This is a genomic window from Micromonospora sp. NPDC000316 (assembly GCF_042898885.1).
GTDB lineage: Bacteria > Actinomycetota > Actinomycetes > Mycobacteriales > Micromonosporaceae > Micromonospora.
In genome coordinates this window covers 123,460-236,662 of the sequence record NZ_JBIAZG010000006.1, presented here as the reverse complement: position 1 = coordinate 236,662, position 113,203 = coordinate 123,460, and the positions used below count along the sequence as shown (strand labels likewise).

108 protein-coding genes and 2 tRNA genes (1 of these 110 cut by a window edge) are annotated in these 113,203 nt (G+C 71.5%); 64 read left to right on the top strand and 46 right to left on the bottom strand.

Annotated elements, in window-relative coordinates; all coding sequences use genetic code 11:
- The 5 genes from ACFY2Q_RS15945 to ACFY2Q_RS15925 all read right to left on the bottom strand — a co-directional run.
- Positions 1-1,591 carry the 5' portion of a fumarate reductase/succinate dehydrogenase flavoprotein subunit gene (locus tag ACFY2Q_RS15945; protein WP_387130754.1) on the bottom strand. The gene continues 338 nt to the left of window position 1, outside the view, so 1,591 of the gene's 1,929 nt are visible here — the first part of the coding sequence; it begins with the start codon at positions 1,589-1,591; its stop codon lies beyond the left edge, outside the window.
- Between the two features lie 12 nt (positions 1,592-1,603).
- Entirely contained in the window at positions 1,604-2,410 is an 807-nt protein-coding gene (locus tag ACFY2Q_RS15940; protein WP_387130752.1) for a hypothetical protein, read from the bottom strand.
- A 261-nt stretch (positions 2,411-2,671) separates the two neighbouring features.
- On the bottom strand, positions 2,672-4,069 hold the full coding sequence (locus tag ACFY2Q_RS15935; protein WP_387130751.1) for a TldD/PmbA family protein: 1,398 nt from the start codon (positions 4,067-4,069) through the stop codon (positions 2,672-2,674).
- A gap of 120 nt (positions 4,070-4,189) precedes the next feature.
- Complete coding sequence (locus ACFY2Q_RS15930) at positions 4,190-5,626, bottom strand: TldD/PmbA family protein (RefSeq protein WP_387130750.1); 1,437 nt, start codon at positions 5,624-5,626, stop codon at positions 4,190-4,192.
- A 33-nt stretch (positions 5,627-5,659) separates the two neighbouring features.
- Positions 5,660-6,073, bottom strand: coding sequence for a Uma2 family endonuclease (locus ACFY2Q_RS15925; protein WP_387130747.1), 414 nt, complete (start codon positions 6,071-6,073; stop codon positions 5,660-5,662).
- A gap of 392 nt (positions 6,074-6,465) precedes the next feature.
- On the opposite strand from ACFY2Q_RS15925, the gene ACFY2Q_RS15920 reads away from it, so the two are divergent.
- The 5 genes from ACFY2Q_RS15920 (at position 6,466) to ACFY2Q_RS15900 (ending at position 12,481) form a co-directional block, all read left to right on the top strand.
- The gene (locus tag ACFY2Q_RS15920) at positions 6,466-7,521 is read left to right on the top strand and encodes an ABC transporter ATP-binding protein (protein ID WP_387130945.1); all 1,056 of its coding nucleotides are present in this window, start codon (positions 6,466-6,468) and stop codon (positions 7,519-7,521) included.
- On the top strand, positions 7,518-8,600 hold the full coding sequence (locus tag ACFY2Q_RS15915) for an ABC transporter ATP-binding protein (RefSeq protein ID WP_387130746.1): 1,083 nt from the start codon (positions 7,518-7,520) through the stop codon (positions 8,598-8,600). The genes ACFY2Q_RS15920 and ACFY2Q_RS15915 overlap by 4 nt, the downstream gene beginning before the upstream one ends.
- Entirely contained in the window at positions 8,597-9,598 is a 1,002-nt protein-coding gene (locus ACFY2Q_RS15910) for an ABC transporter permease (RefSeq protein WP_387130744.1), read from the top strand. The genes ACFY2Q_RS15915 and ACFY2Q_RS15910 overlap by 4 nt, the downstream gene beginning before the upstream one ends.
- A gap of 8 nt (positions 9,599-9,606) precedes the next feature.
- Positions 9,607-10,593, top strand: coding sequence for an ABC transporter permease (locus tag ACFY2Q_RS15905; protein ID WP_387130743.1), 987 nt, complete (start codon positions 9,607-9,609; stop codon positions 10,591-10,593).
- Positions 10,594-10,738: 145 nt separating this feature from the next.
- A complete protein-coding gene (locus ACFY2Q_RS15900; RefSeq protein WP_387130741.1) occupies positions 10,739-12,481 on the top strand; it encodes an ABC transporter substrate-binding protein in 1,743 nt (580 codons plus the stop codon).
- Between the two features lie 397 nt (positions 12,482-12,878).
- On the opposite strand, the gene ACFY2Q_RS15895 is transcribed toward ACFY2Q_RS15900, so the two are convergent.
- Positions 12,879-13,286, bottom strand: coding sequence for a nitroreductase family deazaflavin-dependent oxidoreductase (locus ACFY2Q_RS15895; RefSeq protein WP_387130739.1), 408 nt, complete (start codon positions 13,284-13,286; stop codon positions 12,879-12,881).
- 9 nt (positions 13,287-13,295) lie between these two features.
- The gene (locus ACFY2Q_RS15890) at positions 13,296-13,874 is read right to left on the bottom strand and encodes a DinB family protein (RefSeq protein ID WP_387130737.1); all 579 of its coding nucleotides are present in this window, start codon (positions 13,872-13,874) and stop codon (positions 13,296-13,298) included.
- A gap of 260 nt (positions 13,875-14,134) precedes the next feature.
- Between ACFY2Q_RS15890 and ACFY2Q_RS15885 the strand changes: the two genes are divergently transcribed.
- Complete coding sequence (locus ACFY2Q_RS15885) at positions 14,135-14,443, top strand: hypothetical protein (protein ID WP_387130735.1); 309 nt, start codon at positions 14,135-14,137, stop codon at positions 14,441-14,443.
- A 204-nt stretch (positions 14,444-14,647) separates the two neighbouring features.
- Positions 14,648-15,061 carry a nuclear transport factor 2 family protein gene (locus tag ACFY2Q_RS15880; RefSeq protein WP_387130734.1) on the top strand — a complete coding sequence of 138 codons (414 nt, stop codon included), beginning with the start codon at positions 14,648-14,650 and terminating at the stop codon, positions 15,059-15,061.
- 9 nt (positions 15,062-15,070) lie between these two features.
- Here the strand turns inward: ACFY2Q_RS15880 and ACFY2Q_RS15875 are convergent, their stop codons facing one another.
- Positions 15,071-17,215: a prolyl oligopeptidase family serine peptidase gene (locus ACFY2Q_RS15875; RefSeq protein WP_387130733.1), complete on the bottom strand. Its 2,145-nt coding sequence runs from the start codon at positions 17,213-17,215 to the stop codon at positions 15,071-15,073.
- A gap of 86 nt (positions 17,216-17,301) precedes the next feature.
- Here ACFY2Q_RS15875 and mshB point away from each other — a divergent pair, with 86 nt between their 5' ends.
- From mshB to ACFY2Q_RS15860, 3 genes are all read left to right on the top strand, one after another.
- The gene (gene mshB, locus ACFY2Q_RS15870; protein ID WP_387130732.1) at positions 17,302-18,228 is read left to right on the top strand and encodes an N-acetyl-1-D-myo-inositol-2-amino-2-deoxy-alpha-D-glucopyranoside deacetylase; all 927 of its coding nucleotides are present in this window, start codon (positions 17,302-17,304) and stop codon (positions 18,226-18,228) included.
- Between the two features lie 17 nt (positions 18,229-18,245).
- Entirely contained in the window at positions 18,246-18,680 is a 435-nt protein-coding gene (locus tag ACFY2Q_RS15865; protein WP_387130944.1) for a hypothetical protein, read from the top strand.
- 85 nt (positions 18,681-18,765) lie between these two features.
- The gene (locus ACFY2Q_RS15860) at positions 18,766-19,230 is read left to right on the top strand and encodes a hypothetical protein (RefSeq protein ID WP_387130730.1); all 465 of its coding nucleotides are present in this window, start codon (positions 18,766-18,768) and stop codon (positions 19,228-19,230) included.
- A gap of 193 nt (positions 19,231-19,423) precedes the next feature.
- Here ACFY2Q_RS15860 and ACFY2Q_RS15855 read toward each other — a convergent pair whose 3' ends face one another.
- Positions 19,424-20,437 carry a GNAT family N-acetyltransferase gene (locus tag ACFY2Q_RS15855; RefSeq protein WP_387130728.1) on the bottom strand — a complete coding sequence of 338 codons (1,014 nt, stop codon included), beginning with the start codon at positions 20,435-20,437 and terminating at the stop codon, positions 19,424-19,426.
- A 79-nt stretch (positions 20,438-20,516) separates the two neighbouring features.
- Here ACFY2Q_RS15855 and fdxA point away from each other — a divergent pair, with 79 nt between their 5' ends.
- The 5 genes from fdxA to ACFY2Q_RS15830 are packed head-to-tail and all read left to right on the top strand — an operon-like array spanning position 20,517 to position 24,298.
- The gene (gene fdxA, locus ACFY2Q_RS15850; RefSeq protein WP_091422126.1) at positions 20,517-20,843 is read left to right on the top strand and encodes a ferredoxin; all 327 of its coding nucleotides are present in this window, start codon (positions 20,517-20,519) and stop codon (positions 20,841-20,843) included.
- The gene (dapC, locus tag ACFY2Q_RS15845; protein WP_387130942.1) at positions 20,840-21,946 is read left to right on the top strand and encodes a succinyldiaminopimelate transaminase; all 1,107 of its coding nucleotides are present in this window, start codon (positions 20,840-20,842) and stop codon (positions 21,944-21,946) included. Before fdxA ends, dapC begins: the two co-directional genes overlap by 4 nt.
- Before the next feature lie 15 nt (positions 21,947-21,961).
- The gene (locus tag ACFY2Q_RS15840) at positions 21,962-22,990 is read left to right on the top strand and encodes a prephenate dehydrogenase (RefSeq protein WP_387130726.1); all 1,029 of its coding nucleotides are present in this window, start codon (positions 21,962-21,964) and stop codon (positions 22,988-22,990) included.
- 10 nt (positions 22,991-23,000) lie between these two features.
- Entirely contained in the window at positions 23,001-23,651 is a 651-nt protein-coding gene (locus ACFY2Q_RS15835) for an SIMPL domain-containing protein (protein ID WP_387130724.1), read from the top strand.
- Positions 23,651-24,298, top strand: a complete 648-nt coding sequence (locus ACFY2Q_RS15830) for a nucleoside/nucleotide kinase family protein (RefSeq protein WP_387130723.1) — start codon at positions 23,651-23,653, stop codon at positions 24,296-24,298. Before ACFY2Q_RS15835 ends, ACFY2Q_RS15830 begins: the two co-directional genes overlap by 1 nt.
- Positions 24,299-24,319: 21 nt before the next feature.
- Here ACFY2Q_RS15830 and ACFY2Q_RS15825 read toward each other — a convergent pair whose 3' ends face one another.
- Entirely contained in the window at positions 24,320-24,877 is a 558-nt protein-coding gene (locus ACFY2Q_RS15825) for a sugar O-acetyltransferase (protein WP_387130721.1), read from the bottom strand.
- Positions 24,878-24,996: 119 nt separating this feature from the next.
- Positions 24,997-25,956, bottom strand: a complete 960-nt coding sequence (gene dapD / locus ACFY2Q_RS15820) for a 2,3,4,5-tetrahydropyridine-2,6-dicarboxylate N-succinyltransferase (RefSeq protein WP_387130718.1) — start codon at positions 25,954-25,956, stop codon at positions 24,997-24,999.
- A 123-nt stretch (positions 25,957-26,079) separates the two neighbouring features.
- On the opposite strand from dapD, the gene dapE reads away from it, so the two are divergent.
- Positions 26,080-27,153: a succinyl-diaminopimelate desuccinylase gene (dapE, locus tag ACFY2Q_RS15815; protein ID WP_387130716.1), complete on the top strand. Its 1,074-nt coding sequence runs from the start codon at positions 26,080-26,082 to the stop codon at positions 27,151-27,153.
- 38 nt (positions 27,154-27,191) lie between these two features.
- Here the strand turns inward: dapE and ACFY2Q_RS15810 are convergent, their stop codons facing one another.
- Complete coding sequence (locus ACFY2Q_RS15810; protein ID WP_387130715.1) at positions 27,192-27,356, bottom strand: hypothetical protein; 165 nt, start codon at positions 27,354-27,356, stop codon at positions 27,192-27,194.
- 154 nt (positions 27,357-27,510) lie between these two features.
- Here ACFY2Q_RS15810 and ACFY2Q_RS15805 point away from each other — a divergent pair, with 154 nt between their 5' ends.
- From ACFY2Q_RS15805 to ACFY2Q_RS15775, 7 genes are all read left to right on the top strand, one after another.
- The gene (locus tag ACFY2Q_RS15805) at positions 27,511-28,362 is read left to right on the top strand and encodes a TIGR00730 family Rossman fold protein (RefSeq protein WP_387130714.1); all 852 of its coding nucleotides are present in this window, start codon (positions 27,511-27,513) and stop codon (positions 28,360-28,362) included.
- Positions 28,362-28,907, top strand: a complete 546-nt coding sequence (locus ACFY2Q_RS15800; protein WP_387130713.1) for a TIGR00730 family Rossman fold protein — start codon at positions 28,362-28,364, stop codon at positions 28,905-28,907. Before ACFY2Q_RS15805 ends, ACFY2Q_RS15800 begins: the two co-directional genes overlap by 1 nt.
- Before the next feature lie 151 nt (positions 28,908-29,058).
- Positions 29,059-32,658 (top strand): ATP-dependent helicase, encoded by a 3,600-nt coding sequence (locus ACFY2Q_RS15795; RefSeq protein WP_387130711.1) that lies wholly within the window; start codon positions 29,059-29,061, stop codon positions 32,656-32,658.
- 27 nt (positions 32,659-32,685) lie between these two features.
- Positions 32,686-36,063: an ATP-dependent helicase gene (locus ACFY2Q_RS15790; RefSeq protein WP_387130709.1), complete on the top strand. Its 3,378-nt coding sequence runs from the start codon at positions 32,686-32,688 to the stop codon at positions 36,061-36,063.
- A gap of 227 nt (positions 36,064-36,290) precedes the next feature.
- A complete protein-coding gene (locus ACFY2Q_RS15785) occupies positions 36,291-36,494 on the top strand; it encodes a cold-shock protein (protein ID WP_007464836.1) in 204 nt (67 codons plus the stop codon).
- Positions 36,495-36,715: 221 nt separating this feature from the next.
- The gene (locus ACFY2Q_RS15780; protein ID WP_387130707.1) at positions 36,716-38,029 is read left to right on the top strand and encodes a DEAD/DEAH box helicase; all 1,314 of its coding nucleotides are present in this window, start codon (positions 36,716-36,718) and stop codon (positions 38,027-38,029) included.
- A gap of 451 nt (positions 38,030-38,480) precedes the next feature.
- The gene (locus tag ACFY2Q_RS15775; protein ID WP_387130706.1) at positions 38,481-38,681 is read left to right on the top strand and encodes a hypothetical protein; all 201 of its coding nucleotides are present in this window, start codon (positions 38,481-38,483) and stop codon (positions 38,679-38,681) included.
- A gap of 119 nt (positions 38,682-38,800) precedes the next feature.
- Here ACFY2Q_RS15775 and ACFY2Q_RS15770 read toward each other — a convergent pair whose 3' ends face one another.
- The 4 genes from ACFY2Q_RS15770 to ACFY2Q_RS15755 are packed head-to-tail and all read right to left on the bottom strand — an operon-like array spanning position 38,801 to position 41,984.
- On the bottom strand, positions 38,801-39,268 hold the full coding sequence (locus ACFY2Q_RS15770) for an RrF2 family transcriptional regulator (RefSeq protein WP_387130705.1): 468 nt from the start codon (positions 39,266-39,268) through the stop codon (positions 38,801-38,803).
- Between the two features lies 1 nt (position 39,269).
- Positions 39,270-40,154: an ABC transporter permease gene (locus ACFY2Q_RS15765; protein ID WP_387130703.1), complete on the bottom strand. Its 885-nt coding sequence runs from the start codon at positions 40,152-40,154 to the stop codon at positions 39,270-39,272.
- Positions 40,144-40,923, bottom strand: a complete 780-nt coding sequence (locus ACFY2Q_RS15760) for an ABC transporter ATP-binding protein (RefSeq protein WP_387130701.1) — start codon at positions 40,921-40,923, stop codon at positions 40,144-40,146. Before ACFY2Q_RS15760 ends, ACFY2Q_RS15765 begins: the two co-directional genes overlap by 11 nt.
- Positions 40,920-41,984 carry an ABC transporter substrate-binding protein gene (locus ACFY2Q_RS15755; RefSeq protein WP_387130699.1) on the bottom strand — a complete coding sequence of 355 codons (1,065 nt, stop codon included), beginning with the start codon at positions 41,982-41,984 and terminating at the stop codon, positions 40,920-40,922. The genes ACFY2Q_RS15760 and ACFY2Q_RS15755 overlap by 4 nt, the downstream gene beginning before the upstream one ends.
- 143 nt (positions 41,985-42,127) lie before the next feature.
- Here ACFY2Q_RS15755 and ACFY2Q_RS15750 point away from each other — a divergent pair, with 143 nt between their 5' ends.
- The 4 genes from ACFY2Q_RS15750 (at position 42,128) to nudC (ending at position 47,088) form a co-directional block, all read left to right on the top strand.
- On the top strand, positions 42,128-43,255 hold the full coding sequence (locus tag ACFY2Q_RS15750; protein WP_387130698.1) for an LLM class flavin-dependent oxidoreductase: 1,128 nt from the start codon (positions 42,128-42,130) through the stop codon (positions 43,253-43,255).
- A 10-nt stretch (positions 43,256-43,265) separates the two neighbouring features.
- Entirely contained in the window at positions 43,266-44,576 is a 1,311-nt protein-coding gene (locus ACFY2Q_RS15745) for a M16 family metallopeptidase (RefSeq protein ID WP_387130696.1), read from the top strand.
- Between the two features lie 174 nt (positions 44,577-44,750).
- Positions 44,751-46,094, top strand: a complete 1,344-nt coding sequence (locus ACFY2Q_RS15740; protein ID WP_387130695.1) for a M16 family metallopeptidase — start codon at positions 44,751-44,753, stop codon at positions 46,092-46,094.
- A 34-nt stretch (positions 46,095-46,128) separates the two neighbouring features.
- The gene (nudC, locus tag ACFY2Q_RS15735) at positions 46,129-47,088 is read left to right on the top strand and encodes an NAD(+) diphosphatase (RefSeq protein WP_387130693.1); all 960 of its coding nucleotides are present in this window, start codon (positions 46,129-46,131) and stop codon (positions 47,086-47,088) included.
- Positions 47,089-47,214: 126 nt separating this feature from the next.
- On the opposite strand, the gene ACFY2Q_RS15730 is transcribed toward nudC, so the two are convergent.
- From ACFY2Q_RS15730 to ACFY2Q_RS15720, 3 genes are all read right to left on the bottom strand, one after another.
- The gene (locus ACFY2Q_RS15730; protein ID WP_387130691.1) at positions 47,215-47,490 is read right to left on the bottom strand and encodes a hypothetical protein; all 276 of its coding nucleotides are present in this window, start codon (positions 47,488-47,490) and stop codon (positions 47,215-47,217) included.
- Between the two features lie 226 nt (positions 47,491-47,716).
- Complete coding sequence (locus ACFY2Q_RS15725) at positions 47,717-47,956, bottom strand: DUF397 domain-containing protein (RefSeq protein WP_387130690.1); 240 nt, start codon at positions 47,954-47,956, stop codon at positions 47,717-47,719.
- Between the two features lie 73 nt (positions 47,957-48,029).
- A complete protein-coding gene (locus tag ACFY2Q_RS15720) occupies positions 48,030-49,010 on the bottom strand; it encodes a helix-turn-helix domain-containing protein (RefSeq protein ID WP_387130689.1) in 981 nt (326 codons plus the stop codon).
- Between the two features lie 218 nt (positions 49,011-49,228).
- On the opposite strand from ACFY2Q_RS15720, the gene ACFY2Q_RS15715 reads away from it, so the two are divergent.
- Positions 49,229-50,557 (top strand): MFS transporter, encoded by a 1,329-nt coding sequence (locus ACFY2Q_RS15715; RefSeq protein ID WP_387130688.1) that lies wholly within the window; start codon positions 49,229-49,231, stop codon positions 50,555-50,557.
- Positions 50,558-50,624: 67 nt separating this feature from the next.
- Here the strand turns inward: ACFY2Q_RS15715 and ACFY2Q_RS15710 are convergent, their stop codons facing one another.
- Positions 50,625-50,867, bottom strand: a complete 243-nt coding sequence (locus tag ACFY2Q_RS15710) for a mycoredoxin (protein ID WP_387130687.1) — start codon at positions 50,865-50,867, stop codon at positions 50,625-50,627.
- Positions 50,868-50,960: 93 nt separating this feature from the next.
- On the opposite strand from ACFY2Q_RS15710, the gene ACFY2Q_RS15705 reads away from it, so the two are divergent.
- From ACFY2Q_RS15705 to ACFY2Q_RS15695, 3 genes are all read left to right on the top strand, one after another.
- On the top strand, positions 50,961-53,126 hold the full coding sequence (locus ACFY2Q_RS15705) for an ATP-dependent DNA helicase UvrD2 (RefSeq protein ID WP_387130686.1): 2,166 nt from the start codon (positions 50,961-50,963) through the stop codon (positions 53,124-53,126).
- Between the two features lie 121 nt (positions 53,127-53,247).
- Complete coding sequence (locus ACFY2Q_RS15700; protein WP_387130685.1) at positions 53,248-53,499, top strand: hypothetical protein; 252 nt, start codon at positions 53,248-53,250, stop codon at positions 53,497-53,499.
- Between the two features lie 130 nt (positions 53,500-53,629).
- Positions 53,630-53,995, top strand: coding sequence for a WhiB family transcriptional regulator (locus ACFY2Q_RS15695; protein WP_387130683.1), 366 nt, complete (start codon positions 53,630-53,632; stop codon positions 53,993-53,995).
- A 292-nt stretch (positions 53,996-54,287) separates the two neighbouring features.
- Here ACFY2Q_RS15695 and ACFY2Q_RS15690 read toward each other — a convergent pair whose 3' ends face one another.
- The 3 genes from ACFY2Q_RS15690 to ACFY2Q_RS15680 form a co-directional block, all read right to left on the bottom strand.
- Positions 54,288-55,634 (bottom strand): ABC1 kinase family protein, encoded by a 1,347-nt coding sequence (locus ACFY2Q_RS15690; RefSeq protein ID WP_387130681.1) that lies wholly within the window; start codon positions 55,632-55,634, stop codon positions 54,288-54,290.
- Positions 55,631-56,743 carry a hypothetical protein gene (locus tag ACFY2Q_RS15685; RefSeq protein ID WP_387130680.1) on the bottom strand — a complete coding sequence of 371 codons (1,113 nt, stop codon included), beginning with the start codon at positions 56,741-56,743 and terminating at the stop codon, positions 55,631-55,633. The genes ACFY2Q_RS15690 and ACFY2Q_RS15685 overlap by 4 nt, the downstream gene beginning before the upstream one ends.
- A 204-nt stretch (positions 56,744-56,947) precedes the next feature.
- Entirely contained in the window at positions 56,948-57,115 is a 168-nt protein-coding gene (locus ACFY2Q_RS15680) for a DUF5679 domain-containing protein (RefSeq protein WP_167517324.1), read from the bottom strand.
- A gap of 512 nt (positions 57,116-57,627) precedes the next feature.
- On the opposite strand from ACFY2Q_RS15680, the gene ACFY2Q_RS15675 reads away from it, so the two are divergent.
- Together ACFY2Q_RS15675 and ACFY2Q_RS15670 are read left to right on the top strand one after the other, a co-directional pair.
- Positions 57,628-58,158, top strand: a complete 531-nt coding sequence (locus tag ACFY2Q_RS15675; RefSeq protein WP_387130679.1) for a M48 family metallopeptidase — start codon at positions 57,628-57,630, stop codon at positions 58,156-58,158.
- Positions 58,159-58,434: 276 nt separating this feature from the next.
- Positions 58,435-59,043 carry a hypothetical protein gene (locus tag ACFY2Q_RS15670; protein WP_387130677.1) on the top strand — a complete coding sequence of 203 codons (609 nt, stop codon included), beginning with the start codon at positions 58,435-58,437 and terminating at the stop codon, positions 59,041-59,043.
- Between the two features lie 170 nt (positions 59,044-59,213).
- Here the strand turns inward: ACFY2Q_RS15670 and ACFY2Q_RS15665 are convergent, their stop codons facing one another.
- Positions 59,214-60,509: a zinc-dependent metalloprotease gene (locus tag ACFY2Q_RS15665; RefSeq protein ID WP_387130676.1), complete on the bottom strand. Its 1,296-nt coding sequence runs from the start codon at positions 60,507-60,509 to the stop codon at positions 59,214-59,216.
- A gap of 115 nt (positions 60,510-60,624) precedes the next feature.
- Between ACFY2Q_RS15665 and ACFY2Q_RS15660 the strand changes: the two genes are divergently transcribed.
- From ACFY2Q_RS15660 to ACFY2Q_RS15635, 6 genes are all read left to right on the top strand, one after another.
- Positions 60,625-61,638 (top strand): PDZ domain-containing protein, encoded by a 1,014-nt coding sequence (locus ACFY2Q_RS15660; protein WP_387130674.1) that lies wholly within the window; start codon positions 60,625-60,627, stop codon positions 61,636-61,638.
- Positions 61,639-61,735: 97 nt separating this feature from the next.
- On the top strand, positions 61,736-64,744 hold the full coding sequence (locus ACFY2Q_RS15655) for a UPF0182 family protein (protein WP_387130671.1): 3,009 nt from the start codon (positions 61,736-61,738) through the stop codon (positions 64,742-64,744).
- Between the two features lie 189 nt (positions 64,745-64,933).
- Positions 64,934-65,443 (top strand): RNA polymerase sigma factor, encoded by a 510-nt coding sequence (locus ACFY2Q_RS15650; RefSeq protein ID WP_387130668.1) that lies wholly within the window; start codon positions 64,934-64,936, stop codon positions 65,441-65,443.
- Complete coding sequence (locus ACFY2Q_RS15645; protein ID WP_387130665.1) at positions 65,433-66,356, top strand: hypothetical protein; 924 nt, start codon at positions 65,433-65,435, stop codon at positions 66,354-66,356. The genes ACFY2Q_RS15650 and ACFY2Q_RS15645 overlap by 11 nt, the downstream gene beginning before the upstream one ends.
- 88 nt (positions 66,357-66,444) lie before the next feature.
- Positions 66,445-66,518, top strand: a tRNA-Met gene (locus tag ACFY2Q_RS15640).
- 126 nt (positions 66,519-66,644) lie between these two features.
- A tRNA-Met gene (locus ACFY2Q_RS15635) sits at positions 66,645-66,718 on the top strand.
- A 96-nt stretch (positions 66,719-66,814) separates the two neighbouring features.
- Here ACFY2Q_RS15635 and ACFY2Q_RS15630 read toward each other — a convergent pair.
- Positions 66,815-70,564 (bottom strand): S8 family serine peptidase, encoded by a 3,750-nt coding sequence (locus ACFY2Q_RS15630; RefSeq protein ID WP_387130663.1) that lies wholly within the window; start codon positions 70,562-70,564, stop codon positions 66,815-66,817.
- A 254-nt stretch (positions 70,565-70,818) separates the two neighbouring features.
- Here ACFY2Q_RS15630 and ACFY2Q_RS15625 point away from each other — a divergent pair, with 254 nt between their 5' ends.
- Complete coding sequence (locus tag ACFY2Q_RS15625) at positions 70,819-71,070, top strand: hypothetical protein (protein WP_387130661.1); 252 nt, start codon at positions 70,819-70,821, stop codon at positions 71,068-71,070.
- Between the two features lie 49 nt (positions 71,071-71,119).
- Here the strand turns inward: ACFY2Q_RS15625 and ACFY2Q_RS15620 are convergent, their stop codons facing one another.
- Complete coding sequence (locus tag ACFY2Q_RS15620) at positions 71,120-72,451, bottom strand: ABC transporter substrate-binding protein (RefSeq protein ID WP_387130659.1); 1,332 nt, start codon at positions 72,449-72,451, stop codon at positions 71,120-71,122.
- Between the two features lie 146 nt (positions 72,452-72,597).
- Between ACFY2Q_RS15620 and ACFY2Q_RS15615 the strand changes: the two genes are divergently transcribed.
- On the top strand, positions 72,598-73,431 hold the full coding sequence (locus tag ACFY2Q_RS15615; RefSeq protein WP_387130658.1) for a phosphoribosylaminoimidazolesuccinocarboxamide synthase: 834 nt from the start codon (positions 72,598-72,600) through the stop codon (positions 73,429-73,431).
- 169 nt (positions 73,432-73,600) lie between these two features.
- Here the strand turns inward: ACFY2Q_RS15615 and glpK are convergent, their stop codons facing one another.
- Positions 73,601-75,085, bottom strand: a complete 1,485-nt coding sequence (glpK, locus tag ACFY2Q_RS15610; RefSeq protein ID WP_387130656.1) for a glycerol kinase GlpK — start codon at positions 75,083-75,085, stop codon at positions 73,601-73,603.
- A gap of 77 nt (positions 75,086-75,162) precedes the next feature.
- Between glpK and ACFY2Q_RS15605 the strand changes: the two genes are divergently transcribed.
- Positions 75,163-76,101, top strand: a complete 939-nt coding sequence (locus ACFY2Q_RS15605; protein WP_387130655.1) for a ribose-phosphate diphosphokinase — start codon at positions 75,163-75,165, stop codon at positions 76,099-76,101.
- 236 nt (positions 76,102-76,337) lie between these two features.
- On the opposite strand, the gene ACFY2Q_RS15600 is transcribed toward ACFY2Q_RS15605, so the two are convergent.
- Positions 76,338-76,793: an ATP-binding protein gene (locus ACFY2Q_RS15600; RefSeq protein WP_387130654.1), complete on the bottom strand. Its 456-nt coding sequence runs from the start codon at positions 76,791-76,793 to the stop codon at positions 76,338-76,340.
- Between the two features lie 120 nt (positions 76,794-76,913).
- On the opposite strand from ACFY2Q_RS15600, the gene macS reads away from it, so the two are divergent.
- Positions 76,914-78,047 (top strand): MacS family sensor histidine kinase, encoded by a 1,134-nt coding sequence (macS, locus tag ACFY2Q_RS15595; protein ID WP_387130651.1) that lies wholly within the window; start codon positions 76,914-76,916, stop codon positions 78,045-78,047.
- 14 nt (positions 78,048-78,061) lie between these two features.
- Positions 78,062-78,715, top strand: a complete 654-nt coding sequence (locus ACFY2Q_RS15590) for a response regulator (RefSeq protein WP_387130940.1) — start codon at positions 78,062-78,064, stop codon at positions 78,713-78,715.
- Positions 78,716-78,721: 6 nt separating this feature from the next.
- On the opposite strand, the gene ACFY2Q_RS15585 is transcribed toward ACFY2Q_RS15590, so the two are convergent.
- The 3 genes from ACFY2Q_RS15585 to ACFY2Q_RS15575 form a co-directional block, all read right to left on the bottom strand.
- Positions 78,722-79,294, bottom strand: coding sequence for a DUF5709 domain-containing protein (locus ACFY2Q_RS15585; RefSeq protein ID WP_357486472.1), 573 nt, complete (start codon positions 79,292-79,294; stop codon positions 78,722-78,724).
- 88 nt (positions 79,295-79,382) lie between these two features.
- Positions 79,383-80,192, bottom strand: a complete 810-nt coding sequence (locus tag ACFY2Q_RS15580) for an ATP-binding protein (protein ID WP_387130649.1) — start codon at positions 80,190-80,192, stop codon at positions 79,383-79,385.
- Entirely contained in the window at positions 80,192-81,190 is a 999-nt protein-coding gene (locus ACFY2Q_RS15575; protein ID WP_387130647.1) for an SDR family oxidoreductase, read from the bottom strand. Before ACFY2Q_RS15575 ends, ACFY2Q_RS15580 begins: the two co-directional genes overlap by 1 nt.
- 227 nt (positions 81,191-81,417) lie before the next feature.
- Here ACFY2Q_RS15575 and ACFY2Q_RS15570 point away from each other — a divergent pair, with 227 nt between their 5' ends.
- The gene (locus ACFY2Q_RS15570; protein WP_387130645.1) at positions 81,418-82,617 is read left to right on the top strand and encodes a glycosyltransferase; all 1,200 of its coding nucleotides are present in this window, start codon (positions 81,418-81,420) and stop codon (positions 82,615-82,617) included.
- Here ACFY2Q_RS15570 and ACFY2Q_RS15565 read toward each other — a convergent pair.
- The 4 genes from ACFY2Q_RS15565 to aroA all read right to left on the bottom strand — a co-directional run bounded on the left by ACFY2Q_RS15565 (position 82,575) and on the right by aroA (position 86,832).
- On the bottom strand, positions 82,575-83,492 hold the full coding sequence (locus tag ACFY2Q_RS15565; RefSeq protein WP_387130939.1) for a hypothetical protein: 918 nt from the start codon (positions 83,490-83,492) through the stop codon (positions 82,575-82,577). The genes ACFY2Q_RS15570 and ACFY2Q_RS15565 overlap by 43 nt on opposite strands.
- Positions 83,493-83,551: 59 nt before the next feature.
- Positions 83,552-84,370, bottom strand: a complete 819-nt coding sequence (gene hisN, locus ACFY2Q_RS15560) for a histidinol-phosphatase (RefSeq protein ID WP_387130644.1) — start codon at positions 84,368-84,370, stop codon at positions 83,552-83,554.
- A gap of 28 nt (positions 84,371-84,398) precedes the next feature.
- Positions 84,399-85,409: a ribosome small subunit-dependent GTPase A gene (gene rsgA, locus ACFY2Q_RS15555; RefSeq protein WP_387130643.1), complete on the bottom strand. Its 1,011-nt coding sequence runs from the start codon at positions 85,407-85,409 to the stop codon at positions 84,399-84,401.
- 121 nt (positions 85,410-85,530) lie between these two features.
- On the bottom strand, positions 85,531-86,832 hold the full coding sequence (aroA, locus tag ACFY2Q_RS15550) for a 3-phosphoshikimate 1-carboxyvinyltransferase (RefSeq protein WP_387130641.1): 1,302 nt from the start codon (positions 86,830-86,832) through the stop codon (positions 85,531-85,533).
- 102 nt (positions 86,833-86,934) lie between these two features.
- Between aroA and ACFY2Q_RS15545 the strand changes: the two genes are divergently transcribed.
- The 5 genes from ACFY2Q_RS15545 (at position 86,935) to rsrA (ending at position 90,273) form a co-directional block, all read left to right on the top strand.
- Positions 86,935-87,645 carry an SOS response-associated peptidase gene (locus ACFY2Q_RS15545; protein ID WP_387130640.1) on the top strand — a complete coding sequence of 237 codons (711 nt, stop codon included), beginning with the start codon at positions 86,935-86,937 and terminating at the stop codon, positions 87,643-87,645.
- Positions 87,646-87,842: 197 nt separating this feature from the next.
- A complete protein-coding gene (locus ACFY2Q_RS15540; protein ID WP_387130638.1) occupies positions 87,843-88,235 on the top strand; it encodes a WhiB family transcriptional regulator in 393 nt (130 codons plus the stop codon).
- Positions 88,236-88,289: 54 nt separating this feature from the next.
- The gene (locus ACFY2Q_RS15535; protein WP_387130635.1) at positions 88,290-88,907 is read left to right on the top strand and encodes an alpha/beta family hydrolase; all 618 of its coding nucleotides are present in this window, start codon (positions 88,290-88,292) and stop codon (positions 88,905-88,907) included.
- Positions 88,908-89,156: 249 nt separating this feature from the next.
- Positions 89,157-89,984 carry a sigma-70 family RNA polymerase sigma factor gene (locus ACFY2Q_RS15530; protein WP_387130632.1) on the top strand — a complete coding sequence of 276 codons (828 nt, stop codon included), beginning with the start codon at positions 89,157-89,159 and terminating at the stop codon, positions 89,982-89,984.
- Position 89,985: 1 nt separating this feature from the next.
- A complete protein-coding gene (gene rsrA, locus ACFY2Q_RS15525; RefSeq protein WP_387130630.1) occupies positions 89,986-90,273 on the top strand; it encodes a mycothiol system anti-sigma-R factor in 288 nt (95 codons plus the stop codon).
- Between the two features lie 114 nt (positions 90,274-90,387).
- Here the strand turns inward: rsrA and ACFY2Q_RS15520 are convergent, their stop codons facing one another.
- A complete protein-coding gene (locus ACFY2Q_RS15520; RefSeq protein ID WP_369814844.1) occupies positions 90,388-90,462 on the bottom strand; it encodes a 50S ribosomal protein bL37 in 75 nt (24 codons plus the stop codon).
- A gap of 221 nt (positions 90,463-90,683) precedes the next feature.
- On the opposite strand from ACFY2Q_RS15520, the gene ACFY2Q_RS15515 reads away from it, so the two are divergent.
- Both ACFY2Q_RS15515 and ACFY2Q_RS15510 read left to right on the top strand, forming a co-directional pair.
- Entirely contained in the window at positions 90,684-90,905 is a 222-nt protein-coding gene (locus tag ACFY2Q_RS15515) for a biotin/lipoyl-binding carrier protein (protein WP_387130628.1), read from the top strand.
- A complete protein-coding gene (locus ACFY2Q_RS15510) occupies positions 90,902-91,411 on the top strand; it encodes a GNAT family N-acetyltransferase (protein WP_387130626.1) in 510 nt (169 codons plus the stop codon). The genes ACFY2Q_RS15515 and ACFY2Q_RS15510 overlap by 4 nt, the downstream gene beginning before the upstream one ends.
- A 135-nt stretch (positions 91,412-91,546) precedes the next feature.
- Here ACFY2Q_RS15510 and ACFY2Q_RS15505 read toward each other — a convergent pair whose 3' ends face one another.
- Positions 91,547-92,149 (bottom strand): TetR/AcrR family transcriptional regulator, encoded by a 603-nt coding sequence (locus tag ACFY2Q_RS15505; protein ID WP_387130624.1) that lies wholly within the window; start codon positions 92,147-92,149, stop codon positions 91,547-91,549.
- A 111-nt stretch (positions 92,150-92,260) separates the two neighbouring features.
- Between ACFY2Q_RS15505 and ACFY2Q_RS15500 the strand changes: the two genes are divergently transcribed.
- Positions 92,261-93,841: an MDR family MFS transporter gene (locus tag ACFY2Q_RS15500; RefSeq protein ID WP_387130621.1), complete on the top strand. Its 1,581-nt coding sequence runs from the start codon at positions 92,261-92,263 to the stop codon at positions 93,839-93,841.
- Between the two features lie 274 nt (positions 93,842-94,115).
- On the opposite strand, the gene ACFY2Q_RS15495 is transcribed toward ACFY2Q_RS15500, so the two are convergent.
- The gene (locus ACFY2Q_RS15495) at positions 94,116-95,954 is read right to left on the bottom strand and encodes a tetratricopeptide repeat protein (protein ID WP_387130619.1); all 1,839 of its coding nucleotides are present in this window, start codon (positions 95,952-95,954) and stop codon (positions 94,116-94,118) included.
- 181 nt (positions 95,955-96,135) lie between these two features.
- On the opposite strand from ACFY2Q_RS15495, the gene ACFY2Q_RS15490 reads away from it, so the two are divergent.
- Both ACFY2Q_RS15490 and ACFY2Q_RS15485 read left to right on the top strand, forming a co-directional pair.
- Positions 96,136-97,167: an SIS domain-containing protein gene (locus ACFY2Q_RS15490; protein WP_387130938.1), complete on the top strand. Its 1,032-nt coding sequence runs from the start codon at positions 96,136-96,138 to the stop codon at positions 97,165-97,167.
- Between the two features lie 25 nt (positions 97,168-97,192).
- Positions 97,193-98,812: a histidine kinase N-terminal domain-containing protein gene (locus ACFY2Q_RS15485; protein WP_387130616.1), complete on the top strand. Its 1,620-nt coding sequence runs from the start codon at positions 97,193-97,195 to the stop codon at positions 98,810-98,812.
- A gap of 28 nt (positions 98,813-98,840) precedes the next feature.
- Here the strand turns inward: ACFY2Q_RS15485 and ACFY2Q_RS15480 are convergent, their stop codons facing one another.
- On the bottom strand, positions 98,841-100,442 hold the full coding sequence (locus tag ACFY2Q_RS15480; protein ID WP_387130613.1) for a glycosyltransferase family 39 protein: 1,602 nt from the start codon (positions 100,440-100,442) through the stop codon (positions 98,841-98,843).
- A gap of 446 nt (positions 100,443-100,888) precedes the next feature.
- Between ACFY2Q_RS15480 and ACFY2Q_RS15475 the strand changes: the two genes are divergently transcribed.
- The 4 genes from ACFY2Q_RS15475 to ACFY2Q_RS15460 are packed head-to-tail and all read left to right on the top strand — an operon-like array spanning position 100,889 to position 104,332.
- A complete protein-coding gene (locus ACFY2Q_RS15475) occupies positions 100,889-102,601 on the top strand; it encodes a nitrite/sulfite reductase (RefSeq protein WP_387130611.1) in 1,713 nt (570 codons plus the stop codon).
- Positions 102,598-102,759 (top strand): hypothetical protein, encoded by a 162-nt coding sequence (locus ACFY2Q_RS15470; RefSeq protein ID WP_387130609.1) that lies wholly within the window; start codon positions 102,598-102,600, stop codon positions 102,757-102,759. Before ACFY2Q_RS15475 ends, ACFY2Q_RS15470 begins: the two co-directional genes overlap by 4 nt.
- 26 nt (positions 102,760-102,785) lie before the next feature.
- Positions 102,786-103,547 (top strand): phosphoadenylyl-sulfate reductase, encoded by a 762-nt coding sequence (locus ACFY2Q_RS15465; protein ID WP_387130936.1) that lies wholly within the window; start codon positions 102,786-102,788, stop codon positions 103,545-103,547.
- Positions 103,529-104,332 (top strand): sirohydrochlorin chelatase, encoded by an 804-nt coding sequence (locus ACFY2Q_RS15460; RefSeq protein ID WP_387130607.1) that lies wholly within the window; start codon positions 103,529-103,531, stop codon positions 104,330-104,332. The genes ACFY2Q_RS15465 and ACFY2Q_RS15460 overlap by 19 nt, the downstream gene beginning before the upstream one ends.
- Positions 104,333-104,436: 104 nt before the next feature.
- Here ACFY2Q_RS15460 and ACFY2Q_RS15455 read toward each other — a convergent pair whose 3' ends face one another.
- Both ACFY2Q_RS15455 and ACFY2Q_RS15450 read right to left on the bottom strand, forming a co-directional pair.
- Positions 104,437-104,694, bottom strand: a complete 258-nt coding sequence (locus ACFY2Q_RS15455) for a WhiB family transcriptional regulator (protein WP_088950012.1) — start codon at positions 104,692-104,694, stop codon at positions 104,437-104,439.
- A 448-nt stretch (positions 104,695-105,142) separates the two neighbouring features.
- Positions 105,143-106,093, bottom strand: coding sequence for a diacylglycerol/lipid kinase family protein (locus ACFY2Q_RS15450; RefSeq protein ID WP_387130605.1), 951 nt, complete (start codon positions 106,091-106,093; stop codon positions 105,143-105,145).
- Between the two features lie 43 nt (positions 106,094-106,136).
- Here ACFY2Q_RS15450 and ACFY2Q_RS15445 point away from each other — a divergent pair, with 43 nt between their 5' ends.
- Positions 106,137-106,526 (top strand): hypothetical protein, encoded by a 390-nt coding sequence (locus tag ACFY2Q_RS15445; protein ID WP_387130602.1) that lies wholly within the window; start codon positions 106,137-106,139, stop codon positions 106,524-106,526.
- Positions 106,527-106,633: 107 nt separating this feature from the next.
- Here ACFY2Q_RS15445 and ACFY2Q_RS15440 read toward each other — a convergent pair whose 3' ends face one another.
- The 3 genes from ACFY2Q_RS15440 to sodN are packed head-to-tail and all read right to left on the bottom strand — an operon-like array spanning position 106,634 to position 107,993.
- A complete protein-coding gene (locus ACFY2Q_RS15440; protein WP_357486497.1) occupies positions 106,634-107,038 on the bottom strand; it encodes an ATP-binding protein in 405 nt (134 codons plus the stop codon).
- Positions 107,035-107,592 carry a GNAT family N-acetyltransferase gene (locus tag ACFY2Q_RS15435; protein WP_387130599.1) on the bottom strand — a complete coding sequence of 186 codons (558 nt, stop codon included), beginning with the start codon at positions 107,590-107,592 and terminating at the stop codon, positions 107,035-107,037. The genes ACFY2Q_RS15440 and ACFY2Q_RS15435 overlap by 4 nt, the downstream gene beginning before the upstream one ends.
- On the bottom strand, positions 107,589-107,993 hold the full coding sequence (gene sodN / locus ACFY2Q_RS15430) for a superoxide dismutase, Ni (RefSeq protein ID WP_387130597.1): 405 nt from the start codon (positions 107,991-107,993) through the stop codon (positions 107,589-107,591). The genes ACFY2Q_RS15435 and sodN overlap by 4 nt, the downstream gene beginning before the upstream one ends.
- Positions 107,994-108,077: 84 nt before the next feature.
- On the opposite strand from sodN, the gene ACFY2Q_RS15425 reads away from it, so the two are divergent.
- The 3 genes from ACFY2Q_RS15425 to ACFY2Q_RS15415 all read left to right on the top strand — a co-directional run bounded on the left by ACFY2Q_RS15425 (position 108,078) and on the right by ACFY2Q_RS15415 (position 110,800).
- Positions 108,078-108,428: a S24/S26 family peptidase gene (locus ACFY2Q_RS15425; RefSeq protein WP_387130595.1), complete on the top strand. Its 351-nt coding sequence runs from the start codon at positions 108,078-108,080 to the stop codon at positions 108,426-108,428.
- A 143-nt stretch (positions 108,429-108,571) separates the two neighbouring features.
- On the top strand, positions 108,572-109,750 hold the full coding sequence (locus tag ACFY2Q_RS15420) for an NADP-dependent malic enzyme (RefSeq protein WP_387130593.1): 1,179 nt from the start codon (positions 108,572-108,574) through the stop codon (positions 109,748-109,750).
- Between the two features lie 87 nt (positions 109,751-109,837).
- On the top strand, positions 109,838-110,800 hold the full coding sequence (locus ACFY2Q_RS15415) for a zinc-binding dehydrogenase (RefSeq protein WP_387130591.1): 963 nt from the start codon (positions 109,838-109,840) through the stop codon (positions 110,798-110,800).
- A 24-nt stretch (positions 110,801-110,824) separates the two neighbouring features.
- On the opposite strand, the gene ACFY2Q_RS15410 is transcribed toward ACFY2Q_RS15415, so the two are convergent.
- Together ACFY2Q_RS15410 and ACFY2Q_RS15405 are read right to left on the bottom strand one after the other, a co-directional pair.
- Positions 110,825-111,796, bottom strand: coding sequence for an alpha/beta hydrolase family protein (locus tag ACFY2Q_RS15410; protein WP_387130589.1), 972 nt, complete (start codon positions 111,794-111,796; stop codon positions 110,825-110,827).
- A gap of 90 nt (positions 111,797-111,886) precedes the next feature.
- Positions 111,887-112,786, bottom strand: coding sequence for an alpha/beta hydrolase family protein (locus tag ACFY2Q_RS15405; protein ID WP_387130587.1), 900 nt, complete (start codon positions 112,784-112,786; stop codon positions 111,887-111,889).
- Between the two features lie 157 nt (positions 112,787-112,943).
- On the opposite strand from ACFY2Q_RS15405, the gene ACFY2Q_RS15400 reads away from it, so the two are divergent.
- The gene (locus ACFY2Q_RS15400; protein ID WP_387130585.1) at positions 112,944-113,114 is read left to right on the top strand and encodes a hypothetical protein; all 171 of its coding nucleotides are present in this window, start codon (positions 112,944-112,946) and stop codon (positions 113,112-113,114) included.
- Positions 113,115-113,203 lie beyond the last annotated feature (89 nt).

Here is a 113,203-nt window from a genome sequence, read left to right as displayed (position 1 = left end):
CCCCGAACGCGCTCACCTTCGCCACCCGTTCGCGCAGCTCGGCCAGCCGCACAAGTGCGTCGGCCAGCTCACCCTCGCGCCGGATGATCCCCACGAGGTCACCCATGACCGCTTGGAGGTCCTGCTGCAGGGTGTACGGGCTCTCGCCGGTGTCCCGCTGCAGCGGAGCCAGTGCGGTCTCCACGGCGGCCTCGACCGCGTTCACCGCCACCTTCGGTCGGGCATCCAGCCCGTCGGCGTAGCTGGCCGCGTGCCCACCGGCCCGCTTGCCGAAGACCAGCAGGTCGGACAGGGAGTTGCCGCCCAGCCGGTTGGAGCCGTGCATGCCGCCGGAGACCTCACCGGCGGCGAACAGGCCGCGGACGTGGCCGAAGGCGGCACCCGAATCCGGGTCCACCTCGACGCCGCCCATCACGTAGTGACAGGTCGGCCCGACCTCCATCGGCTCGGCCGTGATGTCGACGTCGGCCAACTCCTTGAACTGGTGGTACATCGAAGGCAGCCGCCGCCGGATCTCCTCGGCCGAACGCCGGCTCGCGATGTCCAGGAAGACACCACCGGCGGGGGAGCCCCGACCGGCCTTGACCTCACTGTTGATCGCGCGGGCCACCTCGTCGCGGGGCAGCAGCTCGGGCGGGCGGCGGTTGTTGTCCGGGTCGGTATACCAGCGGTCCGCCTCCTCCTCGGTCTCCGCGTACTGCTTGCGGAAGACGTCGGGGACGTAGTCGAACATGAACCGCTTGCCTTCGGAGTTCTTCAACACGCCGCCGTCGCCACGCACCGACTCGGTGACCAGGATGCCCTTCACCGAGGGCGGCCAGACCATGCCGGTCGGGTGGAACTGGAGGAACTCCATGTTGATCAGAGTCGCCCCGGCGCGCAGCGCCAACGCGTGACCGTCGCCGGTGTACTCCCACGAGTTCGAGGTGACCTTGTAGGAGCGCCCGACCCCGCCGGTCGCCAGCACCACTGCGGGCGCCTCGAAGAGGATGAACTCCCCGGACTCCCGGTAGTAGCCGAACGCGCCCGCGACCCGGTCACCGTCGAGCAGCAGCTCGGTGATCGTGGTCTCGGAGAAGACCTTGATCCGGGCGTCGTACGAGCCGAACTCGCGCTTGTCGTCCTGCTGCAACGAGACGATCTTCTGCTGGAGGGTGCGGATCAACTCCAGGCCGGTCCGGTCGCCGACGTGCGCCAGACGGGGGTACTCGTGGCCACCGAAGTTGCGCTGCGAGATCTTGCCGTCCTTGGTGCGGTCGAAGAGCGCACCGTAGGTCTCCAGCTCCCAGATGCGCTGCGGCGACTCCTTCGCGTGCAGCTCGGCCATCCGGAAGTTGTTGAGGAACTTGCCGCCGCGCATGGTGTCGCGGAAGTGCACCTGCCAGTTGTCGCGGCTGTTCACGTTGCCCATCGCGGCTGCGGCGCCGCCCTCGGCCATCACCGTGTGCGCCTTGCCGAAGAGCGACTTGGAGATGATCGCGGTCTTCTTGCCGGCGAGCCGGGCCTCGATCGCCGCGCGCAGACCGGCGCCGCCGGCCCCGATGACGACGACGTCGTAGTGGTGTCGTTCGATACGAGTGGTAGTGGTCATGTCAGGGGCCCTTTAGTTGATGAACCGCAGGTCGGAGAACCAGCCAGCCGCGAGCGCCATGATGTAGAAGTCGGCAAGCGCCAGGGTGCCGAGGGTGATCCAGGCGAGCTGCATGTGCCGGACGTTCAGGGCCGAGACGAACGTCCAGGCCTTGTATCGCACCGGGTGCTTGGAGAAGTGCTTGAGCCGGCCGCCGATGATGTGCCGGCAGGAGTGGCAGGAGATGGTGTACGCCCACAGCATCACCACGTTGCCCACCAGGATGATGTTGCCCAGGCCGAAGCCGAAGCCCTCGGGGGAGTGGAAGGCGAGGATCGCGTCCCAGGTGTTGATCAGCGAGATGATCGCGGCGGCGTAGAAGAAGTAGCGGTGCAGGTTCTGGCCGAGCAGCGGCAAGCGGGTCTCGCCGCTGTACGAGGCGTGGCCGTCCGGGACGGCGCAGGCCGGCGGGGACAGCCAGAACGACCGGTAGTAGGCCTTGCGGTAGTAGTAGCAGGTGAGCCGGAACAGCAGCAGGAACGGCAGGGTCAGCGCCGCGTCCGGGATGATCCACCAGCCCGGCAGGAACCGGCCGAAGTGTGAGGCACTTTCGACGCACCGGTCCGTCACACAGGGGGAGTAGAACGGGGTCAGGTAGTGGTACTGGTCCACCCAGTACCACTTGTGCATGAAGACCCGGACCGTCGCGTACGCGACCCAGGCGCTGAGCCCGATCACGGTGATCAGCGGGGCGATCCACCATCGGTCGGTACGCAACGTCTTCGCCGCGATGGCGGCGCGTGCCCGCGCTCCTCGCGGCTTCGTTGCCGTTGAAGTCATTCGAGTCGTCTCCTCGGCGGGCCCGTACGGGCGGGCTGATCTATCTCCGGTCGGCACGCGGCCCGGCGAACCGCACCCGCTGCCACGTCATGCGCACACCAACGACCACGCCGGATGACCGGCGCAGCTAAGTGACACACGTTACGCCGATCTTTGCGGGCCGTCCGCGCAAGGGAGTGTCCCGTGTGTCTGGCCTGCGGAAAAGCCCTGGCACGACGATCAATGGCTCGATGTTAAGAAGATCACTGTCCGCCCGGCCGCTCAGCCCGAGGCGCCTCCGGTGAAGTGCCAGGACGCCAGTCGCACCGACGGGGCCGTCCACCACGTACCGTCCACCCGGTCCGGTTGACGCACCGGCCGCGCACCGAGCCCCAGCACCGCACCGGGCCCGAGTGCCCTCGGGTACGACTCGGTGAACCGCAGGTCTCGGACGGCCCGCACGACGGTGCCGTCTTCGACGAGCCAGACCCCGTTCCGGGTCAACCCCGTGACGACCAGGCTCTTGGGGTCGAGGACACGCGTGTACCACAAATCGGTGACGAGCAGCCCGCGACGCATCCCGGCGACAAGCGCGGCGGTGTCCGTGTCGACGACCGCGCCGGCCGCCGTGCCCGTGGTGCTCCGCCCCACCGCGCTTGCCGGGCCGGCCGCCGCGCCGGACAGGCGCAGATTGCGGGCCATCGGACCCCAGGTGGCACCGCCCGCGACCGCGTGTCCGGTGGACTCCGCACCCGACTCGGCGGCGGTTCGCCGATCGTGGGCGACCGCACGGGTGGTGCCCGCGTCCACCAGGGTCAGCGCCCGCCGGCCGGTGCCCTCCGCGTCGAACGGCAGTCCCGACGTGCCCAGCGGGTCGTCCACCACTGTCACCTGCCTGTCGAACTGAGCCGCCCCGGGCTCGGCAAACGACTGCCGCTCGGCGTACCGCTTGCCGTTGAAGCCGTACCAGGACAGGTTCTGTAGCAGGTCCGCGACGGCGGCCGGCTCGAACACCACCTCGTAGCGCCCCGGCGGCAACTCGACAGGGTCGGCCGCCGCCCGCGCCTTCGCGGCGGCGTGCGCGCCCAACTCCGCGCCGTCGAGGTCGGACAGCCGGTCGGCGCAGCGCCGGGCCACCCCGTCCGCGCCGTCGAGACGGGCGATGCCGTCCATCGCCGCCTCCACCGAGCGGCCGTACACGGTGTGCCCGGCCGAGTTCGCGAACGCCGACGAGCGGTGCGCGGTACGGCAGTAACCCGCGGTGCTCAGGTCACCGGCGGCGGCCACGAACGCGCGAACCCGATCGGCCCGCTCATCCGGCTCGGCGTGCGCTGTGGCCTCGTCGACAGGCGGGGCGTCCGGCACGGGCGAGGGCGGCGTCAGCCCCGGCCAGCCCGGGTCGGGCGGGCAGAGCCGCGCCGCTGTCAGGGTGCGCTCGACGAGGGCGCGCAGCCCGTCGGCGGTGACCACGCTGCCGCTGCCGGCGGCAGTTCGGCCGTCCATGTGCAGCCGCAGCCGGACCCCGACTGTCGACTCCGCGACGTTCTGGTGGATGGCCGAGTTGGCGAACCGGGTCAGCGCGAGGTCTGCCCGCGTCACCACCGCCTCAGCCTCCGCGCCCGGACCACCGAGCCGTCGGACCAGCTCGATGACCTGCCCCGCCAACTCCAGCTCGTTCACGCCGGTGCTCCTTTCGTTCGCGACTGCGGGGCTCGCAAACCCGGCTCACTCCTCGCGCTCACGCGGGGCCGCTTTTCGTTCGCGACTGCGGGGCTCGCAAACCCGGCTCACTCCTCGCGCTCACGCGGACACCCCCACCCGGACACCGCGGAAGCGCGCCGGCGCGGCGGGGTGGCCGGTGTGCCCGGTCTGGCCGGGCTGGCCCTTGCCGCAGTTGGGCGTCCCCCAGGGCACCGTCTCGCCGGAGAGCATGTCCATCGAACGCCAGAAGAGCGGGCCGATCCCTGTGTACGTGGGATTGCGCAGCATCCGCCCCCGTCGCCCCTTCTTGATCTCCCAGCCGACCTCGCAACCGAACTGGAAGTTGAGCCGCTTGTCGTCGATCGACCAGGACCGGTTGAGGTCCATCAGCACCCCGTCGTCGGTGGCCGCGATGATCTCCTCCAGCGTGTGCGGGCCGGGTTCCAGGCCGACGTTCGTCATCCGCACCATCGGCAGTCGCGCCCACCCGTCGGCGCGTACGCTCCCGCCGTAGTCGAGGCCGGCCACGGCGGCCGAGTCCCGGCCGGCGAGCACGCCCACCCACCGCCCGTCGCGTACCGCGTCCCGCTTGACCGCAGGTGAGCCTTCGTCGTCGAAACCGAAGCTGCCCAGCGCGCCGGGGATGGTCGGGTCGATTGTGATGTTCATCAGCTCGGAGCCGTAGCGCAGCGAGCCGAGTTGGGCGAGGTCCAGCCAGGACGTGCCGGCGAACGCGGCCTCCCAGCCGAGGATCCGGTCCAGCTCGATGGCGTGCCCGACCGACTCGTGGATCTGTAGGGCCAGCTGTTCGCCGCCGAGGATCAGGTCGGTCTCGCCGGCCGGGCAGGGCGGTGCGGTGAGCAGCGCGCGGGACTCCTCGGCGATCTGCGCGGCGTGCGCCGCCAGGTCGAGTGACTCGACAAGCTCCCAGCCTGTGGTGCCGTACTGCCCCCGGTAGCTGGGCCAGGACCGTCGCTGCGTCTCGCCGTCGCCGATCGAGGTGGCCGAGATGCCGCCGCCGCACTCGCGGATCCGCTGGTCGATCCGGTGGCCCTCACTGGAGACGAACCATTTCGCGGTGTCCCAGATCTGGTAGAGCCCCTCGGCCAGGTCGGCGCCGTGCTCGACCATCGTGCCTGTCGCGCCGACAAGCAGGTCGCCCTTGCCCGACAGTGGCACGCCGAGCGGGTCGATCTGGCAGTCGGACGCCCAACTCGCCGTCACCGGCTGACCCGGCACCAGGTCGACAGGCGGGCCGGGCACCCGCGCGCTCGCCATGGCCGTCCGCGCGGCACGACGGCCGGCGTCGCGGGCGGCGGCATCAGACAGATCGGGTACGGCGTGGAAGCCCCAGCTCGACCCGACGAGCGCCCGGACGCCGAGGCCGATGCTCTCGTCCTGGGTCAGCTCCTCCACGTCGCCGTTGCGTGCCGTCATCGACTCGTAGCGGCGGTGCATCACCCGGGCATCGGCATACCTGGCGCCGGCGTCGAGGGCTGCCTGCACGGCGGCGGTTGCCGCGTCGAACTCGGTCATGCGACCGACCCTAGGCCAGCCGACCGACACCCGTCAGGGGAGCAGATCTTCCGGCCGGATGGTGGCCCTCACCGGCTCCGTCAACTCCAGAACGTCGCCCGCCCTGGTCGTCGAGCGCTTCGCGTAGTGGGAGCCCTGCTGCTGGTAGAGGTGCACGGTAAGGGTCTCCTGCTCGACGAGCAGGTACCACCCGATGCCGGCTGCGGCGTACACGTGCGGCTTCAAGACCCGGTCGATGACGGCGGTGTGCGGGGCGGCGATCTCGCCGACCAACAGGACCGCGTCTGCCGGTACGCAGGTCGCCGTGAAATCCAGGTCCGCGGTCACCACGAGGTCGGGATTGAGGATCCTTGTGGGGCCCAGCCTCAGGTTGATCACCGGGAGCAAGGTGCGATTCGCCGCGGCACAGCCTGGTTCCAAAGCCCCTGCCAGGGCAGAGACGATCACCTGGTGGATGACGGTCGGGTGGTCCGATGAGCAGTCCGCCGTCGAGGAGTTCGATCCGGCAGGTCGTCTCACCGAGGGCGAGGTAGTCCGGTTCGGTCCAGGGCAGCGGGTGGTTGAGAATTTCCGCGGGTAGCACCTGCCCACTGGAGCTCAAGTGGCGACATCGAGGCCGCACCTGACGTGCGACCAGGAGATGAATGGGCGTGGATGGCGAGGTGACGGGGCTGCGGGGCCGATGCTGACTCGTTACGCTCGGGCCCGCTGACAGGCGCTGGCTGTGTAGCTTACTTTCACCCTCGGGACTTGCCTGTAAGTTCTCTTCGTCACTGAGGGAGGCGGCCGTGGACAATTCGGATCCGGCGCCGTCCGGGGGACCGGACGACCATCCCACCGTGCCGGCGCAGCGCGGCAACGAGGCCGCCTACCTGCGGGTGAGTGACCTGCGGGTCCGCTTCGACACCTCCGACGGCGTGGTGCGCGCGGTCGACGGGGTGTCGTTCGCCGTCGAGCGGGGCCGCACCCTCGGCATCGTCGGCGAGTCCGGCTCGGGCAAGAGCGTCACCTCGCTTGCCATCCTCGGTCTGCACGACCCGAAGCGCACCACGATCACCGGGGAGATCTCCGTCGGTGGCCGCCAGGTGGTCGGCCTGGCCGACGAGGAGGTACGCCGGCTGCGCGGCCGGGACATGGCGATGATCTTCCAGGATCCGCTCTCCGCGCTGCACCCCTACTACACGGTGGGCCGGCAGATCGCCGAGGCGTACCGGGTGCACCACCCGAAGGCCAACCGGCGTGAGGCCCGCCAGCGGGCGGTGGACATGCTGGACCGGGTCGGCATCCCGCAGCCGGCGCGCCGCTTCGACCAGTACCCGCACGAGTTCTCCGGCGGCATGCGGCAGCGGGTGATGATCGCGATGTCCCTTGTCAACGACCCGGCCCTGCTGATCGCCGACGAGCCGACCACCGCGCTTGACGTCACAGTGCAGGCGCAGATCCTGGACCTGCTGGCCGACCTCCAGGCCGAGTTCCAGTCCGCGATCATCCTGATCACCCACGACCTCGGTGTGGTCGGCCAGGTCGCCGACGAAGTGCTTGTCATGTACGGCGGGCGGGCCGTCGAGCACGGCAGCGTGGAGCAGGTGCTCCGCTCGCCGCAGCACCCGTATACCTGGGGGTTGCTCTCCAGCGTGCCGTCGTTGCACGGCGACGCGGACGCGGACCTGCTGCCCATCCCGGGCAACCCGCCCAGCCTGATCAACCTGCCGTCGGGCTGCGCCTTCCACCCGCGCTGTCGCTACGCCGACCGCAACGGCGCCCGGTCCCGCACGGAGGTGCCCGAGTTGCTTCCGGCCGGCGCGGACGGCCACCTGGTGGCCTGCCACCTGAGCGCGCAGGAGCGCGCCGAGCGCTACGCCGAGGACGTCGCATCCGTGGGGGTGGCCCGATGACCGACGAACCGCTGCTGCGGGTCCGCGGCCTGACCAAACACTTCCCGGTACGCCAGGGGCTGCGCGGCACTGGCCTGGTGCGTGCGGTGGACGGGCTCGACTTCGACGTGCGTCCCGGCGAGACGCTCGGCCTGGTGGGGGAGTCGGGCTGCGGCAAGACCACCACCGGCCGGATGCTTGTGCGGCTGTTGGAGCCGACCGCCGGCACGATCGAGTTCGACGGGCGGGACATCACCCACGCCGGCCGACGCGAGCTGCGCCCACTGCGCCAGGAACTCCAGATCATCTTCCAGGACCCGTACGCGTCGCTGAACCCCCGGCACACAGTCGGGCGGATCGTGGCGATGCCGTTGCAGGTGAACGGGATCAAGCCGCCGGGTGGGGTCAAGGCCCGTGTGCAGGAGCTGCTGGAGCTGGTCGGGCTGAACCCGGAGCACTACAACAGGTACCCGCACGAGTTCTCCGGCGGCCAGCGCCAGCGCATCGGCATCGCCCGCGCGCTCGCCCTGCGGCCCAAGCTGATCGTCGCCGACGAGCCGGTGTCCGCGCTTGACGTCTCGATCCAGGCGCAGGTGGTCAACCTGCTGCGTGACCTGCAACGGGACCTCGGCCTGGCGTTCGTGTTCATCGCGCACGACCTGGCCGTGGTGCGGCACTTCTGCCAGCGGGTCGCCGTGATGTACCTGGGCCGGATCGTGGAGATCGGCGATCGCGCCGACATCTACGAGCGGCCACAGCATCCGTACACCCGGGCGTTGCTCTCGGCGATCCCGGACGTCACCCAGCTCGGCCCGGCGGGCCGGATCCGGCTGACCGGCGACGTGCCGACGCCGCTCGACCCGCCGTCGGGCTGCCGGTTCCGCACCCGGTGCTGGAAGTCGCGGGACATCTGTGCCACCGAGGAGCCGGCGCTTGTGGCGCGCGACGGCGGTCACCAGGCCACGGCGTGCCACTTCCCGGAGCCAGCCGGCACCGGTCCAGAGACGGCGGCCGGCGGGGTCGACCCGGGCCGCGCGGCTGATGCGGCCGGCGCGCAGGGTCGCGGGACAGCAGCGACAGTCGAGGAGGTGTCGTCGTGAGCCTGTCTCCGGTGGAGGGTGTGGCGCTTGCCGAAATCGAGTCCGGCGGGGGCGAGCCCGGAGCTAAGGGCGTCGTCGGTCGCTCGCCCGGCCAGCTCGCCTGGCTGCGGCTGCGTCGCGACCGGACGGCAGTGGTCAGCGGCGTACTCCTGATCTTCTTCATGGTGTTGGGGTTGGCCGCCCCGCTGATCGAGATGGCGTACGGGATCGGCCCGCGCGACCAGTTCCAGAACCTGCTGGACCGCTTCGGCATGCCGCTGGGCTACGCCGGTGGGGTCACCGGGGACCACTGGTTTGGCCTGGAGCCAGGGCTGGGTCGGGACATCTTCATCCGGCTGATCTACGGGCTGCGGACGTCGCTGTTCATCGCTCTCGCGGCGGCTCTGATCACCGCGACGATTGGCGTCGTGCTCGGCGCGCTCGCCGGCTACCTCGGCGGCTGGCTCGACGCGGTGATCAACTGGATCACGGACCTGACCCTGGCCATGCCGTTCCTGATCATCGCGCTGGCCCTCACCCCCACGCTCACGCTGCGCTTCTACGGCGAGCGGGGGCAGGTGTCGGCGGCCTTCGGCGTGGGTGTGCTGATCGCCGTCTTCGCCGTCTTCGGCTGGACCAGCACGGCCCGACTGGTACGCGGGCAGGTCATCGCGCTGCGCGAGCGGGAGTTCGTGGAGGCGGCCAAGGCCAGCGGGGCAGGGCTGGGGCACATCATCTTCCGGCAGCTCCTGCCGAACATCTGGGCGCCGATCCTGGTGTCGTTCTCCCTGGCTGTGCCGCAGTTCATCACAAGTGAGGCCGCGCTGTCCTTCATCGGCGTCGGTCTGAGCGACGAGACGCCGAGCTTCGGCCGAATGATCTACCGCAGTCTGGACTACCTCCAGACCGACCCGGCGTACGTGTTCTTCCCGGGCATCACGATCTTCGCGCTGGTGTTCGCCTTCAACCTCTTCGGCGACGCGTTGCGGGACGCGCTCGACCCGAAGTCGTCCCGGTAGGGGTCCCCATGACGCGATTTCTGATCAAGCGACTCTTCTCGGCGGTGCTGACCCTCTTCGCGGTGAGCGTGCTGACGTTCCTCATGTTCTTCGCCCTGCCGCGCGACCCGGTGAGCAGCATCTGCTCGAAGAACTGCAACCCGGAGCGGTTGGAGCGGGTCCGCGACGACCTGGGCCTCAACGACCCGCTGATCAGCCAGTACGCCGGCTACATGAAGGGCATCGTCACCGGACGGGACCTGGGCAGCGCCCAGGGCGGCAGGTGCGACGCACCCTGCCTGGGCTGGTCGTACGTCACAAACGAGGCTGTCTCGGACACCATCGCCCGGGTGCTGCCCGTGACGCTGAGCATCGTGATCCCGGCGGCGATCCTCTGGCTGCTGCTCGGTGTGGGGCTGGGCATGGTGTCCGCGCTGCGTCGGGGCACCTGGCTTGACCGGGCAGCCATCGGCTTCTCGCTGACCGGCGCCTCGTTGCAGCTCTACTTCGTGGGCGCGGTGCTGCTGCTGGTGTTCGTCTACAACCTGCGGTGGCTACCGGTGCCCAGCTACACGTCGATCTTCGAAAATCCGGTGAAGTGGGCCAATGGGCTTGTGCTCGCCTGGGTGGCGCTGGCCTTCCTGTTCTCGGCCATCTACGCCCGCCTGTCCAGGGCGCAGATGCTGGAGACGCTGTCGGAGGACTTCGTCCGCACGGCACGGGCCAAGGGCCTTGCCAAACCCAAGGTGTACGGGCGGCACGCGCTCCGCGCGGCGATCACCCCTGTGGTGACCATCGCCGGGATGGACGTCGGTGGGGCGCTGGGCGGCACGGTGATCACCGAGACGACGTTCGGCATTCAGGGGTTGGGGCGTACGGCTGTGGACGCCGTTCGCTCCGGTGACCTGCCCACGATCATGGCGACCGTGCTGATCGCGGCCGTCTTCGTGGTGGTGGCGAACGTGCTTGTGGACCTGCTGTACGCGGCGATCGACCCGCGGGTGCGGCTGCGCTGATCCGCAGGGTGTCGCCACACCCAGCGATGGCGAAATTTATCGACAACTGTTACACAACTCGTAGGTTTTCTTCCTTACGATCCTCGGAACGTCGGCGGTTCTCGCCCCGACGAAACCGCACGGCACATGGTGAAGGGGGTACTTCATGAGACCACGCGTGGTGGCTGCCGCAGGCGGCGCGATCGCTCTGGTTGTGGCATTGGGTGCGTGCTCGAAGAACACGGGCGAGGGCACCACGGTGGACACCGAACGGCAGCAGACGGGGGTCATCGCGACCGACCCCAAGGACTCGCAGGGCCCGGCGGCCGAGGTCGAGGGCGCCGCGAAGGGCGGCACCTTCACCGTCATCCGGGAGTCGCCGATCTCCCACCTGGACCCGCAGCGGACGTACTCGTTCGCCGGTCTCATGGCCAACCCGCTCTTCGCCCGCTACCTCACCACCTGGAAGGACGACGGCAAGGGTGGCCTGGTCCTCGTCGGTGACCTGGCCGAGACGCCGGGCAAGAACGTCAACAACGACTGCAAGGTCTGGGAATTCACTGTCAAGGACGGGGTGAAGTTCGAGGACGGTCGGCCGATCACCGCCAAGGAGATCGCGTACGGCATCGCCCGATCCTTCGACCCGGACCTGTCCGGCGGCCCCACCTACGTCCAGGAGTGGCTCGCCGACAGCCCGCAGTTCGACACCAAGTGGGACTTCAAGAAGAACAAGACGTCGCTGCCGCCGGGCCTGACCACGCCGGATGACAAGACACTGCGCTTCGAGTTCGCCAAGCCCCGCTGCGACCTGCCGTTCGCGGTCTCGCTGCCGACCACCGCGCCGCTGCCGCCGGACAAGGACACCGGCGTCGACCTGGACAAGCAGCCGTTCTCGTCCGGCCCCTACAAGGTCGCCAAGAACCAGGTCGGCGTGCAGCTCACCCTGGACCGCAACCCCAACTGGGACCCGAACACCGACCCGGTCCGCCACCAGTACCCGGACCAGTTCGTCTGGACCTTCGGCCCCACCGCCGACGCCGCCAACAACCGGGTGATCGCCGACAACGGCGCCGACCAGAGCGCGCTCGCCTTCAACGCCGTGCCCGCCTCGCTTGTCGCCCGGGTGGTCGGGGACGCCACGCTGAAGCCGCGCAGCATCCTGTCGCCGACGCCGAGCGCCAACCAACTCGTCATCAACAACCAGCGGGTAAAGGACCTGAAGGTCCGCCAGGCGCTCAACTACGCCATCGACCGCGAGGGCATGATCAAGGCGCTCGGCGGGCAGACCGTCGCCGCGCCGCTGACCACGCTCATGCCGCCGGCCACAATCGGCTACAAGGCGTACGAGGCGTACCCGGCCGGCCCCAACGGCGACGTGGCCAAGGCCAAGGAACTGCTCGGCGGGCAGACGCCGGAGCTGGTCCTCGGTGTCGCCGACAACTCGACCGAGCAGCAGCAGGGCGCGCAGCTCAAGGCGAACCTGGAACGCGCCGGCTTCAAGATCACGCTGCGGAACATCTCGGACGACGCCAAGCTCGACGAGATCAAGAAGAAGGACAACCCCTGGGACCTGTACATCGGTAACTGGGCGGCGGACTGGCCGAGCGGCGCCTCGATCCTGCCGGTGCTCTACGACGGCCGCACCATCAAGGCCGAGGGCAACAGCAACCAGTCCTACTTCAACGACCCGACGATCAACGCCGAGATGGACCGCATCCTGGCGCTCGCCCCGGCCGACCAGGGTCCCGAGTGGGCCAAGCTCGACGAGCGGATCATGAAGGAGCACGCCCCGGTGGTGCCGCTCTATGTCGACGTGGCCTACAACGTGCACGGGTCCAAGGCCGGCGGGGTCTTCATCTCCAGCGTCTTCGGCTACCCCTCGTTCGTCAACGCGCACGTCAAGCCGTAGGGCATATCGCAGGCAGGGCCCCCTCCCGACAACGCCGTCGGGAGGGGCCCTCTGCCGTTTCCGCCCGCTTGTCCGCCCCTTGATCGACTCAGGTTTCAGGAAACCGGGGTGTCCCGGGCGCCCCGACACCCCGATTTCCTGGAACCCGAGTGGACCTTGCCGCGAGCCCTGCTCGGTCGGCGCGAGCAGACCTGGTCGTCCCGCTCGCGTCGCGATCGGCCAGGCGACGGCGTCGACCGCCAGCCATGGTTGACCGGTTGCGGCCGCCGGGTTCGATCCGGTGAACGCCACGACCTCGCGATATGAGGTGCCCGGTCACCGACACGTTCGACAGAACGGGGGGTTCGACGGACGGCTCATCCACATCGGTCTGCGCGCCCGTGTTGCCGCCGCGTGTCTACGGCGCAGGTTCGAGGACGACGACGGGGATCTGGCGGCTGGTCTTTCGCTCGTAGTCGGCGAAGCCCGGATACGCGGCCTTCTGTGCGCTCCAGATCCGTTCCCGCTCGTCCCCGGTGGCGACCCTGGCGACCACCTTGACAGTGTCCGTGCCGATCTCCGCCTGGGCCCGCGGATGGGCCAGCAGGTTGTGGTACCAGTCGGGATTGGTGGGCGCACCGGCCTTGGATGCGAACACGGCGTACCCGCCGTCCACCTTCTGGTACATCATCGGGTTCACGCGAGTCTGGCCGCTCTTGGCGCCGACCGTGTGCAACAGCAGCAGCGGTGCGCCGGCGAACTGACCGCCGACCTGCCCGCCGTTGGCGCGAAACTCATCGATGATCTTGTCGTTCCAGTCGCTCATGGTTTCCCCTCAGACGAACTTGCGGGCGGTCGATTCCAGTCCTTCGCGGTAGGCGGCCCACCACGCCTCGTCGCCCTCGGCCAGGTTGTCACCGGACCACCGCCAGCCGACGTGCCCGTCGGCCAACTCGCGCACGATGTCGGCGTGCCCTGCGTGCCGGTTCAGCTCGGCGAGCATGTGCACGAGGATGAGGTGCAGGGTCACCGGTTCATGGCCCCACCACCGTACCGAGCCGGGCGCGTCGATCGGGAGCGCGTCGATCGTCGCGTCAGCGTGTGCCCAGACTCGGTGCCACAGGCCGATGACGTCGTCGCGGGACTCGTCGGCTGTGGCCCACATGTCCACGTTCGGTTCGGCGTCCTCGTCCAGGGCTGCGATGAATTCGGGAAAGGGGCGGTCGAACGTCTCACCGAAGTACCCGGCGGTCATCGAGGCCACGTGCTTGATCAGCCCGAGCAGGTTCGTACCGGTCGGCACGAGCGGACGCCGTACGTCGTATTCGGACAGCCCGTCGAGCTTCCCGAGCAGCGCCCGGCGGGCCTCCCGTAGATATCGATGGAGATTCGCCTTGGCATCGAGGTCTGTCATGCCGTCCAGGATCGCACCGCCGCGATGCCCTCGTGCTCCCGGTCGACGCCCAGGCCGGCGCGGTAGTCCTCAAGCATCGCCAGGACCGTGGCGGGATCGTGAATGGCTCGCCGGAATCCCGATAGTTCTCGGCTCCCATGTTCTCGGGCCGCGCCCTGCTCGCGTACTCGAACATGAACCACAAGTGTCCAGACGGCCCGTCGGGCAAACGCCGACTCATTGGCCGGACGTGCGCTGGGCGTTTCCGCGAAGATGTCCACGTGAAGGCGATCTACTCGGACAACGACGACAGCGACCGGGAGGCCCAGCCGGACGTCGTACCCGGCCTGCGCCCCAGACCTGAAGGTGCCGTCGACGTCACGTCGTTGACGCTTGAAGTCGATGGAGAGATGTTCGCCGTACGGCCCAACGAGTGCGATGGCGCCGACTACACGTGGCTCAACGGGCCGAACCCCGGCTACGGATTCGGTATGAGTCCGGCCCTGGACCTGTCGCTCGACGAGCACAGGGAGAACATCCGCGACTTCCTGGCCATGGTTGACCCCACCACCGGGCGCATCGAGGACTGACATGGAGCTGGCAGGGCAGATCTTGGACACTTACCGTCAAGCGATGACGGAAACTGTCCAAGATTGCCAGTCGCGGTGGATCTCAAGCTGCTCGAGATCCCGACGTCTGCGGCGGGTGCCGTCCGCGCAGCCGGCCGGCTCGGCGCGACCATGGTGACCGTGCACGCCATGGTTGGATGTTGAGCCCGCCGAGGGCTCGCCAGATTGTCGCTGGCGGAGGCTAGGGTCCGCGCCGTGGATGACACCTCGACGGCCCGACAGGCCGCCCACGCCTACGTTGATCTTTTGGAGCGCCGGGACTGGTCCAGTTTGGCCGCCCTGCTCACCGATAATGTGGTCTACGAGATGCCGCAGACTCGGGAGCGAATTCGCGGCAGGGACGCGTTCCTGCGGTTCAACACCGAGTATCCGGGCGACTGGCACCTCCGGCCGCGACGGGTGATCGTCGATGGCCGCCTCGCTGCCCTGTGGCTCGATGTCCGCGTCGGCGTCGAGCAGCAAGAGGCGTGCGTCTGGCTTGAGATGTCCGAGCATGGGCTGATCAGCAAGGTCGTCGACTACTGGCCCGAGCCGTACGATCCGCCGCCGGGCCGGGAGCACCTCGTGGAGCGTTGGTGATCATGGCCGTTACAGCAGATGGGTACGGAGGAAATCCAGCTCCAGGGGCAGCAGGCGTTCGGCGGTGCCGTTCGCGGCCATGTGCGTGGCCCCGGTCAGCGGCAACACGGCGTGCGGTCGGCCGGTGCTCAGCAGCGCCGCCGAGAGCCGGAGCGTGTGCGCGGCCACCACGTTGTCGTCGGCCAGACCGTGCACCAGCAGCAACGGGCGCGCCTGGTCGGGGCCGGTGACCGGCTCGGCGGCCATCTCGACCAGCGAGTGGTGCGCGTAGACGTCCATGCCGTCCTCCGGCAACCCCAGATAACGCTCGGTGTACGCCGTGTCGTACAGAGCCCAGTCGGTCACCGGGGCGCCCGCGATCCCGCACTTGAACAGCTCCGGGTGGCGCAGCACCGCCAATCCGGCCAGCCACCCGCCGAACGACCAGCCCCGCACGCCGACCCGATCCAGGTCCAGGTCGGGATGCTTGCCGGCGAGCGCGGTCAGCGCGTCGATCTGGTCGGTAAGCACCACGTCGGCCACCCGCCGGTGGATCGCCTTCTCGAACGACGGGGCCACTCCAGGCGTACCCCTGTTGTCGATGGTGACCACCGCGAACCCGGCGTCGGCCCACCACTGCCGCTCCAACCACGCCGCCCGGGCGGCCACCACCTCCTGGTGGCCGGGGCCGCCGTAGATGTCCAGCAGCACAGGCAGCCGGCGGCCCGTCACGTGGTTGTCGGGGTAGAGCACCGCCGCCGGCAGCCGCCGGTCGGTCACGCGCTCCAGCAGCGGCAGCGGAGAGTACGGCGGGGTGGCGGCAAGCGACCGCAGCTCGGCGACCTCCTGGCCGGCGCGGGACACCGTCCACCGCACCCCTGCGTGGTCCAACGACGCGGTCCCGACGACAAGCACGTCCCCGCCGACGGCCGCCGAGTGCCACCCCGAGTCGGTGGTGAGCCGCCGGGCGTCCACCCCGCCGCCGATTGTGGTGCGGACCCGGAACAGGTGCCGCTCGCTCGGCTCGCCGTCGCTCGCCTCGACAAGCAGGTCGGCCGGACCGCTTACCGCCGGCAGTCGGCCCACCACCCGTCGCACGTACAGCGACGGTGGCGTGAGCAGGGTGCCGTCGGCGAACAGGCAGCGCGCGTCGTACCCGTCGTGGGCCAACTCCCCGCCGACAAGCACCCGGCCGTCCGGCAGGTGCGCCGGCGTGCCGGCGATCGGCTCCACCCAGCGCGGGTCGGCCAGCTCGGCGTGCACCTGCGTCTCACCGGTGCGCGGGTCCACCGCGAGCACCAGGCCGTGCTGCTGCGAACGGCGCAGCACGGTGATCAACGGGCTGCCCTCGACCCAGCTGACCCCGGTCAGGTACGGGTAGGTTTCCCGGTCCCAGTGCACGTCGACCCAGCCGTCGTCCAGGTCCAGCAGGTGCAGGCTGACCTCGGCGTTGGGGCCACCGGCACGGGGGTACGCGACGGCTGTCGGCGGGCTGCCCGGCTCGGCCGGGTCGTGCAGATGCCAGCGGTCCAGCCGGGACTCGTCCACCCGGGCGGCGAGCACCATCCGGCCGTCCGGCGCCCACCAGTAGCCCCGGTACCTGCCGAACTCCTCGGCCGCGATGTGCTCGGCCAACCCCCAGCTCACCCCGGCGTCCTCGCCGGCCAGCAGGGTGTCGGTGCCGTCGGCCTCGATCACCCGGAGCTCACCCCGGCGTACGCCCTCGGCCGCGTCGGTCACGTACGCCAGCCGCTGGCCGGTCGGATCCGGTCGAGGGTCCAGCACCGGGCCGACGGCGGCGACCTCCACCACGTCGCCGTGCACCAGGTCGGCTCGGAACAACCGCCCGGCAAGCGCGAACACCGCCACCCGGCCGGCGGCGTCCAGCGCGTACGAGCCGATGCCGGCGGCGTTGAGCCGCAGCCGCTCGCGTAGCGCCCGCTCACCGGGGGACAGTGCCCGGACGTCGCCGTCGTCGCCGAGCAGGGTCGCCGGGTCGGCTACCAGCTGCTCCTCGCCCGTCGCCACGTCCAGCAGCCAGAGCGCCTCCGCGGGGTCCTCCGGCCCGGCGGAGCGCAAAAAGATCACTCGGGAGCCGTCGTCAGCCACGGAGACAGCGCGCGGCGCACCGTGGCTGAACCGGCGGGTGCGGGCGGCCAGCTCCGGAAAGTCCACAAGCCAAATCGTAGAGCCGCGCCGGGCGTGATGTGGCCGACCTGGGCGGACGCGTCGAGGAGTCCCCGACGGAACCGCCAGTTAGAGTGACCGTCGTGACGACGCTGCCCGACCGCCGCCTGCTGCTGGTCCACGCGCACCCCGACGACGAGTCGATCGGCACCGGCTCGACGATGGCCCACTACGCCGAAGCCGGCGCACACGTGACGCTTGTGACCTGCACCCTCGGCGAGGAGGGCGAGATCCACGTACCGGCCCTCTCGCAGCTCGCCGCCGCCGAGGCCGACCAGCTCGGCGGGTACCGGATCGCCGAGCTGGCTGCCGCCTGCGCCGCGCTCGGCGTCACCGACCACCGCTTCCTCGGCGGCGCCGGCCGCTACCGCGACTCGGGCATGATGGGCCTCGCCACCAACGAGCACCCCCGCGCGTTCTGGCAGGCCGACCTCGACGAGGCCGCCGGGCACCTGGTGGAGATCATGCGGGAGGTACGCCCGCAGGTGCTGATCACGTACGACCCGAACGGCTTCTACGGCCACCCGGACCACATCCAGGCCCACCGGGTGGCGATGCGCGCCGTCGAGTTGGCCGCCGCCGAGGGTTGCGCCCCGCTCAAGGTCTACTGGACGGCCATGCCGCTCAGCGTGTTGGAAGCCGGCATGACGCACTTCGCCGAATCCTCCGACAACCCGTTCGCCAACATCAACGATCTCGCCGAGCTGCCCTTCGGCACCCCTGACGACCAGATCGCGGCGCGGATCGACGGCACCGACCAGCACACCGCAAAGGAAGCGGCGATGCGGGCGCACGCCACCCAGATCCCGGCGACCTCCTGGCTCTACTCGATCGCCGGCAACTTCGGCGGCGAGTTCATGGGCGTGGAGTTCTTCACCCTCGCGGTCGGCGAGAAGGGGCCGGGCACCGGCCCGTACGGCTGGGAGGACGACCTCTTCGCGGGGCTGCCCGAGGAGGCCGACCCGGACCGGTCCCCGGTCGCGGCAGCCGGTCTCCGGTGACCCTGCCCGCCGCCCCGATGCCGGTCGTGGAAGACCAGGACACCCCGCCCGAGGCGGGGCCCCCGCCGCGACTGCTGGATCTGGGCCTGCGGGTGACCGGCGGGATCGTCGTCGTGGTGGCCGGGGTCGTGACAGGTGTGCTGGAGTTGCTGCTCGCCACGCTCCGGGTCGGCGGTCAACTCGTCGGTGTCTCGGTGCTTGTCGCCGTCGGCGCGAACATCGCGCTGAGTTGGTTCGCGCACGAGGCGGTCGGTCGGCGGTGGGCGGTGGCGCTGCCGGGAGTGCCGTGGTTCGCCCTGATGGCGGTGGCCGCGATCCGCACCAACGAGGGCGACCTCCTGCTGGCCGGCGACAACTGGGTCGGCCTGGCCATGATCGTGGCCGGCGCGATGACCTTCGCCGTGATGGGCTTCCGGCAGGTCCTCGCCCCACCTCCCACGCTCAACGGCTGATGACGCCACCCAGGTGAGGGTGGTAGATATTCCTGCCAGGGATGCGGCCCCGCACACGGGGCGTACGGCAGCAGGAGGTCGTCGGATGGACAAGCGGTGGCGTGACGTCGGCGTGCTCGCGGGAGCGTTGTTCGCGGTCAATGTGGCCGCCCGCCTGATCACCTGGCTCGTTTTCGACAATGACGACACCGCCGCCGGCTGGATGTCGCTGGCGATGTTCGTGGTGATCGGTCTGACCCTGGCCGTGGTGGCCTTCCGCTGGGGCTGCCGCCGGCCGGTGGCCGCGTGGTCGGGCGACATGGTCGTCGTGGTGCTGGTGGCGATGGCGTTGACCGTGCTGGTCGGGCCACTACTTGTCGGCAAGAACCCGTTCGGTGATGGCGCTGGCGAGTTCTTCGCCTCGATCTGGTTCTACCTGCTCGCCACCGGCGCCGGAACGCTTGTCGGTTACCTGGTCGCCACCGCCCTCGGCCTCGACTACCGCTCCCAGCAGCTCAAGCGGTTCGCCGAGGTCAAGGCCGCCAAGCCCCGCCGCGTCGTCCGCCGCTGACCGCCGTCGGCTCGGCCGGGCTTGCCGGCTCGGCCGAGCTCGTCGGCTCGGTCGCGCCCCGCGCTCGACGTCTCGGTCGCGCTCGGCCGCGCTTGATCGACTCGCTTTCCGTGAAGTCGGGCTGTCCCGGGCGCTCGGTCACCCCGATATCCATGATGTCGAGTCGATCAAGCGGTGGGTGCGCGGCCGGAGGTCAGTGCGGGGCGACCCGGGTCAGGTACGTGTGGTGCGTGGTGAACCCGAGCCGTCGATAGAGCGCGACCGCCGCCGCGTTGCGCTGCTCCACCTGGAGAAACGCGTGTGTCGCGCCGACGGACGCCCCCCACTCAGCGAGCGAGTCGATCACACGGTGGGCGAGCCCCTGCCGGCGTACGGCGGGCAGCACCTCGATCAGGCTGAGGCCCAACCAGCGTCCCTGACCGGTCACCGTGCCCCGACCGATCGCCACAAGCGTGCCGTTGGCGTACACGTGGGCGAAGCGGACCTGGTCCACGGCGGTGAGCACGTGTCGGGCGGCCTCCGGCAGGCCGCCCTTGCGCCCGGCGGCGATGGCCAGCCACTCCTCGCTCGGGGCAGCCGCCAACTCGACGACCGCCGAGGCGCCGTTGCCGTCGGCCGCGCCACCGCCGTTGCCGTCGGCCGCTCGGTGGGCTGTCGAGGCGGCGGGTGGGGCCGCGTCGGGGAGGGGGAGTGGCGCGGTCTGCACAAGTGTCGGCGGGCGGGTCGTCCAGCCGCGTTCGTCCAGCTCGGCGCCGACCGGCGCGGCGAGCGGCAGCGGGGTGTTGATGATCGCCGGTTGGCCTCGCTCGGCGTACCAGGTCTCGACCGCGTCCACGGCCGCCGGCAGTGGGCGGTCCGGGTCGCCGATCGGCAGCGCCGAGTTGGCCCGTCCGGTCCAGCCCTCGGCTGAGCGCAGCAGCCAGTCACCGAGCCGCCCCCGGGTCGGCGCGGGCCAGGCCTCGTCGGCGGCCCGCTCCAGCGCCACGACGGCCGCGGCGGTGGGCCGGCGGGTCGGCGGTACGCGCTTCGCCCGGTGCACCTGCGCCACCGGTACTCTCAGATTGCCCTTTTCGGTGGCGAGCGTGAGATAGGTCTCGCTCAACTCCACCAGCTCACCTAGAGCATCTGAGAACAACGGACGGCCGTCGCGAATCCCCACAATCCGGCGAACTACGATCCGGTGTCCCACATCCTGCTGTCGGAGCACGATCGACCCCCTCCCCGGCGAGATACTAGGCTCTAACCGTCGCGGGAGATCGCGGCGCGTCTTGCGGAGGAGAAGACCGGTGACCTACATCATCGCCGAGCCGTGCGTGGATGTGCTCGACAAGGCATGCATCGAGGAATGCCCGGTCGATTGCATTTACGAGGGCAACCGGATGCTCTACATCCACCCCGACGAGTGCGTCGACTGCGGTGCCTGTGAGCCTGTCTGCCCCGTGGAGGCGATCTTCTACGAGGACGACGTTCCGGAGCAGTGGAAGGACTACACCGGCGCCAACTACGAGTTCTTCGAGGAGTTGGGCTCGCCCGGCGGCGCCTCGAAGATCGGCAAGGTGGAGAAGGACGCCACCTTCGTCGCCGCGCAGCCCCCGCGCGGCGAGGGCCACTGAACCGGCCCGCGCCGGTCTCGTCGCGGCTGCCCGAGTTCACCTGGGACACCTTGGACGCCGCGGCCACTCTGGCCGCGGCGCATCCGGAGGGCCTGATCAACCTCTCCATGGGCACGCCGGTCGACCCGGTCCCGGAGGTGATCCGTCGGGCGCTCGCTGACGCGTCCGACGCTCCCGGCTACCCGCTGACCGCCGGCACTCCTGCGCTGCGCGCCGCGATCACGGCGTGGGTCTCCCGCGCCTGTGGCGCCGGGGTCGACGGTCTCGGTGTGCTGCCGACAATCGGCTCCAAGGAACTGGTCGCCTGGCTGCCCACCCTGCTCGGCATCGGCCCGGGTGACGTGGTGGTCGTGCCGTCGATCGCCTACCCGACGTACGAGGACGGCGCCCGGCTGGCCGGCGCGACGGTGGTTCGTGCCGACTCGCTCACCGCGGTCGGGCCAACCTCCCGCGTGCGGTTGGTGTGGGTCAACTCGCCAGGCAACCCGACCGGCCGCGTGCTGCCGGCGGCCCACCTGCGCAAGGTGGTCGACTGGGCGCGGGAGCGCGGCGCGGTGGTCGCCAGCGACGAGTGCTATCTGCCGCTGGGCTGGTCTGCCGAGCCGGTCTCGGTGCTGTCCCCGCAGGTCTGCGGCGGTGACTACTCAGGCGTCCTCGCCGTGCACTCGCTCTCCAAGCGGTCCAACCTCGCCGGTTACCGGGCCGGGTTCGTGGCCGGTGACCCGGTGCTCGTCGCCGAGTTGTTGAAGGTTCGCAAGCACGCCGGCATGATCGTGCCCGCGCCGGTGCAGGCAGCAATGGTGGCCGCTCTGCAGGACGAGCGGCACGCCGCCGAGCAGCGCGAGCGCTACCGCGCGCGCCGCGAGGTGCTGGCCAAGGCGTTCACCGGCGCCGGCTTCACGATCGAGCACTCGGAGGCCGGTCTCTACCTCTGGCTCACCCGCGACGAGGACTGCTGGGCGACCGTCGACTGGCTGGCCCGGCGCGGCATCCTGGTCGCGGCCGGCGCCTTCTACGGCCCCACCTCCCAGCGGTACGTCCGGGCGGCGCTTACCGAGTCCGACGAGCACATCGCCGCGGTCGCCGGCCGGCTCCAGGCCTGACCCCGGCGGTCGACGATGACCGACGTCATGACCGGGCGGTACGCCGGAGTGCGTGCGGCGGTGCTCGGCACCGGCCTGATCGGCGGTTCGCTGCTGCTGCGCCTCGCCGACGCCGGGCTTGACGTGGCCGGCTGGGACCCGGACCCGGCGACTCGTGACCAGGCAGGCGAGCGTGGGTTGACGGCCCCGGCCACGGTCGAGCAGGCCGTCGCCGGTCGGGACGTGGTCTTCCTCTGCGGTCCGCTGCCCACCCTGCCCCGGACGCTGGCCCAGGTGGCCGAGTTGACCGCGCCGGGCTGTGTGCTCACCGACGTCGGCAGCACCAAGGTCGAGGTGGCCGAGACGGCCGACCGGCTCGGGCTGACTGACCGCTTCGTGCCCGGGCACCCGATGGCCGGCGCGGAGTCCGCCGGCCTGACGGCCGCCTCCGCGACGCTGCTCGCCGGTGCCGCCTGGGTGCTCTGCCCGGCGACGGGCGCCGCGACGCCCGCCTTCCGCTGGCTGACCGGGCTGCTTGTGGACCTGTTCGGCGCGCGGGTGGTGCCGATGGCCGCGCCGGCACACGACTCCGTTGCCGCGCTCGCCTCGCACGTGCCGCACCTGTTGGCCGGCGCTCTGGCCGGGGCGGTCCAGCGGTCGCCGCTGCGGGACGCGGTGCTGGCGCTGGCCGCGGGAAGTTTCACCGACGGCACACGGGTCGCCGGCACACCGGCCGAGCGGACGGCGAACATGCTGCTCGGCAACCGCGATCGGGTGCTGGACGAGTTGGCCGAGGTCCGCGTACTCCTGGATGAGCTGGCAGCCGCGCTGCGGGCCGGCGACGCGACGGCCCTGACCGGCGGGTACGCGGAGGCGGGCGCGGCCCGGTCGGCGCTGCTGAGTCGCCGGTTCGCCGCGCTGGAGCAGGACTTCCCGGCCGATGGCGACCACGCAGCCGAGGTGGCCTGGCTGTGTGATCTGGGTGCGGCCGGCGGGCACCTGACTGGGTGCCGGATCGGCCCGGACGCCGTCTCCTACACCGCGTGGCGGCCGGCGGCTGACTAGGCTGACAGTCATGGCGACGGACGGCCCGGTGGTGGAGGTGCGCGGCGAGGCATACCGGGAGGTGCCTCCCGAGCTGGCCCGCTTCGCGGTCACCGCGAAGGCCCGCGACCGGGATCGGGAGACGACGCTGACCCGGCTGGCCGAGCGGGCCGCCGCCGTGCGGGTGCTGTTGGACGGCTCGGAGCCCGCGGTGGCCCGGCGGGAGACCGGCGACCTGCGGGTCTGGCCGGAGACGCGACGTTCCGGCGAGCGCGTGGTGGCCTGGCACGGCAGCGTCACCACAACTGTCACGGTCACCGACTTCACCGCGCTCGGCGAGCTGATGCTCCGGCTGGCCGATCAGGATCAGGTCGAGGTGGCCGGGCCCTGGTGGGAGCTGCGCACGGACAGCCCCGCGCACCGTGAGGCGCGGCACGCCGCGATCAGCGACGCGCTGCTGCGTGCCCGGGAGTACGCCGAGGCGCTGGGTGCACGTGTCACAGCCCTCATCGAGCTTGCCGACGCCGGCCCGGCCGACCGCCCGATGTTCGCCCGCGCGGCGTTCGAGGTCGGAGGCGGCGCGGGTGGCGGCGTGCCCGACCTGGAGCTGGACCCTCAGCCGCAGACCGTCCAGGCTGCCGTGCGGGCCCGGTTCACGATCAGCGACCCGGTGCTGGGCTGATGACGCCGGCCCGGGTGCTGGCCCTCGACGAGCTGGTCGCCCGGGCGCGGGCGCTTGCCGAGGCCGGTCCGCGTCACCTGCTCGGCATCACCGGGGCGCCCGGTGCCGGTAAGTCCACGCTCGCGGAGCGGATCGTCGCCGAGATCGGGCCGAGCGCTCGGCTGGTGCCGATGGACGGCTTCCACCTGGCGCAGTCGCAGCTCGTCCGGCTGGGCCGCGCCGACCGCAAGGGCGCGGCCGACACCTTCGACGCCAACGGGTACGTCTCGCTGCTGCGTCGGCTACACCGCCTGGAGCCGACCTCGGTGTACGCGCCGGAGTTCCGCCGAGAGCTGGAGGAGCCGGTGGCGGGGTCGATCGAGGTGCCGCCGTCGGTCCGCCTGGTGGTGACCGAGGGCAACTATCTGCTGCTGCCGGACTTTCCGTGGCAGGAGGTCCGGTCGCTGCTGCACGAGGTGTGGTTCCTCGACCTGGACGCCGAGCTGCGCCTGCGTCGGTTGACCGCCCGGCACGAGGCGTTCGGACGTTCGCCGGAGGAAGCGCGGGCCTGGGCGCTGGGCAGCGACGAGGCCAACGCGACCCTGATCACGCCCACCGCCGACAGGGCCGACCTGGTGGTCCGCCTACCTGAGCCGCCAGCCACCTGACCCCCGCCGGGGCTGGCGCCGTCAGGCCAGCTCGCGCGTCGGTCGTGCCGGGTTGCCGACGGCGACCACGTTGGCGGGCAGGTCCCGGGTCACCACCGCGCCCGCACCGACGACTGTGTTCGCGCCGATCGTCACCCCGGCCAGCACTATCGCGCCGCCGCCGAGCCAGACGTTGTCCCCGATGGTGATCGGCTTGGCGGCCTCCCACTTGTCGCGGCGAGGGCCGGGCTCCACCGGGTGCGTGGGGGTGAGGAGCTGCACGTTCGGGCCGACCTGGACGTCAGCGCCGAGGGTGATCGGCGCGACGTCGAGGAAGACCGACTGGTAGTTGACGAAGCTGCGGGGCCCGATCCGGATCTGCCAGCCGTAGTCGCAGTAGAACGGCGGCCGGATCCAGGTGTCCTCACCGAGCTGACCGAGCAGGTCGCGCAGCGCCGCGAGCTGTGCCTGCGGATCGGCTGCGGGGCTTGTGTTGAAGCGTTGCATCAGCAGGGCGGCCCGGTCCCGGTCGGCGACGATCTCGGGGTCGTCGGCGAGGTAGGGCTCGCCGGCGAGCATGCGGTCCTTCATGGAGGTCACCCGGTCGATGATGCCGGTCCTCCCGACCCGAGTTGGCCGGTACGTGATGATTTGGTCCGTGACTCCGCCGGGGCGTACCCCCGGGTCCGCGGTCGTGTGCCGCGGACCCGGCGGGGCCGTCAGTCGTTGGCGTGCAGGGCGGCGTTCAGCTCGATGCCCCGGCCGGTGCGGGGCTTCGCCTCCAGCGCGCCGGTCACCGAGTTGCGCCAGAACAGCAGGCCGTCGACGCCGGACAGCTCGCGGGCCTTGACCACCCGGCCGTCCGGCAGGGTGATCTTCGACGCGGCGGTGATGTAGCAGCCCGCCTCGACCACGCAGTCGTCGCCGAGGGAGATGCCGACGCCGGCGTTCGCGCCGATCAGGCTCCGCTCGCCGATGCTCACCTTGTCGGTGCCGCCACCGGAGAGCGTGCCCATGATCGACGCACCACCGCCGACGTCGGAGCCGTCGCCGACCAGGACGCCCTGCACGATCCGGCCCTCCACCATCGAGGTGCCGACCGTGCCGGCGTTGAAGTTGACGAAGCCCTCGTGCATCACAGTGGTGCCGGCGGCCAGGTGGGCGCCGAGCCGGACCCGGTCCGCGTCGGCGATCCGCACACCCGACGGCACCACGTAGTCGGTCATCCGGGGGAACTTGTCCACCCCGTACACGGCCAGGTGGCGGCCCGCGGCCCGCTCGATCACCCGCAGCTCGTCCACCCGCTCCGGCGGGCACGGCCCGGCGGAGGTCCAGGCCACGTTCGCCAGCTTGCCGAAGATGCCGTCGAGGTTGAGCTGGTTGGGTCGCACCAGGCGGTGGGAGAGCAGGTGCAACCGGAGGTACGCGTCCGGGGCGTCCTTGATCGGGTCGTCCAGCGAGCCGATCACGGTGACCACCTGAACGGTACGCAGACCCGGCAGCGGCCTGTCCCCGAGCGCGGCCGGCGGCAGGTCGAGCACGTCCGACTGGTCCTCACCGGCGACAAGCGGCAGCTCACCCAGGCCCAGCTTGCCGGTCGGGTACCAGGTGTCGAGCACCTGCTCGTCTGCGGTCACCGTGGCCAGGCCGATGCCCCAGGCGGAATCTGCGGACGTCACTGTTTCACCTCTCGGTCGCGGCCGGGCCGGCCGGTACGCACGAGCGCGAGGCTCCGCACGCTCGCCCCGGTGGCCCGTAAGCTCGCTCTTCGCGCTGACAGACCTGAAGGTACCGTGCGAACCATGGAGAACCCGCTGACCCCCGAGGTCCTCGCCGATCCGGTGCAGCTGACCCGCGCGCTTGTCGACATAGAGTCCGTGTCCCTCAACGAGAAGGCGATCGCCGACTGCGTCGAGGAGGTGCTGCGGGGCGTACCGCACCTGTCCACCCACAGGCACGGCAACACCGTGATGGCGCGTACCGACCTCGGCCGGTCGCAGAGGGTCGTGCTGGCCGGGCACCTGGACACGGTGCCGCTCAACAACAACTTCCCGTCGACAATGCGCGGCGACCTGATGTACGGCTGCGGCACCTCCGACATGAAGTCCGGTGTCGCGTACGCGCTGCACCTGGCCGTGACGCTGCCCGACCCGCGCTACGACGTGACGTACTTCTTCTACGAGGCCGAGGAGATCGAGTCGCGGTACAACGGGCTGACCCTGGTCGGCCAGGCGCACCCGGAGTGGCTGGAGGCGGACTTCGCGGTGCTGCTGGAGCCGACGTACGGCATCGTCGAGGCGGGCTGCCAGGGCACCATGCGGGCCATCGTGACGACGTCGGGCGAGCGGGCCCATGCGGCGCGCTCCTGGCACGGGGTCAACGCCATCCACGCGGCCGGTGAGGTGCTGCGGCGACTCCAGGGGTACGAGGGACGCCGGGTCACCATCGAGGGGTGCGACTACCGGGAGGGCCTGAACGCGGTCCGGATCACCGGCGGTGTGGCCGGCAACGTGATCCCGGACCACTGCGAGATCGAGGTCAACTACCGGTACGCCCCGGACCGCGACCCGGTGGCGGCGGAGGCGCACCTGCGGGAGGTCTTCGCGGGCTTCGAGTTGACAGTGACTGACGCGGCGGCCGGCGCGGCCCCCGGGTTGGAGGCGGCCCCGGCGAAGGAGTTCCTGGCTGCGGTCGGCGCGGCACCTATCGGCAAGCTGGGCTGGACGGACGTGGCCCGGTTCGCGGCCATGGGCATCCCGGCGCTGAACTTCGGCCCGGGGGACCCCAACCTGGCCCACCACAAGGACGAGCACGTCGAGATCAGCAAGATCCGCGATGGTGCCGCGACCCTGCACCGCTGGCTCGCCCCGGCCTGACCCGGGCGCACCCGCTCCCGGTGATCAAGAGGTTTGCGTCAGCCGGGCCCGTTGTCGGCGACGCAAACCTCTTGATCAGCTCCGGAGGTGGCGGGCGACAGGGAAGGGTCCATCAGGCGGGTGCGGCGGCGCTCGGCCACCACATCTCGGATCCGTCGCTGCATCTGTCGACGGATCCGGATCATCTCGCTGTTGCTGATCACGCTGTCTCCTCCCCCGAAGGCGCGCGCCGGGGCATACCCGGTATGTGAATAGTAAGACGTACGAGGAAGCCAAATAGTTGCCCATGATCACGAACTATTTCTCGACGTCCCCGCCCCGCGCACCCGGCCGGTACGGCTCCACTACGGTTGCTGCATGAGCCAGAGCAACGGACGGGAGGCCGGTCGCGGTCCAGGTCAGGAACGGCACCGGGGCGCGGTCACGCTGCGCCGGGGGGCGATCCCGACCAGCACCGCCGATCAGCGGCTGCTGGATTCGCACGGGCGGGGCGACTGGAAGACCAGGGACGCCTGGCGTGCGCTGCGCATCCTCTCCGAGTTCGTCGAGGGCTTCGACACCCTCGCCGACCTGCCGTCGGCGGTGAGCGTCTTCGGTTCCGCGCGCAGCAGCCCGGACAGCGCCGAGTGCCAGCTCGCCGAGCAGGTGGGCGCCGCGCTGGCCCGCGCCGGCTACGCGGTGATCACCGGGGGCGGGCCGGGTGTCATGGAGGCAGCCAACCGGGGCGCCAGCGAGGCCGGTGGCCTCTCCGTCGGGCTCGGCATCGAGCTGCCGTTCGAGCAGGGCCTCAACGACTGGGTCGATCTGGCCATCGACTTCCGCTACTTCTTCGCCCGCAAGACGATGTTCGTCAAGTACGCGCAGGCGTTCGTCGTGCTGCCCGGCGGCTTCGGCACCATGGACGAGCTGTTCGAGGCGCTCACCCTGGTGCAGACCGGCAAGGTCACCCGGTTCCCGGTCGTCCTGATGGGCGTCGCCTACTGGCAGGGCCTGATCGACTGGCTGCGCGACACAATGGCAGCCGACGGCAAGATCGGCCCGGTCGACCTGGAGCTGATCTGCCTCACCGACGACGTCAACGCGGCGGTCCGGCACATCGTCGAGGCCGAGGCGGCGCTCTCGGTGGAGCAGGAGGCGGTCCGCGACGAGGCCGTCGCCCGTACCGGTGCCGACCAGCAGGCCGCCGCCGAGCAGGCTCGGGAGAGCTGATGGCGGCGATCTGTGTCTTCTGCGCCTCGTCGCGCACACTCGACAAGCGCTGGCTGGACCTGGCCACCGAGACCGGCGCGGAGCTGGCCCGGCGCGGCCACACGCTTGTCAGCGGTGGTGGTCGCGTCGGCATGATGGGGGCCCTGGTCGACGGAGCCCGCGCCGCTGGTGGGCGCACCGTGGGCGTGATCCCGCAGTTGCTCGTCGACCTGGAGGTCGCCGACCTGGCCTCGGACGAGCTGCTGGTGACCGACTCGATGGCCAGCCGCAAGACCGTGATGATCGAGAAGTCGGACGCGTTCCTCACCCTGCCCGGCGGGTTGGGCACCCTGGACGAGCTGTTCGAGGTCTGGACCACCGCCACCCTCGCCCTGCACCGTAAGCCGATGGTTCTCGTCGACACCGACGGCTTCTACCGCCCACTGCTGGGCTGGCTCGACACGATCACCGACCAGCAGTTCCTCAAGCCGGGCGGCCGCGACCTCCTGACGGTGGCCTCCACCATCCCGGCGGCCCTGGACACCCTGGAAGCCCAGCTAACCTGACCGCCCCGCCCGCCGGTCCCGCACCTCAGCCCCGGTCGATCATGAAGTTAGCGACGTTTCTGTCGGCGTGTCGCGCCGCCAACTTCATGATCGACAGGCGTGGGCGGGGTGGGTTGGGGTGGGTGTCAGATGGGCGTGATGGGATGAGCTGATGCAGGCGTACCGGTTGGTGCGGCGATCCGGCGGGCCGGCGCCGGAGGGCGAGGGCGCGCGGGCCACCGAGGCCACCGAGGCCGTCGAGGTCGCGCGGGCCGTCGGAGGGTCGAGTCGGCTTGTCGACCCGGCACAGGCGGAGGTCGTCGGGCACACCGACGGGCCGATGCTGGTGCTCGGCGGCCCCGGCACCGGCAAGACCAGCACCCTCGTCGAGGCGGTCGCCGCCCGAGTCGCCGAGGGGGTCGATCCCGAGCGCATCCTCGTGCTGACCTTCGGTCGCCGCAGTGCCACAGCGCTGCGCCAGCGCATCGAGGCCCGGGTCGCACAGGACGGCCACCGCGTGTTGCGCGAGCCGCTGGTCCGCACCTTTCCGGCGTACGCCTTCGGGCTGCTGCGCCGGGCCGCCGCCGAACGCGGCGAGCCGTCGCCCCGCCTGCTCACCGGCCCCGAGCAGGATCTGATCATCCGCGAGCTGTTGGACGTGGTGGGCGAGGAGCCCGAGGACGACCCGGTCGGCTGGCCCACCGACCTGCGCCCGGCCCTGCGGACCAGGGCGTTCGCCGGTCAGCTGCGCGACCTGCTCATGCGCGCCGCCGAGCGCGGCGTCGGGCCGGTCGAGCTGGCCCGGCTGGGCGAGAAGCTCGGCCGCGCCGACTGGCCGGCCGCCGCGCGCTTCCTTCGGGAGTACGTCGCCGTGCTCGCGCTGCGCGACGTCAGCAACCGGGGCTCCATCGCCTACGACCCGGCGGAGTTGGTCCGGGCGGCCACCGGGCTGCTGCGCGACGACGAGGACCTGCTGGCCGCCGAGCGCCGCCGACTCGCCCACGTGTACGTCGACGAGTTGGCCGACACCGACCCCGCCCAGGTCGAACTGCTGTCGGTGATCGCCGGCGCCGGCAAGTCGCTTGTCGCGTTCGCCGACCCCGATTCCTCCACGTACGCCTTCCGGGGCGCCGACCCGGCCGCGGTAAGCACCTTCGGGCACCGCTTCCGCACCGCCTCCGGTGCGCCGGCCGCGCAGGTGCTGCTGACCACGTCGTACCGGGCCGGGCCCGACCTGCTCGCCGCGATCGCCCGGCTGGGCCGCCGGCTGCGCGGTCCCGCGGCGCACCGCCGGCTGCGCCCCCTGCCGGATGCGCCGGCCGGCGTGGTCGAGGTGCACACGTTCCGTTCGGCGACCAGTGAGGCCGCCTGGCTGGCGCATGCGCTGCGCTCCGCCCACCTGCTCGAGGGCGTGCCGTGGTCGCGGATGGCGGTGCTGGTGCGCTCCACCGCGTTGCAGCTGCCCAGCCTGCAACGGGCGCTGCACGCGGCAGGCGTCCCGACAGTGGTGCACGGCGAGGACCTGCCGCTGCACCTCCAGCCGGCGGTGGCGCCGCTGCTGCTCCTGCTGCGCTGCGCGCTGGAGCCGGCCCGACTGGACGAGGAGGCGGCGGTCGCGCTGCTGCACTCGCCGCTGGGCGGAGCGGACCCGCTGGCCGAGCGACGGCTGCGGCAGGGCCTGCGCGCGATGGCGCTCGCCGGTGGTGACCGGCGCCCCTCCGGGGAGCTGATCGTCGAGGCGCTTGGTGATCCGGCGGAGCTGGCCGGCATCGAGCGGCGGTGGGCGGAGCCGGCCCAGGCGGTGGCCGGGCTGCTCGCCACGGCCCGGGAGGCGGCGGCCCGCCCTGGCGCGACCGCCGAGACCGTGCTCTGGGCCGTCTGGCACGGCAGCGGGCTGGCCGAACGCTGGGCGGGCGCCATCAGCCAGGGGCGGCCGGAGGCCGGCGAGGGGGACCTGGCTCGGCGACGGCGGGCCGAGGCCGCCGACCGGGACCTGGACGCCGTACTCGTGCTCTTCGACGCGGCGGCCCGCTTCACCGACCGGCTGCCGGGCGCGCGTACCGAGGTCTTCCTCGACCACGTGCTCGCCCAGGACCTCCCGGCGGACACCATCGCGCCGACCGCCGACCGGGGCGCGGCGGTCCGATTGCTCACCGCGCACGCCGCGAAGGGCCTGGAATGGGACCTGGTCGCGGTGGCCGGCGTGCAGGAGGGCATCTGGCCGGACCTGCGACTGCGCGGGAGCCTGCTCGGCTCGGAACGGCTTGTCGACGTGCTCGCCGGACGGTCCGTGGGAGGTGCCCGCGCGGCGAACGTGGTGGGACAGACCTCGGCACTGTTGGACGAGGAACGCCGGCTGTTCCACGTCGCCATCAGCCGCGCCCGGCACCGACTGCTGGTCAGCGCTGTGGCGTCGGCGGCGGTCGGCGGGGACGACCACGAGGAGCAGCCGAGTCGGTTCCTCCACGAGCTACGCCCGATCACCCCACCGGCCCCGCCGGACGGCTCCGGGCCGGTCGATCCGCCCTCGACGCCCGGCCCGCGCACCGGCCCGACCGCTGGTCCCGCCGACGGCGACGACCCACACACCACGCCCCACGGTGCTGGCGAGGAGGGTGCGCCAGGCAAGATCGGTGTGCCCGGCAAGAACGGTGCGACAAGCGATGGCGGTGTGCCGGGCGATGGCGGCGCGGCCGGCGACGGCGGCGCGGCTGGTGACGGTGACGACGGGCCGGCCCAGCCCGGTGCTTTGCCGGTGACCCGGCCACCCCGGGCGCTCACCCTGCCGGCGCTTGTCGCGGAACTGCGTACCGCAATCACCGACCCGACCGCGCCAGCGGGCCGGCGGCGCGCGGCGGCGGCCGAACTGGCGCGGCTCGCCGCCGCCGGTGTGCCCGGCGCGCACCCCGACGACTGGTGGGGGCTGCGCGTGCTCTCCGACGACAGGCCGCTTGTCGACGAGGGGAAGCCGGTGCGGGTCACCCCGTCGGCGATGGAGAGCGCGCTGCGGTGCAGCCTGCGGTGGCTGCTGGAACGGCACGGCGGCAGTGGCCCGACAAGTACGGCGCAGGGGGTGGGCAACCTGGTGCACGCCGCCGCGATGCTTGCCGAGGACGCAAGCGCCGACCGGGGGGCGCTGCTCGACTACGTGGCGGCCCGGTTCGACGCGATCGAGTTGGCGGCGCGCTGGATGGCTGGCCCGGAGCGCGAGCGTGCCGAGGCGATGGTCGACAAGCTGCTGCGCTGGCTGGCCACCAACCCGCGTCGGCTGCTCGCCATCGAGCACGAGTTCGCGGTGCGCCTGGACGATCCGCACCGGCCCGTCGAGCTGACTGGCCGGGTCGACCGGCTGGAGGTCGACGAGGACGGGCGGCTCGTGGTGATCGACCTGAAGACCGGCAAGTCGACAGCTGTCACCGGCACCGAGTTGGCCGAGCATCCGCAGCTCGGCGCCTACCAGGCGGCGGTGGAGGCGGGGGCGTTCGCCGAGTTCGGTGACGAGTCCGGTGGCGCGGCGCTCGTGCAGCTCGGCACCTCCGCGAAGGACGCCCGGGAGCAGAACCAGCCTGCGGCGGGCGAGGGCCCGGCGGCCGGCTGGGCGACGGCGCTGGTGCGGCGGACCGCCGATACGATGGCAGCCGCCACGTTCGCCGCGGTGGCCAACTCGAAGTGCCGGGTCTGCCCGGTGCGCACCAGCTGCCCGGTCTCCGGGCAGGGGCGTCAGGTCGTCGAGCCGCCCACTGTCCGGCGTACCAGTGAGGGCGAGGAGTGAGCCGGTGTTGCGACCTGAGACGACACCGTGAGCCAGCCGACCCTGTTCGGGGCCGGTCCGGCTCCGACGCCGCGCCGCGCGGACTCCGGCCCTCGGTACACCCCTGTGGAGCTGGCCAAGCTGCTGCGGCAGCCGGCGCCCACCCGGGAGCAGGCCGCGATCATCTCCGCCCCGGTGGAGCCGCTGCTGGTGGTCGCGGGGGCCGGGTCGGGCAAGACCGAGACGATGGCCGCCCGGGTGGTCTGGCTGGTGGCCAACTCGTACGTGCGCCCGGAGCAGATCCTCGGGTTGACGTTCACCCGTAAGGCGGCCGGTGAGCTGGCGCACCGGGTCCGTACCCGGCTGGACCAGTTGATCCGCCGGGTTGGCCGGCAGGGGCGTGACCCGCTGGACGATCCACTCGCGGGTGAGCCGACGGTCTCGACCTACCACTCGTACGCCGGGCGGATCGTCACGGAGCACGGGCTGCGGGCCGGGTACGAACCGTCCACGCGGCTGCTCACCGAGGCGTCCCGCTGGCAGTTGGTCGATCTGCTGGTGCGCAACTACGACGGCGACATGTCCGAGGTGGACCGGATGCCGAGCACCATCACCGACGCGGTGCTGGCGCTCGCCGGGGAACTGGACGAGCACCTGATCGCCCCGGATCAGTTGGCCGCCTGGACGGGCCGGTTCTTCGCGGAGGTGCAGTCCCGTCCGGGCCGGGTCTACGCGGACGTGCGCAAGGCGCTCACCCTCCAGCAGACCCGGCTGCGTCTGCTGCCGCTGGTGCGGGCGTACGCGCGGCGCAAGGAGGACTTCGAGGCGATGGACTTCGCCGACCAGCTCGCCAGGGCGGCCCGGGTGGCCCGGGATCATCCGGGGGTCGGCGAGATCGAGCGGGACCGGTTCCGGGTGGTGCTGCTCGACGAATACCAGGACACCAGTCACGCGCAGGTGGTGCTGCTCAACGCGCTGTTCGGCGGGGGACACCCGGTGACGGCTGTGGGTGACCCGTGCCAGTCCATCTACGGCTGGCGGGGTGCCAGCGCCGGCACCCTGGACCGGTTTCCCACCGAGTTCGCCCGCGTCGACGGCGAGCCGGCCGAGGCGCTCGGGCTAACCACCAGTTGGCGTAACCGCCCGGAGATCCTGCGAGTGGCGAACGCGCTCTCCACGCCGCTGCGCGCGGCCGGGGCGCGGGTGCCGGAGTTGCGCTCCGCGCTGAGCGTCCGCGACCCGATCCCGCATCGCAGCCCTGGCGGTGCGGCCGGCGGCACTGTGCACTGCGCGCTGCTGCCCACGTACGCCGACGAGGCGGCGTGGATCGCCGACAGCGTGCTCGCCGCGTGGCGGGGGGCGGCGCGGATGCCCGGTGCGGCACCCGAGCACATTCCGGTGGCGCAGCGGCCGACGACTGCCGTGCTGGTCCGGGTCCGCAGTCAGATCCCGGCGATCGAGTCGGCGTTGCGCGAGCGTGGCCTGCCGGTGGAGGTGGTGGGCCTGGGTGGCCTGCTGGACACCCCCGAGGTGCGGGACGTGGTGTGCACGTTGCGGGTGCTTGCCGATCCGACCGACGGGGCGGCGCTGCTGCGGCTGCTCACCGGCGCCCGTTGGCGGATCGGGCCGCGTGACCTGGTGGCGTTGCACCGGCGGGCTCGGGCGCTCGCCAACGCGCGACGCCAGGTGGCCGCCGACGACGCCTCGGACATCAGCCCTGACCTGCTGGACGAGGCGACACTTGTGGAGGCGCTGGCCGACCTCGGCCCGGCGCAGGCGTACTCGGCGGAGGGCTTCGCGCGGCTGCGCGCGTACGGCCGGGAGTTGGCGTTGTTGCGCTACCGCCTGGATCAGGCGCTGCCGGATCTGATCGCGGACATCGAGCGGACCATCGGCCTGGACGTGGAGGTCGCGGTGCGGGCCGGCCGGGACGGCGCCGGCGACGCCGGCCTGGCCCGGGGTCACCTGGATGCTCTCGGTGACGTGGCGGCCCGCTTCAGCGGGGAGACGCCGGGCGCGACCCTTGCCGGTTTCCTGTCCTACCTGGCCGCCGCCGAGGACGAGGAGCGTGGTCTGGCGCCGGGCGAGGTCGAGGTGGTGGAGGGCGCGGTGCAGGTGGTGACCGCGCACGCCGCGAAGGGCCTGGAGTGGGACGTCGTGGCGGTGGCCGGGCTCTGTCGTGGGCTGTGGCCCGGGCCGGTGCGTAATTCCGATCACTGGCTGGGTGGGCTGGGTGTGTTGCCGTTCCCGCTACGCGGCGATTCCGACGGGTTGCCCGAATTGGCGCTCGACGAGGCGGCCGACCAGCGGGCGGTGGCCCGGGCGCTTACCGACTTCACCGATGCGTGGCGGGCCCACGACGAGCGGGAGGAGCGCCGGCTGACGTACGTGGCGGTGACCCGGCCGCGCCGGCTGCTGCTGTGCTCCGGGTACTGGTGGGGGGAGGGGACCAAGCGGCCGCGAGGTCCGTCGGTCTTCCTGCGCGAGGTGTACGACACCTGCCTGGACGGCGGCCCGGGGCATCTTGTCGACGCGTGGGCGCCGGAGCCCACGCCGGATGCCACGAACCCGACGGCGGAGGTGGTGCTGCGGGCGGAGTGGCCTGCGGATCCGTTGGGTGGCCGTCGGCCGGAGTTGTCCGAGGCGGCGGGGCTGGTCCGCCGTCTGATGGCCGACGGCCCGGCGCAGGTGGTGGTGGCCGGTGGGCCGGCCGAGCCGGAGGTGGACCCGGAGGTGGCGCGCTGGCGGCGTGAGGCGGATCTGCTGCTGGCCGAGCGGGCCGAGCTGACCCGGCTGTCGGGCGCGGTGGAGGTGGCCCTGCCGGGGCAGTTGAGCGTCACGCAGTTGGTCGCGTTGCGCCGTGACCCGGCGGCGCTTGCGCGTACGCTGCGTCGCCCGGTGCCGACCGAGCCCAACCCGTACGCCCGCCGGGGCACCGCCTTCCACGCGTGGCTGGAGCAGCGCTTCGGCGCCGACCGGCTGCTCGACCTGGATGAGCTTCCCGGCGCGGCGGACGCGGACGCGGCGCCGGACGAGGCGTTGGTCGAGCTTCAGGAGCGGTTCCTGGCCAGCGAGTGGGCCGACCGGGCGCCGGTGGAGGTGGAGGTGCCGTTCGCCACGGTGATCGCCGGTGTGGTGGTGCGGGGGCGGATGGACGCGGTCTTCGCCCGACCAGGTGGTCGGTTCGACGTGGTCGACTGGAAGACCGGCGCGCAGCCCGCCGGGCCGGCTGCGGAGGTGGCGGCGGTGCAGTTGGCCGTGTATCGGCTGGCGTGGGCGGAGCTGGCGGGTGTGCCTGTCGATCGGGTGGGTGCGGCGTTCCACTACGTGCGGGACGGGGTGACGGTCCGGCCGGCCGACCTGCTTGACGTGACCGGGCTCACCGCCCTGATCGCGCAGTTGCCAGAGAATTCCGCCCAAGATTGACTCCTGACCGGAGATCCATGGTAGGTTGAACACGTTGCAGTTTTGGTTACCAGAGACTCTGTGTGCGCCTGGCGGGAATTGTGGCCCCAGGCGCTCTTTGTTGTGTCCGGAGTTCTCCGGGCGGGGCGACCAGAAGCGACAGGCGATTCGCGCATTCCCGCGCGGAGCGCTCCTCTTCGGACCGGCAACAAGTGCGGGTCCGACGTTCCGTCAAGGAGACGAAACACATGGCTATTGGCACCGTGAAGTGGTTCAACGCTGACAAGGGCTTCGGCTTCATCACCCCGGACGGCGGCGGCGCTGACGTCTTCGCCCACTTCTCGGCGATCCAGTCCTCCGGCTACCGGAGCCTGGACGAGAACCAGCGGGTCGAGTTCGAGGTGACCCAGGGCCAGAAGGGCCCGCAGGCGGAGAACATCCGCCCGCTCTGATCTTCGGATCGTCGGTATTACCCGTCGCGCCCTCCGGGTGTGACGGCGACGGGACCGGCCCGCCCCGCTGTCGACCTGCCTACGCAGGCGGCGGCCCGGCGGCGGGCCGGCCCGTACCCTAATCGGTTCGTGCTTGTGAGTCCTGGCGGCCTTTGCCGCTTGTGACAGCGCCGACTTCGGCGCCCTCCCTCGACACGTGCCGCGTCGAGGAAGGTTCCTGCGTGACCACAGTTATTCCGTCCTTTGCCCACACCGGTCTGGCGCCGGCGCTGCTGAGCGCCTTGATCGCGCAGGGCATCAACGAGCCGTTCCCGATCCAGTCGGCCACGCTGCCCGACTCGCTCGCCGGCCGGGACGTGCTCGGACGGGGCCGCACCGGCTCCGGCAAGACTCTCGCCTTCGGGCTTCCGCTGCTCTCGCGTACCGCCGGCCAGAAGGCCCGGCCGGGTCGCCCGCTGGCCCTGGTGCTGGTGCCGACCCGCGAGTTGGCCCAGCAGGTGACCACCGCGCTGGCCCCGTACGCCCGCGCCGTCGGCCTCCGCTGCGCCACAATCGTCGGTGGGCTGTCGTTGCAGCGCCAGGCGGACGCGCTGCGCGCCGGCGCCGAGGTGGTCGTGGCGACCCCCGGCCGGCTGCACGACCTGATCAACCGCGGTGACGCCCGGCTCGACCAGGTCGAGATCACCGTGCTGGACGAGGCCGACCAGATGGCCGACATGGGCTTCCTGCCGCAGGTGACCAAGCTGCTGGAGCAGGTCGCGCCGCAGGGGCAGCGAATGCTCTTCTCCGCCACTCTGGACGGCGGCGTGGACCGCCTGGTCCGCCGCTTCCTGAGCAACCCGGTGACCCACTCGGTCGACCCGGGCACCGCCACGGTCACCGCGATGACCCACCACGTGCTGCACGTCGACGCGATCGACAAGCCCGACGCGTTGACCCGGATCGCCGCCCGCGAGGGCCGCACCATCCTGTTCATGGGGACCAAGCACCGCGCCGACCGGCTCGCGCGCCAGTTGCTCTCCAAGGGAGTACGCGCGGCCGCGCTGCACGGCGGCAAGTCCCAGCCGCAGCGCACCCGGATCCTGGAGCAGTTCCGCAACGGCCAGGTGACTGCTCTGGTCGCCACGGACGTGGCGGCCCGGGGCATCCACGTCGACGGCCTCGACATGGTGGTCAATGTGGACCCGCCGACCGAGGCGAAGGACTACCTGCACCGGGGCGGTCGGACCGCCCGGGCCGGCGAGTCCGGCTCGGTGGTCACCCTGGTCCTGCCCGAGCAGCGTCGGGACGTGTCCCGGCTGATGTCCATCGCCGGGATCCGGCCCGAGTCGGTCCAGGTCCGCCCGGGTGACGGGTCGCTGGCCCGGGTGACGGGTGCTCGCGAGCCCTCCGGCGTTCCGGTGACCATTGTGGTCCCGGCGGTTGCCGCTGGTCGGAGCCGTACCGCAGGTGGTCCGGTCGCCGATGGTGCCGCCCGCCCGGCGCACCGCGCGTCGGGTCGATCCCGCCGGCCGCGTCGCCCCCGTACCGTCTGAGCTTCTCGACCCTGACCGACCCGCACCGCTTCGGCGGCGCGGGTCGGTTTCGTCTGCGGCCCTCACGCGGCCGGGGTCGGTCTTGTCCGTGCCCGGGACCGGCAGTCGGCTTGCGGCGCCCGGGGGGAGGGCGCCCGGGGGGAGACGGCTGGTCCCTGGTGACAGCCTTTGCTCTGCTTCAACCGACGCAACGGGCGCTGTCCGGATAGCGGACACCATCTGTTGCGTGGATTGAAGCAGAGCAAAGGCCGCGGAGCGGGTGCCCGACTGGCCCTGGGGTTGGCGCCGCCAGCGCGGCCGACATCGCCGACCGCCAGCGCATCTGGCTGTTCGGCTGAGTCAGCAATCAGCCTCGGTTGGGTCGGCTGGCCGACTGTTTTCCGACGCGATGTGGGCAAAGCTGACCACCGGGGGGACGCCGGGCGGGGGGCTCGGCGCGGAAGGGGTGGCCATGGCGGGCGAAGCTGGCTCGGGAGCGCTGCGGGAGCTGACCCTTGTGGTCGCGGTCGCGCTCGCCGGGTTGCTGCTCGCCATGGTTGCGGTCTTCATGCCCTGGCAGGCCACCGCGACGGGCAACGCTCCCGCCGGTCTGGTGGAGCTGCGCAGCCCCGGCGACCCGGGCTCAGGCCCGGCGGTCGGCCACGTGGGCTGAGCAGTGACCGGCCGACCGGCGCCGGCGGAGGGGCAGGCCCGGTCAGCTCGGTACGAGGTGTGGTCGGGCCGGCGGGGCACCGGCCCGACCACACCGCCAACGCCGTCCGGATCAGATGATCATGACGCCGTGGATGCTCGGTCGGTCGGCTCGCGGTCGAGCAGGTCGGCGAGGGTGGTGCTGTCGACCACTGTGGCGATCGCCCCGTGCACGGCCAGCCAGACGTCCGTGAGCCCGGCGGCCACACCGTGGTAGCCGGCTCGCTCGGCGGGCAGCCCTCGTACCGTGGTCAGCGAGCCGCCGACCGCGCGCAGCACGTCCCCGACGGTGATCTCCTCGGGTGGCCGGGTCAACGCGTACCCGCCCTCGGCGCCGCGATGGCTGTGCAGCAGGCCGGCCCGGCGCAGGTCGAGCAGGATGCCCTGGAGGAAGCTGAGCGGGATCTCCTGCACCTCGGCCAGGCTGGCCGCCTTCACCAACTCGGCACCCTCACCACCACTGCCGGCGTCACCGCCGCCGCCGCGAACGGCGGCGGCGACGGCGAGCATGGCCCGGAGCGCATAGTCGCTGCGCGCGGAGACGTACACGTCACTGACCGGCCTGGTCCAGTACGCCCCAGCGCCGACGGATCGACTTGTCCACAGCGCCGAACGCCGCGTCCACCACAAGGCCGAGCGTCAGGATGACGATCATCGTGGAGAGCAGCCAGGGCGCGTCGGACAACTCGCGTGAGTAGGTGAGCTGGGCGCCGAGCGAGGTCTGCGAGATGCCGACCACGAGCAGTTCACCGGCCATCAGACTCCGCCAGGAGAACGCCCAACCCTGCTTGAGCCCAGCGACGATCGCCGGCAGCGCGGCCGGCGCGATCACGTACCGGTAGAGGTTGAGCCCTCGGGCGCCGAGGTTGCGGCCGGCGCGCTGTAGCAGCGGTGGCACGTAGTCCACACCGGAGATGACCCCGTTGGCGATGGACGGCGCCGCGCCGAGCACCACCACGAAGAAGATCGCCTTCTCGCTCAGCTCGAACAGCAGGATGGCCAGCGGGAACCAGGCGATCGACGGCATGGTCTGCAACGCGGTGATCATCGAGCCGATGGCGGCCCGGAGGATCTTGAACTGGGCCACCGCCAGGCCCACCAGCAGACCGACGGCCACGGAGAAGACGTACCCGAGGGCGGCCCGTCGCAGCGTGGTGACCAGACCCTCCCAGAGCTGTGGGCCCTGGGCCTGGTTGACAAGCTCGCGGCCGACGACAAGTGGGCCGGGCAGCGAGTACGGCGGCTTCCACCCCGACCAGACCACCAGCTGCCAGGCCGCGATGACGATGGCCAGCGCGGCCAGCTTGGGCCAGGTGGCCGCCCAGAGCCGTTTGCCACGGGAGACCTCCGCGTCCCGACCGGCGATCTCCAGCGCGTCGAGGCCGGAGATCTGCGCGTCGGTCCGCGCTGTGCTGGTCAGGGTGTCATTGGCCATGGCGGCCCACCTCCGTGCGGAGCCGTTCGGTGACGTCGGCGGCGATGGCGGCGACCTCGGGGGAGTCGATCCGCCGTGGACGCGGGATGTTCACCTCGGTGGAGTAGATGATCCGGCCGGGGCGGCTGGAGAGCAGGATGATGCGGTCGGCCAGCCGGGCCGCCTCGCGGACGTTGTGCGTGACGAAGAGCACCGAGAGGTTGCGCTCGGACCAGATGCGCTCCAGCTCGTCGTGCAGGATGTCCCGGGTCATCGCGTCGAGCGCGCCGAACGGCTCGTCCATCAGCAGCACAGGCGTGTCCAGCGCCAGGGTGCGGGCCAGCGCGACCCGCTGCCGCATGCCGCCGGACAGCTCGTGTGGCCGCTTGCGGCCGAACTCGCCCAGGTGCACGGTGCGCAGCAGCTCGGCCACCCGTTCGCGTCGCTTGGCCCGGGGCAGGCCGCGCAGTTTCAGCGGCACCTCGACGTTTGCGTCGACGGTCAGCCAGGGGAAGAGCGCCGGCTCCTGGAACATCAGCCCAGGGTTGATGTCGCCGGCCAGGTCGATCTGCCCGGCGGTTGGCTGGTCCAGGCCGGCGACCAGGTTGAGCAGTGTGCTCTTGCCGCAGCCGGAGGCACCGACCAGGCAGACGAACTCACCGGGCGCCACGTCCAGGGACACGCCGTCGAGCGCCAGTACGGCGCTCTCCCCGCGTCCGTACACCTTTGTCACGCCGGAGAGCGCGACCGCTGTGGTCGCGCTCCCCGGCGTCGTCGTGGTCGACGTCATGGCTGGACGACCTCGGGCTTCCCCTGCGCCTTGAGCGCCTTGTTGAGGTACGACAGGTCGTACAGACCGTCGAGGTTCACCGGTTCGGTCAGCTTGACCTCGACGGCGTGGTCGAGCCCGGCCTTGAGGGAGGAGGGGATCGGGTCGTTGGTGAACTCCAACGTCGGCCACGCTTGCTTGATCAGCTTCGGGTCCAGCGGCTTACCGGTGATCTTGCCGATCGCCTCGGAGATAGCCTGCTGGGCCTCGTCCGGCTTGGTGTTGACGAACTCGTTCGCGGCGACCTGGCCCTCGACCAGCTTTTGCACCACGTCCGGGTGTGCCTTGAGGAACTTCGTGCTGACCAGCAGGTTGGTGATGACGAACTTCTTGTCCGGCCACAGGTCGCGCTCGTCGACAAGCACCTTGCCGCCGGCGTTGACCAGGCGGGAGACGAACGGCTCGGGCACCCAGGCGCCGTCGATGGCGCCGCTGTTGAACGTCTCCACCGTCTGGGCGTTCTCCTGCGGGACGATCTTGACATCGCCGCCGCCCTCCTTTGTGGTGGTCAGCCCCTGCTGCTTGAGCCAGTAGCGCACCGCCACGTCCTGGGTGTTGCCCAGCTGTGGGGTGGAGATCTTCTTGCCCTTGAGGTCCTGCGGGCCGTTGATGCCCGGCTTGACCACGAGCGCCACGCCCCCGGAGGCCGCGCCGGAGACGACCCGGACCGCCTCGCCCTTGGACTTGGAGAACGCGTTCACGGTCGGGTTCGGGCCGATGTAGGTCGCGTCGAGCGCGCCGGAGAAGATGGCCTCGATGGCGGCCGGACCCGCGTTGAACGTCTTCGGCTCCAGCTTCACGTCGGCGCCGAGCTTCTCGGCGAAGATGCCCTTCTCCACGCCGACCACCGCCGGCGCGTGCGTGATGTTGGGGAAGTAACCGAGTCGGAGCGTCACCGGGCCGGAGCTGCCGCCCGCGCCCTCGCTGTCGTCGCCGCACGCGGCGGCGGTGCCCAGGGTGGCCGTGCCGACGGCGGCGAGGGTGGCCAGAGTGACCAGCCGGCGCAGGGGAAGGCGTCTCATCGTCCGCATCCAATCCGCAGTATTCCTACTTAGTTGGTAGGAAGAGTGGGCCAGGGTGCCGCCAGCGTCAAGGCCCATCCATATGTCGGGAAGTGGCGTCTCAGATATGTCGTGATTTCCTATCAGGTAGCTAGGGTAGGCGGGTGACCGGAGCGATGACCTTCCATTGGTTCCTGCCCACCTCCGGCGACGGCGACCAGGTCGGCGCCGCCACCGTCACCGCCGGGGCCGCGCGGCACGACCGGGCCGCGACAGTGGCGTACCTGGCCGAGGTGGGCCGCGCCGCCGAGGCCAACGGCTTCGCCGCCGTCCTCACCCCCGTCGGCGCCGGCTGCCCCGACCCGTGGATCGTCTGCGCGGCGATCTCCCAGCACACCGAGCGGCTCGGCATGCTTGTCGCGGTCCGAGCCGGCTTCGCGCTGCCCACCCTGATCGCCCAGCAGGCCGAGGCGTTCCAGGCCATCTCCGGCGGTCGGCTGTCGCTCAACATCGTGACCGGCGGCGACCCGGCCGAGCAGCGCGCGTACGGCGACTTCCTGGAGCACGACGACCGCTACGCGCGCACCGGGGAGTTCATCGAGGTGCTGCGCCGCGCCTGGGCCGGCCGGCCCTTCGACCACGCCGGGACGCACTACCGGGTCGACGGCGGTGGCCTGGCCAGACCGTTGGCCGACCCGCCACCTGTCTACTTCGGTGGCGCGTCCCCGGCCGCCGAGACGGTGGCCGCCCGGCACGCCGACACGTACCTGATGTGGGGCGAGCCGCCGGCGGCGATCGCGGCCCGGGTCACCCGGATCCGCGCGCTCGCCGCCGAGCACGGCCGCGCTCCGCGCACCGGCCTGCGGCTGCACGTCATCGCCCGACCCACAAGCGCCGAAGCGTGGGCCGAGGCGGACCGGCTGCTGGCCGGGATGAGCCCGGAGCGGATCGCCGCCGCCCAGGCCCGGTTCCGCCGGATGGACTCCGTCGGGCAGGCCCGGATGGCCGCGCTGAACGCTGGCCGCACCGACGGGCTCACCGTCGCACCGAACCTCTGGGCCGGCGTCGGCCTGGTCCGCGAGGGCGCCGGCACCGCGCTGGTCGGCAGCTACGCCGAGGTGGCGGCCCGGATCGACGAGTACGCCGCGCTCGGCGTCGACGAGTTCATCCTCTCCGGCTGGCCGCACCGGGAGGAGGCCGAGCGGGTCGGCGCCGAGGTGCTGCCCCGGGTCACCGCCCCGGTAGCGGCTGCTCCGGGGAGGTCGCGGATGACCGGGGTGTCAACGCGCTAGGGTCGATCACGTGGCGGCGCGGAGATCCAGAATTCCAGCGACGAAGTATCCGGTCGAGCGGTTCACCCTCGACAACGGCCTGCGGGTGGTGCTCACCCCTGATCGCAGTGCCCCGGTGATCGGGGTGGCGGTGGTCTACGACGTCGGCATCCGATCCGAGCCGGAGGGGCGCACCGGCTTCGCCCACCTCTTCGAGCACCTGATGTTCCAGGGCTCGGAGAACCTGGAGAAGCTTGCCCACTTCCGGCACGTGCAGGGCGCCGGCGGCACCTTCAACGGCTCCACCCACCTGGACTACACCGACTACTTCGAGACGCTGCCGAGCAACGCGCTGGAGCGCGCGCTGTTCCTGGAGGCGGACCGGATGCGCGGCCCTAGGCTGACCGAGGAGAACCTGCGCAACCAGGTCGACGTGGTCAAGGAGGAGATCCGGGTCAACGTGCTCAACCGGCCGTACGGTGGCTTCCCCTGGCTGACCCTCCCGCCGGTCATGTTCGACACGTTCCCCAACGCGCACGACGGCTACGGCTCCTTCGACGACCTGGAGTCGGCCACCGTCGCCGACGCCGCGGACTTCTTCCGCCGCTACTACGCCAGCGGCAACGCGGTGCTGGCGGTCAGCGGCGACATCGACGTGGCCGAGGCGACCGAGCTGGTCACCCGGCACTTCGGCGACGTGCCGGCCCGTCTCGCGCCGAAGCGGCCCGACTTCACCGAGCCCGACCTCACCGCCGAGCGGCGCACGTCGTACACCGACGCGCTGGCGCCGCTGCCGGCGGTGGCCGGTGCCTGGCGGGTGCCCGACCCGATCACCGACTTCGCCGGCTACCTGCCGTACGTGGTGCTGGCCGAGGTGCTCACCGACGGCGACGCGTCGCGGCTTGTCGAGCGGCTGGTCCAGCGGGACCGGTCGGTGACCGGCCTCAGCGGCTACCTCGGCTTCATGGGCGACCCGTTCGACGTGCGCGACCCCACCGCACTGCTGCTCCAGGCGCACCTGCCGCCCGGCGGCGACGTGGACAAGGTGCTGCGCACCGTTGACGAGGAGTTGGACCGGCTGGCCACCGACGGGCTGACCGACGGCGAGCTGGCCCGCACGCAGGCCCGGATGGCGACCCACCTGTTGCGCGACACCGACGCGGTGCTTGGTCGGGCGTTGCAGATGGCCGTCCTGGAACAACAGCGCGGCGAACCTGGTCTGCTCAACGACCTGCCCCGGCTGGTCGGTGAGGTGACCGAGGAGCAGGTCCGGGCCGCCGCGGCCACCCTGCGCCCGGAGCGGCGCGCCACGATCGAGGTCATTCCCGGAGGTGCCCGGTGAGCGCGAGGAGTGAGCCGGTTTTGCGAGCCCCGCAGTCGCGAACGAAGGTGATGTGGTGAGCGCGAGGAGTGAGCCGGTTTTGCGAGCCCCGCAGTCGCGAACGAAGGATGGCCCGGTGAGCGCGAGGAGTGAGCCGGTTTTGCGAGCCCCGCAGTCGCGAACGAAGGAGGCGCGATGACGGCGACCGTCGCTGCTGGGCCGCGGACGCTGCCTGCGCTTGGGCCCACCCGCAAGCTCAAGGTGCCGAAGCAGTCCGAGCGCACCCTGCGTAACGGGCTCACAGTGATCGCCGTACGCCGGCCGGCGGTGCCCCTGGTCGAGCTGCGGCTCTGGGTGCCGTTCGGCCGGGCACACGTGGCGCGCGGTGCGATGCTCTCGCAGACCATGCTGTCCGGCACCGAGTCGATGAGCAGCGTGCAGATCGCTGCCGAGTTGCAGAAGGTGGGCGGCGGGCTGTCCGCAGGTGTCGATCCGGACCGCCTGATGCTCTCGGGCACCGGCCTTGTGACGGGTCTGGACCGGATGCTCGAGCTGATGGCCGAGGTGCTGACAGGTGCCAGCTACCCCAGCGACGAGGTGGCCACCGAACGGGACCGGCTGATCGACCGGATCCAGATCGCGCAGAGCCAGCCGGCGCACCTGGCCCGGGAGGCGTTGCTGAAGCGGATCTACGGGCGGCACCCGTACGCGACGCAGACCCCGGAGCCGAGTCAGATTCGCGCCGTGCGGCCGGCGGCGCTGCGCACCCTGCACGGCGAGCGGGTGCATCCGGCCGGCGCGCAGTTGGTGGTGGTCGGTGACGTGCAGCCGGAGAAGGCCCTGGACGCGGTCGAGCGGGCGCTCGGCGGTTGGGCCGGCGCTGGGCGCACGGCCACCCTGCCTGCCGCTGGGCCGCTGGAGCCGGGGCCGCTGTTGCTTGTCGACCGGCCCGGCTCGGTGCAGTCTTCGCTGCGGGTGGCGCTGCCGGCGGTGCCGCGCAGCGATCCCGACCACGCCGCGCTGCAACTGGCCAACCTGATCTTCGGCGGCTACTTCTCCTCCCGCTGGGTGGAGAACATCCGCGAGGACAAGGGCTACACGTACGGTCCGCACTCGATGATCGAACATTCGGTGGCCGGGTCGGTGCTTGTCGCCGCCGCCGAGGTGGCGACCGAGGTCACCGGTCCGGCACTGCTGGAGACGACGTACGAGTTGGGTCGGCTGGCGTCGCTCCCGCCGAAGCCTGAGGAGTTGGAGCAGGCCCGGCAGTACGCCCTCGGCACCCTCCAGTTGGGCATGTCCACGCAGGCCGGGTTGGCGGCGTTGACAAGCGCGTACGCCGGCAGCGGCCTACGTCTGGATTTCCTCGCCGAGTACGCGGCCCGGCTGGCGAAGGCGACAGTCGACGACGTCGCGCGGGTCGCTGCCCAGTACCTCGCACCGGCCCGGGCGGCGGTCGTGGTGCTCGGCGACGCGGAGCGGGTGGCCCCCGGGCTGACCGCGCTGACCGAGGTCCGGATCGAGCCGGTGCAGTCGTGAGCCGAGCGGTCACACCGACTGTGGCGGGCGCGGCGTGAGCGGGGAGACGACGCCGCCGCTGGCCCGGTCCACCCTGGATCGGGTCGCGCACCGGCGCGGCGACTCGCAGTGGCTGACCGAGGCGTGGCTGCGCGCCCGGGTGCTGCTGATCGACTCGACCGACGGCGGGCGGACCCTGGCCCGTACCGACGCGTCGCCACCGGCCCTGGTGCTGCTCGGCGCTGAGGACGTGCCGGCCGGCGCCGAGTCGACAGCGATGTTCCTCGGTGTCGAGCCGGACGGGGTGCCGGTCTTCGCGGTCGACGCGCGGCTGCCGGCGCTGCCGGGCACCCGCGCGGTGAACCTGCGGGAGGTGGGCCACCTGCTGGCCGACCGGGAGGCGGGCATCTTCACCACGGCGCTCGCGCTTGTCAACTGGCACACCCGGCACGGCTACTCGGCGACGAGCGGGGCGCCGACCGCGATGGACGAGGCCGGTTGGTCCCGGGTGGACCGCAACGGCGGGCGGATCTGGCCGCGTACCGATCCGGCGATGATCGTGCTGGTGCACGACGACGTCGACGGGCCGGACGGCCGCTGCCTGCTCGGCAACAACGCCGGTTGGTCGGGCACCCCGGGCGGTCGGCGTTACTCCTGCCTGGCCGGTTACATCGAGCCGGGGGAGTCGGCGGAGGCCGCCGTGCTGCGTGAGGTCCGCGAGGAGGTGGGCATCGGGATCGACCGGATCGGGTACGTCGGTAGCCAGGCGTGGCCGTTCCCGGGGTCGCTGATGCTGGGCTTCCTGGCCACCGCGGACCCGGCGGAGCCGGTGCGGGTCGACCCTTCGGAGATCGCGTACGCCCGGTGGTTCTCCCGGAACGAGGTCGGTGCGGCGCTGGCCGGGCGGGCCGTGGACGTGGGCGACGGGGCCCGGCTGATCCTGCCGCCGCCGTCGTCGATCGCGCTTTTCCTCATCCACCGCTGGTTGGACGGCTGGGTGGACACCGGTCAGTGAGTACGGTCCCGGCCCGTGGCCGCCGTTGCCGCGGCGGTCACGGGCCGGGAACACGGGCCGCCGTGGTCGGTTAGGGCGTGTAACGCGGCGGGGGAGCCGATTCGACCACGACGGACGTCTGGTGGGTCAGGTGCCGGTGCGGCGGGGGCGGCGCAGGAAGGCGGGTCGGGGCTCGCCGAGCGGGAGGACCTTGACCCGTTGCTTGCCCGCGCGGACCGCGCCGACCGTGGAGAGGGCCCGGGCCAGCAGTAGCGCGGCATCGCGGTCCTCCGCGTGCACGGTCTGCCTGCGCGATTCGGGCGTGGTCGTCTCGTCGCGGAGTCGGTGGCCGTCTGCCCAGGCCGCGGCGATGTCCCCGTCGGCGACGGTGCGGATGTCGGTGCGAACGATCAGGAAACGCATGGGGGTCTCCGGATGAACCGCGACGAATGAGCCGTGTGGAAGTTCTACCGTCTTCGAGGGTCATGTTACGCCGCGTGTTCGTCTCAGCAAGTGAAACGCACCTATTGATTGCGAGTCATCCGATCGGTGGATGCCTGGTCAGCGGGTCGCCGGTGGACAGACGCGCGGTGGACAACGCGACGGGGCCGCCGGCAGGCTGCCGACGGCCCCGTCCACGGTCGACGGCTCAGTGCAGGTCGAACTGACCTGTCTTTGCTCCGGCGATGAAGTCGAGCCAGCCCTCCCGGTTGAACAGCAGCACCGGGCCACCCCGGTCCTTGCTGTCGCGTAGCGCGACGGCCGACGGGCCGGTGCTCAGCGGGGCGACCTCCACGCAGTTGGAGGTCTGGCTGCGCGTGCTCGTACGCCAGGGCGCGTCCGCCAACGAGTTGGCGGAGACGGACGGCGTGTTGTGGATGTCGTTCATGGTTCTGCTCCTGATGTGAACCGATCCGATGGGACGAGTGGTGCCGCACGCCCCGACGGAGGTCCCCTGTGGATCACAGTTCCGTCAGCCGCCCCGAGGCGCGGCGGCGTTGGACCGGCGCCGTTGCCGAGCCGAACGCCACTGTGGATGGGGGCGTCGCCTCGTTCACCGGCCCTATCGCCTCGATCAGCCAGGAGAGGGTGTCCGAGGCGTTAAGTGCCGCCGTGCATAGCCACTCGAACACCACTTTATAGCGATTTAGCGTGATTGCCTCGGTCGACATGACGTCGGTGAACCCCCCTTCGATGGCCAATGTCTCCGGATCGAGCGGATCGGCGAACCGGTAGACGGAGAACGCGGTCGGCGGAAGGTACCAATTGCCGATCTGGGTGTCCCGGAGCAACACGTGCAGCGTCACGTTGGGCAGCAGGGCCAGCTCACACAGCTGACGCAGTTGCTCCTGCAGCACCTCGGGCGGCCCGGCCCGGCGGCCGAGGGCCGCCTCCTCCAGCACCGCCGTGTAACGCGGCGCGTGCGGCTCCCGGGTCAGCAACGACTGGCGGGCCAGCCGCGCCTTCACCTCGGTCTCCGGCTCGTCGCCGGGCTTGGGTTCGCCGGCGCTCTCGGCCACCTGACGGGCCGAGACGATGCGGACCTGCGCATAGCCGGCGGTCTGCAACAGGCCGGGCACCAGCACCGGGTTGTACTCGGAGATCTCCGCGCAGCCCGCCTCCAACTCGGCCCAACTGCGCTGCTGCTGCGTCATCACCGGAAAGTTCTTCAGCCAGCCCCGCATGTCGCCCGCCTCACCGGCGATCCCGAGCAGCTCCGCACGCAGGGCCGCGTCGGCACCGTAGAGGTCGAGCAGAACGGCGACGTCCTGCGGGTCCGGCCGGCTGCGACCGTTCTCCAACCGGGACAGCTTGGACGCGGACGCCCAACCGATCCGTTCGATGACCTGGTCACCGGTGAGGCCCGCCGCCTCACGCAGGCGGCGCAGCTCTAGGCCCAACCTGCGACGACGCATGATAGGGCTGGGTGCGGCAGGAGGCACAGTGTCCTCTTTCCCGTCGACCGCCGCAGACGCGACGGTAACTGTATGAAATTCGCCCCCCACAGTCAGTATGGACGGCGCGACCGGCGTCGGAGGTTCCGGCGAGGGCGTGTCTCGCGAAAAATGGACCACGGGTACGCCGAACGTCGACGAACCCGCGGTCGCGGCCCCGTCGACCACGCCCACCCCGGGCGCGCCATCCCCCGCCGGAGGGACCCATGCGCACCGTCCTGCGCCGACCCGACTTCCGCCTGCTCTTCGGCGGCCTACTGGCAAGCATGACCGCCGAGTCGATCCTGCTGCTCGCGCTCGCGATCTGGGTAAAGGATCTGACCGGGTCCAACGGGCTCGCCGGCGGCACCATCTTCGCCGTCGTCGCCCCGATGACGCTGGCGCCACTTGTCGGATGGTTCGTCGACAGGTACCCGCGCCGCCCCTTCTTCGTGGGCGCGAACCTGGCCACCGCGGCGCTGCTCACCCCGCTGTTCACGGTCCGGGACGCGGGCGACATCTGGATCGTCTACCTGGTCGCCGCCCTGTACGGCCTGTCGTCGATCACGCTCGGCGCGGCGCTCAGCGGGCTGATCCGGCAACTGGTGCCCGTGGAGTTGTTGGCCGAGGCGAACGGCGCGCTGCAGACCGTACGCCAGGGGCTTCGGTTGGTCGGCCCGCTGGTCGGCGCGGCGCTCTACGCGGCGCTCGGCGGGTGGGCGCTGGCCGGGATCGGCATGATCGGCTTCATGACGGCGGCCGCGGTGGTGACCGCGGTGCCCAGTCCGCAGCCGGCGCCGCCTAGCGCGCGGCTGCGCTGGCCCGCCGAGATGGGCGCCGGCCTGCGACACCTGGCCGGTGTGCCGGCCCTGCGCCGGGCACTGCTCGGCTATGGGCTGGGATCGTTGGTGATGGGCTTCAGCGAGTCGTTGATCTTCGCCTACGTCGATCAGGGGCTGAACCGAAACGCCGCGTTCGTGGGCGTGCTCGTCACTGTGCAGGGCGTGGGTGGGCTGCTCGGCGGGCTCTGCTCACCGGCGCTCGTCCGCCGGCTCGGAGAGGTCGGCACGCTGGCCGCCGGCGTGGCCTTCTTCGGGCCGGCCGCGCTCGCGCTCGCGTACCCCGACCTGCGGCTCGCCTTCGTGGCGGTGTTGCTGGCCGGCGTCTCGCTTCCGCTGACGATGGTGGGGTTGCATACGCTGATCCAGCGGCGTACCCCGGCGGCGCTTGTCGGTCGGGTCGCCGCGGCGACCCAAGCGGTGATCAGCGGCCCGCAGGCGTTCTCCATCGGCGCCGGCGCGCTGCTGGTCGGAGTCCTGGACTACCGGACGCTGTTCGTGCTCGTCGGGGTGGCCACCCTCGCGGCGGGCGCCTACCTCTGGCGGGGACGGCACCTGAGCGCGCCGTCCGGGGCCCGCCCGCCCCTGCCGCCCGCCTCGCCCACCACCCCGTCGACAGTGCCGACCACCCCGTCGATTCCGGCGCCCCGCCGCCCGGCCGAGGTGGAGATCGACCAGCCGGTGGCGACGGGAACCCCCCGCACGCCCCGCCGGTGACCGGTTCCGGACACGACGAAACGGCCGCCCTGGTGGGCGGCCGTTCGTGGGGAGGCGACGCGGCCGGTCAGGCGGTCAGGGTCGCCAGGTGCTGCTTGACCTGGACGATCGAGGGGTTGGTCAGGGCACTGCCGTCGGCGAAGCGCAACGTCGGCACCGTCTGGTTGCCGCCGTTGACGCTCATCACGAACTCCGCGGCCTTCGGGTCCTGCTCGATGTCGACCACCTCGTACCCGATGCCCTCCCGGTCGAGCTGCGACTTCAGCCGGTGGCAGTAGCCGCACCAGGGGGTGGAATACATCGTCAGCATGGTCGGACCCTCCAACTCCTCCAGCCACCGGCTTGCGGATCAAGCCGAGGCTGTCCGCTACAACATCCGGAGGAGCTGAGATGATTCCTGATTGTGGGGGTTCACTCAGCGTCGGAACGCGTACTTGCCGGGCTGGACCCTGAGCAGCGCTCCGCGGTGACCGCACCCGCCGGCCCGGTCTGCATCCTCGCCGGCGCCGGCACCGGCAAGACCCGCGCGATCACCTCCCGAATCGCCCACCGGGCACTCTCCGGTGAGATTTCCCCCCGGCATGTGCTCGCCGTCACGTTCACCGCCCGGGCCGCCGCCGAGATGCGACACCGTCTCACCCAGCTCGGGGCTCAAGGTGTGCAGGCGCGCACATTCCATGCTGCGGCGCTGCGCCAGGTGCGCTACTTCGCCCCCCGGCTGCTGGCCGGCCGGGCCATGCCCGAGCTGCTGGACAGCAAGGTGCGGCTGGTCACCCTCGCCGCCGCCCGGGTCGGCCTGCGCACCGACCGGGCCGCCGCACGGGACCTGGCCGGCGAGATCGAGTGGGCCAAGTCGTCGCTTGTCGAGCCGGCGGAATATGTGGTGTCCGCGGCCCGCGCGCTGCGCGATACGCCGCACGAGCCGGCGAAGGTGGCCGAGGTGTTCACCGCGTACGAGCAGCTCAAGCGCTCCAACGGGGTGATCGACTTCGAGGACATGCTGCGCGCCGCGGTGTGGGGCATCGAGGAGCACCCGGACGTCGGCGAGCAGATCCGCAACCAGTACCGGCACTTCGTGGTCGACGAGTACCAGGACGTCAACCCACTCCAGCAGCGGTTGCTCGAAGCCTGGCTGGCCGGCCGCAACGACCTGACAGTGGTCGGCGACGCCAGCCAGACGATCTACTCGTTCACCGGTGCGACCTCGGCGTACCTTGTCGACTTCCCCCGCAAGCACCGCAACGCCACTGTGGTCCGGCTGGTCCGCGACTACCGCTCCACCCCGCAGGTGGTCGGGCTGGCAAACGCGGTGATCTCGCAGGCCCGGGGCACCGAGGCGCGACTGCGGCTGGAGCTGAGCGGGCAGCGCCCACCCGGCCCCGAGCCGGACCTGCGGATCTTCACCGACGAGCCCGCCGAGGCCAACGCGGTGGCCGCTCGCTGCCGCGCGCTTATCGACGCGGGTACGCCGGCGAAGGAGATCGCCGTGCTGTTCCGGATCAACGCGCAGTCCGAGGCGTACGAGAAGGCGCTCACCGAGGCCGCGGTGCCGTACGTGGTGCAGGGTGCCGAGCGCTTCTTCGAGCGGACCGAGGTGCGCCAGGCGATGGTCGCGCTGCGCGCCGCCACCCGCTCGATTCCGGGCGAGACCCCGCTGCCGGCCGCCGTCGTCGAGGCGCTCACCGCGGTCGGCTGGGCCCCCGACGCGCCCCCGACCGGCGGCGCCGCCCGGGAACGTTGGGAGGCGCTCGCCGCGCTGGTCCAACTCGCCGAGGAGTACGCGGCAAGCCCGGAGGTGGTGCCGATCGGCGAGGCGGCGTCGGTGGAGCGCCCGGTTACCCTCACCGACTTCACCGAGGAGTTGGCCCGCCGCGCCGCCCAGCAGCACGTCCCCACTGTGGACGGGGTCACCCTCGCGTCGCTGCACTCGGCCAAGGGGCTGGAGTGGGACGCCGTCTTCCTCGTCGGGCTCGCCGAGGGGACCCTGCCCACCACGTACGCCAAGACCGTCGAGCAGGTCGAGGAGGAGCGCCGGCTGCTCTACGTGGGGATCACCCGGGCTCGGGAGTGGCTCTGGCTGTCGTACGCCGCTGCCCGCTCGCCGGGCGGTCGGGCCCGGCGGCCGTCGCGGTTTTTGCCCCAACTGGACGGCTCCGGTGGGACCGAGCGGGCCGCTCCCAGCTCTGGCCCGGCCCGCCGCACCGAGCGACGTCGGACGCAGATCATGTCCTGTCGGATCTGCGGCGCCACACTGCTCGCCGGCCCGGACCGCAAGCTCGGTCGCTGCCCCACCTGCCCCTCCGATATCGACGATGAGCTGCACGAACGGCTACGCGAGTGGCGGCAGCGGGTGGCCGGCGCACAGAAGGTCCCGGCGTACGTGGTCTTCACCGACGCCACGCTCATCGCATTGGCCGAGCGACGCCCCGGCCGACCGGAGGAGTTGATCGCGATCGCCGGCATCGGCCCCCGCAAATTGGGCCTCTACGGCGAGTCTGTGCTGGCCCTCGTGGGGGGCGCGGGGGTGGACGATGTCTGCCCGGAGAAAACTTTCGAAATCTCGTCGTAAATTCGTTTGCCCTCGCCCCCGGGCGAGGAATAGCCTCAGAACACACCACGCGAGCGGCGCCATTCCGGCTGCTCACGGGGGTTGGTCCAGTCGATTCGAGGAACGTGAGGGAGGTGGCCCCGTGAAGATCTTCACCTATGAGCGTCTGGCGGCGATGCCGTCTGTCCACGTTCCGCTGTCGGCTGTCCGGGTGGCCCTCGCGGCCACGCGACCGTCGGTTCCGCAGGTGCACCAGGTTCAGGCCGAGCTGAACCTGACCGTTGCGCCAGCCACCGGAGTCGAGGGGACCAGTGGCTTCACGGGCAAGGGCATCCAGGTCGCCAACAAGCGCATGGATATCCGCGGCGTTCCACCTCGAGGTAGACCGGTCTGACCATCAGACACCGGCTCACCTTGAGGCCGCGGAACCCGCATACCGGGATCCGCGGCCTTAGTTTTTTGCCCCGCCGAAGTACGTCGGAATGCGATCCACGAGATCGAAGTGAGAGAGAGGTGACCGGGCGATGAGTCTGGCGTTGGCCCCCGTCGACATAAGTGTCGAGATGGAGGCGAACCTGCCCTGCCGGAAGTTCGACCCCGACCTGTGGTTCTCCGACTCGCCTGCCGAGCTCGAGCTGGCCAAGTCGCTCTGCGGGGACTGCCCGCTGCGCGTCGAGTGCCTGGCCGGAGCGGTGGAGCGTGCGGAGCCGTGGGGTGTCTGGGGCGGCGAGATCTTCGAGCGTGGCGCGGTCGTTCCGCGCAAGCGGCCCCGTGGCCGTCCGCGTAAGGAGGACGTCGCTCGTGACGCCGCGCTCCGGGTTGAGGCCGAGGCGCGCTTGGAGGCCAGTGGGCTGTCCGAGGCGCGTGGCGCGGTCCGGCTGGCAGCCTGACATGTTCCCGACCCGTACCAACTACGCCGGTGCCACATCGGCAGTTAGAGAGACAACGATGTTGAACGTTCCGACTGGAGCCTTCGAGATGCAACTACTCCACGAAGCGTTGTCCCGGGTTCGAATGCGGCGGCCTCAGGCCGGTCGTACCACCACGAGCACTGAGGCAACCCGATCCGCCCGTACCGTCGCCATGAACAGCCGCAACCAGGCGGCCCGCGACCTGGGCGCTCTCTAGTACCACCCCACGACGAAGGGCGGGTGCCAGCCGGCACCCGCCCTTCGTGACGTCTCAGGCGACCGGCGCGAAGCCGGGCAACCAGCGCTCCAGGATGCTCCGGTACGGGGCCTTCGCCTCCAACTGGCAGAGCAACGCGATCGACCCGAGCGTCACCCGGTGGATGAGCAGGTACGACGGCGGCAGGTTGAGCTGCCGGCTCAACTGGTAGGTGGGGGAGCGGGGGCTGGCCAGTCGGGCCGCCTCGCCCCGCATCCAGGCCCGTGTGAACCGGAACCCGTCGGCCGCGATGGGCTCCAACATCGGGCGGAGGAAGTCGAGCACCCCCTCGGCGTCGATCTGGTCGGTGGCGCCGATGAACCCCTCGGACCGCAGCCCCTCCACCACCCCGGCGGCGTCGCCGCGCAGCGCACGCCCGGCGATGAGGCCGATCGGCTCCGGCGTACCCTCCGGCATCCGCGCCACCGCACCGAAGTCGATCACCCCGAGACGACCGTCGGGCAGCAGCCGGAAGTTGCCCGGGTGCGGGTCGGCGTGCAGCAGACCGGCCCGCTGCGGCGCGGAAAGGTGCAGCGTGGCCATCAGTCGGCCGGCCTCGTCCCGCTGCTCCTCGGTGCCCTCGCGGATGATGTCGGCAAGCGGTGTGCCGGTCAGCCAGTCGGTGACCAGCACCCGGGGCGACGCCGACACCACCTCCGGGATGAAGATCTCCGGGTCGTCGGCGTACGCAGCGGCGAAGGCACGCTGCGACTCGGCTTCCAACTCGTAGTCCAACTCCTCGGTGATGCGCTCGCGCAACTCGACGAGGAGCGGCTTGACGTCCAGGCCGGGCTGGATTGCCCGGAACATCCCGCCCAACCGGGAGAGCTGTTTGAGGTCGGAGAGCAGCGCGTCGCCCGCTCCCGGATACTGGATCTTGACGGCCACGTCGCGGCTGTTCGGCATGCCCGACGGGTCGTCCCCCGGCTCCCGCCACCGCGCCCGGTGCACCTGGCCGATGCTGGCCGCCGCGGCCGGGATGTCGTTGAACTCGACGAACCTGTCGCGCCAGTCCGGCCCGAGCTGCTCGGCCAGCACCTTGTGCACGCTGGCGGCCGGCAGCGGCGGCGCCGCCTCCTGAAGCTTGGTCAGCGCCTGCCGGTAGGGTGCGGCGATCTCCTCCGGCAGCGCCGCCTCGAAGACCGACAGCGCCTGGCCGAACTTCATCGCCCCGCCCTTGAGCTGCCCCAACACGCTGAACAGCTGCTCGGCGGTGCGCTGCTGGATCTCCGCGGAGATCACGTCGGAGGCGAGCCCTGTGACGCGCTTGCCCATGCCGAGGACGGTCCGACCGGCGAAGCCGAGCGGCAGAGCGGCGAGCTTGGCGGTCCGGGACACGGCCCGGCGCGGGATGTCGGTCACTCGGCCATTGTTACCGACCGGAGGGCCCCGCTGCTGCTCTGCGGCCGGGCTGGTGCCGACAACCGGCCCCGCGAGCATCCACACGCCGGGTGCGGCGGCCAGCCCCGGCGGCGGAAGCGGCCCGCGCCGGTGATCTCCACAGCGCCGCCAAGCGTCTCCGGGCTGCCGCCATCGAGGTGCGCGAGCGCCTCGGACAGCGCGTACCCGGTGGCCGCGAGCAGGGTGCCGGTCGCGCCAGCGGCAACCGGGTCGGCCGCGGCGAGTTGGGCGGCGAGCCCAGGCCACGCCGGGTCACGGTCGGTCCGGTGCAACTCGATGCAGTGCAGGCACGGCCCGGCAGGTGGGCGGACCAGGGGCCCGATGACAGGTACGCCCTCGCGGAGGGTGACCAGCAGGTGCGGCTGACGGCGCTGGGACAGGCCGGCGGCGAGCAGCGCGGGCGGGCGGTCCGCGCCGAGCTGGATCACCAGGTCCACCCGTGTAGCCCGGACCGGGTAGGTGCCGGTGCCCGGCGCGACGCGGTCGATCGTGGCACGGACCGCCCCAGCGAGCGGACGGCCCAACTCGGTAGTCGGGATGCCCGTGCCGACCAGGTCGATCGGGCGTACCGGGCCGGTGAGCTGCGGGATCACCTGCCCGACGCCGGACTGGGCCAGTGCGACCGCCAGCGGCCCGCCGAGCGCCCCGGCCCCGGTGAGCAGCACCCGGGCGGCCCGCCGTCGACGCAGGACCTGCGCGGGAGTTCCGGGCAGCCGGGCCGCGACCAGGGCCAACGCCCCGGCCTCGGCGGCGAGTCGGGCACGGACCGGCCCGGCGAGGCCGCGGGGGAGCAGGCTGTGCGCGGGCACCAGGAGGCCCGCCGCGCGGAGGGCGTCGAGCAGGGTACGAGCGTCGTCGGCGGCGACCCGGACCGTGCTCGCGTGGGTGAGCACGGTGCGTTCGCTGCGGGTGCCGTCCAGGAGGTCGAGCAGGTGGGCGGCGCGCGGGTTGGCCAGCTCCAGCAGCACGGCGGGCCCGGGGCCGATGCCGAGCTGGAGGGTGTGCCGGTCCCGCCAGAGCCGGCTGAGGCCGGGAAGCAGCATGGGGCGGGGCAGTGCGGTACGACTCATGATGACGAATCGTGACCGAGCCCCTGCGCTCAGTCGATCGTTGTCCACAGATGGCCGGCCCCGTGTCCAGCACTGTCCACAGGATTTGCCGGGTTATCCACAACTCACCAGTAGGGGTGTCGGTCACCCGACAGGGTCCTACCGGAACGGCAACGGGGGGCGGGGTGACCATCAGGCCACCCCGCCCCCCGTTGACCCGTACGGTCAGACCTTCGCCTTGCCGAGGATGCGGTTCACTGTTGTGCCGCATACCGGACATTTGCCCTTGGCCATGTTCATCCCGGTCTTCGAGACCTCGACGTGCCCCTCGAAGTCCCGCTTCTCCTTGCACTTCACGCAGTAACCGTTGTAGCTCTGGGCCTGGTCGGCCACGGTGCCCCTCCTCGTCTCGTCCGCCGGTCAATGCCGTCCCGGCGGGGTGCCCGGCGGCGGGCCACGCGGGGCGCCGGCGCTGGGCCACATTCCGCAGCCACCTTCGTGACCGCTGGTCCGCGGACCCTACCCAGGTCTGGGCAGTTCCATGTCAGCTGTGCATCGGCCTGTGAGCAAGTCGACGTCGAGAGTGTGCATGGCGAATTAGGTCGGATAAGTCAGTTTGGCGGGGACACGCCGACCAAACCCTCACAGACACCCGTGCGAGTGCCCCCGCAGCACTGCGGAGCACGATGATCACCTACGGTGGAGGGAGGCGCACGGCGCCGCCATCGGTGTTCACCAAGGGTGACGAGATGGCCTGACGACAACCTGGCCAAGAAATTTTCGGGACGCCAAGCGACCAATCACCATTTTCTGGGCGCGTGTCATGTGGTTGACTCTTGCGGACCCCTGGTCAGTACGCATTAGCTTTCCTTCGTGACACGTAGCCGAGGCTGCGCGAGCCAGTGATGGCGGGGACGCGTAAGCCGGTCGTCGAGGTGCGGCGCAGCCAGCGTCGGCGACGCACGGTGTCTGCGTACCGTGATGGTGAGCGGGTGGTCGTCCTCATCCCGGACCAGTTCTCCCGGGCCGAGGAGAGCGAGTGGGTCGACCGGATGTTGGCGCGGCTCGCCGCCCGCGAAGGCCGACTGGCCCGCTCCGACGACGAGCTGGTGGCCCGGGCCACCCGACTGATCGACCTCTACCTCAGCGCGTACGGCGAGAAGGCGGTGCCCGCCAGCGTCCGGTGGGTCACCAACCAGAACGGCCGCTGGGGCTCCTGCACGCCCGCCGATCGCAGCATCCGGATCTCCCACCGCGTGCAGGACATGCCCGAGTGGGTGATCGACTACGTACTGCTGCACGAGCTGGCCCACCTCATCGTGCCCAGTCACAACGCCCGCTTCTGGGCGCTCGTCGGCCGCTACCCCAAGACCGAACGAGCCCGCGGCTACCTCGAAGGCGTCGCCGCCGCCTCCTGCGCCCCGGTCCCCACCTGACCGGCCAGGCGACGCGCATCGGGCCGAACGAGCCCGCGCGCATCGGTTGGTATGCCCACGCGCATCTGTCGGGGAGCGTCGGCCCGCTCTGTTGAGCAGCTCGGGAGTCGTCGCCTAGATCGACTCGATTTCAAGGAAAACGGGGTATCCGGGCGTGGTGTATACCCCGCCTTCCTTGAAGCCGAGTCGATCATCCCGCCGAACGAGGCAGGCCACGCCCCGGGTCGGGGGACGGGGTCAGGTGGCGGATCTGGAGCGGAGGGATATGGTCTGGGCATGGCGCGGCGGGTTGTGGTGGCATTACTCGGGCCGGTCCACTGGTCGCCGCCCGGCATCGACCGAGAAGACTGGCGGTCGGCGCTCGCCGAGGACGTCATCGACCTGATCGCCACCCTCAACGAGGTAGACGTCGCCGTCGCGGTCACCCCGGCCGACCGGGCCCTGGCGGACGCGCTGGTTTGGCCCGGCACCACCGTGTACGAGGTGGCCGAGCCGACGTCGAACGCGGTGTTCGCCGTGTTGGACGGCTACGACCAGGCGGCAGTGCTCGCCGGCGACGTGCCCGACCTGCCGGCGTTGACGGTCGGCAAGCTGCTGCGTCCGCTCACCACCCGACCGGTCGCGGTAGCCCCGGTTGAGGGCGTCGGCCCGGGTCTGCTCGGGGTGGCCGCGCGACTGCCGGTGCCGAGTTGGCTGCGCCCGCTGGACCTGGACACGGCGACACCGACCGACGCCCGAGCCGGCGCGCCCCGACCGGGAGACGTCGTCGTGACTGCCGGCTGGCGACGACTGCGCGGACCGGCTGACCTGGCCACCCTGGACCCGGCCTTCGAGGGCTGGGAAGCCACCCGAGCCCTGCTCTCCGGCACCGGCCGTCCCACCTGACCGGCTCGCGGCCCCTGTCCGGGCGCTGGCAGGCCGCCTGGCGAGCCCGTCGAGATTGACCAGTGACTACTGGCTCACCGATATCCGCCGGCAGCGCGTTACCTGCCCACAATCACCGGGCACCCGTCGCCGGATGGCGACGGGCACCCGGACGTGCGGGCTCCGAGTTGTCAGCGCTTGGCGTCGCCGTCGTCGGTGTCGTCAGCATCGTTGGGCTGGCCCGGGGCCTTCTCCTCCGCACCGCCGGGTGCGGAGAAGTCGAAGCTGTCCAGCTCGCTGAGGTCCATGTCGTTCATGGCGAAGGCCACCGGGTCGGCGAAGTCGTCGTCGGACGGGAGCAGGTCCGGGTGGCCCCAGACGGCGTCCCGGCCTTCGATGCCGCGGTGTTCGGTGAGCGCGGCCCACAGGGCCGCCGCCTCCCGCAGCCGGCGGGGGCGCAGCTCCAGGCCGACGAGCGCGGCGAAGGTCTGCTCGGCGGGACCGCCGGCGGCGCGACGGCGACGGAACGCCTCGCCCAGCCGGACGACGTTTGGCAGGCGGTCGGTGGCGGCGTTGTCCACCACGTGGCACACCCAGCCCTCGACCAGGGCCAGCGCGGTCTCCAACCGGGCCAGCGAGGCCTTCTGCGCCGGGCTGTCCTCGGGGGTGAAGATGCCCTCCAGGGCGATCGCCTGCATCGACTCCGGGTCGGTCGGGTCGACCCGTCCCATCGCCTCCTCGATCGCCTCCCGGTTGACCCGGATGCCCGAGGCGTACATCTCGACGGCGCTGAGCACGTGCCCGCGCAGCCACGGCACGTGCTGGAACAGCCGCTGGTGTGCGGCTTCGCGCAGCGCCACGTAGAGGCGTACCTCGTCTTCGGGCAGCTCCAGGCCCTCGCCGTACGCGCGGATGTTGGCCGGGATCAGCGCGGCCGTGCCGGCCGGGCCGAGCGGCAGCCCGATGTCGCCGGCGGAGAGCACCTCGGCGGCGAGCGAGCCGAGGGCCTGCCCCAACTGGCCGCCGAAGAGCGCGCCACCGAGGGTGGCGACCATCGACTGCATGGGGCCGAGCTGGGCGCGGGCCTCTGGCGGCACCAGGTCGCCCATCGCGCCGACCATCCGGCTGGCCACCGGGTCGCAGAGCTTGCGCCACACGTCAAGCGTCTTGAAGATCCACTCATTGCGGTTCCAGGCCACCGGGGACTGGATGCCCGACGGCCACGACGAGGCCGGCTCCAGCCACAGGTCGGCCAGGCGCAATGCCTCCTCGACGGCGTTGCGCTCGTACGGCGACACCGCCGGGTCACCGGCGGCGGCGAGCTGGCTGGCTGCTACCTGCCGAGCCAGGTCCCAGTTGACCGGTCCACTGCCCGGCGCGGAGAGCAGGTGCTGCAACTGCGACATGAACTGCTGCATCTGCGCGGGATCGTTGGGGTCTGGTGGTTGCCCACCCGGGAGCGCGAAACCGAACGGAATATCAGGCACGACGTCTACGGTACGCGGGCCGAGCCCCAGGTAGCCGCCCCTGGCGTTGCGCTGAGGGCGAAGTCGCGTGGCGCATCCGGCAGACCAGCCCCGAGCGATCGGTACGCTCTGCCGCATGAGACGTCGTGGCCTGACGGTCCTGCTCGGTGCCCTGTTCACCGCTCTGCTGAGCGTCGGGGTGCTCCGGGTGCCGATCCCGTACGTGGTGCTCGGCCCGGGCCCGACGGTCAACACACTCGGCACAGCCGACGGTAAGGAGGTCATCCAGGTCTCCGGACGGCAGACCTCCACGTCCGCCGGTCAGCTCCGGCTGACGACGGTGGGAGTGCAGCCCACCGTGCGGCTGCGCTCGGCGATCGCCGGCTGGTTCTCCGACGACGAGGCGGTGGTGCCGCGCGAGTTGGTATACCCGCCGGGGGAGTCGACAGAGCAGGTCGAGCAGCGCAACGCCGAGGACTTCAAGGTGTCGCAGACCAGCGCCGAGACGGCCGCGCTGCGCGAGTTGGGCTTCCCGGTGCAGGTGGTGGTCAAGACGGTGGCGGCCGACGGCCCGTCCGCCGGGTTGTTGAAGGTCGGCGACGTGGTCACCTCTGTCGACGGCCAGCCGGTGCCGGTGGCCGCGAAGCTCACCGAGCTGATCCGGGCCAAGCCGGCCGGTACGGCCCTGGCCATCGGCTACACCCGCGACGGCGCGCCGGCCACCGCGACGGTGACGAGCCGTGAGCAGGACGGCCGGCCGCGGATCGGTGTCGAGATCGACCAGCAGCAGCCGCACCCGTTCACGCTCAGCATCGACCTGGGTGACATCGGCGGCCCGAGCGCCGGCCTGATGTTCGCCCTGGGCATCGTGGACAAGCTGACTCCGGCCGACCTCACCGGCGGCAAGATCATCGCCGGCACCGGAACCATCGACGACGAGGGCACGGTCGGCCCGATCGGCGGGATCGCCCAGAAGTTGGTTGGCGCGAAGCGCGCCGGGGCCAAGGTGTTCCTGGTGCCGGCGGACAACTGCGCCGAGGCGGTCCGCAATCCGCAGCCCGATCTGCCGCTGCTGCGTGTGGGTTCACTCACCGAGGCGATGACCGCGCTGGATACGTTGCGCTCGGGAGGCCAGCCGACGCGCTGCTGACGCTCGTGACCGTGTCCCGACACGTTCAGGAACACCCCGTACTCTGGGTGCCCTGGTCGGAGCCGATCACATCGAGCGTGCGGAGCCAACAGTGGTAATGCGTAGCAGCAGCCCCCTACCGAAGATGAGTAGGCGCGGACGCGTCACCATCGCCGTCCTGGTGGGGGTGTTCGTGCTCTTCACCCTGCTGGGCTGGGGTGTTCAGGCCTGGACGGACTGGCTGTGGTTCGACGAGGTCCGTTACACAGAGGTCTTCACAGGTGTGCTGCTCACCCGGCTGCTGCTCTTCCTCGCCATCGGCCTCGGCATGGCTGTGATCGTTGCCGGCAACCTGTGGCTGGCATACCGGCTGCGCCCGCGGTTGCGCCCGCACTCGGTCGAGCAGGCCACTCTGGAACGCTACCGGATGGTGCTCAGCCCGCGCCTGGGCACCTGGATCGCGCTGACCGCAGTCGTGATCGGCCTCTTCGCCGGCCTGTCGGCGCAGAGCCGGTGGAACCAGTGGCTGCTCTTCCGCAACGGTGGTGACTTCGGGGTCAAGGACCCGGAGTTCGGGGTGGACATCGGCTTCTACGTCTTCCAGCTGCCGTTCTGGCGTTACCTGCTCGGCATCGGCTTCACCGCTGTGGTGTTGGCTCTGATCGGCGCGCTGGCGGTGCACTACCTCTTCGGCGGGGTCCGTCTCCAGGGCGTCGGGGACCGGATGACGAACGCGGCCCGCGCTCACCTGAGCAGCCTGGTAGCGGCCTTCGTGCTGCTCAAGGCCGTCGCGTACGTGCTGGACCGTCGGGCGATGCTGCTGGAGTACAACGAGGGCGCCAAGTTGTACGGCGCCGGCTACGCCGACGTCAACGCGTTGCTGCCGGCGAAGGAGATCCTGGCGTACATCTCGATCGTGGTGGCGATCGCGATCATCGTGTTCTCCAACGCCTGGATGCGGAACCTGGTCTGGCCGGGCATCTCGCTCGCCCTGCTGGGCGTGTCCGCAGTGGCCATCGGCGGCATCTACCCCTGGGCGGTGCAGACCTTCGAGGTCAAGCCGAGCGCCAAGGACAAGGAAGCGCCGTACATCCAGCGCAGCATCGACGCGACACGTGCGGCGTTCGGGTTGGCGGCGACCGAGACCACCGCGTACGCGGCGAACAACCTCACCCCACCGGCGAACCTGGCCACCGACACCTCGGTCGTGTCGAACGTGCGGCTGCTCGACCCGCAGTTGGTCAGCGAGACGTACACCCAGCTCCAGCAGGTGCGTGGCTTCTACGACTTCGGCCCCAAGCTGGACATCGACCGCTACGGGGTGAACGGGAAGGTCTCCGACTACGTGGTCGGCGTCCGGGAGATCAACTACGGCGAGCTGACCGACCAGCAGAACACCTGGATCAACAGGCACACCGTCTACACCCACGGCTTCGGGCTGGTGGCCGCCCCGGCCAACCAGGTGGTCTGCGGCGGGCAGCCGTTCTTCGTCTCGGGCTTCCTCGGCGAGCGCACCCAGGAGGCGTGCTCCTCGCAGACCGAGCAGATCCCGGCCAAGCAGCCGCGCATCTACTACGGCGAGCGGATGGCGCCTGGCGACTACGCGATCGTCGGCCAGTCCGACCCGAACAAGAAGGCCGAGTTCGACAGGCCGGTCGGTGAGGGCGGCGGCGAGTCCTACACCTACACCGGTGAGGGCGGCGTCAAGATCGGCTCCTTCGCCCGGCGGCTGCTGTACGCCATCAAGGAGCAGGAGACGAACTTCCTGCTCTCCGAGGCGGTGAACAAGGACTCCAAGCTGCTCTACGTGCGCAACCCGCGCGACCGGGTGGAGAAGGTCGCGCCGTTCCTCACCCTGGACGGCGACCCGTACCCGGCGGTGGTGGACGGTCGGGTGCAGTGGATCGTCGACGGCTACACCACGGCGGCCACCTACCCGTACGCCGAGCGGGTCAACCTGCAGACCGAGACGACCGACGAGCTGACCAACCGGGGCACCTTCCAGCTGGCCCGCGAGAACGTCAACTACATGCGCAACTCGGTGAAGGCCACCGTCGACGCGTACGACGGCACGGTGAAGCTCTACGAGTACGACGACACCGACCCGGTGCTCAAGGCGTGGAACAAGGCGTTCGGCGGTGACCTGGTGCTGCCGAAGGCGGACATCCCGGTCGAGCTGACCGAGCACCTGCGCTACCCGGCGGACATGTTCAAGGTGCAGCGCAACCTGCTCACCAAGTTCCACGTGACCAACCCGGGTGACTTCTACTCCGCACAGGACTTCTGGCAGGTGCCGAACGTGCCGGACGCTCCGGACAGCGGCCAGAAGCAGCCCCCGTACTACCTGTTCACCCAGTTCCCGGGTCAGGAGAGCCCTCGGTTCCAGCTCACCTCGGCGGTCACCCCGAACGGCAGGCAGAACCTGGCCGCGCTGATCTCCGGGTCGTACGTCGAGGGCAAGCCACGGCTGGAGGTGCTGGAGCTGCCGGACCAGACCCGGATCTCCGGCCCGGTCCAGGTGCACCAGCAGATGACCAACAACGCGAACATCCGTCAGCAGCTCAACCTGCTCTCCAGCAACCAGGCGCAGGTGCAGTACGGCAACCTGCTCTCGCTGCCCTTCGCCGACGGCATGCTCTACGTCGAGCCGGTCTACGTGAAGAGCAACCAGCAGGACGCGTACCCGCTGTTGCAGAAGGTGTTGCTCTCCTACGGTGACGGCGGCTCCTTCGTGGCGCTCGCCGACAACATCAACGACGGCATCAAGCAGTTGGTCGAGCAGGGCAAGCGGGCCGGGGCTGCGACGCCACCCCCGACCACCGGGGGCAACCCGACGACGCCGTCACCGACGACGACGCCGACCCCGCCCGCGCCGGGCGGCGAAGCGCCGCCGCTGACCGGCGAGCTGGCCACCGCTGCGGAGCGGGTGCAGACCGCCATCACCGAGGTCCGGGCCGCGCAGACGTCCGGCGACTTCGAGCGGTACGGTCGCGCGCTCAAGGCTCTGGACGAGGCGCTCACCGCCTTCCAGCAGGCGCAGCAGGCGGCCACCCCGGCCGGTACGCCGAGCGGCAGCGCAGCGCCGCCGTCGCCCAGCGGCAGCCCGAGCGCCGGCACGGGCGGCTGACAGCCCCCCGGTAGCACCTCGCGGAGCCCTCGTCGTCGGACCACCCGGTCCTGACGGCGAGGGCTCCGCCGTGTTCGTGCGCTGTGCCCGCCTGTCGCCTCTCGGACAGCTTTGGTCCGGCCGACCCGCAACCCACGACACCCGGCCGCCGTCCTCACTGCAACGGGGCGCGGACGAGGGGGAACAGTCGTGAGGGATGCGCACAGCTTCGACGAGTTCTATCGCAGCACCGCCCGGCGGATGATGCGGTACGGCTACGCGGTGGCTGGTGACCACACCGAGGCGCAGGACCTGGTGCAGGAAGCCTTCACCCGGGCCTGGCGGCAGTGGGGGCGGCTGTCGGAGCATCCGGCGCCCGAGGCGTGGCTGCGGCTCGTGGTGTCCCGGCTGGCGAACGACCGCTGGCGGCGTCTGCACCGTTGGCGTGCGGTGCTCAGTCGTAGCGGGCCGCCACCGACCGCGCCGCCGCCGAGCGAGAACGGGGTGCTGCTGGTCGGGGCGCTTCGTCAGTTGCCGGCCACGCAGCGGCAGGCGCTGGCCCTGCACTACCTCTTCGACATGTCGGTCGAGGAGATCGCCCGGGAGACCGACGTACCGGTCGGCACCGTCAAGTCCTGGCTGTCCCGGGGTCGGTCCCGGCTGGCCGCGCTGCTGCCCGACCTCTACACCGAGGAGTTGGAGGCGAACGATGTCAGCTGAGATCTCCGACCTGTACCGGTCGCTCACCGCCGTCGCCGACGGCGTGGAGGTGACCCGCCCCGAGTTGGTCCGACGGCGTGCCGACCGGCGGGCCCGGGTCCGGCTCGCCAGCACGGCGGTCGCTGTGGCGGTGCTGCTCGGCGGGGTGGCCGTCGGTGGACGGCTGGCGCTGTCGGCGGACGGACCCGCGCCGTTGCCCCCGCCCGCTGGCACGCCCGGGCCGCTGCCGACCGGGTCGACTCCCCGACCGTCGCCGTCTGTCTCGCAAACGCTGTCGGCGTCGTCGACGCCGCCGAGCAGCACGCCGAGTGGTACGCCATCCGCAACGGGAGCTGCGACGCCCCGGCCGCCCACGTCGATCCCGGATCGGGCGTTCTTCAAGCTGGCGGCGGCCAATGACAGAGGTCTGGAATCGTGGACGAAGTCGGCGATGCTGCCGGCGCTCTGCGGGGCGAGCTATCCCAGCGACTCGGCAGTGGTGCAGCGCCGCGGCCGGGCTCTGGCGTACAAACTGCCCCAGTCGCCACCGGAGTACGTGCCGGACGGCAGTTACCGGCACACCATCACCATTTACCGCACGGGGCGTGCCGACGACGCGTTGCGGGAGTTGCGGCAGGCCGTCCGTGACTGTCCCACCCAGAAACTGTCGAACGGCACCAGGACGTGGCAGCAGCGGCTGCTGGCCTCCGGGGAGTACGGCGACGAGTCGGTGTTGTTCGAGATGCGATCCCCGTATCCGGACGGGATGGGCGAGCCGGGAGCAGACGAGGTGCGGCTGGTCCGGGCGGTCCGGATCGGCGATGTGGTGACTGTGCTCTGGGAGCAGGGTTGGGAGTCCACCACGGCCGAGCGGGCGCAGGTCGACGCCGACAGTCGGCGGGCCGTGGCGGCGATCGAGAAATGGCTCGACTGACAAAGGCCCAGGTCAGAGGGGTTCATGGCAGTGGTATCGGGGTCGCTTTGCGGTGCCCCGGGTCGGTGCGCTACGGTTAGTGAACCGACGCGGGGTGGAGCAGCTCGGTAGCTCGCTGGGCTCATAACCCAGAGGTCGCAGGTTCAAATCCTGTCCCCGCTACGAAAGCGAAAGCCCGTTTCCGGTTCGCCGGAAACGGGCTTTCGCCATTGTCGGGCACGGGCGTCGGCGAGGTTGGTGACCCCACTGATCATGTCCGAACCGGATGGGTTAGTCTTTACCAGGCGACGCGGGGTGGAGCAGCTCGGTAGCTCGCTGGGCTCATAACCCAGAGGTCGCAGGTTCAAATCCTGTCCCCGCTACGACTGGCCCGGCCCCCCACATTGTGGGGGGCCGGGCTTTTTGCTGCCCTACCTGAGGAGGGGCCGGCGCCTCGCGGGCACCGGCCCCTCGCGGGTCTACCTCAGGCCGAAGGCCCGCGTGACGGTCTGGGTGACGCCGTCACCATCGCGCTTCTTGGCGGTCACCCGGATCGACACGAAGTCGGCCCGGTGCGGCGCGTTCAGGATCGCCTGCCAGGCGCCCTTCTTCTCCTGCAGGTCCTGCCGCTGCCAGGTTGCCCCGTCGTCATACGAGACCTCGAGCATGACCGAGGACACCGCGTCCCGAGCGGCGGTGCTGCCCGCCACCACCGGCATGATGGAGAGCTCGTTGCGGCGCTTCGCCTGACCTGCGGCGTCCACGTCCGCCTCGTAGTCCAGCTGGACCAGCGGGACGGTCTCGATCTCATCGGTAGCACCCGAGTGGAAGGTCCACTCGGTGCGCGTGGCGGTCGAGTACGGGCTGAAGTCCGGATCGCCCGTCGTGTCGACGACCAGCCGGTACGGCAGTTTCTCCGGTGCCAGGTCATATGCGCCGAACCAGGGGAAACCCTCGATGTGGGCCAACTGCTTGTCGCCCTGGTAGAGGGTGGCCTTCTGCGGCAGCCGGCTCCCGCCGCTGTGCGCGGCTCCCGCATCGCTGAATCCCTCGATGGTGGCGCTGAACCAGGTGTCACTGCGGACCAGGGTGTCCAGCGGGAGCATTCGCGGCCTCGTGATGGGCCCGAACCACCGGTCCGTCTGTACGCTGCCCGGCTGGTAGGTCATCTCCTCCGTGTGCGACTGCGCCCAGTCTTCGATGTCGGCCCGTTGCTGCCACCTGATGTCGCTTGCGGCGGAAACCCAGTCGGTCCGTGGCCCCGGGGCGACCTGCTCGGGCGGGAACCCGGGTGCCGCCGTCGGTGCGTACGGCGGGAAGTCCACCCGCGTCTCGGAGGACCGCTGCCCCGCAGGCGGTGAGAGCGTGAGGTCGATCCGGGCGAGGTTGCGGGGGTCCGTCCTGGCGGAGGGGTCGCTGGGCACCCCTTGACGGTGGTAGTCGACCAGGTCGTACAGGTATCTCGGGGCGGGGTGGGCCACCACGGTCAGCCGTACCGCCTTGCGGCCGGCAGCGATGATCTTCTGAATCAGCGCCTCGCCCTGGTCCGTGACGACGGAGGCGACCGGGATCTGGCCGGTCGTCACGCCGTCGGGGTTGCCGTACCAGTCGCTCTTGCGGCCGTCGTGGTCGTTGACCACGAGCAGTAGCGCCGCGCCGGCGGCGTGCGCCGCCGCGGCCTGGTCCGTCGGGGCCACCGAGTCGTTGCTGCGGACGACCACGGCCTTGCCGCGGGCGGTCAGACCGGCGTAGTCGGCCTTCGCGCCGTTGCCGGCGAAGACGGTGTCCAGGCGCGAGGTGCCGTCCGGCAGCGGCCGTGAGCCAGGCTGCACGAGAGGCGCGCCGAGGCGACGGTCGTTGTAGCTGATCTCCAGTGGCGTCTGCTCGGCCCGAATCCTGGTGGTGAAGACGAAGCTGCCCTTCTTCACCTTGGTGGTCGGGAGTGCCCAGAGGCTGTCGTAGGCGGCGCTGGGGAAGGTGGCCGTACGCAGGGCCGTCGAGTCGTCGGGCGTCGGTTCGGCCGAGGTGAAGGAGCGGTAGACGTCGATCCTGCTGTTGGTGACCGCCGTCGGTTGAGGTGTCGCCACCTTCACCTGTCGTGCCTGTGACGCGTCGAGGTTCACGACCCGGTTGGCCGTCAGGTCCACCTCGGGGGCGCTCATCATCACGAGCCCGAGGGAGCGGGGACCGTTCATCCCTTCCACGTCCGCCATGGTGACGACGGTGTACGTGCCGGGAGCCATCCGGCTGGTGAGCTCACCGTTCAGCACCCACATGAAGGTGGAGCCCGTGTCGGCGCTGACGATCTCGACCTCGCCGCTCATGGGTCGACCGGCGCGGTCCTTCAGTCTGATGGTGAGGTCGTACTTCTTGGATTCGACGGCGATTCCCGCAGCGGTGTGCACCTCACCGGCCGCGGAGCGGGCCGTGACCTGGGCGGAGTACCGGCCCGGCGGGAGACCCTCGGGGTCCGCCACCACGTCGACCGTCGAGGTTCCGCGCGCGGGCACCGTGACGCGGCTGGCGGTCGCCGTGAACGTCTGCGCGGGGGAGGTGCCCCGGTCGACGGAGAGGTCCAACGTGACCGGCCTGGTCGTGGTGTTGGTGTAGGTGATCTTCCGTTTGATCGGCTGTGGTGTGCTGCCCCACTTGACGAGGCCCGCGTCCACCGAGCCGGTCGCGATGATCTGGTCCTGGTGGTAGGCGGCGGCCACGTTCAGCCGACCACTGCCGGCCTGGTAGGCGTCGTAGCCGGGCGTGCGGACGCTGGTGCTCATCAGCGCGTCCTTGAGCTGGCGCGCACTCCAGGTCGGGTGCTTCTGCACCAGCAGGGCGGCCGCGCCGGCGACGTGGGGCGCTGCCATCGAGGTGCCGCTGTTCTCGACGTAGAAGCCCTCGCTGTAGACGTCGTACTGGGAGCGGGCCGCCAGCACGTTCACGCCGGGGGCGGTCATGTCGGGCTTGAGTGCCTCGTCGTTGCTGCGTGGCCCAACGCTGGAAAAGCTGGCCAGGTGGTCGGCGCCGTCCACGGCGCCGACGGTGAGCGCGGCGTCCGCGGTGCCCGGCGCACCAAGGGTGTACGGGTCGGGTCCGCTGTTGCCGGCGGCGACGACGAAGAGCGCGCCTGTCTCGGCGGTCAGGTGGTTGACGGCCTGGCTCAGCGGGTCGTCCTGGGTGTGCCACGCGCTCACGCCCAGGCTCATGTTGATCACCTTGGCGCGTTCGGTCTGCGCCGCCCACTCCATGCCCGCGATGATTCCCGAGATCGTCCCGCTGCCGTTCTTGTCGAGAACCTTGCCGATCACCAGATCGGCGTCGGGAGCGACGCCGCGCTCCTTGCCGCCGGAGGCGGCGCCCGTTCCGGCGACGGTGGAGGCAGTGTGGGTGCCGTGCCCGTTCCGGTCGATGACGTCGTCGCCGGGGATGAAGCTGCGGGAGGCAACGATCTGGTTCACGAGATCGGGGTGGGCGGTGTCCACACCGCCGTCCAGGACGGCGACCCGGACACCGCTGCCGGTGCCACCCGCGGCCCACGCTGCGGGCGCGCCGATCTGGGCGGTGGTGTCGGCGAGGGTTGCCTTCGCCTTGCCGTCGAGCCACACCTTGTCCACCCCGGCGGTGAAGGAGGGTGCGGTCGGGGCGGCACTGCGGGCGGTCGGCGACTGGCCGCCGCCGGTGAGGGCAGACCAGAAGTCGGCGGCCTGCGACCGGCGGGTGCGGATCGCCTCACCATCGACGGACGGAAGCTCCAGCGTGGTCTGCGCGCCCGGTAGCGCAGCGGCGGTCCCACGTTTCGCCGAGCCCGTGGTGCGGGTGACGATCAGGGGGAGTTGGCTGGTCCGCGCGTCGTCGTAGCCCTGCGCGATCAGTTGGGTGACGTCGAAGAGTTGCTTGTCGAGTCGACCCGTGGCGAGGTAGGGAATCGCCTCGTCGGGGTACACATAGGTGTCCCTGCCTTCGGTGGCGACGCGTACGGCGCCCGTGGCGCCCGGCGCGCGTTTGACGTCCACCACCGGGCTCTTGCCCCCGGCCACCGGAGTCACCGTGACCTTGTCTCCGGTGATCAGGGTGACCGTGACAGGTGCACCGGGTGCGCCGCCGCTCGCGGCCGGCCTCGTGGGCGGCGGTTGCGGGGGAGTGGCGCCGTGCGCCGCCGCGGGGGTCACCAGGGCGGCCACGAGGGCGACGCCGATCGACGCGGCGGATCTTCGGAGGAACGAGGGCCTCACACTGCCTCCAATGTTCTGGGATGGGCCGAATCCGATCACCTCCGGAGTTTTCTGTAAAGATCCTTCATCTTTGCCGGAGCGTTGCAGGAATATTTCCACGCTGACGGCTTCCGACCAGGACAGCGGAGCTGGTCGATGCGGTGTGGCCGCGAGTCGGGTCCACGGTGGCCACTCTGTGTCAAGGCTCAGGTGAACACGGCCAGGTTGGCGCGAACCAACGTGCCCAGGTTGCGCCGTTGGGCGAGGATGGGCGCATGTCTTCCTTCGGTAGGTGGTGGGGCCGGCTCAGCGCGGTCCTCGGTACGGTCGTACTGGCGGTGTTCGTGCCCGTCGCGGCCTGGGCGTCCACAGGCACGGGCGAGATCGTGGTGGAGGCCGCTCGACGGCGGTCCCGAGGGGGCGGCTTCGGCTTCATCGGCCTGCTCTGCTGCCTCGTGGTTGTGGCGATCATCGTGTTCCTGCTGCTGCGCCTGATGCGTGGCCGTCGGGGCGGCCCGCCGCGCTGAGCCCGTTCACACGCGCGGCCTGCCTCGGGCGGCTACCGCTCGCCGGTGGTCACGCCGCCAGGGCTGCGTTGGCCTGGGCGAGGAAGCGCGAGGTGGCCGCGCGCGTGCCGGCCCGTCCGACGCGGATGCTCTCTGCGGCAGCGACCAGCAGGGTACGCACCTTCGCGTGACCCTTCGGCGGCGGCGCGGGCGCCGGGCCGAGCTGGTCGGCGATGCTGGCGCCGAACGCGGCGGCGCGCTGCTGAGCGGGGTCGGTGATGCTGCCCTCGGTGTACCGGCGCACGGCGATGCTGGCGTTGAGGCCGCGTTCGTGGCCGAGGACGGTGCCGGCCTCGCCGTTCGTGGTCAGAAAGTTGATCACGTCGACGACGGTGTCCGGGTGACGGGTGCCGCGGAACGCGGACCAGTACATCGACGCTCTCGCCCACTGTGCGCCCGGCGGGCCGGGAAAGCCCACCACGCCCAGCTCCGACTCGGTTAGCGGCTGTAGCTCCGGTAGCTGGTGCGACCAGGCGAAGGACGCGGCGGTCAACCCGGTGACGACCGGCTGCCGGGCTGGCTCTGCATCGTCGACCTGCTCGACGAGAGCCGCGCCCGGGGTGGCCCGCCCGCTGCGGGCCCGCTGCCACAGCTCGAACCAGGCGATCAGCTCGTCGGCGCCGAAGCCGACCTGCCGCCCCCGATAGAACTCGCCGCCCTGCGAACGCAGCCACAGCCAGAGTGCGCGGTAGTCGCCGGACGCGTCGACAGTGCCCGCCACCTGCCCGTCGCTGGCGTCGGTGACCTGCTCGGCCCAGGAGATGTAGTCCGCCCAGGACATCCCGGCGCGCGGCTCGGGCACCCGCAGCTCGCGCAGCAGGTCGCGGTTGAAGACCACTGCCGCGTGGGTCTGCCCGGCGGCCACCGCCATCGTCCGGCCCGCCACGGTCCCGGAGCGGATCAGGCCGTCCGGCAGGCCACGCAGATCCAACCGGTGATCGGCCACCCGTTCGGTGAGATCGAGGATGATCTCACGTTGGGTGTACTCGGCCAGCACGGCGTCGTCGAGCTGGATCAGATCGGGCACGTTGCCGCCGGCAGCCTGGGTGGCCAGCCGGTCGTAGTAGCCGTCGGCACCCTGCCAGGTGACGCGGAAGGTGACCCGGGGGTTGCGCTCCGAGTAGAGCCGCAGAACCTTCTCGGTCAACTCGGCTCGCCTCGGCCCACCCCACCAGAAGACCGACAGCTCGACCGGCCCGTCCTCGGTCGACGTGGCGGATTCGTCGCTGCACCCGGCCAGCCCGCCAGTGGCCAGCAGAGGCGCGCCGAGCAGGGCGGTCAGCAGTCGGCGCCGGCCCGGGTCGGCGCCGAGGCGGTCGAGCGGAGGGCGTACAACGGGCACGGTGTCTCCTGGCACTGCGGGCGGGGTCGGACCATTCACGCAGGCGGCGCAGTTGGGTGTCAACGTCCGTCCGGTCACCCCTCCCGGCGGCTCCGGTGCGGGTGGCCAAAACGGGCCCGCCGGTGGCGCGTGGTGTACTAGGGCGCGTGGAACTTCTGCACTCAGGCAAGGTCCGGGACGTCTACGCCGACGGCGACGACCTGATTCTGGTCGCCTCGGACCGCATCTCGATCTACGACGTGGCGCTGCCGACGCCGATCCCCGACAAGGGTCGCCTGCTCACCGCGCTGTCGCTCTGGTGGTTCGAGCAACTCGCCGACCTGGTGCCGAACCACGTCATCTCGGCCACCGACGTGCCTGCGGAGTTCGCCGGCCGGGCGCTCCGCTGCCAGCGGTTGGACATGGTCCCGGTGGAGTGCGTCGCCCGCGGCTACCTGACCGGCGGCGGCCTGCGGGAGTACGAGGCCACCGGCGCGGTCTCCGGCGTGGCTCTGCCCCGAGGGCTCGGCGAGGCGTCGATCCTGCCCGAACCGATCTTCACGCCGTCGAGCAAGGCACCGGCGGGCGAGCACGACGAGCCGATCACGTTCGCCGACGTCGTGGACAAGGTCGGCGAGGACACCGCCGAGCGGCTGCGGCAGATCACCATCGACATCTACCGGCGCGGTGCCGAGCTGGCCGCCGACCGGGGCATCCTGATCGCCGACACCAAGATCGAGCTGGGTTGGGCACCGGACGGCACGCTGGTCCTCGCCGACGAGCTGCTCACCTCCGACTCGTCGCGGTTCTGGCCGGCCGAGTCGTACCAGCCGGGTCGTGTGCAGTTCTCCTACGACAAGCAGTACGTGCGGGACTGGGCCACCGGCAGCGGCTGGAACAAGCAGCCGCCGGCACCGGACGTGCCCGCCGAGGTCGTCGAGGCGACCCGCGCCCGCTACATCGAGGTGTACGAGAAGCTCACCGGCAACCGCTGGAGCTGAGCTGGCGCCAGCGATCCGCCGGGTCACCACCGTGCTGCGCGCGCCCTTTGCTCTGCTTCAACCGGCGCAACACTCACGGCACCTTTCCGTTGCGTCCGTTGAAGCAGAGCAAAGGAGGCGCACGTAGGTGCTGGGCCGGGACGGTCGGGCGTCCGGCAGCGGGCCTGCGTCACTCCACCCAGTCGAGGGTGCGCTGCACCGCCTTGCGCCAGTTGTGCAGCTCCCTGTCGCGTAGCTCCGCCGCCATCGTCGACTCCCACTGCGCGTCGGAGCGCCACTGCGCGCGCAACGTGGCCAGGTCGGGCCAGAAGCCGACCGCCAGGCCCGCCGCGTACGCCGCGCCCAGGCATGTCGTCTCGGTGATCCGGGAGCGGACCACCGGCACGTCGAGCACGTCGGCGAGGAACTGCATGAGCAGGGCGTTGGCGGTCATCCCGCCGTCGACCCGGAGCCGGCGCAGCGCCACGTCTGAGTCGGCGTTCATCGCGTCGACCACCTCGCGGGTCTGCCACGCCGACGCCTCCAGCACCGCCCGCGCCAGGTGCCCCTTGGTGATGTAACCGGTCAGGCCGGCGATCACGCCCCGTGCGTCGCTGCGCCAGTGCGGAGCGAACAGTCCGGAGAACGCCGGCACCACGTAACAGCCGCCGTTGTCGTCGACGGTGCGGGCCAACTCCTCCACCTCTGCCGCTGTGGAGATCAAACCGAGGTTGTCCCGCAGCCACTGCACAAGCGACCCGGTGACGGCGATGGCGCCTTCGAGGGCGTACGCCGGCGGTTGGCCCTTGATCTGGTAGGCGACGGTGGTGAGCAGGCCGTGCGTCGACGGGACAGCTGTGGCGCCGGTGTTGAGCAGCAGGAAGCTGCCGGTGCCGTAGGTGCACTTCGCCTCGCCCGGCTGGAAGCACGTCTGACCGAACAACGCGGCCTGCTGGTCGCCGAGGGCGCTGGCCACCGGCACCCCGGCCAGGACGCCGGTGGCCGTGCCGTACACCTCGGCGGAGCAGCGGATCTCCGGCAGCATCGCCGCCGGCACACCGATCGCGTCCAGCAGCTCCGGGTCCCAGTCGAGCGTCGTGAGGTCCATCAGCATCGTCCGGCTGGCGTTTGTCACGTCGGTGACGTGCTCGCCGGTCAGCTTCCAGATCAACCAGCTGTCGATGGTGCCGAAGAGCACCTCGCCGCGCTCAGCGCGCTCGCGCAGGCCCTCGACCTCGTCGAGCAGCCAGCGCAGCTTCGGGCCGGCGAAGTAGGTGGCCAGCGGCAGACCCGTGCGAGATCGGAACCGCTCCTCGCCGTACGCCGAAGCTAGCTCGCGCAGCAGCGGCCCGGTGCGGGTGTCCTGCCAGACGATGGCGTTGGCCACCGGGCGGCCGGTGGCCCGGTCCCAGACGACTGTGGTCTCCCGCTGGTTGGTGATGCCGACGGCGGCCAGCCCGGCCGCGTCGGTGCCGGCGGCCCGCAGTGCCTCCGAGACCACCCGCTCGACGTTGTCCCAGATCTCCTCGGCGTCGTGCTCCACCCAGCCGGGCCGGGGGAAGATCTGCCGGTGCTCGCGCTGGGCCACCGCGACGATCTCACCGGCGGCGTCGAAGACGATGCACCGCGAGGAGGTGGTGCCCTGGTCGATGGCGGCGACGTACTGGGGGGTCACGGCAGCACCGTACCCAAAGCGGTGGCGCGGTGCGACAGGCGTCACGTCGGCCTGTACGTCGCCTACGATGTGCGAACGTGCGTGACATCGCAGTTTTCAGTGGAACCGCCCATCCCGAACTCGCCGCCGAGATCTGCTCCCACCTGGGGGTGCCGCTGCATCCGGTGCGGGTCTCCCGGTTCGCCAACGACTGCCTGGAAGTGCAGTTGCAGGCCAACTGCCGGGATCGGGACGTCTTCCTGATCCAGCCGTTGGTGCCGCCCGTGCAGGAGAACCTGGTCGAGCTGCTGCTGATGATCGACGCGGCGCGAGGTGCCTCCGCCGGTCGGATCACGGTGGTGCTGCCGCACTACGCGTACGCCCGCTCGGACAAGAAGGACGCGCCGCGGATCTCCATCGGCGCCCGGCTCGTCGCCGACCTGCTCACCTCGGCCGGCGCGGACCGGGTGCTCGCCATGACCCTGCACTCGCCGCAGGTGCACGGCTTCTTCAGCGTCCCCGTGGACCACCTGCACGCGCTGCGCGAGTTGGCCAAGCACTTCCGGCGGTACGACCTCAGCAACACAGTTGTGGTCTCGCCCGACCTGGGCAACGCCAAGGAGGCGGCGGCCTTCGCCCGGCTGCTCGGCACGCCAGTCGCGGCCGGAGCGAAGCAGCGGTTCAGCGACGACCTCGTGAAGATCAGCGCGGTGATCGGTGACGTCGCCGACAAGGACGTCATCGTGCTGGACGACGAGATCGCCAAGGGCAGCACTGTCGTCGAGTTGATGGAGCACCTGCGGGGCCTCAAGGTGCGCTCGATCCGGCTCGCCTGCACGCACGGACTCTTCTCCGGTGACGCGTTGCGGCGGCTCAGCGACCAGGACGGCGTACTGGAGATCGTCTGCACCAACACCGTCCCCATCCCGGCCGCCAAGCGGGTCCCCAAACTCCAGGTCCTCTCGGTGGCCCCCGCCCTGGCCGAGGCGATGCGCCGAATCCACAACGGCGAATCCGTCTCGGCCCTCTTCGCCTAACCCACCCTCGCCCTGCCCTGCCCCCGCCCCCGCCCTCCCTGCCCTCGCCCCCCCGCCCTCCCTGCCCCGCGATCTTGCACTTTCGGTCGCCGTAATGAGGTGATTTGGGCGCTTCGCCGGGACAGAAAGTGCAAGATCGCGGGGGCCGGGCTGGGCCGGGGCGGGGCGCGGGGAGGGCCGGGCCGGGGCGCGGGGGCCGGAAAGGCCGGGCCGGGGCGCGGGGACTGGTGGGGCTGTTAGCGGGGGGTGTGGTTGTTGGTGGTGACGGCGGTTGTTACGCGGACCGTGGTGCCGGCGGCGCTTGTCACGACCTCCATGGCGTCGGTCAGTTCGCGGGCCAGCCAGAGGCCCCAGCCGCCGGCGGTGTCGGGGGCCGGTCGGCTGCGGTCGCCGAGTCTCTGCGGGCTGATCCCGCGCCCTCGGTCGGTGACCTCGCAGACCAGTGAGCCCGACTCGCTCCAGAGTCGCAGCCAGCCGCGCCCGCCGCCGTGTCGCACCGCGTTGGTAATCAACTCGTTGATCGCGAGCACGAAGTCGTCAAGCCGCTGACCGGCGAGGCCGGCGGCGTGCGCACAGGAGGTGACCGAGTGTCGAATCTCGGTCACCTGGGCCTGGTCGAAGGCCTCGGTGATCAGGAGGGCAGGGTCGATGGGCACAACCGTACGCGGTGCGTGCGGATCTGCGTTCATCATGGCCCCGTCCCGACGGCGGATCCCGGAGTGTTTCGCGGCTTTTCAACCGTACGTCAGGGTTTCTCGGATCGCACTCTGTGCCTCTCACGCCGCTCGCGCGGCTGTGGCATCCTGACCGCCATGCCGTCGCCGCCGAGTGAGTTCGAGGTGCCGTTCTGGCGGGCGCTCACGGTGTTCCGGCTGGCGTCCCTGGCGTACGTCTGCGTGCTCGCGGTTCGTGACGTCGACAGGTACGCCCACCCGTTCGCGGTCGGTGCCCTGCTCCTGCTGATGATCGCGTGGACCGGGGCGACAATCGTCGCGTACGCCCGACCGGCCTGGCGTCGTTGGCCGCTGCTGCTGGCCGATCTCGGTGTGGTCATCGCGATCGTGCTGTCCACCCCCTGGGTCGTCGGGCGGGAGGCGCTCGGCAACGGCGTACCCACTCTGGGGGTGGCCTGGATGGCCGGCCCGGTGCTGGCCTGGGCTGTCTCCGGTGGCCGGCGGTGGGGCACGGTGGCCGCGCTGCTCGTCGCCGGCGCGGACCTTGCCACCCGCGAGCGGATCAGCCAGTCCTCGTTCACCGGGGTGATCCTGATGCTGCTCGCCGGTGTGGTGGTCGGGCACGTGGCTCGCCTCGCCGTGGCCGCCGAGGAGCGGCTGCAACGCGCGGTGGAGTTGGAGGCGGCCACGCGGGAGCGGGAACGGCTGGCCCGGGGCATCCACGACTCGGTGCTCCAGGTGCTGGCGCTTGTGCAGCGGCGCGGCGCGGACCTGCCCGGCGAGGCCGGCGACCTGGCCCGGCTGGCCGGCGAGCAGGAGGCCGCGCTGCGCGCCCTGATCTCCGGCACCACCCCTGTGGGTGCCGGCCGGCTGGACGACGCCGACGCGGTGGACCTGCGTGCCCTGCTCAGCCGGTACGCCTCGACGGCGGTGTCGCTGTCCGCGCCCGCCAGCGCGGTGCCGCTGCCCCGGCAGGTGGCCGGGGAGTTGGCCGCCGCGACAAGCGCGGCCCTGGACAACGTGGGACGTCACGCGGGCGGGCGGGCCTGGGTGCTGATCGAGGACGAGGGGGACACCGTGACCGTGTCGATCCGTGACGAGGGGCCGGGCATTCCGGACGGCCGACTGGCCGAGGCCGCCGACCAGGGACGGCTCGGGGTGACCCAGTCGATCCAGGGTCGGGTGGCCGACCTGGGCGGGACGGTGCGGATCATGTCGGCACCCGAGGCGGGCACCGAGATCGAGCTGACCGTGCCGAGGGCCCGACGGTGACGGCCTTGCGGGTGATGGTCGTCGACGACCATCCGATGTGGCGCGAAGGGGTGGCCCGGGATCTCACCGAGGCTGGTTTCCTGGTGGTGGCCACCAGCGGCGAGGGGCGGCAGGCGATCCGGGTCGCCGCCGCTGCCCGGCCCGACGTGGTCGTCCTCGACCTGCAACTACCTGACATCTCCGGTGTCGATGTGGTCCTCGGGCTGCGCGCCGCGCTCCCCGAGGTGCGGGTGCTGATGCTCAGCGCCAGCGGCGAGGAGCAGAGCGTGCTCGACGCCGTCAAGGCGGGGGCCACCGGCTACCTGGTGAAGTCGACGGCGCCCGCCGATTTCCTCGAAGCGGTGCGCCGAACCGCCGCCGGAGACCCGGTCTTCACACCTGGCCTGGCCGGGCTGGTCCTGGGGGAGTACCGCCGGCTGGCCGCCGTGCCGGGGCCGGGGGCCGGGCCGGCCGGTGGCGCGGAGCCCGGCGCGCCCCGGCTCACCGACCGGGAGACGGAGGTGCTGCGCCTGGTGGCAAAGGGGATGTCGTACAAGCAGATCGCGCAGCGGCTCGGCCTGTCCCACCGCACGGTGCAGAACCACGTGCAGAACACGCTGGGCAAGCTGCAACTGCACAACCGGGTGGAGCTGACCCGCTATGCCATCGAGCGGGGCCTGGACGGCTGAGCCCTCTCAGACCGAACGCGGCGGCTCCGTCTCGTGGATGGCCAGCTCCTCGGCCGTCGCACCGCCGCCGGCCGATCCGGCGTCGTACGCCACGGAGTCGGTCTCCTGGTTGGTGTGCGCCCCCTCGTCCGGTTGCACCAGACGACCCACGGTGGCGTCGGCGACAGTGCCGAGTTGGCCGTGGTCGTAGAGGGAGACCGGCGAGTTTGGGTCCGAGGTAGGCCCCGGGTCCATCACGTCGGCGTCCAGTTGGGCCTCCGCGGCGGCCGCCTCGTTGTCCGCCTCGAAGGCGATCTTCGGGTCGACCGGGCCGGCCAGCGGGTCGTCCACCGGGCGCTCGAAGCTCTCCCGCTGGAGCTTGTAGTCCAGCGACTCGCCGTCGAGCTGCTCCTCGGCGGTGGTTCCGAAGCGGTCCACCGCCACCGGGGTTCGGTCGCCGGGAATCTGGGCCGGCTCCGGGCCGTCCGCCTCGCGCCCGGTCAGCACGTCGTCGTTGGCGGTCGAGTCGTCGTCGGCGGTGTCGGGCAGCCCCTCCGCCTCGGTGTCGGACACGGGGGTCGGGTACTCGTTGTCGCGCATGCCTGATCACTACCCGCTGCCCTCCCGCCGTAACCGGAGCACCGGAGGTCATGCGGGAGTGAACCGGCCAGTGGGGGCGGAATCGCCGTCAGCCGAGCGCCGCAGCTTCGTCGTCCGGGTGCAGCACGCACCAGATGACCTTGCCGTCCGGCACCACGCTGGTGCCCCAGCGACGGGCCATCGTGTCGATCAACAGGAGGCCCCGACCTCCGGCACGCGTGGGCGGGGACAGGCCGGCGAACGATGGCCGCCGCGGGGAGTGGTCACGGACCGACAGTTGCAGGGTGCTGCCCTGCGGTGCCAGCCGGACGGTCATCACCGTCCGGGCGTGCGCCACCACGTTGTTGACCATCTCGGTGACCGCGATCTGCGCCGGTTCGGTGAGCGTCGGCATGCCCCAACGGCGGCAGCCGGTGGCGACCAACTCGCGGGCCAGCCGGGCGGCTTCCACGGTGGGGGTCAGTTCGACGGTAAGCACCGCCGCCAGCGGCATCGCGGCGAGGGCGGCCAGCGCGCCGTCCAGGGTGGGCCAGGCCGGGACGCCTGCCAACGCGGCGTCGGCACGACCGGGCCCGGAGACGGTGGGGTCGCAGAGCAACAGGTCCGCGGCGGGCCAGTCGGCGGCCTCCCGGCGGACCTGGGCGAAGACACCCCGACCGGGAGGTTGGTCGACCCGCAGCCCTGTCACGTCGACGACCACCGGGCCGGGTCGGTCGCAGAGCCGCGCGAGCAACGCGTCGCGGATCGTCGCGGCGGCGTCGGGGTCGAGTACGCCTGTCAACCGGACCACCGCCGACGACTCGTCGACCTCCACCCGGCAGCGCCCGACGGTGGGCGGCGCGGCGTCGGCGCGCGGAACGTCGAGGCGCGGTGCGTCCGGCCGGTCGATGGACGCCATCAGCGATCCAACCGGGAGCGGCGGTTCTTCGCCGCTATCGTGCCGACAGCCGTGCCGGCCGCGGCGAGGCCGAACGCCGCAGTCATCCGCACCAGGTGCCGCCGCCGGCCGTGCCAGCCACCGTCGCGGCTGGCCTGCGCGTCGGCGTGGAACACGTTGCCGCTGCTGTCCAGCCGGGCGCCCGGGCCGAACTGGGTGCGCTGGGCGTACCAGCCGAGGGTGCGCTCCACGAGCGCCGGCGCCAGCCGCCACTGAAGGCCGAACAACCGGGCGGCACCGCCGGCGTACGCCTCGCGGCGCGGGCGGCGCAGCAGCCGCACGATGGTCTCGGCGACGACTTCCGGCGGGTAGACCGGCGGGGGCGGTAGCAACTCCCGGCCGCTGTGGTTGGCCGCGTGCCGGAAGAACGGGGTGTCGATGGTGGCCGGCAGAACAGTGCAGACGGAGATCTGACCCCGGCCGGTGACCCGCAGTTCCTGCCGGACGGTGTCGGAGAGCCCTCGGATGCCGTGCTTGGAGGCGTTGTACGCCGACTGGTACGGCATGGCCACCTCGGCCAGCACGGAGGCGTTGTTGACAACCACCCCACCGCCGGCCGCGCCGAGGTACGGCAGCGCGGCCTTGATGCCGTGCACCGTACCGAGCAGGTTGACCTCCAGCACCCGACGGAACTCGGCGACCGGGATCTCGTCGAACAGGCCCACCGCGCTCACCGCGGCGTTATTCACCCAGGCGTCGATGCGCCCGAACTCGGCCACCGCCCGGTCGGCAAGCAGTTGCACCGACTCCAGATCGGTGACGTCGGTCGGCACCGCCAACGCCCGACCGCCCAGCTCCCGACAGCGCTGCGCCACCTGTCGCAGGGCCGGCTCACTGCGTGCGGCGAGCACGACGGCGGCCTTCCGACGGGCCAGCGCGTACGCGGTGGCGGCGCCGATCCCGCTGGAGGCACCCGTGATCACCACGGTCGAGTCGTCGAGGCTGCGGGTCAGCGGCATTCCTGATCGGTACCCCAGGCCGGGCCAGGCATACCACCGGCCTGCGGACGATCATCGGGGGAGCGGGATCTGGTGGGGCCGCGGCGGGCTGTTGTGGTTGCCGTGGCACGAGTTTCGGCACGCGTGGGTGCGGTGCTTCCCGATCTGCCAGGTTTCGGCTCCCGGCCCCCAGGTTAATGGGACGCTCTGACCGGACCGCCGAGGAGAAGATCGCAGGGAGGTGACCCATGCGCGTCGGCCTCGTCTGCGCGCACAGCAGTTCGTACCGGCACGCCGACGGCCCGCCGGTCGGCACCCAACAGCACATCGCGCGGGTCGCTGCCGAGTTGGCCGGCCGCGGCCACGATGTCCGGATCTACGAACGCCGGGACGACCCAGGGCTGCCGGTGACGGCGGACGTCGACGGCTACCGGGTGCACCGGGTGCCTTCCGGCCCGCCCACCCCGCTGGCCACCGCCGAGTTGATTCCGCACGTGACGGAGTTCGGGCGCTGGCTGGCCGACGAGTGGGGCGGCGCCTGGCGGCCCGAGGTGGTGCACGGGCACTACTGGATCGGCGGCCTGGCCGCCGCGCACGCCGTCCGGGAGACCGACATTCCGGTGGTGCAGACGTTCCACTCACTCGGCGTCGAGCAACTGCGTCACCTGGGCGGCCTGTACGACGGGCCGGGGCAGCGGATTCCGCTGGAGCGTGCGCTGACCCGCGCGGTGGACATCGCTGTCGCCCAGAGCAACGACGAGGTGGACGAGCTGACCCGGATGGGTCTGCAACGCAGCTCGGTGGCGATGGTGCCGGCCGGAATGGACACCGAGCAGTTCCACCCGGACGGTGAGGCGGCGCCGCGCGAGCAGCGGGCGCGGATCCTCTCCGTCGGTGGGCTCTCCCCGGGCCACGGTCAGGACGACCTGATCCGGGCGATGCGCCTCGTCGGCGACGCGGAGCTGGTGATCGCCGGTGGGCCGCCGGCCAGTCAACTGGCCAACCACGCGGAGGCGCGTCGGCTGCGCGAGCTGGCCGAGATGGCCGGGCTTGCGGACCAGGTGCGCCTGGTCGGGGCGGTGCCGCACGACCAGATGGCCACCTGGTACCGGTCGGCGGACGTGGTGGCCTGCACGCCGCACTACTCCTCCGCCGGGCGGGTCTCGCTGGAGGCGATGGCCTGCGGCGTGCCTGTGGTCGGTTACGCGATGGGCGGTCTGGCGGACGCCGTCGTCGACGAGGTCACCGGTCGCCTGGTGCCCCCCGGTGACGTGCGCACGCTCGGCGTCTCCCTGCGTCGGCTGCTCACCGACAACGCCGGCAGGTTCGCGTACGGCCACGCCGCCGTGGACCGGGTCCGCAGCAGCTACACGTGGGAGCGCACCGCCGGTGCGTTGGAGCGCCTCTACGAGCGGGTGGTCAGCCGCCGCAAGCCCGTCGAGGCCTGAGCGGTCGGTGCCGCTACCCCGGGCGTCAGCCGGGCCGGCTGACGCCCGCCGAGTCGCCGCGGTGCGTTTACCGGGCGGTGCTGCTGGGGCTCGGCGTACCGGGTCAGGCCGATCACGGAGGCCAGGGTGACAAGGAATCCGACGGCGGCAAGCCACTCCCGCCCCGGCCAGATCTTGTCGTTGAGCAGCAGCAGGCCGACGATCGCCGCGGGCACCGCACCGGCGGCGTCCATGGCGGCGACCGCGGCCGTCGTCGAGCCGCGCTGCATGGCCAGGCCGAGCAGCAGTTGGCCGACGATCGAGTGTGCGATCAACAGATAGAGCAGCGGGTCGGCGAGGAACGCCTCGGCGGACGGCGCGGACGCCAGTGGCCGAGCGGCGACAGCAGCCGAGCTGAACGCCAGCCCGGCCAGTGAGCCGAGGGCCACCGAACCAGGCGCACCGTGCAGCCGGACGGCGAAGAAGCCGAGCACCGCGATGACGCCGAGCGCCACGAGCAGGGCGATCGAGCCAGCGGTGCCGAGTTGCCGCGACGGCGCCGGCCTTGCCGACAGCACAAGCGCGGTGATCCCCGCGAAGAGCAGCGCCAGCAGCACCACCTCCGCCGCGGGCAGTCGCCACTTCAGCACCAGCACCCCGAGGATGGCTGTCACCCCGAGCCCGGCGGCCACGCTCGCCTGCACCAGGAACAGCGGCAGGTCCCGCCGGGCCAGGAACGCGAGCACGAAACCGCCGATCTGGAAGACCAGGCCGACCAGGTACGTCCGGTGCCCGGCCAGGCGCAACAGCAGGCCCGGATCGAATGTGTGATGGACCGTTGTGCGGGCCGCAGCCACCGACTGGAGAAGGTTGGCGAAGCCGTACGCGACGATCATCGCCGCGAGAAAACACCAGCCGGAGGAGACCACTTGGCGAGGATAGAGGTTGCCGAGTGTCAGCGCTCGGCTGGTCGATCCAGCCGGGCGAGGATGTCGGCGTGCAGCACACCGTTTGTGGCTACCACGCTGCTCTCGGTGCCGGGCGCGCCGGCCGGGGCCTGTCGACCTGCCAGATCCGTGATCGTGCCACCCGCCTCGGTGACGATCGGCACCAGCGCCGCCACGTCCCACAAGGACAGTTCCGGCTCCACCATCACGTCCAGCGCACCCTCGGCCAGCAGCATGTAGCCGTAGAAGTCGCCGTACGCCCGGCTGCGCCAACTGGCCCGCATCACGTCGAGCATCGCGTCGAGCCGCCCGGCGCGCTCCCACCCGGTAAGGGACGAGTAGCAGAAGCTGGCGTCGGCGATCCGCTGGACCGCCGAGACGCTGATCCGCTCGCCGGCGGCGGGGCCCGGCCCGGCGTACGCGCCCCCGCCCGCGCTCGCCCACCAGCGCCGGCCCAGCGCCGGGGCGGACACCACACCGACCGCCGGCCGGTCGCCGTCGTAGAGCGCGATCAGGGTGGCCCACACCGGCACGCCGCGGACGAAGTTCTTGGTGCCGTCGATCGGGTCGACGATCCACCGGCGACCGTCCGCATCGGCGGCCGGCGTCGCGCCGTACTCCTCGCCGAGCAGTCCGTCGCCCGGCCGGTGCTCGGCCAGCAGCGCGCGGATCTCCCGCTCCACGGCGGTGTCCGCGTCGGAGACCGGCGTGAGGTCCGGCTTGGCCTCCACCCGGAGGTCGAGCGCGCGGAACCGGGCCGTGGCGACGGCATCGGCCCGGTCGGCGAGCAGGTGGGCGAGGTCGAGGTCGTCGGCGTACCCGGTCATTCCGGCAACCTAGCCGATGCCCGGCGGCTCACTCGTCCGGCCCGCGTCGGTCGCCCTCGCCGGGCCCGCGCTGGTCGGCGTCGCCGCGCGAGTCGCCATCGCCGGCCCGGGAGGCGAGCAACCGGCGGTACGAGGCCAGCCGGCGCGCGTCGGCCTTGCCGGCGGACACCCAGGCGTCCAGCCCACACTCGGCCTCGTCGGCCGTGTGGGGGCAGTTCGGTGGGCAGTCGACCGTGCCCTCGACCAGGTCGGGGAAGCCGTGCAGCAGGCTGTCGGCGGAGACGTGCGCCAACCCGAAGCTGCGGATGCCGGGGGTGTCGATGATCCAGCCCGGGTCGGAGTCGACGCCCGGCACCGGTGGCAGCCGCAGCGCCACAGCGCTCGTGGAGGTGTGCCGGCCGCGACCGATCGCGCTGACCACCCCGACCGCGCGGGCGGCGTCCGGGACGAGGCGGTTGACGAGTGTCGATTTGCCCACCCCGGAGTGCCCGACCAGCACCGACACCCGGCCGCTGAGCAGGGCGCGCAGCGCGGCCAGGTCGGCGTCGGGGCGGTTCAGCACGTACGGCAGCTCCAGCTCGGCGTAGTAGCCCAGCACCTCCTCCGGCCCGGCCAGGTCGGCCTTGGTGAGGCAGAGCAGCGGCTCGACGTCCGCGTCGTACGCGGCTACCAGGCAACGGTCGATGAACCCGGTACGCGGCGGCGGGTCGGCCAACGCGCTGACGATCACCAGTTGGTCGGCGTTGGCGACCACTACCCGTTCCAGCCGGCCCTCGGCGGTGGTCTCGTCGTCGTCGGCGGTGCGACGCAGCACCGAGCGACGCTCGGCGATCCGGACGATCCGGGCGAGAGCGCCCTCTGCGCCGGAGGTGTCGCCGACCAGGCTGACCCGGTCGCCCACCACCACCGACTTGCGGCCCAGCTCACGGGCCCGCATCGCGGTGATCGTGGGCAGCTCGGCACCGGCCACGCCGTGCTCGGCGCCGGCCAGCACACAGGTGTAGCGACCCCTGTCGACGGCGATCACGAAGCCGTCCACGGCGTCGGCGTGCTGAGGTCGGGTGCGCGTACGCGGACGCGACGACTTCCCGGGCCGCACCCGTACGTCGTCCTCGTCGTACTCCCGCCGTTTGGTCGCCAGGACGTGTCCTCTTCTCGCCTCAGTTCTTGCCGGTCACCATCGCTGACCATAGTGCCGGGAACTCCGGCATGGTCTTGGAGGTACACCCGACGTCGTCGACCTCGATGCCCGGCACGGCGAGACCGGCCACCGCGGCGGCGTGCGCCATCCGGTGGTCCTGGTAGGTGTGGAAGACGCCGCCGCGCAGCGGCCGGGGCCGGATCGCCAGCCCGTCCGGTGCCTCGGTGACGTCCGCGCCGAGCGCGGCGAACTCCTGCGCCAGCGCGGCGAGGCGGTCGGTTTCGTGGCCGCGGATGTGCCCGACGCCCGTGAAGACCGACGGCGAGTCGGCGAGCATGGCCAGCGCGGTAAGCACCGGGGTCAGCTCGCTGACGTCGGACAGGTCGGCGTTCAGGCCGTGCACCACCCCTGTGCCCCGGACGGTAAGCCCGTTGGTGCTGAGGATGACCTCGCCGCCCATCCGGTGCAGCAGCGAGCGGAGCTGCTCGAGCGGCTGAGCGCTGTTGTGCGGCCAACCCTGGAGGGTGACCTCGCCGCCGGTGACCAGGGCGGCGGCGAAGAACGGCACCGCGCCGGAGAGGTCTGGCTCGATCTCCCAGCCGCGCCCGGCGAGCGGGCCGGGCTCGACGGTCCACACGTCGGGTGTGGTGTCGTCGACGGCCGCGCCGGCGGCTCGCAGCATCTGCACAGTCATCCGCAGGTGCGGCGCGGAGGGCACGGGCGGGCCGACGTGGCGCACCACGAGGCCCCTGTCGAAGCGGGGGGCGGCCAGCAGCAGACCGGAGACCAACTGGCTGGACGCGGACGCGTCGATCACCACCTCGCCGCCGGTGACACCACCGGTGCCCTGCACGGTGAGCGGCAGGCTGCCCGTGCCGGTGACGTCGATCCGGACACCAAGCGAGCGCAGCGCCTCGATCAGCGGACCGAGCGGCCGGGTGCGGGCATGCGGGTCACCGTCGAAGGTGACCTGCCCGTCGGCCAGCCCCGCCACCGGCGGCACGAAGCGCATCACCGTGCCGGCCAGCCCCACATCCACGTGCGCCGGCCCGGTCAGCGGGTGCGGCCGGACCAGCCAGCGCTCGTCGTCGCTCATCGACACGTACGTGCCCATGGCGCGCAGGCCGGCCGCCATCAACTCGGTGTCCCGGGCGCGCAGCGGCCCGGCCAACGTCGATGGGCCGGCGGCCAGCGCGCTGAGCACCAGGGCACGCGCGGTGAGCGACTTGGAGCCAGGTAGGCGCAGCGTGGCCGCCACCGGGTCGGACGCGGTCGGTGCGCTCCACGGCTGCGGTGGCCGGGTCGCTCTCAGGTTCCCCACGGTCACATTCTGCCGTGTCTGCCGGTCGACGGCACCGACCGGTTGTCGAACTCCCGGTTGGCGGGACAGCCGGCGGGCCATCGACAGGCTAGCGTTTGGCGCATGTGCGGCAGGTACGCGACGACCCGTGGCTCCGGTGAGCTGAGCGCGTTGTTCGAGTCGTCCGACGACACCGACGGCCGGGTCCGGCCGGATCACAATGTCGCGCCCACCGATCCGGTCCCGCTGGTCCGGATGACCGCCGAAGGGCACCGCAGCCTCTGCGTGGGCCGCTGGGGTTTTCTGCCGCACTGGTCCCGGTCCGCGGCCGGCGCGGCCCGCATGATCAACGCGCGGGCCGAGACGGTGGCGAGCAGCCGGGCTTACGCTCGGGCGTTCGCCCGCCGCCGCTGCCTGGTCCCGGCCGATGGCTGGTACGAGTGGGTCCGGCTGCCCGAGGGCGGGCGCCAGGCGTATTACATGACCCCCGCCGACGGCTCGGTGCTCGCCCTGGCCGGCATCTGGTCGGTGTGGGAGTCCGGGGCCGATTCCCGGCTCACCTTCAGCGTGCTGACCACCGCGGCGCTCGGCGAGTTGGCCGAGGTGCACGACCGGATGCCGGTGCTGCTGCCGCCCGGGCAATGGTCGTCGTGGCTGGCGTCGAGCGACGAGCCGGAGCGGCTGCTCGCTCCGCCGTCGGCCGACCTGCTGGCCGGGCTGGAGATCCGTCCGGTCGGGCCGGCGGTGGGTGACGTCCGCAACGACGGGCCCGGGTTGACGGCCCGGGTGCCTGTCGCCTCGACGATCACGCCGCAGGAGCTGACGCTGTTCTGAGGCCGGCCCATATCGTCGGGTGACGATTTCGCAGGTTACCGAGCAGTTCGTTACCTGTTTGTTCAGTCAGGTTCCCGGCATCTACTTGTCCCGGTGTCCAAAAGTGCGATACAACACAGCGCCGGTAGTGGCTGTCGATTCGCACGGGGCGGACGACATCCACCGATCTTGCCGGTCCCACGGGGGAGGTGGGTGGAATGACACGGGCGCGTATGCCACGCCCGCATGAGGTGGCCGCGGCGCGACAGGATCCGCGACTGCTGCGGGCCTTGCGGGAACGACGACAAGACGAAGCGTGGCGCACCAGAGGGACATGCCAGAGTGTGGATCCGGAGACGTTCTTTCCGGCGCCAAACGAGCCGGCGGACGCCGCCGTCGCACTCTGTCGTAGCTGCGATGTGCAGGGGTCCTGCCTGGCGTGGGCACTGGAGGTGGGTGACTGCCACGGAGTCTGGGGTGCCACCACGCCCCGCGAACGGCGGGCGATGCTTGTCGCCTGGCGGGGCGAGGTCGAGCCGGATCCGGCCGCCTTCGACGACGCCGGTCCGCCAGTGCGGGACCGTCTGCTAACCCTGGTGCCGCTGAGCTGACCCACCGGAACGAACCGATCCCGGTGACTGGCCGGGGCGGCGCAGAATGGGTCGGTGCTGCCCAACGAAGAGATCAACACCCCGCGCGGTCCGGCGCGAATCGACACCGACCTGCCGGCCGGGCTGGCTGCTGCCCTGCTGGTGCTCGGGCACGGCGCGGGCGGCAGCGTGGACGCGCCCGATCTGCTCGCGGTTCGGGACGCGGCGGTCGCGGCCGGTCTGGCGGTGGTTCGGGTGACCCAGCCCTACCGGGTCGGCGGTCGGCGTGCGCCGGCCCCCGCCGGGCACCTCGACGAGGGGTGGACGGCGGTGCTCGCCGCGCTGCGCGATCGGCACGCCGACGTGCCGACGCTGCTTGTCGGCGGTCGGTCCAGTGGCGCTCGGGTGGCCTGTCGAACGGCTCGTGCGGTGGGCGCGGCCGGCGTACTCGCGCTGGCCTTCCCGCTGCACCCGCCCGGCCGACCGGAACGCTCTCGGGCCGCCGAACTGGCCACCGGGCTGCCGACGCTTGTGGTCAACGGCGACCGGGACCCGTTCGGGGTGCCGGAGCCGGGGCCCGCCGTGCAGGTGGTGACCCGGCCGGGTGAGACACACGACCTGCGGCGGGACCCGGGCGGCACCGCTGTCGTGGTGCGGGACTGGCTGCGCGCACACGGCTGGACGGCCGACTGAGCCGGCCGGCTGTGCGGGCCGGCTGTGCCAGCCGGCTGCATCGGCCGTGTCCGGTGCCGGGCGCGATTCGTTGCATCCGATGGTGCCGCCGGCCCGGTTCGGGCGGGTGACACCAGTCCTCCCAGGCCCTTCCTGGTCCCAGCGCCGGCCGTCGCCGGGGCCGGGACCAGGAACGGGAGAGCGGGATGGAATGCCTCACCCGTCATCTCGCGTTACAACCCCCGGGACGACTTTGCGAGGGGGTGACCGGTGCCAACCGAGACACGAAGCCTGGAACGGGACGAGCGGGACGCCAAGCAGCTGAAGCGGCTGCTGGATGCTCCGGACTGGCCCGCGGCAGCGGGACCGGGCGGTGTGGGTGCGGTGAGCACGGGCACACCAGCCGGAAGTGAATCTGCGGGCAGGTCTGTGCGCGTATCCTCGGCGGGAAAGCATCCGACGCGAGGGGATGTGCGGTTGACCACCGAGAAGACGGACGAGCGCAGGGCCCGGTTCGAACGGGACGCGATGCCATTCGTCGATCAGCTCTACGCTGCTGGGCTGCGCATGACGCGCAACCCGGCGGATGCCGAAGACCTGGTCCAGGAGACCTACCTGAAGGCGTACGCGGCCTTCCACCAGTTCGAGCAGGGCACGAACCTGAAGGCCTGGCTCTACCGGATCCTGACCAACACCTACATCAACTCCTACCGCAAGCGGCAGCGCCAACCGATCCAGGCGCCCACCGAGGAGATCACCGACTGGCAGCTCGCCGAAGCCGAGTCGCACACCTCCAGCGGTCTGCGTTCAGCCGAGACCGAGGCACTGGACCGGCTGCCGGACAGCGACGTCAAGGAGGCCCTCCAGCAACTGCCGGAGGAGTTCCGCCTGGCCGTCTACCTGACCGACGTCGAGGGCTTCTCGTACAAGGAGGTCGCCGACATCATGGGCACGCCGATCGGCACCGTGATGTCGCGACTGCACCGGGGCCGTCGTAATCTGCGCAAGCTGCTCGAGCAGTACGCCGCGGAGCGGGGCTTCAGCCCGGCCCGGTCCGCGAAGGGCTCGACCGCCGCCGCTGCCGGCCGGGAGGTGTGACGTGAGCTGTGGAAAACCCCACGAGACGGACTGCCGCGAGGTGCTCGCGGAGGTCTACCTCTACCTGGATCTGGAGTGCGCCGACGAGCGGCGCCTGCTGATCCGGCACCACCTCGACGAGTGCGGGCCGTGCCTGCGCGAGTACGGGCTCGAGCAGGAGGTACGGGCGCTTGTCGCTCGGTGCTGCGGCAACGAGACCGCACCGGATCAACTGCGTGAGCGGCTGCGCGTGAAGCTCACCGAGCTTGTGGTCTTCGAGACCAGCGACTCGCGCGAACTGGCCGACTGAGCAACTAACGGACACAAACCGGTGGCCCGGGTCGATGTCGACCCGGGCCACCGGTGCATCCGGCTTGCGCCGGTGCGGGCTGACCGTTGACGGGTCGTCGACCCGTCGGCACGTTCAGGAGTTGGGACGCTTGCCGTGGTTCGCCGCGCTCTTCTTCCGGGCCTTCTTCTTCCGGGACTTCTTCGCCATGCTGACCTCCTCGTGATGGGTCGGATCCGTGCTGCGTGCGGCCTCGCGCCGGTGCATCCACCGGCCGCCCGGCGGCGGGTCCGACCCGCTGATGGTAGTGCGGTCGACCTCCGGGGCCTTCCCCCGGGGCCGTCCCGTCATGCCTGCCGCGCCGCTCGACACCCACGCCCGACCCTCGCGTGATTGGATACGTCGGCAGGCACATCGCGAAAAGGAGGGCCGTGGACATGGCCGAGGAGATCCGCGCCGAGATGGTGGCGAACGTCTGGAAGGTCGTCGCGTCGACGGGTGACACGGTGTCCGAGGGCGACACCCTGGTGATCCTCGAGTCGATGAAGATGGAGATCCCCGTCATCGCCGAGTCCGACGGTGTGGTCCAGCAGCTCGCCGTCAACGAGGGCGACGTCGTGCAGGACGGCGACCTCATCGCGGTGATCAGTTGACCGGCCTGCGGGTCCGGCCCGCCGAGGCGTCCGACTTCCCGGCGGTGGCCCGGCTGACCGTGGCCGCGTACGAGGCGGACGGGCAGCTCAAGGGCGAGCACGGGTACGAGGCGACGCTGGCCGACGTGTCGACCCGGGCGGGCAGCGGCGAGGTGCTGGTCGCCGTCGACGAGGTGACCGGTGTGGTGCTCGGCTCGGTGACGTTCGTGCTGCCGGGGACCCGCTTTGCCGAGTTGTCCGGGCCGGGCGAGGCGGAATTCCGCATGCTCGCCGTCGACCCGGGTGCCCAGGGCCGGGGCGTCGGCGCGGCACTGGCTCAGGCGTGCGTCGACCGCGCGGCCGAGTTGGGCTGCAGGGCGGTCGTGATCTGCGTGCGCGCCGGGCTTGCCGTCTCGGCGCACCGGCTCTACGAGCGGCTGGGGTTCGTCCGGATGCCCGAGAAGGACTGGTCGCCAGCGCCCGGGGTCGACCTGCTCGGCCTGCGCCTCGACCTGCGCAACGCCTAAACCAATGCCGTCGCGGCTGACCGCCTGATTCTGATCTGGTGCCGTCGCGTTCGCTGACGTGCGTGGCCGGCGGGCGGCGACGCCTGTCAGGCCGGGGGGCGTCGGCGAGGATCGCGGCCTGGGTTGGTCGCCCGGTCAGTGTTGCGTGTCGCCCGTCGGGGCCGCGCCCGTGTCCTGATCGCCGATTCTGGCGAGCAGTTCGTCGGCCACCTCCAGCGCGATCCGACGGCGTTCGTCGTCGGTGATGCCCGGCGTCCGTACCGCGAACCAGCTGCTGTGCACCGCGAACAGTGACAACGTGGCGCGCAGTTGGGCGGTGGGGGAGTCGTCGCCCCGGCAGAGCGCATAGGCCAACTGCATCATCCGGCTGCGCATCTGCTGGCCGGCGACGAGGCTCTTGAGCACTGTCTGGTTCTGCTCGAAGAACCGCATCACCGACGGCTGCTCGCCACCGAACATCGAGTCCGCGTACCGGGAGATCAGCGTGCGCCGGGTGTCGAGGTTCGCCGGCTGATCGTCGGCCCACGCGATCAGCGCGTCCATCCGCTCCAGCCGCTCCTCGACGAAGCTGGCGACGATGTCGTCCTTGCTCTTGAAGTGGTAATAGAGCGCTGCCTTGGTGACGCCGAGCCGCTCGGCGATCTCGCGCAGCGACGTCTTCTCGTACCCCTGCTCGGTGAAGAGCTCCAGCGCGACGGCCTTGATCCGCTCCCGGGTGCCGCCTGTGCTCTCCCTCACCACGTCTCCAATTCGCTTGACCGGCAGTTGCTGCCCAACTTACCGTCCGGCTAGTAAGGTAACTAGCCGGTCGGCAAGTAAGTAGTGAAAGTTCTTCGGGGGAGCTTACCCATGACTCAGGTGACGCAGGCCAGCGCGCGACCCAACGTGCGGGTCGTCCTCTTTGGACTGATGATCGCGATGATGCTCGCGATGCTCGACAATATGATCGTCAGCACCGCGCTCCCGAGGATCGTCGGCGAGTTCGGCGGCCTCAACCACTTCACCTGGGTTGTCACCGCGTACGTCCTGGGCACCACCGTCTCCACCCCGATCTGGGGCAAGCTCGGTGACCTGTACGGCCGTAAGTCGGTCTTCCTGACCTCGGTCGGCATCTTCCTGCTCGGCTCCGCCCTCTGCGGCATGGCCGGCTCCGCGATGCTGGGCGGCCCGCAGGACGGCATGGTGCAGCTCATCGCGTTCCGGGCCGTGCAGGGCCTCGGCGCCGGCGGTCTCATGGTCGGCGTGATGGCGATCATCGGCGACCTGGTCCCGCCCCGCGAGCGCGGGCGCTACCAGGGCATGATCGCCGGCATCATGGCCATCGCCATGGTCGCCGGCCCGCTGGTCGGTGGCTTCATCACCGATCACCTCTCCTGGCGCTGGGCGTTCTACGTGAACCTGCCGCTGGGCGGCGTCGCGCTGCTCCTGCTGATCACCACGATGCACCTGCCGAAGTACCGCACCGAGCACCGGATCGACTGGCTCGGCGCCGGGCTGCTCTCAGTAGGCATCACCGCGATCGTGCTGATCACCACCTGGGGTGGCAACGAGTACGACTGGACCTCACCGCAGATCCTCGCCCTGGCAGTGCTGGGTCTGGTGGCGCTCGTGGCGTTCGGCCTGGTCGAGCGCAAGGTGTCCGAGCCGATCCTCCCGTTGGCGCTCTTCGCCAACCGCAACTTCGCGCTGATCTCGCTGATCGGCTTCCTGCTGGGGTTCGCGATGTTCGGCGCGATGAACTTCCTGCCGCTCTACCAGCAGACGGTGCAGGGCGCCTCGGCGACCAACAGTGGCCTGCTGTTGCTGCCGCTGATGTTCGGCATGCTCGTCGTCTCACTGGTCATCGGGCGGGCGATCACCAAGACCGGCAAGTACAGGGCGTACCCGATCATCGGTGGTGTCGTGATGACCGCGGGCATGGGGCTGCTCGCCATGCTCGACACCAACACCAGCAAGTTGCAGTCCTCGCTGTACATGATCGTGCTGGGTGCCGGCATGGGCTTCCTCATGCAGACCTCGATGCTCATCGCGCAGAACAGCGTGGAGCAGAAGGACCTCGGCGCGGCCAGCGGCGCGGCGACCTTCTTCCGGTCGATCGGCGGCTCGTTCGGCATCTCGCTGTTCGGCGCGATCTTCGCCAATCGGCTCGCCGACTCCGCCGGAGGCGCGGCCTTCGGTGGCGAGGGCGGCGGCGGCATGGACCTCGCCAAGCTCAAGGAGCTGCCCGCCCAGGCGCGTGAGATGGTCCTCGATGGCCTCGCCGGCGCGATCTCGCACGTGTTCCTCTGGGCGGTGCTGTTCACCATCGTGATCCCGGTGCTCGCCTGGTTCATCAAGGAGATCCCGCTGCGTACCGCCAACGAGGCGCCGCCGCAGGCCACTCCCGAGGAAGAGGCCGAGGTCGCCCTGGGCAAGGCCCCAGTCGCCTAACCCAACCCACCCCGGCCCCAGAAGCGCCGCGCCGCCCTCCCAGGCCGGCGCGGCGCGCCCCTTCCCCTACCCCGCCCCCGCCCCCGCCCCCGCCGTACCCGTCCGCACTTCGCCCCACCCTCCCCGCGATCTTGCACTTTCTGCCCCGACATAAGTTCACAACCCGGACTAAACGGCGACCGAAAGTGCAAGATCGCGGGAGCCGGGAGCGGGAGCGGGAGCGGGGAGCGGGGAGCGGGGAGCGGGGAGCGGGGAGGGTCGCGAGGGGTGGGAGTTAGCGGTGGCGGCGGGGGGAGATCAGGCGTTGCCAGAGGCGGCGTAGCGGGTTGCGGGGGCGGGGGAGTTGGGGGGACTGGTTGCCGATCAGGCTGGTGGCCAGCGACGCCGTCGCGGCGTCCAGCTCCGGGGCGGCCAGCGCCAGGTGGGCCAGCGAGACGGCGATCGGGACCGGCCGGGCCTGTGCCACGGCGGCCGCGTCGGCGAGTCGTTCCGCCACCGCCCGCGCCACGTCCGGGCGTACTGAGGGGTCCACCCAGGCTGCGGTGACCAGGGCGAACATCGCGGCCTCGGTGACCCAGTCCTCCACGCCCCAGACCAGGTCGAGCAGCACCCGGCGCCGGGTCGACTCGTCCCACGGCTCGTCGGTGCGGTGGTGCAGCAGCCCGAGGCAGGCCCAAACCTGCACGCCGCGTACCCAGATCGACGGATCCTGGGCGGCAAGCAGCCGGCCGAGCGCGTTGGCTGGTGCCGCCGGCGGGTGCACCAGCAGCCCGAGCAGGTCACCCAGGTCAAGCCCGGCCAGGCCTACCGCCGCGTCGTAGGCGGCCGGCGGGTGCGGCCACGCCGGATGGGCCAACTGCCCGATGCGTTCGACTGCCGCCGCCGAGGGTGCGGGCAGGGCTGGCGTCGGTACGTTCTCGGCGAAGTGCCACAGCCGCTGGGCGGACGCCCGCCGGGGTTCGCGCGGGTCGGGCTCGGGCGTGCCGGCCACCTCGATCCGCAGTCCGGGTGCCACCGACGTGGCGGTCCGCAGGGCGCTCGGTGGGGCCGCCGCCGTGAGGCGTACGGCGCTGCCGAGGCCGTTGTCGTCGTCGGCGACGGCTTGGCGCAGCGCGTCGACGAGCGGGCCGCCGGCCGGCGTCAACTGCCCGAGCCAGGGGCGGCCCCGGCAGCACTGGGCCAGGTCGCCGTGCTCGTGGCTGTCGTCCGGGTGGTCACGGATGAAGTCGGCGAGCGCGACCAGGTGGGCCAGGTCGCCGTCGCGCAGGTGCCGCAGGCGGTGGGCCGTGTGCACCGCGCAGTCGAACGACGGGTCGCGGGCCAGTGCCCGCTCGGTCCACTCCAGCGCGTCGTCGAGCCGGCCGGTGTCGGCCAGGGTGCCCGCTATGTCGGCGTAGATGGCCAGGTCGGCGGGGTCCAGTTCGACGGCCCGGTAGAGGGCCGAGAGGGCGTCGCGGGTTCGGCCCGCGCTGCGGTACGCGTACCCGAGCCAGACCTCGCCCATTTTCGACGGCTGGAACCGTACCCCTCGGCTGGCCCAGCGGATCGCCAGCGGGACCTCGCCGAGTCGCCGGGCCAGCGCGGACGCCGCGCCCAGCAGCAGGCCGTGTTCGGGGTGGACGGTGGCCGCGTTGCGGGCAAGCGTGAGGTACGGCGTGAGCGCGCCCCGGCCGGCCCGGGGCACCGGGTCGGGCAGTGCGGCGCAGACCTGCATGAGGACCCGGGCGATGTGCTCCGGCTCCAGCCGCTCGACCAGCTCGGACGCGGTCACCCAGGGCACACCGGCCCACTCTGTGCCCGGTGCGTGGCCGGTCGCCGCGGCGAGCAGCTCCAACCCTTCGGCGGGGCGACCGGAGGCGGCCAGCAGGTGGGCGCGGGCCACGACCGCACCGACGAAGGTGTGGTGGGTGATCGGGAAGAGGTCGAGCCCGCCGCCGCCGGCCGCGGCGAGGCGGGCCAGTGTCTCGTGCACCTCTGGCAGCGTGGGTGCCCGTGCCAGGGCGCTGGCGAGGTGGTCGGCGGCATGGCGCAGGTCGCCCTCGTCGAGTGCCAGCCGGGCGAGGGCCAGCTCCTCCGTCGCGGAGAGCGCGGGGTCATCCCTTCCCTCTGGCACGTCGTCCTCTCGTCGCAGCGGCACAGCTGCCCCAGCGTAGTTGATGTTGCAATCTTTAGGTGATCAACTGCGCATTGCTGCTCGATCGGTTGCTGCGATCGAAGCAAACGTGCAAGGCTGAGCAGGAAACGCGCGGCAACCGCGCATGAGGGGAGTGTTCGTGACACGTGCAGGGGCCGGGATGGCCGCCGACATCGACGAGCAGCCGGACGGCTACGCCCGCCTGCTCTCCACCGCCAACGCCGGGTCGATCGCCCGGGTTGCGGCGGCCGTCGCCGAGCGCCGGCCGCGCCACGTGGTCTTCACCGCCCGGGGCACCTCCGACCACGCGGCCCTCTACGGGGCGTACCTGACCGAGATCCGGCTCGGCCTGCCCGCCGGGCTCGCGTCGCCGAGCGCTGTCACCCTGTTCGGCGCCCGCCCCGACCTGTCCGACGCGCTCGTCGTCGGCGTCAGCCAGAGCGGCGGCTCACCTGATCTGGGCGAGGTGTTGCGCGCCGCGCGTGCCTCCGGCGCGCTCACCCTCGCGGTGACCAACGCCCCCGGGTCCCCGTTGGCCGAGGCGGCCGAGCTGAGTATCGACATCGCCGCCGGGCACGAGCGGGCGGTGGCCGCCACCAAGACGTACACCGCCGAGTTGCTCGCCCTGCTGATGCTCGTGGAGGGCATCCGGGCCGGCGACGGTGTGCTCCCGGCGGCCGAGCGGGAGGCGCTCGCCGCGCTGCCCGAACTGGCCGCCCGGACCCTCGCCGACGAGACGCCGGCCCAGCTCGCACCGCGCTACCGGTTCGCGCAGCAACTGGTCACCACCGGGCGGGGGTACGCCTACCCGACCGCCCGGGAGGCCGCGCTCAAGCTGATGGAGACGTCGTACCTGCCGGCGCTCGCCTTCTCCGGCGCCGACCTGCTGCACGGCCCGCTCGCGATGACCGACCCGGAGGTCCCGGTGCTCGCCGTGGTCGGGTCCGGCCCGGGTGGCCGCTCGATGGGTGAGGTGCTGCCCCGCCTCGGTGAGCGCCGCGCGGACGTGGTGGTGGTCGGCTCCGCCGACGTGCCGGGTGCCACCCGACTCGCCGTCCCCGAGGTCGACGAGCGGTACGCGCCGTTGCTGGACATCCTGCCGTTGCAGCGACTGGCGCTGGCGTTGGCGCTGAGCCGGGGCGAGGATCCGGACTCGCCGCGCGGGTTGAAGAAGGTCACCGCGACGATGTGAGGCGCGGCGTGGCAGGCTGGTCACCGTGTCCACGCTGCGCGACCTCGCCGAGGAGCACACCCATCTCCGACCGGCCGACATCGACCACCTGCACCGGATCGCCGGTGACTGGCAGTTGCTCTCCGATCTGTCCTTCGCTGATCTGCTGCTCTGGGTGCCGGTCGACGCCGACGGCACGTTCCTCTGTGTCGCCCAGGTCCGCCCGACGACCGCCCCTACCGCGTACCAGGACGACCAGGTGGGGCGGATCATCGGCGGGCCTGAGGTGGCGCATCTGGGGGTCGCGTACTCCCAGGGTCGGATCTGGCGGGAGGGCGACCCGGTCTGGTACGGCGACGTGCCGGCCCGGCACGAGGCGATCCCGGTCCGGCTGCGGACCGCCGAGGGCGAGGCCGGCGAGGTGATCGCCGTGGTCGGTCGGGACACCAACCTCTCCACCGCGCGGACGCCAAGCCAGTTGGAGCTCAACTACCTGACCACCGCCGACGACCTGGCCCAGATGATCGCGGACGGCACCTTCCCGCCGCCCCGGCACCCGGGGGAGACCACCTCCGCGCCGCGCGTCGGTGACGGCCTCGTCCGGTTGGACGCCGGCGGCAAGGTCACCTACGCGAGCCCGAACGCGCAGTCGGCGTACCGGCGGTTGGGCTATGCGTCCCACCTGGTGGGGGAGGACCTGGCCGGGCTGCATCGCCGGCTGGCCGGTGACCCGCTTGACGGCACCGAAGCCTCGAACGGGATCCTGGCCGCGCTGCGCGGTGAGGCGCCGCCCCGCCGGGAGATCGACGCGCGCGGCGCCACGATGCTGACCCGCGCGCTGCCGCTGATGCCCGCCGGGGTGCCGATCGGCGCGCTGGTGCTGGTCCGCGACATCACCGAGGTACGCCGCCGGGACCGGGCGCTGATCACCAAGGACGCCACCATCCGGGAGATCCACCACCGGGTGAAGAACAACCTCCAGACCGTGGCCGCGCTGCTGCGGCTCCAGGCCCGCCGGGTGGCCATGCCGGAGGCGCGGGTCGCCCTGGAGGAGTCGGTCCGCCGGGTCGCCTCGATCGCGTTGGTCCACGAGACGCTCTCCATGTCCAGCGACGAGGCGGTCGAGTTCGACGGCATCGTCGACCGGGTGGCAAGCGCGGCCACCGAGGTCGCGGCCACCGAGGTGAGCGTCGGCATGCGCCGTCAGGGCAGCTTCGGCGTGCTGCCGGCAGAGATCGCCACGTCGCTGGTGATGGTCCTCAACGAGTTGCTGCTCAACGCCGTCGAGCACGGCTTCCCGCCCGCTGACGAGCCGGAGGGCGCACCCGGGTCCGGCGGCGGTCACCACGGGGTGCCGGCCGGTGGGCCGGAGTTGGTGCCGGCCGTCGTGGCGGAGGCCGACCCGGCCGGGCGGCCGGAGGTGGTGGTCACGGCGCACCGGTTCCGCAAGATGCTGCACGTCTCGGTGACCGACAACGGGCGTGGGCTGCCGCCGGAGTTCGACGCCGAACGGGGCAGCAAACTGGGCCTCCAGATCGTTCGTGCCCTGGTCACCGGGGAGCTGCGCGGCACCATCGAGCTGCGGGCCGGCGCCAACGGCGGCACCGAGGCGTTGCTGGTCGTCCCACTGGCCCGCAACGCTCCCGACGGCCGCTCACAGATCTGACGCGACCCGCGCCGACGCTGCGGTCGGGTCAGCGGCTGGTCAGCAGGGCGACGGTCAGGCCGGGGCGGTGCCAGACCCGCGCGGCAGTGAAGTCCGCGCGCAACGCGTCGCCCTTGGGCCCCTGCACGACGGCAAGCGGCTCGGCGTGCCGCCCGGCGACGACAAGCCACACCCGTGAGGTGCCGGCGAGGCACTGCGCCGGCTGCGAGCACTCGGCGGCCCAGAGGTCACCTCGGCGCACCTCGTCCTCGGTGACGAGCACGTCCCGTGGCGGGTCGTCGAGGTGGTAGTCGACGCCCAGGTCGAGGAACAGCCAGCTGTCCCGGGGCGAGTAGACCACCGCGTCGCCCGGCTGCTGGCCGTCGGCGATCACCCGTGCGGCACCCGCGTAGTCGATCGGGGCGTTGCGCGGCCACTCGTGGGTGCGCCGCAGCGCGGCCTGATCGGGCAGGCCGAGCAGCCCGGCCAGGACCACCACGACCAGCGCCGCCGGGACGGCCACCCCGGCCAGCGCCGCGCCGGCCAGCAGGCAGGCGAAGGGGACCACGAAGACGAGGTACCGAGGCACCCACAGCGGTACGACCGCACCGGCGGCGAAGAGCAGCGCGACAGGCAGGAGCACGGCGCTCACCGGTAGCAGGGCGCGCCGCCCGAGCCGGGCCGCGCCGAGCGCGGCGACCCCGACCACCAGGCCGCCCACCACACTGCTCTGCGCCACTCCACCGGGCAGCGCGCTCAGATCGTCCAACCGGGCCGGGGCCACCCAGCTCAACTGTCGGGAGCGCTGCGTCCGGGCGCGCAGCAGCAGGGGGGTCACCACAAGCGCGGCCGGCACCACCGTCACCACCCACCGCCACACCCGCAGGTCCCGGCGCGCGACACCGCCGGCCGGGGTGTCGTCCGTCGGCGCGGCCTCGCGCACCGGCGTGGTCTCGCGGACCGGCGTGGTCTCGCGGACCGGCGTGGTCTCGCGGACCGGCCCGGTCTCGCGCCCCGGCCCGGTCTCGCGCCCCGGCGGGCTGATGCCGGCCGCGACGGTCCCGCGCCACCAGGTGAGCAGCACGACAAGCGCGTGCGCGGCGAGCAGGGTGAGCGCGATCAGGTGGGTGAGCCCGAGCGCTGCCACGGCTGCGGCGTACGCGGCCCACCGGGCCCACCCCGGCCGTCGCAGCGCGGTCACCAGCAGCAGGGTCGCGAGGACGGCGAGCGCGGTGGCGAGGGCGTACGGGCGGGCTTCCTGCCCGTAGCGGGAGGTGCTGGGGAGCACCGCGAACAACAGCCCCGCGAAGAGGCCGGTACGTCTGTCGACAAGCTGCTCCCCGAGTACGGCGAGCAGCCCGGCGGCGACGGTCATCGCCAGCACCGCCGGCAGGCGCAGGGCGACAGTTGAGTCGCCGACGACACTGACCCAGCCGTGCATCAGCAGGTAGTACGGGCCGGTTGCGGCGTCGATCGTGTCCGCCAACCGGGCCAGGTCGCCGGGGGACCGGGTGGCGGCGCTCCAGGTCGCCAACTCGTCGCGCCAGAGCTGCGCCGATCCGAGCCCTGTCACGGTCACCGCCAGGGTCAGCAGCGCCGGAAGAAGCCAGACCGGCAGGCCCTTGGTCGACTTCTCGGACAATCCGCCCACCTCCCGAGCCTCCCACGCACAAGCACCCGAGAACCCACACCCCGCCCAGCGCCACGCCGCTGTCACCCACCACCTCCTGTCGATCTTGCACTTTCGGTCGCCGTTATGAGTGAAGTGCCCCGTATGTCGGGGCAGAAAGTGCAAGATCGCGGGGGTAGGCCCGTGATGTGGGATCCTCCGTGTGGACGTTGGCTGGCCCTTGTCTGGTGTGGCAGCATGGCACCATGACCGCCGCTGTCGTCCGCCGCTTCGTGGCTCGTCGCCACGTCGATTACGGCCGCGTGCGCAGCGCGATCTGTCCGGCCTACTGACGACGCCCGACCCAATCTGTCTCGGGCGCGCTCCGCGCCGGCTGTCTCAGACACCGTTGTCCCGCCCGCTCTGCCGGGCCGGCCGCCGCGCCCCGCGCTTGCCCCGAGGCACAGCAGACAACGGAGGACGCCGCGATGGCGGTCAGCAGCATCCCGGCCCGTTCCGGAGATTCGACGGCACCCCCGGCCCGGGCGCCGCGCAAGCCCCGGGGTGAGGGTCAGTGGGCGCTCGGCCACCGCGAGCCGCTCAACCCCAACGAGCGCATCAAGAAGGACGACGACCCGCTCAACGTCCGGGCCCGCATCGAGACCATCTACGCGCACCGCGGCTTCGCCTCCATCGACCCGCAGGACCTGCGTGGCCGGTTCCGCTGGTGGGGTCTCTACACCCAGCGCAAGGCCGGCATCGACGGCGGGCGCACCGCCGTGCTGGAGCCGCACGAGCTGGAGGACGAGTTCTTCATGCTCCGGGTCCGCATCGACGGCGGCCAGCTCAGCCTGGCGCAGCTGCGGGTGATCGCGGACATCTCCCGGGAGTTCGCCCGCGACACCGCCGACATCACCGACCGGCAGAACATCCAGTACCACTGGATCCGGGTCGAGGACATGCCGGAGATCTGGCGTCGACTGGAGTCGGTAGGCCTCCAGACCACCGAGGCGTGCGGCGACTGCCCACGGATCGTGCTGGGTAGCCCGGTCGCCGGCGTGGCCCGCGAGGAGGTGCTCGACCCGACCCCCGCGATCGACGAGATCGTCGCCAGGTACGTCGGTGACAAGCAGTTCTCCAACCTGCCCCGCAAGTTCAAGACGTCCATCTCCTGGCTCGTGGACACCCCGTACGAGTCGAACGACATCGCCTTCCTCGGTGTCGACCACCCCGAGCACGGCCCCGGCTTCGACGTCTGGGTCGGCGGCGGTCTCTCCACCAACCCGATGCTCGCCCAGCGGCTCGGCGTCTGGGTGCCGCTGGCGGAGGTGCCGGACGTGTGGGCCGGCGTGGTGGGGATCTTCCGTGACTACGGTTACCGCCGACTGCGGCACCGGGCCCGGCTGAAGTTCCTGGTGGCCGACTGGGGCGTGGAGCGCTTCCGCGAGGTGCTGGAGAAGGAGTACCTGGGTCGGACGCTGCTCGACGGTCCCGCGCCGGAGCTGCCGGCGAAGCCCGTCGACCACGTGGGCGTGCACGAGCAGGCCGACGGGCGGCACTACGTCGGCGCGGCCCCGGTGGTCGGGCGGGTGTCCGGCGGGCAGCTCGCCCAACTGGCCGACGTGGTCGAGGCGCACGGCAGCGACCGGGTGCGGCTCACCCCGTACCAGAAGCTGCTGGTGCTCGACGTGCCGTCGGAGCGGACGGAGTCGCTCGTCGACGCGCTGCGCGGGATCGGTTTGGAGGCCCGGCCGTCGGCTTGGCGGCGCGGCACGATGGCGTGCACGGGCATCGAGTACTGCAAGTTGGCGATCGTCGAGACCAAGGCCCGCGGCGAGGAGTTGGTGGCGCGGCTGGAGCAGCGGCTGCGCGACTTCGACGCGGACATCTCGATCCACATCAACGGCTGCCCGAACGCCTGCGCGCGTACCCAGGTGGCCGACATCGGGCTCAAGGGGCAGCTGGTGGTCGGCCCCGACGGCCAGCAGGTGGAGGGCTTCCAGGTGCACCTGGGCGGCGGCCTGGGCATGGCGCAGGGGCAGACCGCCGGTTTCGGCCGCAAGCTGCGGGGCCTGAAGACCACCGCCGACGAGCTTCCGGAGTACGTGGAAAGGCTGGCCCGCCGCTACCTGGCGGGTCGGAGCGCGGGCGAGACGTTCGCCAACTGGGTGATCAGAGTCGACGAGGAGGAACTGCGGTGAGCAGCGAGAACCGAGCGGCACCTCTGTACTGCCCGTACTGCGGAGAGGAGGACCTGCGGCCGAACGAGGCGGGGCACGGCGCCTGGGAGTGCCGCGCCTGCACGCGGGTCTTCTCGGTGAAGTTCACCGGACTGCTGTCGCGGTCGGTGAACAGGTGAGCGCGGGGAGCGCGGAGCCAGCTCGGGTGGGTCTCGTCTCCGCCGCCGGTCTGGGTCTGGTCGGCCCGGGCGGGTCGACACCGGCCGACCCGACCCGGCGCAGCCCCGACGAGCTGCGGGAGCTCGCCGAACAGGCAGCTCAGGAGCTGGAGGGCGCGCCGGCACTGAAGATCGCCCGCTGGGCGGCGCAGACCTTCGGCGACCGGTTCTGCGTCACCAGTTCGATGGCCGATGCCGTGCTCGCCCACCTGGTGTCCCGGGTCGCCCCGGGCGTGGACGTGGTCTTCCTCGACACGGGCCTGCACTTCCCCGAGACGCTCCGGGTGCGCGACGAGGTGGCCCGGACACTCCCGGTGAACGTCCGGTCGATCCGGCCCCGGCTCACCGTCGGGCAGCAGGACGGTCAGTACGGCCCCCGCCTGTTCAACAAGTCGCCGGACGACTGCTGCCAACTGCGCAAGGTGGAGCCGTTGGAGCGGGCGCTGTCCGGGTACGACGCCTGGGCCGCCGGCCTGCGCCGGGACGAGTCTCCGACCCGCGCCAACACGCCTGTCGTGACCTTCGACGCCCGTCGCGCCAAGGTCAAGATCAACCCGATCGCGGCCTGGTCACAGGGGGATGTGGACTCCTACATCGCCCGCTTCAACGTGCCTGTCAACGAGCTGTTCAAGCAGGGGTACGGCTCGATCGGCTGCTGGCCGTGCACCCGTCGTACCAAGGCCGGTGAGGACGCGCGGGCCGGCCGGTGGGCCATGTTCGAGAAGACCGAGTGCGGGCTGCACGTCTGACCTCCCCTTCGGCGGCCCCGACCGGCGCAGTCTCGGCCGGCGGGGCGGCTCCGGTGGTGCTTGTCGCCCACGGCAGCCGTGATCCACGAGCCGCCGAGGCCACCCGGGCGCTGGCCCGGGCGGTGTCGACGGCCAGGCCGGGCCTTCAGGTGTGGTCGAGTTGGCTGGACCACACCGAGCCGGGGCCGACCGAGGTGCTGCGCGCGTTGGCCGTGGCCGGCCACCGTCGCGCGGTGGTGGTGCCGCTGCTGCTGACCGCCGCGTACCACCGCCGGGTCGACATCCCCGCGGCCGTCGCCGCCGCGACGCGGGCCGAGCCGACGCTTGCGGCACGGGTGACCGACGTGCTCGGCCCGGCAGACGGGACTGCGGACCCGTTGCTGCTCGCCGCATTGCGCCGTCGGCTCGGCGAGGCGGGTCCGGGCCGCTTCGACGCGCTGGTGCTTGCCGCGGCGGGCACCCGGGACGCGCGGGCACGCGGCTCGGTGGGGCAGGTGGCGGCCGCGCTCAGCGAGGATTTCGGAGTGCCCTGCCGGGTGTCGTACGCGTCGGCGGCCCCACCGGCGACAGGTGTGGCGGTGTCCCGGTTGCGGGCGGCCGGTGCGCGGCGGGTGGCGGTGGCCGCGTACTTCCTGGCACCGGGCCTGTTCCACGACACGGTGGCCGAGGCGGCCCGGACGGCCGGCGCGGTGGCGGTGGCCGCCCCGTTGACCGACGCACCGGAGTTGGCCAGGTTGGTGCTGCGGCGGGTCGACGACCTGAGCGCCGTGCCGTCAGCGGCCTGACGAGAGCCGGGGCCAACGGAAACGGCGGCGGTGTGACACGGCCGGGAAAAGCTGAACGCCCCGGCGGGCGGACCCGCCGGGGCGCACTGCTGTGTCGTGGGAGATCAGGCGGAGTGAGCGCGCAGCACGCGGAGGCCGCCGCGCCGCTTGACGGCACGCCGTTCCTCTTCGCTCATTCCGCCCCAGACGCCGGCGTCCTGGCCCGACTCGAGTGCCCACTGCAGGCACTGGTCGGTCACGGAGCAGCGCCTGCAGACGGCCTTGGCCTGCTCGACCTGCAGGAGAGCCGGTCCGGACGTCCCGATCGGAAAGAACAGCTCCGGGTCCTCATCGCGGCAGACACTATGGTGACGCCAGTCCATGGCGGCAACACTCCTCATTCTGGATGGGTGGCTTTATTGCTTGTGGTGCTTTTCCTATATGCATCCGCATTGCCGATGGTGACAGTTCGCGTCCGACCATTCGGCAGTGCGTGAGCAGGCAGTTAGCCCTGGGGCGTGCTGCTGGAACGGCTCAACCTGACGAGCGTATCCAGGCAACGTCCCGGTAACTCAAGTTCGCTTGTGAATACTTTCACGAACCTTCGTGATGTCAAGGGTGACGCTCGGAAAAACTCCGTGCGGTGAGCAAGCCCACAACCCATTTGTCCGGGTTCCAGCACCTTCCTGGTTACCCGCCGTGCCACAGTCGAGGATCAATGTAGTACAGTCCGCGTGACATTGCTGACATTTCCGGCACCTGCCCCTCGGTGTGGCGGCGGCCGTCTTCGCGGTTGCGGCAGCCGCGTCGACCTAGGGCAGTACCCGAGACTTAGCAGATTACTCTGAGTGCGGCGGGAATGGATGCGAATCTGACTTTCTCCCGCTCGCCAAGATAGTCGCCGTCCAGTTGGAACGCCTGCGGACGGCTGGAGAGCAGGGTGAACTCCGCTGTGTCATGCAGCCGTAACACCTGCCGGCCGGTGCGATCCGGCTTCCGGGACAGGAACTGAGTCACTGTCCGTGTTGTGCTAGCCACCCGGAGCTGCCGCAGTGCCAGCACGTCCAGCCCGAGGTCGAACGACGCGTCCGGGTTCGGGTTGACTTCGCGCTCTCCCAGGTACGTCCACGGGGCGGTGTTCTGGATGATGACGGTGGCCAGCTCGTCCTCCACCTGCTCGCCGGGGCGTTCCAGGCTGATCGCCGGGTGCCGCCGGTCCGAGGCGAGAAAGTACTGGTTCATGATCGAGCGCAGGTAGAGCCCCGGAGTGGAGACGCGGCCCCGCCGCCGGGCCTGCTCCACCCGGTGGATCACTGCGGCGTCCAGCCCGAACCCGGCGCAGAAGGTGAAGTAGCGGTCGTCGGCGCGGCCCAGCCCGACCGTCCGCTGCCGGCCCAACCGCAGCCCTTCGAGGATCATGCTGGTCGCCTCCGGCCACTCCCGGGGCAGGCCCAGCGCGCGGGCGAACACATTTGTCGAACCACCCGGAACGGTGGCCAGCGCGGGCAGTCGTTCGGCCATCGAGGCGCCCTCGGCGCCCACCGGCGGTTCGGCCGCCATCAGGCCGTTCACCACCTCGTTCACAGTGCCGTCACCACCCAGGGTGACGACAAGACCGACGCCCTCGACGGCGGCCTCCCGGGCCAGCGCCATGGCGTGCCCCCGACGGCGGGTGTAGCGCACGCTGAGGTCGACTTCACTGCGCAGCGCCCGGACAAGCAGGTCCCGGCTGCGTTCGCTGGTAGTGGTGGCCTTCGGATTGACCACCAGGACGGCCCGCATGGGCGGCACTGTACCTTCCAGTAGCCCGGGTATCGTGGCGCGCGTGACCATCGACTCGGCTCCGATTCCTGTCACGCTCCGCTGGGCGGTTCGGCTGCTGTGGGCGGAGGCGGTCGCCGTCGGGCTGATCGCCGTCTGGCTGGTCTGGGCCGACCTCACCGCGACCACCACCGACCTCGCGTCGGCGTTGCTGGTGACCGCGTTCGCCGTCGGCGCGGCGGTCGCGCTCTGGGCGTTGGGTCGCGCGCTCGTGCGCCGACGGGCCGGCGCACGCGCCCCCGCGATCGTGCTCCAGTTGATGCTGCTGCCGATCGGGTGGTTCATGATCCAGGCAGGTCTGGGTTGGCTGGGGGTGCCGCTGATGGCGCTCGGCCTGGGCGTCGGCTGGCTGCTTGTCAGCCCACCGACGACGCGGGCCCTCGGCTTCGAGTGACGCGACCGGCTTCGAGTGACCCGACCGGCTTCGAGTGACCCGACCGGCTTCGAGTGACCCGACGCCGCGGGTTGCCCTGGCGGTCCGTTGCGGACGGTGGCCTGTCGCTAGCCGTTCGAGCGACGGGTGAGCAGCGAGATCGTCGCCCGCCCCTCGGCCGCCGTGGCGGACGCCGAGGTGGTCAGGGCGGTGAGCACCTTCCAGGCGAACGATGACTCGGCGGGCAGCGTGGCACCCCGCACGGTGGGCACGGTCACCTCGACGGTCAGCGCGTCGTCGGTTACCGAGAACCGGCACTCCAACTCGGCGTCCCGGGTGGCGATGGCGAGCAGCATGGCGCAGGCCTCGTCGACGGCGATCCGCAGATCCTCGATCTCGTCGAGCGCGAACTGCAACCGGGCTGCGAGACCGGCGGTGGCGGTGCGGAGCACGCCAAGGTAACCGCCGTCGGCGGGCACCGTGAGGTGCACCACGTCGTCGTCGGTCGCTGGCTGGCCGGTCAGTTGAGTCACGCCTCATCCCTCCGGTCGGGGACTCTACCCGGTCGATGGTTCGGGTGCGTTGTGGCGGCCTGCGCCCGGGCGGCGAGGCCGTGCAGCGCTTCGCCGCTGAGCCGGTAGGGGACCCACTCGTTCAGCTGTTCGGCACCGATCGAGGCATAGAAGCCGGCTGCCGGATTCCAGTCGATCATCCACCATTCCAGCCGCTGGTAGCCCCGCTGGACGCAGATGTCGGCGAGGGTGGCGAGCAGCAGACGGCCCGCGCCGGTGCCCCTGGCGGACGGTCGGACGTAGAGGTCCTCCAGGTAGATGCCGTGCACTCCGGCCCAGGTGGAGAAGTTGAGAAACCACAGGGCGAAGCCGACCGGCTCGTCACGCTCGTCGACCGCGACGTGCCCGAAGAGCGCCGGAGTGGTCGTGAACAGAGCCGAGGTCAGCTGCTCGGTGGTGAGGTGGCACTGGTCGGGAGCACGTTCGTACTCCGCCAGCTCGTGCACCATGGCGACGACGGCCGGCACGTCCTCGGGACGTGCCGGCCGGATCGTCGGGATGACCGGAGAGGTCACGCCTTCTTGGTCTCCCAGAAGATCTTCGCGATCTCGTCGATCTTCGCGAGCAGCTGGTCGGCGGTAGCCGGGTCCAGGCTGCCCTTGACCCCACCGGCGCCAGCGAGCTTGGTGGCCTCGTTGAACAGGGTGTGCAGGTTCGGGTACTTTTCGAAGTGGGGCGCCTTGAAGTAGTCGGTCCACAGCACCCACAGGTGGTGCTTGACCAGCTCGGCGCGCTGCTCCTTGATGATGACCGCCCGGGTGCGGAACTCCGGGTCGGTGTTCGCCTGGTACTTCTCGCAGATCATTTTGACCGACTCGGCCTCGATCCGAGCCTGAGCCGGGTCGTAGACGCCGCACGGCAGGTCGCAGTGAGCGCTCGCGGTGACGCGGGGCGCAAGGATGCGGGAAAGTCGCATCGGGATCCTCCATGGCAGGTTTGCGATGATCAAAGGCGACATTACTCCTGGGAGTGCTCCCCGAACCGGCTGGAGGCGAAACCGGTGCGCGTCGATCAACCGGCAGAGGCACCCCGGCTGCGGGGGCCGCTGACCGCTGTCCTGGTCACCGGCCCGTCCATGGCACCGGCCCTACGGCACGGCGACGCGGTGCTGGTCCGCCCGGGAGGACGACCGATTCGCCCCGGTGACGTGGTGGTCGCGGTGTTCCGTACGCGCCCCGAGCTGCTGGTCGTGAAGCGGGCGGTCCGGCCACAGGACGGCGGCTGGTGGCTGCACGGGGACAACGCCCTGGTCACCGACGACTCCCGGGCGTACGGGGTCGCCGACGTGCGGGGGAGGGTGGTGGCCCGCTACTGGCCGCGCCCCGGACGGGTGCCGCCTCGTCCGTTATGACCCTGCTCACATCCGAGCAACGGCGTCCACACTATGCTCGGAAAGTGCCCGGGTGACCCCCCGCACCGCGCGCCACGCCCGCCGCCCACCTCGCGGCGGGGCCCGGCCGCCCCATCTGCTCGACAGATCCTGGAGTCACCACCATGTCTTCGTCCACCGTGGACCCCGCTGATCCCGTGTTCCAGCTGCACGTCGGCGGAAAGATGGCCGTCGCCTCGACGGTGCCCCTCACCAGCCGGGAAGACCTCTCCCTCGCGTACACCCCAGGGGTTGCCCGGGTTTGTGAGGCGATCGCCGCGAACCCCGACCTGGCCGACGACTACACCTGGGCGTCGCACGCTGTGGCCGTGGTCACCGACGGCTCGGCGGTGCTCGGGCTCGGCAACATCGGCCCGCGCGCCGCGCTGCCGGTGATGGAGGGCAAGGCGGTGCTGTTCAAGCAGTTCGCCGGGGTGGACGCGGTGCCGATCTGTCTGGACACCCAGGACGTGGACGAGATCGTCGCGGTGGTCAAGGCGCTGGCCCCCTCGTTCGGTGGGATCAACCTGGAGGACATCAGCGCGCCGCGCTGCTTCGAGGTCGAGCGTCGCCTCGACGAGGCGCTGGACATCCCGGTCTTCCACGACGACCAGCACGGCACGGCGATCGTGGTGCTCGCCGCGCTGCGTAACGCGGCCAGCCTGCTCAACCGCAAGCTCGGCGACCTGCGGGTGGCGGTGAGCGGCGCGGGTGCCGCAGGTGTCGCCGTCACGAAGATGCTCATCGCCGGGGGCGTCAACCCCGACCAGGTGGTCGTCTGCGACTCCAAGGGGATCATCGGTCGGCACCGCACCGAGTTGACCGGCACCAAGGCCGAGCTCGCGGCGAGCACCAACGCGGCCGGCCGCCAGGGCGACATCACCGAGGCGCTGCGCGACGCGGACGTGTTGATCGGCGTCTCCGGCGGCCAGATCCCGGAGGCCGCGGTCGCCGGGATGGCACCCGGCGGGATCGTGTTCGCGCTGGCCAACCCGACCCCGGAGGTGCACCCCGACATGGCCGCCCGGCATGTCGCGGTGGTGGCGACCGGGCGCAGCGACTACCCCAATCAGATCAACAACGTGTTGGCCTTCCCCGGTGTGTTCCGGGGCGCGTTGGACGCGCGGGCCACCCGGATCACCGAGGGGATGAAGGTCGCCGCCGCCGACGCCATCGCCGGCGTGGTAGCCGAGTCGCTGACCGCCGACGCGATCGTCCCGTCGCCGCTTGACCCGCGCGTCGCGCCGGCCGTCGCCGAAGCCGTCGCCGAAGCGGCCCGCCGTGACGGCGTCGCCCGTCGGTAGTTTGCTGATCTCTGCCCGTTGAGAAGGGTCTTTCTCACGCCCAGGGCGTGGGCGGGGCCCTTCTTAACGGGCGCTCAGCTTGTTACCGTGCCGATCATGCGTGCTGCCTTCGCCTCCCGCCTCGACGACTCCGACCCACTCGCCGCGCTCACGGTCGGCGAACGGCCCGAGCCGACCCACCCGGAAGACGGCTGGGTGACCGTGCAGGTCCGGGCCAGCTCGCTCAACCACCACGACCTCTGGTCGCTGCGCGGTGTGGGGCTCACCGAGGCACAGCTGCCGATGATCCTCGGCTGCGACGCGGTCGCCGTGGACCCCGAGGGCAACGAGGTGGTCGTGTACCCGGTTGTCGTCACGCCGAGTGACCCGCGCGGGGTGTCCATCCTCTCCGAGCACTTCGCCGGGACGCTCGCCGAGCGGGTCGCCGTACCCCGATCGAACCTGATCCCGTTGCCCGACGGCCTGGCGGCGACCGACGCGGCGTGCCTGCCCACGGCGTGGTTGACCGCGTGGCGGATGCTGACCACCAAGGGCCGCGTCGCGGACGCGGACTCCGTGCTCGTGCAGGGCGCGGGCGGCGGCGTCGCCACCGCGGCCGTCGCGCTCGCCGTCGCGATGGGCAAGCGGGTGTACGCGACAAGCCGCGACGCCACCAAGCGGGAGCGGATCACCGCGCTCGGCGCGACAGCTGTGGAACCGGGTGCCCGGCTGCCGGAGCGGGTCGACGTGGTGATCGAGACGGTCGGCGCGGCCACCTTCGACCACTCGCTGAAGTCAGCCGCGCCGATGGCCCGGATCGTGGTCTCCGGCGCGACCGCCGGGCACCAGCCGTCGGTCAACCTTCGCCGGATCTTCGCGATGCAGTTGGAGATCCTGGGCACCTCGATGGGCACCCCCGGCGAGCTGTACGAGCTGCTGGCGTTCTGCGCCGACAACGAGGTGCGCCCGGTGGTGGACAGCGTGGTCCCGTTCAGCCGGGTCGAGGACGCCTTCGCCCGCCTGCACTCCGGCGACGCCTTCGGCAAGGTCGTCATCGACCACACGGCCTGACGCGGCGAGCGCGGCGCGGCGCGCTCAGAGGTGGTCGTCGAACGTTGCCAGGTTGCCGCGCGTGGCGCCGGTGGAGATGCGCTCCTTGGCCGCCGCGTCGCCGTACAGCGACCACCGCAGGAACTCCACTGACGTGTCCGAGACGATCCGCAGCGTCTTGCCGTCGCTGAGCAGCCCCCGCCCGTGGTCGCCCTTGGGCAGGCTCAGCAGCGCCTTCGGCCACGGCACCTTGTCGTACGCGGCCTTGCCCGCCGCGTATTCGACCACCTCGTCCAACTCGCCGTGCACGAACAACTGCGGCGCGGACGCCCCCGCGAACGCGGTGCCCACGCCGACTGCCGTACCGGCGAACACCACCCCGGCGTCCAGCCGCTCGTCCCGACCGCCCGTGAAGAGGCCGATTGTGGTCACCGCCCCGGCCGAGTGCCCGGCCGCGGCCACCCGGTCGGTGGCGAGGCGGCCGCGTAGCCCGTCGTCGGCCTTGCCGTCCAGCTCCAGCACCTGGGTCAGCGCGTACGACACGTCGGCCGGCTGGTTGAGCACGTCGACGAGTTTGCCGTCGCTGCCTCGCGAGGTGTGCGGAAAGGTCGGCGCCGCCACGACGAACCCCGCTGCGGCCCACCGGATCAGCAGGGGGGCGTAGTCGTCCGGGTGAGCCGTGAAGCCGTGGCTGAACATCACCACCGGGAAACGGCCCTCGGCGGCCGCCGCGGACCGCTTTGTCACGCCGCCGGCCTTCCCGGCAGCCGGGTACCAGAGCGTGACCGGCAGCGCACGGCCGTCCCGGTTCAGCTCCAGCTGGCGTACGCCGACGGCGAAGGCCTGCTCCGGTGCTGTCGCGGCGGAGGCCTGCGGTGTCGGTGTGGCGGTCGCGGCGGGTGGTGGCGTGACCGGCGCCGGCAGGCTCTCGTTCTTCGGGGCGTCTGTGGAGCAGCCGACCAGACCGGCCATGAGCAGAGTGGTGGCCAGCAGCGTGGGGGTGACGCGACGAGACATGGGGCTCATTGTGCCCTGCCGGGGTCGCCGGGTTGGGCGCGCTGTGCCGACACCATCACCCGCCCACCGACTGTCCGGCGCTGGCGGGTGTCAGCCCAGGGCTGGCGCGTGGGTCTCGTAGCGGGTCAGGGGCGCGCGGGCGTTGGTCGCCAGGCGTGCTCCCGCCGCAGGATCGCCGTAGAGGGTCCACCGGAGGAAGTCGGTGGTGGTGGCGAGGACCGGCGCGAACCCCTGGTTGCCCGGCGTCAGGTATTCGCCGTGGCCCTGGCCGAGCAGGCTGAGGAACGCGGCAGGCCCCGGCACGCGTGCGTACGCCGCCCGGGCGACGGCGAGCGGCACCACGGCGTCGGCCGTGCCGTGCACGAAGAGCAGCGGCGCGACAGGGCCGGCGAAGCTGCCGGGCAGCCCGCCGCCGGCGATCACGATGCCGGAGCGCAGCCGTGCCGGATGGCCCTCGGTGAACATGCCGCTTGTGGTGAAGCCGCCCGCCGAGTGCCCGGCGGCGGCGATGGACGTGAGGTCCAGGTGGCCGGCGAGCGGATCGGTGGGGTCGCTGTCGAGGCGGCCCAGGTGCCGGATGAGCCGCCAACCGTCGGCGGGCTGGTTGCGGACGTCGGCGCGGGTGAATTGGGCGGCGCCCTGCCGGGTGTGCGGAAACGCGGGGGCCGCCACCACGAAACCGGCCGCCGCCCAGCGGGTGGTCAGCCCGGCGTGCAGGTCGGGCCGGCTGTGCAGCCCGTGGCTGTAGATCACCACCGGGAACCGGCCGGCGGCCACCCCGCCTGTCGACGCCGGGTACCAGATGGTCACCGGCAGGGGGCGCGCCGAGCGCGGATCGAGGGTGAGCGTACGCACGCCGACGGCGTACGACCCCTCGGGCGCCCGACGCGCCGCCTGCGCGCCGCTTGACCCGCCCGGCGCGGCGGTGGCCGGCGCGCAGCCAGCCAGCAGCGCTGTCACCAACACGGCGATCAGCCGCCCCGCCCCCATCGCTTTACCGTAGGTGCCCGGGGTGCGCCGCGACCCCGCCTTCCGGCCCGGCTGCGCCCGCCACCCGGGTGGGGTCGACTACGCCGGCCGGGTCGACACCGGCGGGCGGTGCGGCGGGGGACGATACGCCGACGCTGTCTTCGCTAGGGTCACCGGCATGGCTGAGAACTACACAGACCCCAGCGGCAACACCGAGGCGTTCCGCGCGTTCACCCAGACACCGGAGACCGCCGGTGTGGCGGAAGCGCCGTCCCGTCTCCCACTGATCCTCGGCGCGGTGGCTGTCGTCGTGCTCCTGGTGGCCCTCGTCGCCTGGCTCGTCGCCTAGCGCTGCGAGCCTCGCCTAGCGCTGCGAGCCTCGCCTAGCGCTGCGAGCCTCGCCTAGCGCTGCGAGCCTCGCCTAGCGCTGCGAGCCTC

Coding starts and splice junctions, on each gene's coding strand:
- ACFY2Q_RS15695 (WP_387130683.1), top strand. CDS start 53,630: ATGAGTCTGGCGTTGGCCCCCGTCGACATAAGTGTCGAGATGGAGGCG.
- ACFY2Q_RS15500 (WP_387130621.1), top strand. CDS start 92,261: ATGACTCAGGTGACGCAGGCCAGCGCGCGACCCAACGTGCGGGTCGTC.
- ACFY2Q_RS15410 (WP_387130589.1), bottom strand. CDS start 111,796: ATGTCTCGTCGCGTCACCCCCACGCTGCTGGCCACCACTCTGCTCATG.
- ACFY2Q_RS15765 (WP_387130703.1), bottom strand. CDS start 40,154: ATGGCCAATGACACCCTGACCAGCACAGCGCGGACCGACGCGCAGATC.
- ACFY2Q_RS15570 (WP_387130645.1), top strand. CDS start 81,418: ATGCGCGTCGGCCTCGTCTGCGCGCACAGCAGTTCGTACCGGCACGCC.
- ACFY2Q_RS15675 (WP_387130679.1), top strand. CDS start 57,628: ATGGCGGGGACGCGTAAGCCGGTCGTCGAGGTGCGGCGCAGCCAGCGT.
- ACFY2Q_RS15600 (WP_387130654.1), bottom strand. CDS start 76,793: ATGATGAACGCAGATCCGCACGCACCGCGTACGGTTGTGCCCATCGAC.
- ACFY2Q_RS15835 (WP_387130724.1), top strand. CDS start 23,001: ATGGCGACGGACGGCCCGGTGGTGGAGGTGCGCGGCGAGGCATACCGG.
- ACFY2Q_RS15580 (WP_387130649.1), bottom strand. CDS start 80,192: ATGGCGTCCATCGACCGGCCGGACGCACCGCGCCTCGACGTTCCGCGC.
- ACFY2Q_RS15545 (WP_387130640.1), top strand. CDS start 86,935: ATGTGCGGCAGGTACGCGACGACCCGTGGCTCCGGTGAGCTGAGCGCG.
- ACFY2Q_RS15625 (WP_387130661.1), top strand. CDS start 70,819: ATGTCTTCCTTCGGTAGGTGGTGGGGCCGGCTCAGCGCGGTCCTCGGT.
- ACFY2Q_RS15685 (WP_387130680.1), bottom strand. CDS start 56,743: ATGAGTCGTACCGCACTGCCCCGCCCCATGCTGCTTCCCGGCCTCAGC.
- ACFY2Q_RS15830 (WP_387130723.1), top strand. CDS start 23,651: ATGACGCCGGCCCGGGTGCTGGCCCTCGACGAGCTGGTCGCCCGGGCG.
- ACFY2Q_RS15655 (WP_387130671.1), top strand. CDS start 61,736: ATGCGTAGCAGCAGCCCCCTACCGAAGATGAGTAGGCGCGGACGCGTC.
- ACFY2Q_RS15785 (WP_007464836.1), top strand. CDS start 36,291: ATGGCTATTGGCACCGTGAAGTGGTTCAACGCTGACAAGGGCTTCGGC.
- ACFY2Q_RS15755 (WP_387130699.1), bottom strand. CDS start 41,984: ATGAGACGCCTTCCCCTGCGCCGGCTGGTCACTCTGGCCACCCTCGCC.
- ACFY2Q_RS15905 (WP_387130743.1), top strand. CDS start 9,607: ATGACGCGATTTCTGATCAAGCGACTCTTCTCGGCGGTGCTGACCCTC.
- ACFY2Q_RS15915 (WP_387130746.1), top strand. CDS start 7,518: ATGACCGACGAACCGCTGCTGCGGGTCCGCGGCCTGACCAAACACTTC.
- ACFY2Q_RS15930 (WP_387130750.1), bottom strand. CDS start 5,626: ATGACCGAGTTCGACGCGGCAACCGCCGCCGTGCAGGCAGCCCTCGAC.
- ACFY2Q_RS15540 (WP_387130638.1), top strand. CDS start 87,843: ATGACACGGGCGCGTATGCCACGCCCGCATGAGGTGGCCGCGGCGCGA.
- ACFY2Q_RS15900 (WP_387130741.1), top strand. CDS start 10,739: ATGAGACCACGCGTGGTGGCTGCCGCAGGCGGCGCGATCGCTCTGGTT.
- ACFY2Q_RS15490 (WP_387130938.1), top strand. CDS start 96,136: ATGGCCGCCGACATCGACGAGCAGCCGGACGGCTACGCCCGCCTGCTC.
- ACFY2Q_RS15710 (WP_387130687.1), bottom strand. CDS start 50,867: ATGCTGACGATGTATTCCACCCCCTGGTGCGGCTACTGCCACCGGCTG.
- ACFY2Q_RS15895 (WP_387130739.1), bottom strand. CDS start 13,286: ATGAGCGACTGGAACGACAAGATCATCGATGAGTTTCGCGCCAACGGC.
- ACFY2Q_RS15420 (WP_387130593.1), top strand. CDS start 108,572: ATGTCTTCGTCCACCGTGGACCCCGCTGATCCCGTGTTCCAGCTGCAC.
- ACFY2Q_RS15660 (WP_387130674.1), top strand. CDS start 60,625: ATGAGACGTCGTGGCCTGACGGTCCTGCTCGGTGCCCTGTTCACCGCT.
- ACFY2Q_RS15725 (WP_387130690.1), bottom strand. CDS start 47,956: ATGAACGACATCCACAACACGCCGTCCGTCTCCGCCAACTCGTTGGCG.
- ACFY2Q_RS15840 (WP_387130726.1), top strand. CDS start 21,962: ATGACCGACGTCATGACCGGGCGGTACGCCGGAGTGCGTGCGGCGGTG.
- ACFY2Q_RS15645 (WP_387130665.1), top strand. CDS start 65,433: ATGTCAGCTGAGATCTCCGACCTGTACCGGTCGCTCACCGCCGTCGCC.
- hisN (WP_387130644.1), bottom strand. CDS start 84,370: ATGACCGGGTACGCCGACGACCTCGACCTCGCCCACCTGCTCGCCGAC.
- ACFY2Q_RS15400 (WP_387130585.1), top strand. CDS start 112,944: ATGGCTGAGAACTACACAGACCCCAGCGGCAACACCGAGGCGTTCCGC.
- ACFY2Q_RS15575 (WP_387130647.1), bottom strand. CDS start 81,190: ATGCCGCTGACCCGCAGCCTCGACGACTCGACCGTGGTGATCACGGGT.
- ACFY2Q_RS15475 (WP_387130611.1), top strand. CDS start 100,889: ATGGCGGTCAGCAGCATCCCGGCCCGTTCCGGAGATTCGACGGCACCC.
- ACFY2Q_RS15860 (WP_387130730.1), top strand. CDS start 18,766: ATGGACAAGCGGTGGCGTGACGTCGGCGTGCTCGCGGGAGCGTTGTTC.
- ACFY2Q_RS15805 (WP_387130714.1), top strand. CDS start 27,511: ATGAGCCAGAGCAACGGACGGGAGGCCGGTCGCGGTCCAGGTCAGGAA.
- ACFY2Q_RS15775 (WP_387130706.1), top strand. CDS start 38,481: ATGGCGGGCGAAGCTGGCTCGGGAGCGCTGCGGGAGCTGACCCTTGTG.
- ACFY2Q_RS15890 (WP_387130737.1), bottom strand. CDS start 13,874: ATGACAGACCTCGATGCCAAGGCGAATCTCCATCGATATCTACGGGAG.
- ACFY2Q_RS15730 (WP_387130691.1), bottom strand. CDS start 47,490: ATGCGTTTCCTGATCGTTCGCACCGACATCCGCACCGTCGCCGACGGG.
- ACFY2Q_RS15590 (WP_387130940.1), top strand. CDS start 78,062: ATGGTCGTCGACGACCATCCGATGTGGCGCGAAGGGGTGGCCCGGGAT.
- ACFY2Q_RS15795 (WP_387130711.1), top strand. CDS start 29,059: ATGCAGGCGTACCGGTTGGTGCGGCGATCCGGCGGGCCGGCGCCGGAG.
- dapE (WP_387130716.1), top strand. CDS start 26,080: ATGGAGAACCCGCTGACCCCCGAGGTCCTCGCCGATCCGGTGCAGCTG.
- ACFY2Q_RS15670 (WP_387130677.1), top strand. CDS start 58,435: ATGGCGCGGCGGGTTGTGGTGGCATTACTCGGGCCGGTCCACTGGTCG.
- ACFY2Q_RS15565 (WP_387130939.1), bottom strand. CDS start 83,492: ATGATCGTCGCGTACGGCTTCGCCAACCTTCTCCAGTCGGTGGCTGCG.
- ACFY2Q_RS15405 (WP_387130587.1), bottom strand. CDS start 112,786: ATGGGGGCGGGGCGGCTGATCGCCGTGTTGGTGACAGCGCTGCTGGCT.
- ACFY2Q_RS15865 (WP_387130944.1), top strand. CDS start 18,246: ATGCCGGTCGTGGAAGACCAGGACACCCCGCCCGAGGCGGGGCCCCCG.
- ACFY2Q_RS15760 (WP_387130701.1), bottom strand. CDS start 40,923: ATGACGTCGACCACGACGACGCCGGGGAGCGCGACCACAGCGGTCGCG.
- ACFY2Q_RS15450 (WP_387130605.1), bottom strand. CDS start 106,093: ATGCGGGCCGTCCTGGTGGTCAATCCGAAGGCCACCACTACCAGCGAA.
- ACFY2Q_RS15715 (WP_387130688.1), top strand. CDS start 49,229: ATGCGCACCGTCCTGCGCCGACCCGACTTCCGCCTGCTCTTCGGCGGC.
- ACFY2Q_RS15585 (WP_357486472.1), bottom strand. CDS start 79,294: ATGCGCGACAACGAGTACCCGACCCCCGTGTCCGACACCGAGGCGGAG.
- ACFY2Q_RS15455 (WP_088950012.1), bottom strand. CDS start 104,694: ATGGACTGGCGTCACCATAGTGTCTGCCGCGATGAGGACCCGGAGCTG.
- ACFY2Q_RS15940 (WP_387130752.1), bottom strand. CDS start 2,410: ATGACTTCAACGGCAACGAAGCCGCGAGGAGCGCGGGCACGCGCCGCC.
- macS (WP_387130651.1), top strand. CDS start 76,914: ATGCCGTCGCCGCCGAGTGAGTTCGAGGTGCCGTTCTGGCGGGCGCTC.
- ACFY2Q_RS15740 (WP_387130695.1), top strand. CDS start 44,751: ATGACGGCGACCGTCGCTGCTGGGCCGCGGACGCTGCCTGCGCTTGGG.
- sodN (WP_387130597.1), bottom strand. CDS start 107,993: ATGCGACTTTCCCGCATCCTTGCGCCCCGCGTCACCGCGAGCGCTCAC.
- ACFY2Q_RS15800 (WP_387130713.1), top strand. CDS start 28,362: ATGGCGGCGATCTGTGTCTTCTGCGCCTCGTCGCGCACACTCGACAAG.